Origin of the sequence: Stenotrophomonas rhizophila (assembly GCF_003751305.1) — a bacterium.
Taxonomy (GTDB): domain Bacteria; phylum Pseudomonadota; class Gammaproteobacteria; order Xanthomonadales; family Xanthomonadaceae; genus Stenotrophomonas; species Stenotrophomonas rhizophila_B.
The window spans coordinates 1-115,343 of sequence record NZ_RJKV01000003.1 but is presented as its reverse complement, the minus strand read 5'-3'; the positions used below and the strand labels follow the sequence as shown (position 1 = coordinate 115,343).

Below are 115,343 nucleotides of genomic sequence, written 5' to 3'. Positions count from 1 at the left end.
GCCAGCGGCCGGCACTACCGGAGCCCACGATCTGCAGCGCAGATCGTGGGCACGCCAGCGCGTAGCGATGGTGTTACCGGGCGAGCCAGCCGCCATCAACCGGCAGGACCGCGCCGTTGACGTAGTCCGAGGCGCTGGAGGCCAGGAACACGGCGGTGCCGCCGAGATCTTCCGGGGTGCCCCAGCGTGCGGCCGGGATGCGATCGAGGATGGACTTGTTGCGGTCCTCATCGGCGCGCAGCGCGGCGGTGTTGTCGGTCGCCATGTAGCCTGGGGCGATCGCGTTGACGTTGATGCCCTTGCTGGCCCATTCGTTGGCGAGCAGGCGGGTGATGCCGGCGATGCCGCTCTTGCTGGCCGTGTACGACGGCACGCGGATACCGCCCTGGAAGGACAGCATCGAAGCGATGTTGATGATCTTGCCGCGGCCCTGGGCGATGAAATGCTTGCCGGCGGCCTGCGAGATGAAGAACGCGGACTTGATGTTGACGTTCATCACGTCGTCCCAGTCCTGCTCGCTGAACTCCACGGCATCGGCGCGGCGGATCAGGCCGGCGTTGTTGACCAGGATATCCAGGCCGCCCAGGCCTTCGATGGTTTCGCGGATGACGCGCTCGACCGGCTCGATGCTGATCAGGTTCGCTTCGATCGCCAGGCAGCGGCGGCCCAGCGCGGTGATCTTGGCGATGGTCTCGGTGGGCGGCGCGATGCCGGCCACGGCGACGTCGGCACCGGCCTGCGCCAATGCGACCGCGATGCCCTGGCCCAGGCCGGTGTTGCCACCGGTGACGAGGGCGACCTTGCCTTCCAGACTGAACGGATTAGCCATTGCGTATGTAGTCCTTGTCCAATGCGTAACAGACGCCGCCGGCGCGATGCCGGCGGCGCGTCGGGGTCACTTGAGCTGGCAGATGTCCAGCACGTGCATGTCGGTGTAATCCAGGTTCTCGCCGCCCATCGCCCAGATGAAGGCGTAGTTGCTGGTGCCGGCGCCCATGTGGATGGACCACGGCGGCGACACGACGGCTTCGTTGTTCTGGATGACGATGTGGCGCTGCGCTTCGGGCTCACCCATGAAGTGGTACACGCGGTCGTTCTGGCCCAGATCGAAGTAGAAATAGACTTCGCTGCGGCGGTCGTGCAGGTGCGGCGGCATGGTGTTCCACACGCTGCCCGGCTTGAGCACGGTCAGGCCCAGCAGCAGCTGCGAGGACTGGCAGGTGGCCGGCACGATGTACTGGTAGATGGTTCGCTCGTTGCTGGTTTCCAGCGCGCCACGGTCCAGGGCCACGGCGTCCTTGATCGACAGCGCCTTGGTCTCGAAGCGCGCATGCGCCGGGGTCGAGGCGAGGTAGAACTGCGCCGGGTTGGCGGCGTCATCGGAGGCGAACACCACGTCTTCGCTGCCCATGGCCACGTACAGGCCATCCTTCGGGCCCAGCGTGAACACGGTGCCGTCCACGGTGATGGTGCCGCTGCCGGCGCCGACGTTGATCACGCCCAGTTCGCGGCGTTCCAGGAAGGCATGGCCGGCGGCCGAGGCCGGTTCGGTCTGCTTGGGCAGCGAGACCGGGCCGTTGACCGGGGCCGCACCGCCGAGCACGAAGCGCTCGTAGTGGGTGTACTTCAGGGTCACCGCATCGGCATTGAACAGACCGTCGAGCAGGTACAGATCGCGCAGGTCGTCATTGCTGGCGCCCTTGATGGCGTCGGGATGGGTGGCGTAGTGGGTCTTGCAGTACATGGCGTCTCCAGAGCAGGGGTGGGGCGATGCGTCGGCCCCGGCACGATTTCAGGTGATTGTAGCCAGTTGGTAAACCGGTGTCATTTTGCAGCGCACGATAGGTCGGGGCGGGCCCCGGCGGGCGGAATCTCCCGCAGATATCAATCCTCGGGCGGCTGGCAGGAGTCGCGCACGATCAGGTGCGGGCGCACGCTGGCGTGCTGCATCACGGCCTGACCATCGGGCTGGATCAGCATGGCCGCAGCAGTGCGGCCGGTGTCGCGGGTGTGGCGACGCACCGAGGTCAGCGACGGCCACAGGCGCGAGGCCAGCGGGCTGTCGTCGTAGCCGATGATCGAGAGCTGGCGCGGGATGTTGATGCCCGCGCGCAGCGCGACCTTGTAGATACCGGCGGCCATTTCATCGTTGCCGGTGAAGATGGCGGTCGGGCGCTGCTTGCCCAGCAGCAGCTTCTCGGCCGCGGCCACACCGGATTCAAAGGTGTACCCGGCCTCCACGATGCGTGCCGGGGGCAGCTCGATGCCGCGCTTGGCGAGGGCATCGATGAAGCCGGCGGTGCGTTCGTGGGCCGAGCGGTAGGCACTCGGGCCGGTGACCAGGGCGATATCGCGGTGGCCCAGCGAGAGCAGGTAATCGGCCGCTTCGGCGGCACCGTCGCGGTCGTGGGTGACCACCATCTGCGAGGTTTCGTCCAGCGGCAGCGAGGCGATCCGGGTAAAGCGGCAGCCGATCTCATCGAGCATGTCCACCAGCGCCTGGTCTTCGGAGGCACGTGGCACCAGGATCACGCCGTGCAGCTTCTGCTGCTGCACGAAGCGGCGTACGCCATCGATGTAGCCGGGGCTGCGCGAATCGCAGGGATGCACGACCAGCTCGAAGCTGGAGCCGCGCAGCGCATCCAGCGCGCCGTACTGCATGTCCACGATGTACTGCGCGGTCGGGTTGTCGTAGACCATGCCGATCAGGAACGAGCGCCGGAACGCCAGCCCGCGGGCCAGCGGGTCCGGCGTGTAACCGACCTCGCGCATCAGTGCTTCAACCTTCTCGCGCGTGTCCTTACGCACCAGCGGCGAGTTGTTGATGATCCGCGAGACGGTCTTCTTCGATACCCCGGACAGACGCGCGATGTCGTTGATCGTGGCGGCCTTGCCTTTGGTCAATCCGTGCGGCGACGGATCGGTTTTGCTGCGCAATGACATGTCGTTCAAACCGGGGATGAGTCAGGGGATTCTAGCGGGGAGCTCAATCGAGAGCGCGGTAGCGGAAGTTCCGGAACTGGACCTTGCCGTCGCCGGCAGCATAGATCGCCGGCTTCAGGGCCAGGAACTTGCCCGCCACATTGTGATGGTAGCCGGAGACTTCCATCTGAACTGGGTACTTCTGCCAGGTTTTGCCATCGGTGCTGGAGTGGATGGTGACGATATGGCGGTTGTTGGTGACCCGCAGCCACAGCTTGCCACCGGTGGCACTGGGGGCCAGCCGGGTGGGGCGCTCCTCGCCGTAGCGGTGCATGATGAACTTCTCGCCGTTGCTGCCCACGCCCACGTACAGGCGGTCGCTGTAGAAGAGCAGGGCACCGCCGACCGCGCCGGGCGCGATCTCCATCTCGACCTCGAACTGGTACGCCTTGTCGCCGGCAATGGCGGTCAGCGGCGAGCTGTCGCGCGGGGTTTCGCCCTTGCCCTGCAGCACCAGGCCCTTGCCGGTGAACTGCAGGCGCTTGTACTCGTCCTGGGCCGGGTTGAAGAACGACCACTGCGCACCGAGCGTGCTGCCGCGGAAATCATCGGACAAGGCCATGCCGTGCTGGCCGACCGAGGTCCCCGACGGCTTGGCGAGCGGCTGGCCGAGGTCGCCTCCCTTGGCCACGAACCAGCCATCGGCGGTCCATTCGATCGGCTCCAGCAGCGCCTGGCGGCCCAGCGTCCAGTACCCGTTCTCGTAGCCGTGATACATCATCCACCAGCGCCCGTCGGTGCCTTCAATGACCGTGGCATGGCCGCGCGACCACCACGGCTCGGCGGCCGACTGGGTGCGCATGATCGGGTTGTTCGGGGCGTTCACCCACGGGCCGTGGATCGAGCGCGAGCGCGCGGTGATCACCATGTGCCCGGTCGGCGGGCCGGCGGTGCCACCCACAGCAGTGGTCATGTAGTACCAGCCATCGCGGAAGTTGATCTTCGGGCCTTCCTGCGCATAGGCCTCCACGTCCCAGCTTTCCGGGTACTTCCAGCCGTCGTAGACGTGCTTGGGCGTGCCGACCACGCTCAGGCCGTCATCGGCCAGCTGCACGTAGTCGCCGCCGCTGAGGAACAGATAGCGCTTGCCGTCTTCGCCCACCGCATGACCCGGGTCGATGTAGCCGCCCAGGCCGATGTCGATCGGCTCGCTCCACGGGCCCTTGATGCTGTCGGCCCAGACCACGAAGTTGCTGCGGGTCTCGCCGGTGCGGGCCGGAAAATAGATGTAATAGCGGCTGCCGTGCTTGACGATGTCCGGCGCCCAGATCGCACCCACGTTCTTGGTGATCGCGTGGCCCAGCGGCTGCCAGTTGACCAGATCGCGCGAGTGCCAGATCGGCAGGCCGGGGTAGGCATCGAACGAAGACAGGGTGAGGTAGTAGTCCTGCCCATCCTTGAGCACCGACGGGTCCGGGCGATCACCGGCGAACACCGGGTTGAGGAAGGTACCGTTGCCCAGATCGGCCTGGCGCTGGTTCTCGATCCCGCGCGTCCAGTGGGTGGCCGGCTCGGCGGCGTGGCCGGTGCCGGCCAGCAGCAGGCAGGCGGTGGCGAAGCTCGCCAGGGTCTTCCTCAGGTGCATCGTCTTTCTCCCTTGAACGTATCGTGGGCCGGCCGCGCTCAGCGCGCCCCGGTCCCGTTAAGACGCTGTTGCCAGCGTGGGTACTCGGTGGTGATCAGGGCCTGCGGCCAGGTGCCGTACCAGTGATAGCCGGTGCGGCGCTCGCGCGGGATGTCGTTGAACGTGGCCACGCGCTCTCCCTCGCGGTTGGCCAGCAGCACCGAACTGTCGCGCAGGTCGTGGAAGCGGCCCCAGAGCAGCGGCGCGCCTGCATCAGCGACCAGGCGGCGATCGACCGTGGTGCGGTGGAACGCGAACTGTTCCGGGGTCGTCTCGAAGGTTTCCAGCCGCCACCCGGTCAACGCGTGAGCCTGGAACCACGCCATCGCGGCGTTGACCGAGGCGACCACCTCCGGCGCGGGATCCGGGATCGACATCAGGTAGCGGACCACGCCGACACTCTCGTCGGTGACCAGCGCCGGCAGTTCGAATTTCCGTCCCTGCGCGGGCAGCAGGGTGGTGCGGTCGTACTGCCCGGCCCAGATCGTCGGCACGCCGTCCTGGCGCACCTGCAGGCGCAGCAGGCAGGCATCGCCGGCAGCGACGGCGGCGTCCACACGGGCACGTTGATCGGCAGTGATGAACCCGAACGCCGGTTCACGCTGGATGCGCCGCAGCGTGGTCAGCACGCCGCTGGTGACGTCGTCAGCGAACGTGATGTGGCCGTGGTACGAGGTGCGCGAGGGCACCGAGTGCGGCCAGCCGCCACAGCGGGGGATCTGCTCGGCGAGGATGAAGTCCAGGCCACGCACGGCCGCGTCGCGGTAGCGGGCATCGCCGCTGCGCGCGAAGGCGTCGGCCAGGTAGCTGACCTGGGTGTAGATGTTGCGGTTGTCGAAGCTGCCGCCGGGGGTGGCCTGGTCGGCCAGCACCTGTGCCCTGGCGGCATCGTCGAGGATCCGCTGCGGATCCTGGTTGACCGCCCAGCCACCGCCATGGCGTTGCAGTGCGACCAGGTTGTCGGCGATCTGCCGGTACTGATCGGGGGCATAGCGCGGGTAGTCCGTGCCGTGCCCGCTCTGCCAATGGTTGATGCCGTCCTGGAAGCCGCGCAGCGGGATGTCCTGGCCCTGCGCCATGACGGCGCAGGGCAGGGCGATCCACAGCAGGGCCGCCAACCGCCGCACGCTTACGCGCGCAGCAGGGCGGGCAGCCACAGCGACATTTCCGGGAAGAAGGTGACGATCAACAGCACGCCCAGCGCGGCGAACCAGAACGGCCAGATCGAGCGCATGCTCTCACCGACGCTGATCTTGCCGATCGCGGTACCGATGAACAGCACCGAGCCCACCGGCGGCGTCACCAGGCCCAGGCCACCGGTCAGCACCAACACCAGGCCGAAGTGGATCGGATCGATGCCGTAGGCCTTGGCCACCGGCAGGAAGATCGGCGTACAGATCAGGATCATCGGCGCCAGGTCCATGAAGGTGCCCAGCAGCAACAGCATGATCACGATCATCAACAGCACCATGAACTGGCTGTGCGCGAACGACTGCAGGAAGTTGACCGCAGCCGACGGCACTTCCAGATACGCCAGCAGCCAGCCGAACACGGCCGCCGTGGCGATCACGAACAGGATCACGCCGGTGCTGCGCGCGGCATGGGTGACCGTGCCGAGGAACTCGCGCCAATCGAGCTGGCGGTACAGCACGGTGGTCACCAGCAGGGCGTAGACCACGGCGATCGCCGCGCTCTCCACCGCGGTGAAGATGCCGGCACGGATACCGATGAAGATCAACGCGACCAGGCCCAGGCCAGGCAGCGCCGAGACCAGGCGCAGCAGCACCGCGCGCCAGCCCGGGAAGATCTCCACGCCGTAACCGCGGCGGCGTGCCACGAGATAACCGGTGATCATCAGGACGACGGTCATCAGCAGCGCGGGCACGATACCGGCCGCGAACAGATCGGCGATCGACAGCCCACCACCGGCGGCGGCCGAGAACAGGATCAGGTTGTGCGACGGCGGCACCAGCAGCGCGACCAGCGCGGCGGTGATGCTGACGTTGACCGCGAAGTCACGGTCGTAACCGCGCTTGACCATCTGCGGGATCATCGTGCCACCGACCGCCGAGACGTCGGCGATGGCCGAGCCGGACACACCGCCGAAGAACAGCGAGGACAGGATCGAGACCTGGCCCAGGCCACCGCGCATGCGACCGACCAGCGACGAGGCGAGCGAGATCAGACGCTCGGAGATGCCGCCGCGCATCATGATTTCGCCGGCGAAGATGAACAAGGGAATGGCGATCAGTGAAGCCGAGCCGGTACCGGCGGAAATCTGCTGGACCAGCACCAGCGTCGGCAGATCCAGGTACCACAGCGTGGCCAGGGCGGCGGCGGCCAGCGCGAACGCAACCGGCACACCGAGCAGCAACAGCACCGCGAACACGGTGAAAAGAATGGTAATACCCATGACTCAGCGATCTCCCTCGGCAACGGCATCGGCCGGCCTTACAGCCAGCGCCATCTGGTTCACGGCGAAGATCGCCATCAAGGCGCCACCGATCGACAGGGGCAGGTAGTTGATGCTCTGCGGCAGGTTGGCGCCGGCGGCCTTGATATCCAGGCCGTCCATCAGCAGCACGGCCGCCCACCAGGCGATGACCACGCCCAGCACGGCCACCACCAGCGCGGCGAACACATCGACGGCGCGGCGCAGGCCCGGGCCCATGTGCGCGGCCAGCAGGAAGAAGCCAAAGTGGCGGCGGGTATGCACACCGGTGGCCGCACCCAGGCTCATCGCCGTGGCCAGCAGCAGCAGCGTGACCGGCTCGGTCCAGCTGGGCGAATCATTGATCACATAGCGGGCGAACACCTGCCAGCCCTGCACCACCACCAGGCCCAGCAGGGCGATGACGGCAATGTAGATCGCCACATCGGCGATGACGTTGAGCAGGCGCTGCGGCGCGGTGGGGGTGATGACGGTTTCGGAAGTCGAGTCGGACATCGCGTCGGGGCCTCAGGCGAAGTCGCGGATGCGACGGGTGAGGGCGGCCAGCTCCGGCTGCTGCAGGTAACGCTGCAGGAGCGGATCGGCGGCCTTGCGGAAGGCCGGCATGTCGACCTCGTTGAATTTGATGCCGAAGTCGGCCACGGCCTGGCGGGCGGTGTTTTCCGAGGCATCCCACTGCTCGCGCATCACCTGCACCGATTCACGCGCGGTCTCGATCACCAGGGTGCGGTCGGCCGGACTCAGCGCATCGAAGCTCTGGCGCGACATCAGCAGCACGTCCGGCGCGTAGGAGTGATCGCTTTGCGACCAGTAGTGCGCGGCCTCGAAATGACGGCTGGAGTGGAAGCTGCGCATGTTGTTTTCCGCACCGTCGATCATGTGCGTTTCCATGCCAGAGAAGGTGTCACCCAGCGACATCGGCGTCGGGTTGGCACCGAGCAGGCGCATCAGCTGGATGAAGATGTCCGAGGAGGCCACGCGCAGCTTGAGGCCGTGCAGGTCCTTGGGCTCCACGATCGGGTGCTTGGTGTTGTAGAAGCAGCGCGCGCCGGAATCGTAGATGGCCAGGCCGACCAGATCGCGCGTTTCAAAGCCCTGCAGGACCGTATCGGCGACGCCGCCATCGAGCGCGCGGCGCATGTGCGCCACCGACTCGAACACATACGGCAGGCACAGGCCCTGGGTCAGCGGAAACGCGTTGTTGAGCGCGCCGGAGTAGACGCGGGTGATATCGATGGCGCCGAAGCGGGCCATGTCGATCGCTTCGGACTCGCGGCCGAGCTGGCCGGAGTGGTACTGGCGCAGGCGCAGCCGGCCGCCGGTCTTCTCTTCCAGGGTCTGCCCGATCCACTTCACCGCGGTCACGGTGGGGTAATCGGCGACATGGACGTCGGTGGCGGTCAACAGCTGCGCGCCTGCCGGTGCGGCGTTGGATGACCGCGAACAGGCCGTCAGCGCGGGCGCGGCAAGCGCGCCCAGACTGGTGGCCAGGAAATTTCTACGAGTGAACATCTGCGCCCTCCCAAGCGTGTTCGCCATGTCCGCGCGGTCAACCGGCGGCGATGGCCTTGCAGGTAATGTCGCCGTAACCGACGAAACGGATCAATGCTTGCTGGCCCACGGCGATGTCATGGATGCCGGTCGCATTGCCACTGGCGATCAGATCGCCGGCCTTCAACGGGCGGCCACGCTGCGCCGAGCGGCCCAGGGCGAACGCATAGGCGGTGCGCAGGCCACCGGGCAGCAGGGTCGCGCCACCGGTGCCGACCACCTGGCCTTCGATGCGGGTTTCCGCGCGCAGGTCGGCGTCATCCAGGCGCGTCCAGTCCGGGATTTCCGGGCCGAGCACCAGGCCGTTGTTGTTGCCGAAGTCCGACACCACCACGCGCGGGCCGAGCTTGTTGATCGTTGCCAACGGGCTGCTGGCCACTTCAACGCCGATGAAAAGCTTGGCGGCCAGCGCCTCGGCTTCTTCCGGGGTCCAGTGCAGCTTGTCGGCCGGGGCGTCTTCCTGCAGCTGGATCACGTACTCGGCCTCGACCGCGCCGAACCCGCCGACAAACACCGGAATCTCTACTGTTCCACCGGTAGCATTCCAGAGCTGACGCGAGAAGATCGGCCCCAGCAGACGGTCGTCGCCGGAGACATCGCGGCGCTCGGCAGCGATGTAGCCGACCTTCCAGCCCACCACCTGGTCATCCCACAGCGCGATGGCCTGGTCCTGTACGTGGTAGGCGGTAACGAGATCTTCCGGGATGTTTCCCGGGAAGTCCGGCAGGGATTGGCCTTGTTGGCGGGCGCTGACGAAGTGGCGGGCGATCTCGCCCAAACCCTGGTCTGGCAGGTCCTGTTTGCCGTGTTCGTTGCTCAAGCGGGTCTCCCGGAAAAATTGTTGCACTGCCAATCGACAGTGGCTGGATGAGCTGTATATGGTAAACCGGTGTCATTGGCAATGTGCAGCGCATCAGAAGTGCTGCCGGTCGGGCACGATGGCCGTTCCCACCCAGCCTGGAAGGATCCTATGCGGATGCCCCGCACCGTATTGATGCCCCTGTTGACCCTCGCATTGCTGGCCTGCAGCCTGGCCCATGCCGCCGACCGCGCGGTTCCGGATACCGAGCCGCTGCCCGGTGCGCCCGACCGCATCGCACTGTGGCCGGAGGGCCAGGTGCCCGGCGAAGCCGGCCAGGGCACCGCTCCCAACGTGATCGAGCGCAGCCCTGATCCGGCCCTGCCGGACCGCTACATCGACAACGTCAGTGCGCCCTATCTGGTGGTGTACCGTCCGACGCGCCCGAACGGGAGCGCCCTGCTGGTAGTACCCGGCGGCGGCTATCAGCGCATCGTGCTCGACAAGGAGGGCACCGCGCTGGTGCCGGCGTTCGTCGATGAGGGCGGGGTGACCCTGTTCGTACTGCGCTACCGGCTGCCGGCAGGCCGCAGCGATCGCCAGGCCGCCCTGGCCGATGCGCAGCGCGCGATGCGGGTGATCCGCGCCGATGCCGCGCGATGGCAGATTGATCCGCAGCGCATCGGGGTGATGGGCTTCTCGGCCGGCGGGCATGTCGCCGCGCGGTTGAGCAACGGCTTCGATGCGCCAGCCTATCCGCATCGCGATGCCATCGATGCGCTCAGCGCGCGGCCGGATGTCGCGTTGCTGATCTACCCCGTGATCGACATGGGTACGCATGCGCATAGCGGCTCGCGCGAGCGCCTGCTCGGACCGCGTCCGGATGCGGCGCTGCAGCAGCAGTTTTCCATGCAGGATCAGGTCCGCGCCGATGCGCCACCGGCCTTCCTGGTGCATGCGCAGGACGACAACGTGGTCCCGGTGCACAACAGCCTGGTGTATTACCAGGCGCTGCTGCGCGCCGGTGTCACCACCGAAATGCATCTGTTCCCGTTCGGCGGCCACGGCTTCGGCGTGCGCATCCCGGCCGGTTTGACGGTCGCGCAGTGGTCCGAGCTGGCCCTGCGCTGGATTCCCTCGCGCCACACGGAGCCTGCGCGCCATGACTGATTCTCCCGCCGATCTGCAGCGGCGCCGTTTCCTGCGCGACAGCGCGCGCTATGCGCTGATGCTGGGGGCGACCAGCCTGCCGCTGCTGCCCGCCTTTGCCGGTGTGCCCGGCCCGCGCCACGATGCCGCGCCGCTGGCGCGCGTACGCAGTGGCCGCGTGCGCGGGCAACTGGAGCAGGGCATCCACGTGTTCCGCGGCCTTCCCTACGGCGCCGATACCGCGCCTCGGCGCTTCCAGCCGGCCGTGCAGGAATCGGCCTGGCGCGGCGTGCGTGATGCACTGGCGTACAGCAATGCCGCACCGCAGGGCGGCAGCGAAGGGCCGGGCAGCGAAGACTGCCTCTACCTCAATGTGTGGACCCCGGCGCTGCGCGACGGCGGCAAGCGCCCGATCGTGTTCTACATCCATGGCGGTGCCTACAACAACGGCTCGGGCAGCGACCCGCTGTACGACGGCAGCGCGTTGTGCCGGCGCGGCGACGTGGTCGTGGTCACGGTCAACCATCGTCTCAATGTGTTCGGCTATCTGTACCTCGCGCAATTGGGCGATGCGCGTTTCGCCGATTCGGGCAATGTCGGCCAGCTCGATCTGGTCCAGGCGCTGCAGTGGGTTCGCCAGCATGCACACGAGTTCGGCGGCGATGCGGGCAACATCACCGTGGTGGGGCAATCCGGCGGCGGCGCGAAGATCGCCACGCTGATGGCCATGCCCGCCGCGCGTGGCCTGTTCCAGCGGGCGTGGACCATGAGCGGGCAGCAGGTCACCGCCGCCGGCCCGCGGGCGGCCACCCAGCGCGCGCAGATCGCGATGCAGGCGGTCGGGGCGGCCGATGCCGAGGCGCTGCGCACGATGCCGATGGAAACACTGCTGGCCGCCACCCGTGCCCGCGACCCTTCGCGCGTGGAGAACAGCAGCCTGTATGTCGGGCCGGTGCTGGACGGGCGTTCGTTGCCGGTGCATCCGTTCTGGCCGGAGGCGCCCGCGCAGTCCGCCGGGATTCCGATGGTGATCGGCAACACCCGCGATGAAACCCGCGCCTTCCTCGGCAACGACCCGGCCAACTTCGCCCTCACCTGGGAGACGCTGCCGGCCAAGCTGGAAAAAGAACAGTACGTGGACCTGCTGCCCTCGGTGGTGATCGCCGAGTACCGCCGCCTGTATCCGCACTACACGCCATCGGAGGTGTTCTTCGCGGCTACCACCGCCGGTCGCTCATGGCGCGGTGCGGTGGAGGAACTGGAGGCGCGTGCGCGCCAGGGCGCACCCACCTGGGCCTATCAACTCGATTGGGGCTCGCCGCTTGACGGCGGCAAGTTCGGTGCGTTCCACACGCTGGATATCCCGCTGGTGTTCGATACCACCGATCGCCCCGGCTCACGCACCGGTGACGGCGAAGCGGCGACCCGCGTGGCGGCGACGATGAGCGAGGCCTTGATCGCCTTCGCCCGTCATGGCGATCCGAATCATGGCGGACTGCCACGCTGGCAGACCTATTCGCTGGCCCGCCGCGAAACGATGCTGTTCGATACCACCCCGCAGCAGGCCGACGACCCGCGCGGTGGCGAGCGTCGTCTGTATCAGCAGGCCCCCTTCATTCAACGAGGTACGTTCTGATGCGGTGTACGTCCTGGCTGCTGGGCAGCGCGCTGTTCGGCCTGATGAGCGCGGCGCAGGCCGCCGTGGATCCGGCGGTGATGGACCGCCCGGCACCGACCCCGATCCGGGCCAGCAAGATCGTGCTGGTCGGTGATTCCACCACGGCCGTGCAGGGCGGCTGGGGCCCGGCGTTCTGCGCACGGCACGTGACCTCGTTCCTGACCTGCACCAACCTGGCCCGTGGCGGCCGCAGCACTTACAACTACCGCGCCGAAGGCTCGTGGGCGTTGGCCGACGCGGAGATGCGCACGCCCGGCTATGCCACCACCTGGGTGCTGGTCCAGTTCGGCCACAACGACCAGCCCGGCAAGCCGGGCCGTTCCACCGATCTGCAGCGCGAGTTCCCGGACAATCTGCGCCGCTATGTGCATGAGATCCGTGCCGCCGGTGCGCAGCCGGTGCTGCTGACCCCGTTGACCCGCCGCCAGTTCGCCGATGGCGTGCTGATCGATGACCTGGCGCCGTGGGCCGAGGCGGTGCGCACGGTCGCGCGCGAGATGAAGGTCCCGCTGGTCGATCTGCACGCGCGCAGCCGCGCGGTGGTGCAGGCACTGGGGCCGGTGGCTTCGATGCCGCTGGCGCAGGCGGCCGCCACGCCCGCCCAGGTCAGCGCGGCGCTGGGCGGCACGACGGTGGGCGCAGCGCCCGTGGCTGGCGTACCGGCTGCGCAGAACAACGCCGTCACCGAGCCCATGGGGCAAGCCAAGGTCGCCTTCGATTACACCCACCTGGGCCCGGATGGCGCGGCGCTGTTTGCCACGCTGGTCACCGAGGAACTGGCCCAGCAGGTCCCGTCGTTGCGACCGATGCTGATTCCTTGATCGATAGGCAGGCCATTCGAACACTCGCGAATGGATTGCTACGTCGGGGATTGTGGGTCGATTGGATGTGATTCAGGTCAAACACGCTGTTCACCGGGATCGCCTAGACTCGGGGCATGCAAGAGCAATGCAACCCGTTTCCTCCGTTCCATGGCCGTGATCGGTTGATCGCCGCCGTCGACCATGCCGTCCAGCACGAGCACGCGCACCAGATCGCCGCCACGCTGCGCGCGGCGTTGCGCGAAGCGATCGCCGACAGCCGCATCCAGCTGCCGGCCTGCGTGCACCATCCGATCGAGGATCACTACGCCCGCCGCGAGCTGTACCGCAGCCCGGTGCACGGCTACAGCATCGTCGCGATGAGCTGGGGGCCGGGGCAGGGCACGCCGCTGCACGACCACAGCGGGCTGTGGTGCGTGGAGGGGGTCTGGCTGGGCCAGCTGGAGATCACCCAGTACCAGCTGCTGGAGCGCGACGGCGAGCGTTTTCGTTTCCGCCCTGAGCCACCCGTGCTGGGCGACTGCGGCAGTGCCGGCAGCCTGATCCCGCCGCACGAGTACCACACCATCCGCAACACCAGCGACGATGAGCTGGCGATCTCGGTGCACGTCTATCAGGGCGAGATGACCCGCAGCGCCGTCTTCGAGCCCGAGGCCGACGGCTGGTACCAACGCCGCGTGCAGGTGATGGAAACCGACGCGGCCTAGCGCCGGCGGGGTGCCGACGCGACAGCAGCCCTGCATGGCATGGCGCTACTGGTCGAGCGCCACCACGTTGTTGCGCTGGGTCACTTCCGCCGCACCATCGGCCTGCATGACACGCACGCGCAGGCCACGGTGATCCCCAGCCGGCAGCGGCAGGTTGACGGTCGTGGTCTTCGGCACCAGATCGCTCGGCGCGGCCAGGCTCGGAATCTCGACGCGGGCCAGCTCACGGCCCTTGGCGTCTTCCAGCACCGCCGCGCCCACACCGGTCGCGACATGGCCCAGGCTGTGCACGGTCACCTGCACCTGACGCCCGTCCACACGCACATCGCCGCGCCCGATGCCGAGGTCGGCACGCTGTTCGACCGGCGTGCCGGCCTGCACCAGCTCGAACTCGAACACCTGGCTCTGGCCCGGCACGAACCGCAGCGTGGTCGAGGCACTGCGCTCCAGGGTGAGCTCACGCGTGGCGGCCTTGCCGTCGATGGTGTCATCGCCGTCGCGGTCCACCCCGCTGGTCATCCGCCATTGCCCGGCGGTGACGTTCCAGGTGCTCATCTCCGCATCCACTGCGTGCTTGCCCAGGTTGTAGGCGATCACCTTGAAGCGGTCCGGCGAGGGTGCATGTACCAGCAGCGCGACCTGCTCGGCCGCCTCCGGCTGGACGAAGCGCCAGCTGACGGTGTGGCCCGGCCAGCTCTGGTTTCGCTTCAGCGCGATGCCGCCCAGGCGCGCACGCTGCAGGAACTCGCTCGGCGCTTCGACACGGTCGGACCACCAGTGCCCTTCGGTGTTCATGTATTCGCGCTGCGCCTTGGCCTGGATGCCATCGGCATGCAGCGCCTCCAGGTACTTCTTGTCGCCGGTGGCCTGCCACGCCATCAGGCTGGCGAAGCCGGTGCTGCCACCGTCGGCATCGCTGATGAAGCGCGGGTTCCACTCGGCGCCGCGGCCGAGGGCCTCGACATAGTTCTCGCCCAGGTTGGACAAAGCGCCCGGGCCACCCCGCTCGACGCGGTAGTCCAAGGCCTTGAGGTACTTGTCATCGCCGGTCCAGCGCCATGCCGCCCAGAAGGTGTGCATGATGTCGCCGCTGCCCGAGCCGTTGTTGAGCTCGCCGCCACGGGTCTTGCCGGTGGCCCAGTTGATCTCGTTCGGCAGTGCCCAGCGGCCCTTGTCGTCGGTGTAGGCGTGGGCGAGGTAGCCATCGGCCAGACCGGTGACCAGCTTGCGGCCGGTCGGATCGGCGTTGTACTGGCCGATCAGGAACGCTGGGTGCAGCACCGGGAAGGAATACGGCTTCTGCCATTGCCAGTTCGGTTCGCGGTAGACCTTGTTGCCGCCGAACCAGTTGCTGGAGAACAGCAGATGGCCCTGCGGGTTGGGCAGAATGATGCGCTCGTCGAAGGCCTTCACCGTCTCCATCAGACGCTCGACGGTAAGCGGATCGCCCCAGTTGAGGTAGAGCATCGCGCTGTTGGTGTTGATGCCTTCCTCGTAGGCGTGCAGCTCATCGGTTTCGATGGTGCTCAAGCCGTTGCTGAACATGCCATTGCGGTACACCGCATCGGACAGCGCGGTCAGCGAGGCATTGAGCTTGTCCGGCTGCACGCCCATCAGGGCCAGACCCGGCCACTGCTGGGTGAGATCGGAATCGTCGGAAATGCCGCCGCCGAAATCGCCGTAGGCGATCTGCCGATTGTCGATCCACCACTCGATGAAGCGGCGCACGTAGGTGAGGTCTTCGGTCTGCCGGAACGCCCACAGCGGTACGCCCTTGGGCGCCTCGGGCTGGGTGAACGGCGGTTTGCCCTGGCTGTTGTAGCTGATGTAGTTCCAGTACAGGCGGCCGAGCTCGTGGTCCGGGTCCACCCGCAGCAGGTCGCTGAGATCGGCGTACACGCGCGCGTACAGGCGCTGGCGCTTGGAAGTGGTGTGTTCTTCGACCAGGAAGCCCCAGTTGTCGCGCACCTGGTTGAAGCGGTCGGCGATGTGTTCTTTCTTCGCCTCGTCGCGGTCCTTGTAGACCATGCGGATTTCCGCACCGTCCAGCGAGGTGGCGTTGAACCCCGGTGCGGCCGACGCGACGGAGATCCACAGGCTGTCGGCGGTCAGGATGCGATCGCGCAGGTCCAGCCACAGCGTGCGCTTCTGGCCCGGCTTGACCGAAACCGACACGTCGATCATGTCGCGCGCCGGCCACAGCGGGTCCTTGATGCGGATGTTCAGCGGGATCAGGCCGTCATGGGTCGCCGGCAGGTCCAGCTTGGGCAGATCGATCGCGATGCCGTCCAGGCCGTCATACATGTTCTCCCAGCTGTGCGCCCAGCTGCGGATCAGCGGCTGTGCAGCCGGTGCGTCGCTCACGCCGGAGGGAATCAGTACGTGCACGATCGGCAACGGCTGCGCGGGCAGTGTGTCGGCCGTGCGCTTGCGTGAGCCGGCGCCCTTGGGCAGCGCCATCACCGTGCTGCGTTCGGCCGCCGGGTAGCGGCCGTCGATGTACTCGCGCAGCGCGGCGATGTTGGTGTAGTCCGGCAGGGCCTGGCTGTCGATCAGGTAACGCTGCTTGACCGTGCCCTCCGGCTCGGCGGCATCGCTCACCTGGTAGGCCCAGATCTCCTGGATCGGGGTTTCCTGCGCCGTGTTGCGGAAGTGCAGCACGCCACCGTCCTGCGCGGGAATCGTGTTGACGCTGCGCACCACACCCTGCGGACGCTCGAACAGCGTCTGCGCGGGCTGGCCGTCCCCACTGTGGCTGAGCCCGCCGAAGGCGGCGCCGCGCACTTCGATGCGGTTGACGGTCTCGCCGGCCGGCAGGGTCAGGTCGAGCTGCTGGCCACCGTCGACGTAGGTGTTCCAATCGGGCAGCTGGAAGTAATCATCGCGCCCGGCCAGCCGCGAGCGGTTGTACACGCCCGGCCAGGTGGTCTCGGCGATGCCGTCGGTCGCCTTCCACATCCACTGCTTGTGGTCCTTGGTATCGGCGAACTCGATCTTGCGGATCGTGGTGGTCGGCGCGGTCAGCGCCGGCGGCGGCGCAGCGTCCCAGCCGTGGCGATGGCGCCAGGCGCGCATCGGGTCCTGCTCGGCCACTGCAGTGCGGGGGGCCGCATTGCGGGCCAGCGCGGCCATGCCGGCCGGGTCGAGCAGGCGGTCATAGACGCGGATCTCGTCGAAATCGCTGCCGCGCAGGAAGTTGTAGCGGCTCTGCACCTGGTAGGGCGCCATCACGCGACCGGCCAGGCCGAGCTGATCGAGTGCGGCGTCGTAGTCGGCGGTGGTCTCCTGGCGGGCGACCTCCTTGCCATCCACGTACAGCCGTACGCCGTGGTTCTCATCCCAGCCGAAGGCGATGTGCTGCCACTGTTGGGGCGAGGGATTCTGGTCGAGTTTGAACGACACGCGCGTGCGCGCCAGGTTGGCATCGGTGACGAAGGCATCGAAGCCGTGGCCATTCCAGTCGATGCGCAGCCAGGCCATGTCCCAGCTGCTGTGGTCGGCATAGCCAACCCGGAAGATCACGAACGGCGCTTCACCCACCGCATACCGCGAGCGCCAGAAGAAGCCGAGTGTGCCGCGCTGGGCCTGGATGTTGCCCGGTGCGTTCCACGACAACACGCCGTCATCGGCCCATTCGATCGCGCTGCCGTGCGCGCCGTTGGGCACCCGCTTCACCTTGTCCTGGAAATTCGGGACCGGGTCACCCGCGGCGGTATCGGCCTGCAGACTCTGGTCGGCCGACACGTGGAACAGCAGCTGCGGCGCGGTCTGCGCCCAGGCGGTGCCACTGCCCGCGAGCAGCAGCGCCAGCAGGCTGGCGGACAGGCGGGAGGGGCGGATCGAGGGGGCGACAACGCGATGCATGAGACCTTCCTTTCGACAGCAGAAACAGTACAGCGGAACCAGCAGCGGAGGTCAGCCGCTCACGGTGGCCTCCCGCCCCGGCACCGCGCCCGCCATCCCGGAGAGAAGGACGGGGACGGGCGCGATAGCGGTGGCGGAAGGCGCAGCACGGTCAGAACTTGTAGCGCAGGCCGAGGTAGTACTGGCGGCCGGTGTGGGTGTAGCGGTCCGGCAGCGACAACGCCGAATCGACATAGCGCTCATCGGCGGTGTCGAGCAGGTTGATCGCCTCGAAGGTCAGCGAGAGATTCTTGTTGACCTTGTAGGACATGTTGAAATCCACGTTCTCCACGCTGTACTTGCCCTGCACATCGGCCGTGGCGAACTGGCTGCCGTCCAGGTCCCACACGTTCTCCTGCGACAGGATGGTGCTGATGTACGCGTCGCGGTAGCTGGTGGAGACGCGGGCGCTGAAACGGCCGTCGTCGTAGTACAGCGTGGCGTTGTACGAGTTCGGCGAGAGATTCAGCAGGTCGTTCTCGGTGTACGTGGTGACGATCGTGCTGCCGGTTCCGGAGCTGAACATGTACTTGATCTTGGACTCGACGTGCGTGTAGTTCAGCTGCACACCGAAGTTCTTCCAGAAGCCGGGCAGGAAGCTGAAGGGCTGCTGGTAGGACACCTCATAGCCCTTGAGCGGGCCGCCCGGGGTGTTGAAGTAGCTCTGCACGTTGAACACGGTGTCCGGGCTGAAGCCGGTCGGCAGCAGATCCAGCGAGTAGCCCATGTCCGCCCAGGTGGTGAGCAGGCGGGTGCGCTGCACGTAGCTCTCGATGTCCTTGTAGAACACCGCGGCCGACAGCAGCGCGCCTTCGTCGAAGTACCACTCCGCGCTCAGGTCGTAGTTGGTCGAGCGGAACGGATCGAGCTTGGGGTTGCCCAGGTTGATCGAGTAGCTGCGGTCATCATCGAAGTAGGCGGTGGGACCACCGCTGACGCTCGGCGACAGGTTGGACAGGGTCGGGCGGGCCATGGTCTTGGCCGCGCCGAAGCGCAGCACGAAGGTGTCGCTCAGGTCCCAGGCCAGGTTCAACGAGGGCAGCCAGTCGTCGTACTTGTGGCCGACCCGGGTGCCGACCTGCAGGCGCTCGCCCGGATCGGCGGTGGCGCTGGCCACCCCGAAGAACGGTTCGCACGCCGAGGACAGATCGTTCGCGTTGGTGGCGGTACACGGCGCATAGCCATCGGCGGTGATGCGGGTCTGCACGTAGCGCACGCCCAGGTTGCCGCGGAACGCGCGGCCCAGCAGGTCGGTGTTGAAGTCCAGCTGCAGGTAGCTGCCGTAGCTCTTCTCGTTGACGTCGAAGTTGTTGTTGGACGCCCCGAAGTGACCGACGCTGGCCAGGCGGTAGTCACCGCCGAGCGTGCCGGTGTTGCAGTTGCAGTAGATGTCCAGCAGCTTGGCGATCTGGTTGAAGTCCGGCACCAGCCAGGCGTTGGGCAGGTTGCCGTCCATGCCCTTGCCGAAGCCGCTCAGCGTGTCGCTCAGGTCGCCCACGCCCACACCGGCCGGCAGTGCCTGCGACAGGCGCCCGTAGCTGATGTTGCGGTACTCCTGCGTGCTCATGTCGTAGTCCTTGTAGGCCAGACCGCCGCGCAGGGTGAAGGTGGGATTGATGTTGAACGTGAGGTCGACCTTGGCCGTGTCGAAGGCGTTGTCGACGTACTGCGGGTTCAAACGCACTTCGCTGATGTTGCCGCCACGCGCCGTGCCGTTGGCATTGACAGGCGTGCTGCCGTAGCCCAGCCACTTCCAGTTGTCCACGGCGTTGAGATCGAACGGGAAGGACATCGCCGGCACCTTGCCGTTGCGCATGTCCAGCACGAAGCCATCCAGGTTGCTGTTGTCGAAGCTGACCATCGAGAAGATCGGCCGCTCGTAGTTGGATTCGGAGTGGCCGACCACCGCATCCAGGCGCACCGCGTCGTTGAAGCGGTGTTCCAGGTTGAGACTGAACTGCTTGAACTCGGTGCTCTCTTCGATCGCGGTGGATTCGGTGCGGAAGTCCACGTTGTCGAACACGCCGTAGGTCAGGCGGTTCTGTTCATCGGCCTGCGCCTCGCGGACCACGATCTGGGTCTTGCCGCCGTACTGCGCGGTGCGGTGCAGGTTGGCGCCGATGGAATCTTCGCGCACGTTCTTGTCGAGCTTGGAGTACAGCATGTCCAGGTTCAGCTGCGTGTCGTCGCTGACCTTGAACTGCAGCGCGCCAGTGACGCCCAGTCGCTCGATCTCGTGTTCGGTGCGGATGTAGCGCGGGTAACGCGGAATCCAGGCGTTGGTCGCGGTCTCGTAGGCGTCGATGTTCGCGGCCGTCGCCGTCGGGCGGAGCAGGCCGGGGCCGCAGTGGGTCGCGCTGATGCCGTAGCTGCCCCAGCCGTTGCTGCGCGCCTGGTTGGCGGCGCTGCCGACACCCGCGGCGGTCTCATTGGCCAGCGGATTGCGCGGGGTCTGCGGGTTGTAGCCGGCCGGGCTGCAGAAGCCGTAGGTACCGTTGTTGGCCGCGGTGCTCTGGTTGGAGTTGCGGTAGTTGCCGTGCTCCCAACGGACCGGGTTGTAGCCTTCCTCGAAGATGGTGCGCTTGCTGTAGGCCACCGACATCAACGCGCCCACCCGGCCGTCGGCCCAGGTGTTGCTGATCAGCCCGGAGATGCGCGGGTCCTTGTTCTTTGAAAGCTCGTTGTAACCATACTGGCCACCGAGCGAGGCCTGGAAGCCCTCGAAATCGAACGGGCGCGAACCGCGCAGATCGACCGTGGCACCAAGCGAGCCCTCGTCGGTCTGCGCCGACTGGGTCTTGTTGATCTTGACCCGGCTGAACAGCTCCGAGGCGAAGGTATTGAAGTCGAAGCCGCGGCTGCGGTTGACGCCGGTGGTGCCGCTGCCGGCGGTGGACAGCGCTTCCAGACCGTTGATGCGCACGCGGGTGAAATCCGAGCCCAGGCCGCGCACGGAGATCTGCTGGCCTTCGCCACCTTCGCGATCGATCGAGACGCCGGCGATGCGCTGCATCGACTCGGCCAGGTTCAGATCCGGGAATTTGCCGATGTCTTCGGCGTAGATCGCATCGACCTGTTCGACGCTGTAGCGTTTTTCATCCAGCGACTGCTGCAGGCTTTCGCGGTAGGTCGCCTTGACCTCGACCTTGTCCAGATCCACTGCGTTGAGCGAGGCGGCCGCTTCGGGCGTCTGCTGGGCCGCGGCGATGCCGGCTGCGCTCTGCAGCCCGAAGGCGATCGAGACCGCGAGCAAGGTAACCGGTGTCTTTTTACGGGTGGTGAGTCGTTCCATCGTGTGTAAGCCCCTCCCAGGGTTCGCCGCCATGCGACCGTGATGTAGATGAGTCATGGACGTCCGGCCTCCCCGGAACGTCTGTCGCGCATGTGCCGCAGTGATACCGCTGGTCATCCAGAACGTAACAAACCCTTCACGCGCCGGCATCTTGCGCCGCAGCAGCGTGCCCCGGAGGGTGAGGGTGGTGGATGGCAACGCCGGCGGCGCGCGCGCAGCCGGCGGCGTGATCGCTCACGCCGCCGGTGGGTACTGCCGTTGAATCAGAACTTGTAGCGCACGCCGAGCAGGAACTGGCGGCCGGTTTCGGTGTACTGCAGCGGCAGCTGACCGGTCGCCGGCGAGTAGACCCACTCGTCGGAGGCTTCGTTGGTCAGGTTGATGCCTTCCAGGCTCAGTTCGAGCTGGTCGCTGATCGTGTAGCGGATCGAGGCATCGATGACCGTGGTGCCGGTCATGCCGTGGTAACCGTCGAGGTTGAAGCCGGTTTCCGTACCCGGTGCCTGGGTCAGGTAGTCATCGCGGTTGGTCGCCGAGACGCGGCCGGAGAAGACCTTGCCTTCGTAGAACAGCGTGGCGTTCCAGGACGACTTGGACAGACCGGTCAGGTCGGTCTTCATCACCGGCTGGCCCGCGGCGTTGAGGTACTGGATCTGCGATTCCACCCAGGTGTAGTTCAACTGCACGCCGAGGTTGGACCACTTGCCCGGCAGGAAGGTGAACGGCTGGGTGTAGTTCGCTTCCACGCCGTGCAGTTCACCACCCGGGGTGTTGACCGGGCGGCTGTAGGTGAAGTCATCGGCGGGCGAGGCACCGGTGCCGATCAGCAGCGAGGCAGGCAGGCCGCTGTCGGAGTACGGACGCACTTCGCGGGTGGTCTGCACGAAGCTCTCGATGTCCTTGTAGAACAGACCGATACCGGCCATCGCGCCTTCGGAGAAGTACCACTCGAAGCCGAGGTCGACGTTGGTCGCGCGGATCGGTTCCAGATCCGGGTTGCCGCTGGAGATGGTGCGTGCACCACCGGCCACGGCCACCGTTGCGCCAGGCGTCAGGCTGCCCAGGCCCGGACGGCTCATCACCTTGGCCGCGCCGAGGCGGATCAGGAAGTCCGGGCTGACTTCGGCCACCAGGTTGAACGAGGGCAGGGTGTCGTTGTAGGTGCGGTTCTCGGTGGTGGAGACCGTACCGGTGGCCAGCGTCGACAGGCCGGTGGAGCTCTGCTTGGTGCGCACGTAGCGCACACCCACGTTGCCCGACAGCGGCAGCGCGCCGATCTCGGTGGAGAACTCGCCCATCAGGTAAGCGCCGCGGTCCTTCTCTTCGACGCTGCGCACGTTGTTGGCGCGCGGGGCGACGGCGAAGATGCCGCTGTTGCTGTAGATGTCGAACTGATCGGCGATGGCGTTCAGATCCGGCACCACCCAGTTGGACGGGCTGCCGTTGATGCCCTTCAGGCCGGCCTGCTCGGTCATGTCCACCGGCACGATGCGGGTGCCACCCGGGAAGGTCGGTACCGCCAGTTCGCTGGCGCGACGCAGCTCGGTGGTCTTGAAGGTGTAGTCCTTGGCGAGCACGCCACCCTTCAGGCGGAAGCCCGGGCTGATGTTCCAGTTGAAATCCAGCTGGCCGGTGTCGAAGTCATTGTCCACGTACTGCGGACGCAGACGGATTTCAGCCAGCTCCCAGCCAGCCGGGTTGGTCGGGTCGATGCCGTAGTTCAGCGTCGGGAACCGGCTGTTGCCCCGGTAGTCGTAGCTGTAATTGTCGACGTCGTACTTGTCCATGATGATCGTGGTCTGCACCGGGTTCTCGTGCTTGGAGCGCGAGATGCCGAGCTTGCCGGACAAGGTGAAATCATCGCCGAAGCGGTGCTGGCCGTTGAGGCTCAGCTGCTTGAATTCGGTGCTCCACTCGTCGTGACGGTTTTCCGAGCGGATGTCGACGTTGTCGAACTCACCGTAGACCAGCGCGTTGTTCTCGATCACGCCGTTCTTGACGACCATGGCTGGCTTGCCGACCAGGCGCGGCGTGGTGCTGGTGCCGCGGCTGAAGGAAATCGCTTCGATGTAGTGCTCGTCGCGGGTCGCGTCGATCTTGGAGTACAGCGCATCCAGCGAGAACTCGGTGGCGTCGCTCGGCTTCCACTGCAGGGTACCGGTCACGCCCAGGCGCTTCTGCTCATGCTCCATCTGCACGTAGCGCGGGAAGCGCGGGTGGTAGACGTTGGCCGAACGCGCCGCGGCGAACGGCGAGGCCGCATTGAAGTTGCCGTTGCTCGGGCCGTTGGCCCAGCGGCCGGTGTTGGAGCCTTCTTCCAGCGCCTGGCGCTCGGAATAGGCCACCGACAACAAGGCACCGAAGGTGCCGTCGGCGAAGGTGTTGGAGATCAGTGCGGCCATGCGCGGATCGGCTTTCTCGGCCATTGCGTTGTAGCCGGCCTGGCCGCTGGCGGCGAAGGTGAAGCCGTCATAGTCGAACGGGCGCGCGGTGCGCAGGTCGACGGTAGCGCCCAGCGAGCCTTCCTCGACATCGGCCGAGGCGGTCTTGCGCACCAGCAGCTGCGAGAACAGGTCCGAGGCGAACACGTTGAAATCGAAGCCGCGGCCGCGGTTGGTGCCGCCGCTCTGGTCGCCGGCGCCGACCGTGGTCAGCGCTTCCATGCCGTTGATGCGCACGCGGGTGAAATCCGGGCCGAGGCCACGCACCGAGATGTTGCGGCCTTCGCCGGCTTCACGGGTGATGACCACGCCGGGGATGCGCTGCAGCGATTCGGCCAGGTTCAGATCCGGGAACTTGCCGATGTCCTCGGCGACGATGGCATCGACCACGCCGGCTTCGCCGCGCTTGATGTCCAGCGCCTTCTCGACACTGGCGCGATAGCCGGTGACGGTGACGGTATCCAGGTCGGTGGGGTTGGTGCCCGCATCCTGGGCCAGCGCGGTACCACTCAGCGCCAGGCCGATCGACAATGCCAGCAAGGTAACCGGTGTCTTTTTCTGCGTGTTCTGGACTTGCATGTTTTCCCTCTCCCAAGGTGCTACATGAAACAGCTATCCAACGACATGTCAGTGCAATGACACCGCTGGTCAGGGCGGACGTTAACAGCCCGTTACTGATCCGGCATCTTGCACCGCAGCAGACTTTCAATGTCCCGTAGACGCTTGCAGGACAATGCTTCCGACATTGGGGACAGGTGGACGGGGCGGCGTCCATCGCTAGAATGACACCGCTAGCCATTGCTGCTGTGCGTCCCTGCGGCGTCTGCGGCCCTCACAAGGATCCAGGACCATGAGTCGTGTTGTCTGTTTCGGAGAGTTGTTGCTGCGCATGAGTGCGCCCGGCCGGGAGCTGCTGCTGCAGCAGCCACAGCTGGTGGTCCACGCCGGCGGCGCGGAAGCCAATGTCGGTGTCTCGCTGGCCCACCTCGGGCATGCGGTGGCGGCGGTCAGCACGGTGCCGGCGAACCCGCTGGGCGAGTTCGCGGTGGGCGAACTGCGCCGGCATGGCGTGGATACCTCGGCAGTTCGCCGTACCGAGGGCCGGATGGGCCTGTACTTCCTGACCACCGGCGCCGTGCAGCGTGCCAGCGAAGTGGTCTACGACCGCGCCGATTCGGCCTTCGCCAACAGCAGCGCCACCGACTACGACTGGGACACACTGCTGGCCGGTGCCGACTGGCTGCACCTGTCCGGGGTCAGCCCGGCGCTCAACCCGGCCATGGCCCAGGCGACGCTGGCCGCGGCACGCGCGGCGTGCGCGCGTGGCGTGAAGGTGTCCTTCGACGGCAACTTCCGCCCGTCGCTGTGGGCGCGCTGGCAGGGCGATGCGCCGGGCATCCTGCGCGAACTGTTCGCCTGCGCCGATCTTGTCTTCGCTGACTACCGCGATATCGGCGTGGTGCTCGGGGGTGAATTCGAGCAGGCCGACGTGCGTGAGCGCGTCGATGCAGCCGCCGCACAGGCCTTTGCCGCGTTCCCGCGGTTGCAGTGGATGGCCTGCACCCAGCGCACCCCGCACAGTGTGGACAACCATGCCCTCGGCGCGATGCTGATCGGCCGCGACGGCACCCGCGCGGTGGCGCCGACCCGCGAGATGCTTGGCATCGTGGACCGCATCGGCGGCGGCGATGCCTTCGCCGCCGGCATCCTGCATGGCATGATGCGCGGCTTCGCGCCGGACGCGATCGTGCGCTTCGGCCTGGCCGCAGGCTGCCTGAAGCACTCCATCCCCGGCGACTTCAACCCTGTCAGCGAGGCTGACATCATGGCCCTCACGGGCGAGGAGCGATTCGATGTCCGGCGCTGATCCACGCGTACGCGCAGTCCTGAAACTGGCCCCGGTGATTCCGGTGTTCACCCCGGAAAGCGTCGAGGATGCCGTCGAGGTCGCGCGGGCACTGTTCAACGGCGGCCTGCCGGTGATCGAAGTGACGCTGCGCACGCCGATGGCGATGGACGCGATCCAGGCCATGGTCGAAGCGGTGCCCGATGCCGTGATCGGCGCCGGCACCGTGCTGACCGCCGCGCAGATGGAGAAGGTCAAGCAGGTGGGCGGGCGCTTTGCGGTGTCGCCCGGCGCGACCGCGCGCCTGTACGCCGCCGCCCGCGATACCGATCTGCCGTTCCTGCCGGGCGTGGCGACCTCCTCGGAGCTGATGCTCGGCCTGGAGCACGGCCTGGATACCTTCAAGTTCTTCCCGGCGGTGCAGGCCGGCGGCGCGGCCATGCTGTCGGCCTGGAACGGCCCGTTCGGCGATGTGCGGTTCTGCCCGACCGGCGGCATCAGCGCACAGACCGCGCGCGATTTCCTGCACCTGCCCAACGTACTGTGCGTGGGCGGTTCCTGGCTCACCACGCGGGCCCTGCTGCAGGCCAAGGACTGGGCCGGCATCGAGCAGCTCGCACGCGATTCGGCGGCGCTGGTCGGCTGATCCCGCACGGCCTGCCGCCTCAGTGGCGGCGGGCTGTCGCACCAACCCGGCGGTACAGCGTGCTGCGGCTGATGCCCAGCGCGCGGGCCGCTTGGGCGACGTTGCCCTGACTGGCGCGCAGCGCATCGCGCATCGCGGTTTCGGTCATTGCCTCCAACCCTTCCGCGGTGGATGGCAGGGCCGGTGCGGGCGCGGTCTGCAGATAGGCCGGCAGCATGCCGTGCCGGATCACCTCACCCGGATCACTCAGCGCCACCAGCGTGCGCAGGCACGAGCACAGCTGCCGCACATTGCCGGGCCATGTGTAGCCGGCCAGCGCGGCCAACGCGGCGGACTCCAGTTGCCGGCCCTGGCCAAGGCGTTGCCACAGGCCCTGCACCAGTGCCGCACGGTCGGCATGCTCGCGCAGGGCGGGCAGACGCACGCTGTGATCGGCGATGCGGTAGTAAAGATCGCTGCGGAAGTCACCGGCGCTCATCGCCGCGTCGAGATCACGGTGGGTGGCGCAGATCAAGGCGAAATCCAGCTGCACCGGCTTGCCGCCGCCCAGCGGTGACAGCGTGCGCTCCTGCAACACCCGCAGCAGGCGCGGCTGCAGCGCCAGCGGCATGTCGCCGATCTCATCGAGGAACAGCACGCCGCCTTGGGCCTGGCGCAGCAGGCCGGTATTGCCGCTCTTGCGCGCACCGGTGAAGGCACCTTCCTCGTAGCCGAACAGCTCGGCTTCGATCAGGCCTTCCGGCAGCGCCGCGCAGTTGACCGCCACGAACGGTTTGTCGGCACGCGTGCTGCGCCGATGCAGTTCGCGTGCGAACACCTCCTTGCCGGTGCCGGTCTCGCCCTGCAGCAGCACCGGCAGCTGCGCGTCCAGCACGCGGCAGGCGCGCTCGAGCACCTGCTGCTGGGCGGCGTCGAACAGGGGCGTGGTATCCACCCGCGCCGCCGCGGCGGCGGCTCGCGCGGGTGCGGCGGGGGCCGGACGCGCGGGCAGCGGCGAGCGGACCGTGGCGCCGCCGGCAGGGCTCACGTGGCCGTACAGCGCGCGTCCCTGGCGATCAACCAGCGCGCCATCATCGTGCAGCCGCGAGAGCGGACCATCGAACAGCGCCTCGTAGGACGCCCTGCCGATGTCGCCGTGGTCCAGCCCGAACAGGGTCAGCCCGGCACGGTTGGCGGCCACCAGGCGGCCATTGCGGAAGCCCAGCACACCTTCGCGGGCGGTACCGAGCAGGCCGGCGTCGTGATGCAGGCGGACCACCTCGCAATCGCCCAGTCCCGCCTCGAAGTAGCGGTGCTCGATATGCGCCACCGCCTGCCGTGCCAGCACGCGGGCATGCAGGTGCTGCTGGCGCGCATCGCCGGAGATGTCGAGCACGCCCACACGCTGCCCGTACGGGTCGAAGATCGGCGTGGCCGAACAGGTCAGGATCGCGTGGGGGGCGAAGTAATGCTCGCCGCCACGCACCTCCACCGAGCGACCTTCGACGATGGCGGTGCCGATCGCGTTGGTGCCCACCGTGGTTTCATCCCAACGCACGCCTGGCATCAACGCCACCCGTCCGGCCTTGTCGAGGAAACCCGGGTTGCCCTCCGCATCCAGGATCCAACCGGCTTCGTCGGTCAGCAGCGCGATGCTGCCGGTCGCCGCGATGTCGGCAGCCAGGCCATCCAGCTCCGGCCGCGCCAACCGCCACAGCGTTTCCTGGCGCTGGCGCAGCTCGCGCAGGCGGGCGTCCGGCAGCGGCTCGACCTCCGGCTGTGCATCCACCGAGAGCCCGCCGCGCTGGCAGCGCTGCCACGACTGCAGGATGGTGTCGGGCACGCTGCCGACCGGCGCCGCGCCGCGCTCGAAAAACGAACGACGCGCATTGCCGACACGGTGCTGGAGCGGGAGCTGGGACACCTGGATTCTCCAGTGTCGCAATCTGCGACAGTTGTAGCGGGGCCTGTTCCGATAAACACCACACCCGGCGTTACCGCGCAATGACCTGCCGTGGTGCACCGCATCAGTTTCCGAGCCCCTCTTCAACCGGTACACCGGGTGACGCCTTGCCGCACTGCACCACACGGAAGTTGGCATCGTCCTTGCGCCATCGAACAGACCCTTATCGGGCCTGTCCACCGCCATCCGGAGATGCACCATGAATGCCGTCACGTCCGCCAAGCCGCACGCCACCGACCCGCAGTCCATCTTCAAGCCGCGCTACGGCAACTACATCGGCGGGGAGTGGGTGGCCCCGCGCAGCGGCCAGTATTTCGAGAACACCACGCCGGTGACGGGCAAGGTGTTCACCGAGGTCGCCCGTTCCAACGCCGAGGACATCGAAGCGGCGCTGGACGCCGCCCATGCGGCCAAGACCGCCTGGGGCCAGACCTCGACCACCGAGCGCGCCAACATCCTCAACCGGATCGCCGACCGCATCGAAGAGAATCTCGAGCTGCTCGCCCATGCCGAAACCTGGGACAACGGCAAGCCGATCCGCGAAACGCTCAACGCCGACGTGCCGCTGATGGCCGATCACTTCCGCTACTTCGCCGGCGCGGTGCGCGCGCAGGAAGGCAGCCTGTCGGAGATCGACAAGGACACCATCGCCTACCACTTCCACGAGCCGCTCGGCGTGGTCGGGCAGATCATCCCGTGGAACTTCCCGATGCTGATGGCGGCCTGGAAGCTGGCGCCCGCGCTGGCCGCCGGCAACTGCGTGGTGCTCAAGCCGGCCGAGCAGACCCCGGCGTCGATCCTGGTGCTGATGGAAGTGATCGGCGATCTGCTGCCCAAGGGCGTGCTCAACGTGGTCAACGGCTTTGGCGTGGAGGCGGGCAAGCCGCTGGCCTCCAACCCGCGCATCGCCAAGATCGCCTTCACCGGCGAGACCACCACCGGCCGCCTGATCATGCAGTACGCCAGCCAGAACCTGATCCCGGTGACGCTGGAGCTGGGCGGCAAATCGCCGAACATCTTCTTCGCCGATGTCATGGCCGAGGACGATGACTTCCTCGACAAGGCCGTGGAAGGCTTCGTGTTGTTCGCCTTCAATCAGGGTGAGGTGTGTACCTGCCCCTCGCGCGCGCTGATCCAGGAATCGATCTACGAGACATTCATGGAACGTGCGCTCAAGCGCGTGGCCGCGATCAAGCAGGGCAATCCGCTCGATCCCAACACCATGGTCGGTGCGCAGGCCTCCTCCGAGCAGCTGGAGAAGATCCTTTCCTACTTCGACATCGGCCGGCAGGAGGGGGCGCAGGTGCTGATCGGCGGTGAGCAGGCCAAGCTGGAGGGCGATCTGGCCGGCGGCTTCTACGTGAAGCCGACCGTGTTCAAGGGCCACAACAAGATGCGCGTTTTCCAGGAAGAGATCTTCGGGCCGGTGGTCTCGGTGACCACCTTCAAGACCGAGGAAGAAGCACTGGAGCTGGCCAACGACACCCTGTACGGCCTCGGTGCCGGCGTGTGGAGCCGCGATGCCTCGCGCCTGTACCGCATGGGCCGCGGCATCCAGGCCGGGCGGGTGTGGACCAACTGCTACCACGCCTATCCGGCGCATGCCGCCTTCGGTGGCTACAAGCAGTCGGGCATCGGCCGGGAGAACCACAAGATGATGCTCGACCACTACCAGCAGACCAAGAACCTGCTGGTCAGCTACTCGCCCAAGAAGCTGGGCTTCTTCTGAGCCCGCCCCGGGCTTGATCCCGATCAAGGCGCCGGCATGAGGCCGGCGCCACAGTGCAGTCCTTGGCAATCCACGGAGATCCACGCATGAACAAGACCATGAAGGCCGCAGTCGTCCGCGAGTTCGGAAAGCCGTTGCGTATCGAGGAAGTCGAGGTGCCGCGTCCGGGGCCCGGCGATATCCTGGTGAAGATCGAAGCCTGTGGCGTGTGCCACACCGACCTGCATGCGGTGGACGGGGACTGGCCGGTCAAACCCAACCCGCCCTTCATCCCCGGCCACGAGGGCGTCGGCCACGTGGTCGCGGTGGGTGCGGGTGTCAGCCACATCCGCGAAGGCGACCGCGTCGGCATTCCGTGGCTGTACTCGGCCTGCGGCTACTGCGAACACTGCCTGGGCGGCTGGGAAACCCTGTGCGAAGCCCAGCAGAACACCGGTTACTCGGTGAACGGTGGTTTCGCCGAGTACGCCTTGGCCAATGCGGCCTACGTTGGCCTGCTGCCCAAGGGCGTGGGCTTCATCGAGGTCGCGCCGATCCTGTGCGCCGGCGTCACGGTCTACAAGGGGCTGAAGGTCACCGATACCAAACCCGGCCAGTGGGTGGTGATTTCCGGCATCGGCGGGCTCGGCCACATGGCCGTGCAGTACGCCAAGGCGATGGGCCTGAACGTGGCCGCAGTGGATATCGACGACGGCAAGCTCGCCCTGGCCGAGCGGCTGGGCGCGACGATCACCGTCAACGCGCGCAACACCGATCCGGCCGCGTTCCTGAAGAAGGAGATCGGCGGTGCGCATGGCGCACTGGTCACCGCTGTGTCGCCGAAGGCTTTCGAGCAGGCATTGGGCATGGTGCGCCGTGGTGGCACTGTCTCGTTGAACGGCCTGCCGCCGGGCAACTTCCCGCTGGACATTTTCGGCATGGTGCTCAACGGCATCACCGTGCGCGGCTCGATCGTCGGTACCCGTCTGGACCTGCAGGAATCGCTGGCGTTCGCCGAGCAGGGCAAGGTGGCTGCCACGGTCACCCGTGATTCGCTGGAGAACATCAACGACATCTTCGCGCGCATGCAGGCCGGCAAGATCGAAGGCCGCGTGGTGCTGGACATGAGCGCGTAAGCACACGGCGCGCTGCCGACCCATCGGCAGCGCCTGTTTCACGGTAGTGCCGGCCGCTGGCCGGCTCGGAGAGCCCCGATCATGACCGACCTTTCGCTCCAGGTGATGGCCACGCTCCCGGCCCTGCAGCTGATCGAGACACTGCAGGCCCGCCACGGCGATCTGCTGTTCCACCAGTCCGGTGGCTGCTGCGACGGCTCCTCGCCGATGTGTTTCGCCCAGGGCGATTTCATCGTGGGCGACCGTGACGTGCGCATGGGCGAGATCGGCGGGGCGCCGTTCTACATCAGCCCCGCGCAGTTCGAGTACTGGAAGCACACCCAGCTGATCATCGACGTGGTGCCCGGCCGCGGCGGCATGTTCTCGCTGGAGAACGGCGAGGGCGTGCGCTTCCTGGTCCGCTCACGGCTGTTCAGTGATGACGAGTTCGCCCAGCTCAAGGCGGCCGGCCGGGTCTGAAATTCCCTGCGGCAACCCGTCCATAATGGCGGCTCTCCCGCCGTGACGCCCCTGCCATGCCTGTGTGGTCCGCCCTGAAGAATCCACTGCTGTCCGTGCTGGCCGTCGTGTTCGCGTTCGCGGTGATGGTGCTGGTCAACAGTCTCGGCTCCTGGCTGGTGCCGCTGCTGCGCATTCCGGCGGGCGGCGAGCCGCAGCTGGCCTGGGACCTGACCTGGACGATCCTCAGCGGCATCGCCGCGATCGCCTTTGCCAGCCGTTATGCGCCGACCTGGCCCCGTAGCCACGGCGGCGTGGTGTGGGCGGTGATCGCGGCCGCATCGATCTACACCGCCTGGGATTTCGGCAGCGATTTCCCGTTCTGGTTCGTGGTGATCCTGCTGGTCTCGCTGCCGGTGCAGGCATTCGTGGGTGTGTGGGTGGGCACGCGGTTCCGGCCAGCGCGCGCCTGATCAGCTGCCGGGCAGCACCTGCTTCACCTGCTCGATGCCTTCCCACGGGTCCTGCTTCAACCGCTCCGCGCGCTGCAGCGCCTTCGCCATCGGGAAGGCGTCCGGCGCCGCGATGCGACCCAGTTCTTCCCAACGCAACGGCACGGCCACACCGGCACCCGGCCGCGCCCGCAGCGACCACGAGCTCACACTGGTGGCGCCGCGCGCATTGCGCAGCCAATCGATGAAGATCACCCCGTCGCGCTTGGCCTTGCTCATCGTCGCCACGTAGCGCTCCGGTGCCTGCGTGGCCATGGCCTGCGCGAACGCCTCGCAGAAGTCCTTGGCGTGCGCCCAGTCGGCCTTGGGCTGCAGCGGCACCACCACGTGCACGCCCTTGCCGCCGGAGAGCCTGACGAAGCTCTCCAGCCCGGCTTCCTGCAAGCGGGCGCGCACATCGCGTGCGGCGGCCTTGATCTGGGTCCAGTTCACGCCTTCGCCGGGATCCAGATCGAACACCAGCCGATCCGGGTGTTCGGGATCATCGACGGTGGCGCCCCAGGGATGAAGCTCCAGGGTGTTCATCTGCACCAGCTGCAGCAGGCCCTCCACATCCTCGATGTAGAGGTAGTCCTCGCGCCCGCTCTTCTGCTCCAGCGGGATCGCCTTGACCGCACCGCCCAGCCCGGTGCCGTGGTGCTTCTGGAAGAAGCAGGGATTGTCCACGCCGTCCGGGCAGCGCAGCACCGACAGCGGACGGTGCGCCACCTCGGGCAGGATCCAGCGCGCCATGCGCCGGTAGTAATCGGCCACTTCGCCCTTGGTGATCTTCGCCTTGGCGAACACCACGCGTTCGGGATGGCTGATCGCTACGGTGCTCTCTTCCTGCGCAGCCGCGGCCTTCTTCCGGCCGCTGGTTTTCGCCGCCGGGTCGGAGGCGGACGCAGCGGCGGTAGTGACGTTGGGTGCCGCGCCCAGATCCTTCGGCTGTTTGTCTTCGCGCAGCCGCTTGAAGCTGGCCTGGCGCAGCAACCCTTCCTTGGCCCAGCCGCGGAAAGCGACCTCTGCCACCAGCACCGGCCTCACCCAGTGCACGCTGCGCGCGGTGAACGGCACATGCTCGGGCAGCTCCACCACCGCGTCCTTCACGGTCAGCGGCGTCAGTTGCTTGGTCAGCGCGCGCAGCGCGGCATCATCGAAGCCCGTGCCGACGCGGCCGACATAACGCAACCCGCCCTTGTCCGGTGTGGCCATCAGCAGCGAGCCGAAGCCGCTGCGCGATCCCTTGGGTTCGGTATAGCCGACGATGAGGAACTCATCGGTGTTCTCGTGCTTGATCTTGATCCAGTCGCGCGAGCGTGCGTTGACGTAGGGCGCGTCGATCCGCTTGCTGATGATGCCTTCGAACCCGGCCTCGCCACTGGCGGCGAACACCGCCGGGCCGTGGTCGCGCACGTGATCGCTGTAGGCCAGGGTGTCCGGCTTGCTGCCCAGCAGATCCTTGAGCAGCACCTTGCGCTCCAGCAGCGACACCCGGCTGACATCCACCCCGGCGATGCCCGGCATATCGAACACCACATAGCGCAGTGGCTGTTTCGCGGTGCCGTCGATGACCTTCTGCAACGCGGTGAAGTCACTGCGGCCCTGCGCATCCAGCACCACCAGTTCACCGTCCAGGCGCAGATCGCGCACCGGCAGCCGTTCGATCGCCTGCACCACCTCGGGGAAATCGTCGGTCCAGTTCAACCCGCCGCGCGAGCGCAGCGCAACCACGCCCTCGCGTACGTCGGCGAGCAGGCGATAGCCGTCCCATTTGATCTCGTGCAGCCACTGCTCGCCATCCGGCGCGGTGGCACGGTGGTCGGTCAGTTGCGGCTTGAAATCATGCGGGTAGGGCCTCTCGCGTGCGCCTTCAAGCGCCAGCGCGCGTTTGGACCAGCGCGCATCGGCCTTGCGTGCGGCACGGGTCGTCACCGCCTTGGCGGGGGCGGTTTTCCTGGCCGGGGCGGCCTCCGTTGTGTTGGCAGCGGCGGCCTTCCTGGTGCCCGTGCGCTTGGCGGCCTTCGGTGGCGCCTCCAACAGATCATCGGCCTCCATATCCCTTGCCTCATCGTCATCGCGTTTGATCAGCAGCCACTGGTGCTGCTTGCCCTTCATGGCGGTGCGCACCAGTTTCCAGCCACCTTTGAGCCGCTCACCGTGCAGCACGAAGTCCACCTTGCCAGCCGCGATCGCCTCCAGCGGATCGCCATCGCAGGCCCAGGTACCGTGGTCGTAGACGTCCACATGCCCGGCACCGTAGTGGCCGCTGGGGATATCGCCGGCGAACGTCGCATAGGACAGCGGGTGATCCTCCACCTCCACGGCGAGCCGTTTTTCGCCGACACGCAGCGAGGGGCCTTTCGGTACCGCCCAACTCTTGAGCACGCCGTCAGCTTCCAGCCGGACGTCGTAATGGCGCGAACTGGCATGGTGCAGCTGCACCACGAAGATCGGTCGCCGCGCCGGCGCCCCGCGGCGCTCGGCGTCCGGCTCGGGGGTGCCGTCAAAGCGGCGTTTACGGCGGTATTCCTGCAGGGACACGTGGGCTTACCCGGCTTTGCGCGCAGGCGCACGCTTGGTGGCTTTCTTGGTCGCTTTGCCCGCAGTCTTGGTCGCTTTTTTGGCAGCCGTGGGTTTGGCGACCTTGGCCGTGGCCTTCTTGGCCGCTGTCCTGGTGGCGGCCGGCGTGCGCTTCTTGGCATCCAGGCTCTTCTGCAGCAACGACATGAAGTCGACCACGTTGGTCGCATCGTCGTCGCGCGGGACCGGCTCTTCCTCCACCTTGGTGGTGCCACCCTTGGCCTTGATCCGCTTCTTCAGCAGCGTGTGCAGGCGCTCGCGGAATTCATCGTGGTACTCATCCGGCTTCCACTCGCCGGACATCGACTCGATCAGCTGCTCGGCCATGGCGGTTTCCTTGCTGTTGATGCGGTACTCGGCCAGGCTGCCGCTGGGCAGCTTGTAGTCTTCCGGGTCCACCAGCTCCTGCGGATAGCGCAGGATCATCAGCACCAGTGCATCGCCATGCGGCATCACCGCGCACAGGTACTCGCGGGTGCGCACCACGACCCGCGCGATGCCGACCTTGCCGGTGCTGCGCAGCGTTTCGCGCAGCAGCACGTAGCCTTTCTCGGCTTTCTTGGCGGGCACCAGCAGGTAGGGCTTTTCGTAGTAGCGCGGGTCGATGGTGCCGGCATCGACAAACGTCTCCACCTCCACCGCCTCATGGCTTTCCGGCGCGGCCGAGCGGATGTCGTCCTCTTCCAGTACGACGTAGCTGCCCTTGTCGTACTCGTAGGCCTTGACGATGTCCTTCCACGGCACTTCCTCGCCGGTATCGGCGTTGACCCGCTCGAAGCGGATCGGTTTGCGGTCGCGCGAATCGAGCATCCGGAAGTGAAGATCCACATTGCGTTCGCCGGACATCAGCGACACCGGGACATTGAGCAGCCCGAATGACAGCGTGCCGGTCCAGATTGGTCGGGCCATGGTGGCGCCACTCCAACACCTCAGGGAGGGCAGCTGTACCGCGCAGCACGTGAAACGCCTGTGTCCGGGCTGTGCAGGCCGGCTGCACGCCGCCGCTACTGGAGCAGGCCGTGCACCGCCGCCGCCGGCATGTGGTCCAGCGCCAGCCACGCGTCTTCGACCACGGCGCGGGCCTGATGCCAGCCCAGTCGCGACTGCCCGCGCATCTGTTCCCAGTGCTCGGCCAGCTCGCCATCGGTGTCATCGGCACCGCGCGGCCAGTCCGCGTAGTGCGTGGTCAGTGCGAACGCGTAAGCGGGATAGAGATCGCGCCAGCTGCGCCGGCCATGACTGCGGCGCTGCTCGTAATCGCTGCGCATGTACTGCAGGTAGTCCTGTGCAACCGCCTGCGCGTCCTCGGCACGGTCACGGCGCGCACGGCGCCCGCTCCGTTCCGGCTGCAGGTAGGCGTTGAACAACGCGGGTGCGGCACGGCGGTCCAGGCGGGGCATGACACGACTCCGACAGCGGCGGGGCAGGCAGGAATAGACCCGCCGCCGTTATCCAGCCGTGACAGATTCGTTGATGCAAAGGGATTCGCAGCGACTTCACCCGCCGCGCGCTGTAGTGGAGGGCACCGCTACTGGAGAACTCCCATGCCCCGCGATCCCCTGCGCGACGCCACCGCCCCGGTCCCCGGCGAGCAGCGCGCCAAACATGACAACCAGGACGCCGAAGACCGCGGCGCCGGCATGTCCGTGCCCGACGACGCACCCGATCACCTGCCGGTGGCGGTCACACCCGATCCCGTCCCGCGCGACCGCAAGGATTCAGCGGCCGGTGAGAAAGGCCCGGCCGGTCATCATCGCCGCGAAGATGAATACCAGCGCCGCCAGCGCAAGGAACACGCCAGCGACAACCAGGACGAGGCGCTGGAAGAGACATTCCCGGCCAGCGACCCGACCTCACCCTTCGTGCCGGCCAAGCCGCCGCGCTAGATCAGGGCGCCCACTGCCACTGCAGCCCGACGTTGTAGCGGCGGTCCGGGCCGGGTTCGAAGAAGCGCTGGTTGCCGTCGTTGACGATCACCGAGCCGATGTAGCGCTCGTCCAGCGCATTGTCCACCCGGGCGAAGGCACGCAGCGTGCCCTGCGCGGTAGTCCAGCGCCGCGATACCTCCAGGTTCAGCAGGGCATAGCCCGGCGCTCTGTCGGTGGCCAGATCGTTGACCACGGTGTCGCTGGAGGCCACCACCTCGGCGGCCCACTGCCACGGGCCCGGGCGGTACTGCACCCGCGCGTTCCACTGCTGCCTGGGTACACCCGGCAGGCGTGAGCCGGAGGTCACCGTGTTGCATCCAGCGGCCGCGCACAGCGCATACGGATCACGCACGGTGGCTTCGATCCACGTGTAGGCCAGCGAAAGATCCGCCTGCGCCCCCAGCGGCTGCACATAGCTGGCCTCCGCGCCCTGGCGGCGCGTGCGGCCGATGTTGCGGTAGGTGCTGCGGCCACCGCTGTTGCTCGCCACGGCCAGCTCGTCATCGGTATCGGCGCGGAACAGCGCCGCCTCGACCTGCGCGCCACGTTGCCCGTGCCACTTGCTGCCGACTTCCAGGTTGCGGCTGCGGGCGGCCGAGAGATCCAGCGCCAGCCCGGCCTGGCCATCGGCGCGATAGCCCAGCTCGTTGAAGGTCGGCGTTTCGAAGCCACGTCCGGCCGAGGCATACAGCCGCCAGGCATCGCTGGCGCGGAACACCACGCCGGCCACCGGGGTGGTCGCTTCGTAGCGACGCGAACCGCTGTCGTCCGGATTACCGGCGGTGATGTACTGGTCATTGGAGCGGAAACGGACCGTGCTGTGGCGCACCCCCAGCAGCAACGACCAGCGCGGCGCCCACTGCCACCACGCCTGCGCGAACTGGTCCACGTTCTCGACCCGGTCGCTCTGGTCGCGGCGCAGGCGGCCCTTGATGCCGACCTGATCCCCGACGAAGTTCTCGTAACCACGACGATCCTGCTGCTGACGGTCGGCATTGGCGCCAATCACGATGTCCAGAGGGCGTCCGGCCCAGTCACCGTGCCACGCCCAGCGCGCGTCGAGACCGCCATAGGCCCCGTCCAGATCGATCACCCCACCGGCGTGCAGCGGGTTGGCCTGCGGCCCCGGCGGGATCGCCAAATACTGCTCCACGCTGCGCTGGCCGGCATAGCCCATCGCACGCCAGGTCTGCGCGCCCTCCGTTCGGGTGAACACCAGCCCGGCCTGGGCCTGGCGCACGGATTTGCGCGTGTTGTACTGGGTAGCCACCGCGGTGGCCTGGCGCGGGTTCTCGCGCACCTGGGCGCGGGTGAGGCCGAGCGGATCCTGTGCGTCGGGCGCATCGAAGTAGTTCAGGACAAGATCCAGCTGGCCGCCGCCGACATCCGTGCCCAGCCGGGCGTTGACCGATTCCCGTCGGGCCTGGCTGTGATCGCGCCAGCCATCGGTGCGGAAGTGGTTGGCGGCGACGTTGTAGCGGATCGGGCCCTGCACGCCGCGCAGCTGGGCGCCGGCGCTGAGGGTGTTGTCGCTGCCGGTATCCAGCCGCAGGCGCCACGGGTCACCCTCGGCGCCGTCCGCGCTCCACACCTGGACCACGCCGCCGGAGGAGTTGCCGTACAGCGCCGAGAACGGCCCGCGCAGCACCTCCACGCGCTGCGCCGAGAGCAGGCTGGCATGGGAGAGCTGGCCCTGGCCGTCGGGCATGGTGGCCGGCACACCGTCCACCAGCACCCGCACGCCGCGCACGCCAAACGTCGAGCGCGCGCCGAAGCCACGGATCGAGAGCTGGGTGTCCTGCGCATAGTTCTGGCGATCACGGGCAACCACCCCGGGAATGCCGTTGAGGGCCTCGGAGAGCTGGGCCAGCGGCCCGGTGCGGTCCTCGTCCACCCAGACCGTGGTCAGCGAGGCCGGCAGGTCGATATCGGCCACCTGCGCCACGCGCGCAGCCTGGACCTGGACCGTGGGCAGCCGCTCGATCGAGGAAGAGGGGGCGGGGGTATTCTGGGCCTGCGCCAGCGATGGCAGCAACACGGCCGAGGCCAGCGCACAGTGGCGGGCCAGCGGGGTAAGACGGAGCATGCGGGGCGGGATCCTCGGTAAATGGGCGTGCCGCACGCCATGGTACGGAAGGTGACGTGACGACGGCCTCGGCGCCCTCGGCAGGGCTTTGTTACGATGAGTCGGATTTGGCTGATTCTGCCGCCAACTCCGCGTCGCGCCACCCTCCCCCTTCCGTCATCCGAATGAGTACCGCCGTGTCCTTCTTTGCAAATGTGGAACTGGTCCCAGGCGACCCGATCCTGGGCCTGACCGAGGCTTACAACGCCGACAGCCGCCCGATCAAGGTCAACCTGGGCGTGGGCATCTATTACGACGAGAGCGGCCGCATCCCGCTGCTCCGCGCCGTGAACAAGATCGAACAGCAGCTGGCCACTGACGCCAAACCGCGCGGCTACCTGCCGATCGACGGCCTGCCGGCCTACACCCAGGCCACCCGCGAGCTGGTCTTCGGCAAGGACTCGCCGCTGCTGGCTGCTGGCCGCGTGGCCACCTCGCAGACCATCGGCGGCAGCGGTGCGCTGCGCGTCGGCGCGGACCTGCTGCACAAGCTGCTGCCGCACGCCACCATCGCGATCAGCAACCCGAGCTGGGAAAACCATCGCGCGGTGTTCGGCGCGGCCGGCTTCGACGTGGTCGATTACACCTACTTCGATGCCGCCACCCATGGCGTGGACTTCGACGGCATGCTGGCCGACCTGGGCAAGCTGCAGCCGGGCACCGTGGTGCTGCTGCACGCGTGCTGCCACAACCCGACCGGTGCCGACCTCACCGTCGCGCAGTGGAAGCAGGTGGCCGAGCTGCTGAAGGATCGCCAACTGTTCCCGTTCATCGACATGGCCTACCAGGGCTTCGACAAGGGCATCAGCGAAGATGGCGCCGCCGTGCGCATCATCGCCGAGGCCGGCATCGACAGCTTCGTGGTCGCCAACTCGTACTCCAAGTCGTTCTCGCTATATGGCGAGCGTATTGGCGCGCTGTCGGTGGTCGCCCCGGACGCGAACGCGGCCAAGGCCGTGCAGTCGCAGGTCAAGCGCATCATCCGCACGATCTACTCCAGCCCGTCCAACCACGGCGCTGCGCTGGTGGCCGGCGTGCTCAACAGCGTTGAGCTGCGCCAGGTGTGGGACGCGGAACTGACCGAGATGCGTGAGCGCATCCACGCCCTGCGTCATGGCCTGGTGGAGAACCTGGTTGCCGCCGGCGCACCGGAATACGCCTTCATCAACGACCAGGCCGGCATGTTCTCCTATTCGGGCCTGAGCCGCGCCCAGGTGGACCGCCTGCGCGACGAGTTCGCGATCTACGCCGTCGGTACCGGCCGCATCTGCGTGGCCGCACTCAACCAGGGCAACCTGGCATACGTGGCCAAGGCGGTGGCGACCGTCAGCAAGGGCTGAGCAGTATTGCCCCTGTGACGCAGAACGGCCGCCATGCGCGGCCGTTCTGCTATGCGGTGCCGCCCGCGCCTCGTAATGGCTCCGGCGAAGGGCGACAATAGGCGCTTCCCCTCTGAAGGCCGCCTGATTCCATGTCCCAGACGTCGCTGACCCGCTATCTGATCGAAGAGCAACATGCCGGCCGCATCAACGCCGATCTGCGCCAGCTGATCGCTGTCGTCGCCCGCGCCTGCACCAGCATCTCCATCGCGGTCAGCAAGGGCGCGCTGGGCGGTGTGCTCGGCGAAGCCGGTACCGGCAACGTGCAGGGCGAAGCGCAGAAGAAGCTGGACGTGATTAGCAACGAGATCCTGCTGGAAGCCAACGCCTGGGGCGGCCACCTCGCCGCCTGCGCCTCGGAAGAAATGGATCACTGCCAGCCGGTGCCCGACACCTACCCGCGCGGTGACTTCCTGCTGCTGTTCGATCCCCTCGATGGCAGCTCCAACATCGACGTCAACGTGTCGGTCGGCACCATCTTCTCGGTGCTGCGCTGCCCGCCGGGCACCGAGCAGCCCAGCGATGCCAGCTTCCTGCAGCCGGGCACCGCGCAGGTCGCGGCCGGCTACTGCATCTACGGGCCGAGCACGCAGATGGTGCTCACCGTCGGCCACGGCACGCACGCGTTCACCCTGGACCGCGAGAAGGGCGAGTTCGTGCTGACCACGCCGGACATGCAGATCCCGGCGGACACCCAGGAATTCGCGATCAACATGTCCAACCAGCGGCATTGGGAAACCCCGATGCAGGGCTACGTGCAGGACCTGCTGGCCGGCAAGGAAGGCGCGCGCGGCAAGAACTTCAACATGCGCTGGATCGCCAGCATGGTCGCCGACGTGCATCGCATCCTGACACGCGGCGGCATCTTCATCTACCCGTGGGACACGAAGGATCCGTCCAAGGCCGGCAAGCTGCGCCTGATGTACGAAGCCAACCCGATGGGCCTGCTGGTCGAACAGGCCGGCGGCGCCGCCACCACCGGCCGCGAGCGCATTCTCGACATCCAGCCCGATCAGCTGCACCAGCGCGTGCCGGTCTTCCTCGGCTCGCGCAATGAAGTGGAAGAAGCCACCCGTTACCACCGCGAACACGACAGCGCAGCGGGTTGATTCCTGACACAGGGCTGGCCGCTTGGTCAGCCCTGTTGCTACGTGGCAACGGCGTGACATCGGCCACGGCAGCGGTCACCATCGGCGATTCGTGCCCACGGATGACCCCATGACTGCCGACGCGCCGCTCGATTTCATCGAAGTAATCCACAACGCCGTCCCCAACGAGGTCTGCACGGCCCTGCAGGCCCAGATGCGATCCAGTGCGCAGTTGCAGCCGGGCGAAGTGGGCAGCGGTGTGTTCCCGGAACTCAAGCACAGCAAGGATCTTCGCATCAGCGGACGCCCCGAGTGGCGGCAGGCCGAAGCGGTGCTGCAGCAGGCGGTTTTCAAGGGTTTGCTGACTTATCTACGCCGTTATCCACAGGCCCTGATCTCGCCGCTGATGTTGCAGATCCAGGACAGCGACGGCCAACCGCGCCGGTTGGCAGCCGAGGATTTTCCCGACATGGACGACGCCACGCTGTCCGACCTGGCCCGCACCTGCCTGCGGCCCGGTGCCATCAATCTGCAATGGTATGCCGCCGGCGAGGGTGGCTATCCGTACTGGCACTGCGAGCTGTATCCGCGCGATCCGGCCGGCGAAACGCTGCACCGCCACCTGCTGTGGACGCTCTACCTCAATGACGATTTCGACGCCGGCGAAACCGAGTTCCTGTTCCAGGGCCGCAAGGTTGCGCCGCGCACGGGCAGCCTGTTGATCGCACCGACGTCGTTCACCCACACGCATCGGGGCAACCGGCCGCAGGGTGGGGACAAGTTCATTGCGACGAGCTGGATTCTTTTCCAGAGTGCGCAGAAATTGTTTGGTGGGAATTGAGCGCCCTGCCTGGTGATCGCCTCTTGCCGCGTTCAATCATCACGTGAGCGGACAGAACCGGTGCGAAAGGGCGAGCCGCGCGTAGTTGCCGATATCAGTAGATATCGACAGACAGCTCCAACGAAAGACTGGCCAACTCGATCATCACGTGCGGCTCAAGGGTGAACCCGACCGAATCCTCTTTGAAGACACCGACAAAGAGTTCCGTGCGGCCACCGTCGAGCGCAGTCTGCGCGAAGAATCCGCGATACCGCTCAATGCGCCTCAGCAGCTCACTCAGCCCATCCGTAAAGACACCCGGTGTCTTCTCGACGAGCGGAAAACTCCAGTAGGTGCAGCGGTAGAGGCCCTCAAGGGGATCGCCAAACGGAGTCGTCCTCTGCGTTCCAACGCTGTGACTGACCTCTGGTGTCAAGCATAGCGCCCCGGTAATCGCGTCACCCAACAGTGTCGGATGCCATATCCGGAGCGACACGGTGAAGTACTCGTCAACCACGGATTGACCTGTCCTTATCTATGAGTTCCAGCCTCCAAACCAATCGGATCACTCTGCACATACCTGGCAATACTTGCGTCGTAGTCCCGGAAGCCGTTATACCAAAGCCCCGTCTCGGCATCGTAGTGCTGCCCTGGGAAACCAATGCACTCGAAGCAGCTATGTCTCGTGAGCCGCAGCGATCTTTGAATTCGAGTAGAACAGGGGCAATCCCTGTTTACCGCTCAACGTGCCAAGACAAGCAGCACAGCACCGACAACCACCACCACGGCCAACACCATCACCGTGATCAGCACATTGCGCCCGGTGCGCTTCGCTTTCGCCTTCAGCCCGGCCAGCACGTCCAGATCCAGATAGAGACGATCAGCGCCCGCATCGCGGATGACGCCATTGTCGCGGTAGTACGTCAGCGGCGCATGGAGTGCAGGGTCGATGCTGTCCGCCGCGATCGCGCTCTGCGGAGACAGCGCCTGATGGCCGGTGAAGTGTGCGATCAACGCGTCGCGCTGCTGCTGCACCGCTGCGGTGATGGCGGCATTGATCGCGATGTTGGCCGCGTTCGACGCGGCCGAGGTGGCTGCCGATGACATGTGGTTCCCCTGGATATCCGATGTGGACCTCAGGCCACCGCGGCGCGGCGCCTTGCCCCGATTGTTGGTCGGGCGCGCCCCGATGTCCACCGGTGGCTGATCAGAACAACGAGCCCTGAGGTGACTCCGCCCGCGGCGGCAACGGCCGCAGGAAGCGGGTGCAGTCCAGCTTCGGCCAGTGGCTGTGCTGCGCATCGAAGCCGAGGCGCCTGCGGGCCAGCTTGAAGCGGTTGGACAGCAGATCGGCGTAGACCCCTTCGCCGCGCATGCGCGTGCCGAACTGGCTGTTGTAGTCCTTGCCGCCGCGCAGCTGGTTGATGGTGCTCATCACGTGCGTGGCGCGGTCCGGATGGTGGGTGTCGAGCCAATCGCGGAACAGCGGCGCCACTTCCAGCGGCAGGCGCAGCAGCACGTAGCCGGCGGTGGTGGCACCGGCATCGTGGGCGGCCTCGAGCACGGCTTCCAGTTCGGCATCGTTGATCCACGGGATCACCGGCGCGACCATCACCCCGACCGGGATGCCGGCATCGCTCAGGCGACGCATCGCGCGCAGCCGTGCATGCGGGGCCGAGGCGCGCGGTTCCAGCTTTGCCGACAGATGCGGGTCCAGCGAGGTCACCGAGAAGTGCACGCTGACCAGGTGCTTTTCCGCCAGCGGTGCGAGCAGGTCGATGTCGCGCTCGACCAGCGCGTTCTTGGTGATCAGCGAGAACGGGTGCTGCGTTTCGAGCATCACCTCGATCAGCTGGCGGGTGAGTTTGAGCTTGCGCTCGATCGGCTGGTAGGCGTCGGTGTTGATGCCCAGCGCGATCGGCTGCGGCACGTAGCCAGGGCGCGAGAACTCCTTGCGCAGCAACTGCGGGGCGTTGGTCTTGGCGAACAGCTTGGTCTCGAAGTCCAGCCCGGGCGAGAGATTGAGATAGGCGTGCGAGGGTCGGGCGAAGCAGTACGAGCACCCATGCTCGCAACCGCGATACGGATTGACCGACTGGCTGAAGCCGACGTCCGGCGACTTGTTGCGGCTGATGATGCTGCGGGCGGTCTCGGCGCGCACTTCGGTGCGCAGCCGCGGCGCGGCGAACTCCTCGCTCTCGTCCGGCGCCCAGCCGTCGTCCATCGCTTCGCTGACGGTGACCTCGAAACGGCCCGCCAGGTGCGTGCGGGAGCCCCGGCCTTTGATCGCAATACCCATCGTCAAAGGCTATCGCCGGGAGGTCTCAGGGAATGAGACCTCGTGGCGTGGCAACGGCGGGGATAGGGGATAGCCATGGTTAGTAGTATTACTAACCACAGGTGTAAAGGGAAGTGAAACCCTTGCGAGTCAAGGGCTGCAAGGGGAGGTGATCGGTTTGATCCCCTAGATTATCCACAGGGCTGAAGCGTGCGCCGGGAGTGCCGTGTCACCGGGGCGAACGAGCCCACCAACGGTCGGCTCCTACCGGATCCCGGGCGCCTTGGCCGCAGGGTATGCGCCGCATCACAGCAGCCGCAGATATCCCTTCACCGTGGCATCCAGCCCGTCGTACAGCGCTTCGCTGATCAGGGCGTGGCCGATCGAGACTTCCAGCACGTCCGGCACGGTCCGCAGGAAATCGGCCAGGTTGTCCTGCGACAGGTCGTGGCCGGCGTTGACGCCCAGGCCGGCCGCCTGGGCGCGGCGGGCGGCATCGGCAAACACCGCCAGCATCGCGGTGGCATCGCCGGCGGCATGCGCCTCGGCGTAGGGGCCGGTGTAGAGCTCCACGCGGTCGGCACCGATGGCCGCGGCTTGGGCGATGTCGGGGTTGCCTGCGTCCACGAACAGGCTGACCCGGCAGCCGTACGTCTTCAACTCGGCGATCAGCGGGCGCAGGCGCTGTGCATCACGGCCGAAATCAAAGCCGTGGTCGGAAGTGAGCTGGCCGTCGCTGTCCGGCACCAGGGTGGCCTGGGCGGGGCGGGTCTGCGCGCACAGCGGCAGCAGCCCGGGGTAGCCCTCACGCGGGGGGGCGAACGGGTTGCCCTCGATGTTGAACTCCACGCCACGCTCCGCCGTCAGCGCGGACAGGGCCAGCACGTCCTCGGCATGGATGTGGCGGCGGTCCGGGCGCGGGTGCACGGTGATGCCGTGCGCGCCGGCATCCAGGCAGGCACGGGCGGCCTGCAGCACGTCCGGGTCGGTGCCACCCCGCGAGTTGCGCAGGACGGCGATCTTGTTCACGTTGACGCTGAGTTGGGTCATGGCACTACGAGGGGTCGGATTCACCCTGAGCGGCCGGGGTACGCGCCTGGAGGGCGAGCTCCCGCAGCCGACGGAGTTCGTTGGGATCGGTGATGGCTGCGCGGGTGGGCTGCACATCGCCGAAGCGGGCCACGTAGAGGCCGCGGACCCACGCCAGCAGGAACACCAGGGTGCCCAGCAGCGACAGCGCCATCAGCCCCATGTGGGGGGTCTTGAGCGCCATGCCGAAACAGGCCAGCGCGAACAGCAGGAACAGCCAGTACATGTCGTTCTCCCCGATTGACCGGGCCAGTGTAGCGCTGGCGCCCAGTGCGGTTCCACGGGAAGTGACGGCTACAGCAGCGGAGAGGCCAGGCGCGCGAACGCCTCCGGTACACGGTGTCGCCACAGCGAACGCTGACGATCGTTGTAGACCGGTGAGGCGCTGCTGTATTCGGCCAGCAGGATCTCGGCCAGCGCTGCCACCCGGCCGGTGTCGCTGATCATCATCGACAGCTCGAAATTGAGCCGGAAGCTGCGGTGATCGAAGTTCGCACTGCCGACGATGCACACGTCGTCGTCGGCGATGAAGGCCTTGGTGTGCAGCATGCGCGGGCCATACTCGTAGATCTTGACCCCGGCCTGCAGCAGCTCGTCGAAGTAGGAGCGCGCGGCCTGGGTGACGAACCAGGAGTCGCTCATCTTGGGCACCAGCAGGCGCACGTCCAGGCCACCGAGTGCCGCCGAGGTCAGTGCCATGCGCGCGGCTTCGCCCGGGACGAAGTAGGGCGTCACCAGCCAGACGCGCTCCTTGGCTTCGTGGATCGCCGCCACGTGCAGCCGGTGGATGGTTTCCCACGACGAATCCGGACCGGACACCAGCACCTGCGCATTGATGCTGCCCTCGCTGCGGCTGGGCATCGTCTCCGGCCAGAGCTGCGCGATGTTGAAGCGCGCCGGCTCCTGTCCGGTGGCGTAGATCCAATCCTCGATGAAGACCAGCTGCAGGCTGCGCACCACGTGGCCCCGCAGCCGCATGTGCAGGTCGCGATACGCATCCGGGCGGACGCTTTCGTCTTCCTCGTCGGTGATGTTGATGCCACCAGTGAACGCATGCAGGCCGTCGATGATCACCAGCTTTCGGTGCGTGCGCAGGTTCAACCACGGCCGTTTGAATGGCTTGAGCAGCTGCCGCGGATGGAACCAGACCACTTCGGCACCGGCATCCAGCAGCGGCTGCAGGAAGCGCTTGCGGATGGACGACGAGCCCACCGCATCCAGCAGCAGGCGCACGCGTACACCCGCCGCGGCACGCTCGGTCAGCGCATCACGCAGCGCGGTGCCGGCGTGGTCCGGGTTGAAGATGTAGTACTCCAGGTGCAGGTGATCCTGCGCCTTGGCTACGGCGGCCAGCAGTGCGCTGTAGGTGGCCGCACCGTCGACCAGCCACTCCACTTCGGTGGCCGAGCTTGGCGACAGGCCAGTCGTGGCTTGGGCGATCTTGGCCAGCTCGGTGCAGTCCGCATCCGGTGGGCAGACGCTGCTGTAGTGCTCCATGCCGGAGCGCGAACGGCCACGGCGCAGGCGCTGCCGCTTCACCTTCTGCGGGCCGAGCAGATAGTAGACGAACAGGCCAAGGTAGGGCAGGGCGGCCAGCGACAGGATCCAGCTCAGCGTGGCGACCGGCTCGCGTTTCTGCAGCATGATCCAGCCGATCAGCCACAGCAGATAGAGAATGTAGGCCGCCACCATCAGGGGGCGCAGGTGGGGGATGGCATCGAGCCAGTCCCCGAAGACGTCGAAGGTTGCGAGCATGGCCGGATGATAGCGGGCGGGGTACCAAAAAAAACGCCCCTGTTTCCAGGGGCGTTTTCCAGTCGCGTCATGACTGCGTCTTGCGTATTACTGCTGTACGAAGCCGATCTTCTTCATCTGAGCATTCTTCGCGGCAGCCAACACCTTGGCCATCACGTCGTACTCGGAGTCCGGGCTGGCATCGATGCGCAGTTCCGGCTGGTTGGTCGGATCGCGCTGCACTTCCTGTTCCATACGCTGCTGCAGTTCGCCCACAGCCACCGGGCTGTTGTTCCACGACACCTGGTTGCTGGCGTCCACCTTCAGCTCGATCGGCGGCGGCGGTTCGACCGTCACCGGCGGTGGGTTGAGCACGCGCTGCGGCAGGTCAACGGCGATCGGGTACGTCATGATCGGCGCGGTGACGATGAAGATGATCAGCAGCACCAGCATCACGTCCACCAGGGGCGTGACGTTGATGTCGGCCATGGGGCCTTTGTTACCACCAGTACTGAACGCCATGGCTTACTGCCCCTTTACTTTGGTGGCGACGAAGCCCACGTCGAGCATGCCCTGTTCCTGCGCGACCTTCGTCATCTCATTGATGACGCGCATCTTGGTGGTGCGATCACCACGCAGGTTGAGGGGCGGCTGCGGGGTCTGCTGGGCGGCGGTCGCCAAGCGCGACTCGAGAGTCTGCTTGTCGATTTCCTCGTCGTTCCAGTAGATCGAGCCGTCTTCCTTGACTGCCAAGGTGATCGGGCTCGCCCGCTTTTCAGCGTCTTCCGGATTCTGCACCAGGTTGGCCTCAGGCAGATCCACCTTGACCTTGTGGGACATCAGGGGCGCCGTGATGATGAAGATGATCAGCAGCACCAGCATCACGTCCACGAGGGGCGTAACGTTGATGTCGGCCATGGGGCCGCCGCTGTTACCACTACTGAAAGCCATAACGGGCTCCGTCTAGATCGTGTTGACTACGTTCTCGCTGGGTGACGCGCGTCGCTATTAGCGAACGCGCGAACCGGTGGCGAAGAAGTCGTGCAGGTCGTGAGCGAACGTATCGAACTTGCTGATCGTGGCGCTGTTGATCTTGCTGAAGAAGTTGAAGGCGAACACGGCCGGGATAGCCACGAACAGACCGATGGCGGTCATGATCAGTGCTTCACCCACCGGGCCGGCAACGGCGTCGATCGAGGCGGAACCGGTGGCACCGATCTTGATCAGCGCGCCGTAGATGCCCCACACGGTACCCAGCAGACCCACGAACGGAGCGGTTGCGCCGACGGTGGCCAGCAGGGTCATGCCCGACTGCAGGTTGTTGCTTTCGCGGGTCACGGCCTGACGCAGGGCGCGATCGACGAACTCCGAACGGCTCAGGTTCTCACCCAGGCCACCCGAGGTGCCGCCTTCCGAACGCTGGTGGTGCGCAGCAGCCTGTGCAGCGTCCAGAGCGATCTTGGAGAAGGGCTCCGAAGCCGGCTGTTCTTCCATCGCACGGATGGCGTCCTGAGCGTTCGGGGTATCCCAGAACAGGCTCACGACCTTGTCGGCAGCTGCCTTCAGGCGGGTGGCGCGGAAGATGTTGATGACGGTCCAGTACCAGGACATGGCCGACATGATGATCAGGGTCAGCAGCACGACCCAGGAGACGGCGAAGTCACCCGGCTGGGTGGTCATCTCGTGGATCAGGTGCTCGAAGCCCATCTGCGACAGGGCGTTGGAGTTGCCCCCGGCAGCAGCGGCGATGAAAAGTTCCTGCAGCATGACGCTTACCTTTGTTGTGTGTGGTGATAAAGGGTATTGCTAGAAATAACCGCTAGGGGCGGTGGCCGGCGGGCCACCGGCCACTATCAGTTCAGCGCAAAGTTGACCGGGACGCGAACGCGACCTGCGACCTTCTTCCCGCCCGATTCCGCGGAACGGAAGCTCCACTTGCGAGCTGCGTCCATGGCGGCGCGATCGAGGTCACGGTTACGGCTGGACTTCTCGACCGACACATTGGTGACGTTGCCATTGGCATCGACGTCAATGATCAGGATGACTTCACCCTGGATACCAGCACGGAACGCGGCCGGCGGGTAACGCGGGGGGTTCATGTTCTTCGACGAGATGTCGACGCTTGCCTCAATGGTGCTCGGCGGCTGCGGCGGCGACGGCGGCGAAGGCGGCGTGACGATGTCGGTCGGACGCGGGTCCGGGATATCGACCACAGGGGCCTGCGGCGGCGGCGGAACCGGGGACGGCTTCGGCGGCGACAGGTTTTTCACCGGCGGCGGCGGGGTGTCATCCGGCGGCGGCGGCGGCGGCGGCGGTGGGGGCGGCGGCGGAGCGTCGACCAGGGTCACCATGATGTTGCGTTCTTTCTCCGCAGCGGCCTTGGGAGCCACGGCCGGGATCAGAAGCATCATGAAGGCGGCGAGATGCAGTGCGATTACAAAAGCGATACCCACGATACGCGGCCAGGAGAGGCCGGTGTCATCGCGTTGTTCGTACCTGTGAACGACTAGTTGTTCCGTCATGCGCCAAGAGCTCATTAGTGGGGCCGGGTACCCGGGGACAGGTAGCCCATGATCAGCGGTGCATGACACCGCAGGAACCTCCAAGCTTATACCAATCCTGAGCGCCTGCGCATCACTTGTGCAGGCATTCAGGCGTTATTCCTACTTACTTCAGGTTGATGATTTTCTTGGCATCCGCCTGGTTCTTCACACCCTTCGCCAGCGCTTGCTGGGCGGCCTGCTTGGCCTCCGGAATGCGACCTTCCGAATGCAGCACGCGTGCCAGATTCAGGTAGGTCTCGCCGTCCTTGGAAAGCGGGGCAGCCTTCTGCCACGCTTCGATCGCCTTGTCCGCCTGCTGCGGCTCAGAGTAGTAGTACGCCTGAGCCAGCGCCAGGTACACCTGATAATCAGGCTTAAGGATGTTTTTCTGCAAGCCATCATTGATAACGGCAATGACGTCCTTTTCTTTGTTCTCGCTGTTGGCGTAGATCGAGTAGAGCTGCTTGTACTCGCGCTCGTCGGTCAGCTGGCCGGCGCTGTAGAGCTTGCCCATGATCGCGCCCGCCTGGTCCATCTGGTCGGCCTGCATGTACATGCTGGCCAGGTTCAGCTGGGCCTTCTTGTCGTTCGGGTTCTTGGCGGCGAGCGCCTCGGCCTGCTTGACTGCTTCACCGGTCTGGCCCGATTCGGCCATGGCGGCCATCAGCAGCTGGTTCCAGCTGTCCTTCGGCTCGGTGGCGCCGGCGATGGCCTGCTGCAGCACCGGGATCGCCTCGGCGTAGCGCTCGGCCTGGTACAGCGCCTGACCCTTGGCCACGAGCTCTTCCGGCTTGGTGGACTTGGTTTCGGCGAAGTACTTGTCCAGCGTCGCCAGGCCTTCGTTGATCTGGTCTTCCTGCAGCTGCAGCTGGCCCAGCATCAGCATCGACTGGTAGTGGCCGTTGTTGTCCAGGCCACCGAGCTGCAACACCTGCTCAAGGTACTTCTTGGCAGCGGCGACGTCGTCGAGCTGGTAGGCGGCCTGCGAGGCGAGCTGGGCGGCCAGCGACTTCTCGTAGGTGTTGGCGGCGGGATTGGCCAGGATCTCTTCAGCCTGCGCGCGCGTCTCCGGGAACTTCTGCTCGTTGTAGCTGTCAATCAGCTTCTGCAGCTTCGGGCCGAGTTTGGCCGACGACTTCTGCTCCGGCTCCTGACGGGTCGCGTTCGGGTAGAGCACTTCGGCCTTCGCCTGCTTGCCACCGCGGTTGCCACGCTCGGACGAGCGGGACTGGGCGAACGCATCGGTGACCATGGCGCCACCGATAGCGGTCGCGATGAGGACGGAAAGGACGGCTTGCTTGTGGTTGCTGAAAATCATCTTTCACCTCGATCGAACCGCCGCGGCGGCATCAAAACGGACTGTCAGAAAAATCTGAGCCGCCAAACGTATCAGAAACTGATGGCGTGAGAAATCGTTTCCGATGCTGCAATACAGCATCTTTTGGTCGTATCCGGACGCATCAACCGCACTTTGGCCTGCGCCCGGCCGCCTGGGCTTGTTGGTATACACCACTCAAGGACGGCGCGTCTCGCTGCAATTCACGGATGCGATTGGCGGGGTCAGGGTGGGTGGACAGCCATTGGGGCGAGCGCCCGCCGCTGGCGGCCATCATGTTCTGCCACAGATCCACCGCCTGGGCGGGGTTGAAGCCGGCCTCGGCCATCAACCGCTGACCGACGATATCCGCCTCGCTTTCCTGGGTCCGCGAGCCGGGCAGGAGGAAGGCGGCCTGGGCGCCAGCGCCACCGAGCTGGCTGACAGTACTGGCCGCGCCCTCACCGTACGCGGCGCCCGCCAGCGCACCCAGAACCGACAGGCCGGTCTGCGCGCCCATCTGACGGGTGAGGCGTTCTTCGTGGTGCCGCGAGATGACGTGGCCGATTTCATGGCCGATCACGGCAGCCAGCTGATCCTGGTTTTTGGCGACGGTGAAGATGCCCGTATTGACCCCGACCTTGCCGCCGGGCAGGGCGAACGCGTTGGGCTCCTTGTCGACCATCAACGCCGTTTCCCACCGTACGCCACGGTACTGAGCAGGCAGCTGGGCGACCAGCGCATTCACCACGCACTGAACGTAGGCGGTCTGCTTCGGATCGGTGCTGAGCGTGCCTTTGGATTTGGTTTCAGTGAACGCCTGCGCACCCAGCTGATCCAGCTCGGCCTGCGAGACACCGCCGACCATCTGACGACGGCCGGTTGGCGAGGTGGTGGTGGCGCACGCGCTCACCAGCATGGCAATGGCAATTCCCAACAGCACTGGTTTCATCTGCGCTCCCCCGTGTTCATGTAGGCAGTGTGGAACGTGGCGACGTAAATTTTCGTCAAGCCGCGTGATCGATCATTGCACGCCGAGAAACATCAGTGCTGCCAGGGCGATGCCGTTGTTCAGTGCATGCGCGGCGATCGGCGCCCACAGGGTGCCGGTGCGTTGGTAGAGCCAGGCAAAGGCGGCGCCCATGCCGCCGTAGACCAGCCACAACTGGGCGATTTCCCATGGGCCGTTGGCGCTGGTGCCGGGGATTTCATGGACCAGCGCAAAGGCCAGGCTGCTCAGCACGATGCCCAGCACGGGGCGACCGGCCTGCCAGAGGCGGCCGAACAGCACGCGGCGGAACAACAGCTCTTCGTATGCAGGGGCGAGCACCACAGCGAACAGCGCGAGAAACCATGGGAAGCGCGTCATCGCCTGTTCCATCAGCGCCAGGTTGGTCGGCACCGGTTCGATGCCCGCCTGCTTGGCCAGCCACGCGATCAGGTTGCTGCCGATGATCACACCGGTGGCGACCAACAACGTCCAGCCCCAGGTCGAGGGGCGGCCTGCGGCCTGGAAGGACAACGCACGTTCGGCGGGCGTGGCCCGGCGGCGGAAGAAGTACAGCACCAGTGCAGCGCCGCCGGTAGCGCTCAGCGCCATCAGGATCTGGGCGAGGGCACCGGGTTGGCCCAGCTGCTGGGTAAGACCGGCTACGGCGGAGGCATCGGCGCCGTCGCGAGCCGCCTGGTACCCGATGATCGCGCCGCGATACAGCCCCCAGACCAGGCCACCGATCAGACTCAGTGACAGCAGGACTGCGATGCCGATGCCCAGATCGATGAAGAATCCCGCGAGCGGGGAGCCCGGCTTACGCGGTGACGACGGAACGGCGGGGGGCAGCGGAGGCGTCATGGACGCCGGGGTGGTAGCGGACATCGGATTCCTGGCATCGGGGAGCGATGGCCGGCCGGATGCAGGTCGCATCCGGGCCGGCCCTTCCCCGATTGTGTCAGATATCCAGGTTGGCGACCTTCAGCGCATTGTCTTCGATGAAGTCGCGGCGCGGTTCGACCACATCGCCCATCAGCGTGCTGAAGATCTGATCGGCGGCCACGGCATCCTCGATCCGCACCTGGAGCAGGCGACGGGTGTCGGGATTGACGGTGGTGTCCCACAACTGCTCGGGATTCATTTCACCCAGACCCTTGAATCGCTGGATCTGGCGGCCCTTCTTGGCCTCATCCAGCAACCAGTTGCGCGCCTCGGCGAAGCTGCCGATCTCGGCCGACTTGGCACCACGGCTGATCTTCGCACCGGCACGGACCAGGCCGTGCAGCAGGAGGGAAGACTGGTGCAGGGCACGCAGTTCACCGGTTTCAAACGCACCCAGCGGCAGCACCTGGATCAGCTGTTCGCCCATATGGCGGCGCGTGACCAGCACAGCGGCGGGACGCTCGTCGGTGGGTTCCTGCAGTTCCAGCGTGTAGCGCGGCGAACCCAGGCTGCCCTGGTTGAGGCGGGTCGCCAGTGCGGCGAGGCCTTCGTTGGCGCCGGCCTTGCGCAGGTGCTCCAGATCCATCGGGGTGAAATCGATCAGTGCTTCGAGCACCTGGCGATCATAGCGATGGCCGTTGCGCGCAATGGTTTCCTGCGCCGAAGCATAGGAGAGCAACAGCTTCTCCAGCGCTACGCCTTCGATGCCCGGCTCGCTTTCGGCCGGGATCAACGAAGCGTTCTCCACCGCACTGCTGGCCAGGTACGCGTCCAGCGCCGGATCATCCTTCAGGTACAGCTCCTGCTTGCCCTGCTTGATCTTGTACAGCGGCGGCAGGCCGATGTAGATGTGGCCGCGCTCGATCAGCTCGGGCATCTGACGGTAGAAGAAGGTCAACAGCAGCGTACGGATGTGCGCGCCGTCGACGTCGGCATCGGTCATGATGATGATGCGGTGGTAGCGCAGCTTGTCCGGGTTGTACTCGTCCCGGCCGATGCCGGTGCCGAGCGCGGTGATCAGCGTACCGACCTGATCGGAGGCGAGCATACGGTCGAAGCGGGCACGTTCCACGTTGAGGATCTTGCCGCGCAGCGGAAGCACCGCCTGGTTCTTGCGGTTGCGGCCCTGCTTGGCCGAGCCACCTGCCGAGTCACCCTCGACGATGAACAGCTCGGACAGCGCCGGATCCTTTTCCTGGCAGTCCGCCAACTTGCCCGGCAGGCCGGCGATATCCAGCGCGCCCTTGCGGCGGGTCAGATCGCGCGCCTTGCGCGCCGCTTCACGTGCACGCGCCGCGTCCACGATCTTGCCGGCGATCGCCTTGGCTTCGTTCGGGTTTTCCTGCAGGAATTCTTCCAGGCGCTGGCCGAAGGCACTTTCCACCGCCGGGCGCACATCCGAACTGACCAGCTTTTCCTTGGTCTGGCTGGAGAAGCTGGGGTCCGGCACCTTCACAGACAGCACCGCGATCATGCCTTCGCGCATGTCATCGCCGGTCAGGTTGATCTTGGCCTGCTTGGCGATGCCGTTCTGCTCGATGTAGTTGTTGAGCACACGGGTCAGCGCGCCGCGGAAGCCGGCCAGGTGGGTGCCGCCGTCCTTCTGCGGAATGTTGTTGGTGAAGCAGTACATCGTTTCCTGATAGGAATCGGTCCACTGCAGCGCCACGTCCACCACGATGCCATTGGACTCGCCGGTCACCGAGATCACGTTCGGGTGCAGCGGCGTCTTCAGCTGTGCCAGATGCTCCACGAAACTGCGGATCCCGCCTTCGTAGTGGAAGTCATCGCGGCGGCCATCGCCGCGCTCGTCGACCAGCACGATCTTGACGCCGGAGTTGAGGAAGGACAGTTCGCGCAGGCGGCGGGCCAGGATGTCGTAGTGGAATTCCACGTTGTCGTGGAAGGCCTTCACCGACGGCCAGAAGCGCAGCGTGGTGCCGCGCTTGGTGCTGGCTTCGACCTGCTTCAGCGAGTTGACCGCGGCACCATCAGCGAATTCCTGCTGGTAGTGGAAGCCGCCCTGGTAGATATCCAGGACCAGCTTCTGCGACAGCGCATTGACCACGCTGACACCCACACCGTGCAGACCGCCGGAGACCTTGTAGCTGTTGTCGTCGAACTTGCCACCGGCATGCAGGACCGTCATCACGACCTCGGCCGCGGACACTTCGCGGTCGAGCTTCTTGCTCATCTGCTCGTGCTTGCCGGTCGGGATGCCGCGACCGTTGTCCGAGACCGACACCGAGCCATCGGCGTGGATCATGACCGAGACATTGTCGGCGTGGCCGGCCAAGGCTTCGTCGATGGAGTTGTCGACGACCTCGAACACCATATGGTGCAGACCGGTGCCGTCATGGACGTCGCCGATGTACATACCAGGACGCTTGCGGACAGCCTCGAGGCCTTCCAGGGCGGTGATGCTGTTGGCGTCGTAGTTGCCGCTGTTTGCGGGGATGTTCTGTTCTTCAGTCATTGCGCTTGCCGTAGGCTCCGCAGGTCGGGCCGCCGCGGTGAGGCGGGGCGCCGAGAAATAAGGGGTTGCAACAGCAATTATACCAGCCGGGCACCGTGGCCCCTGGGGGACCACTATGGCACACGCAGGACCTGTCCATGTTCCACGTGGAACCGGGTGATATCTGTCGCGTCAACAAGCGCGGCCGGCACCTCGGTAGCGGTGATGAATATCTGCGCCGGGCCGGCCTTCAGCCGTTCCAGCACCCGCGCCTGGTGGTGACGGTCCAACTCTGACGACAGATCGTCCAGCGCGATCACCGGCCATTCGCCACGCTGCTCGGCATAGTCCTCGGCCTGCGCCAGCAGGCAGGTAAGGGCGGTCAGCTTGGCTTGGCCCCGCGAGAGTGCATCCCGGCCTGGAATGGTCTGAAATCCGACGCTCCAGTCCGCCCGGTGCGGGCCAACTGAGGTATACCCGGCCAGCCGGTCACGTTCGCGGGCCAACAGCAAGGCATCAGAGAGCGAAACCTCCTGCTTGCGCCACCCTGGACTCAAACTCAGCGACTGGATGCCCAGATTGGGCGCCAATACCGCGGCCAGTTCCACAGTGCGTTCCTGCAGCCGTTCCAGATAGTGCTGGCGGCGGGCGGTCAGCGGTTCACCGGCCTCGGCGAGCTCCCGGTCCCACGCATCCAGCGCGTGCGGGTGCCCACCTTGCTTGAGCAGGGCATTGCGCTGTTTGAGGGCCCGTGAGTACCGCCGCCACAAACCCATGAAGTCTGGTTCCACGTGGAACAAACCCCAATCAAGGAAGCGGCGACGGGGCTCACCGCCGCCGCTTACCAGTGCATGGCTGCCTGGCTCGAAGGTCACGACCGCCAGTGCAGCGCAAAGCGTCCCGAGCTGAGCGACATCTTCCCCGTCCAGTCGGCCTTTCCATTCCTGACCGCTGTGGCGAAGCCCGGCCTTGCGGCGGGTCGGGATATCGGCACCTTCGCGCTGCTCTTCCCATTCCACGAACACATCCAGCGCATCCCGGCCTTGGCGTACCAGACCATCCCGTACACGGCCGCGGAAACTGCGCCCGTATGCCATGACGTGCAGCGCTTCCAGGACACTGGTCTTGCCGGCGCCATTGTCACCGGTGATCAGGTTGATGCCCGGTTGTGGTGCCAGTTCGACGGTATCGAAGCGACGGACCTGGTGCAGGGACAAACGGCGGATGTGCATGCGGACGATCAACGCCGCTCGGGGCGGCAGACGGGTCGGGGGAATCGATCAGCTTACTGCATTGCCCAGGTTTCACGTGGCCGGATGCTTCTCGCGTCAGGTGAGACCCTCGCCAGTTGCCGACGGCCGAGGACGTCGGTCGGTCACGACTCGCTGTTCTGCGCCATGGCGGCTTGGTCTGTCATGCGTGCATCTTGGGCGGGGGCCACGCTCATCGGGCAAGACAAGCCCGATGTTGGTCGCCAACGTCAGCGCCGAGGCCAACACCGCCACGTGAAACCTCCACTCCGCGCCGCAGGGCCCGTGGGAGTGGCCTGAATTTCTTCAAATCTGAAGCGCACTCAGCACTGAGACCCTGCAGATTTCAACGATTTCACACCGTTTTTTACCCTCCACTGCGAGCGAGGAGGGGCCAGCGCTCTGTTTTTTTTGAAATCTGGAGGTTGCGTCCAATCGATCCAACGTAGAACCCGACCGACGCACGCAGACCCAAACGAGACTGTCCACATCCCCTCTGTATGGCTTATGCACAGCCTATGGGCAATCTGTGGATAAAAAAGCCCTCTTGAACCGCCTCGAAAGATATCCACAGGATCACCCCCAGGCTCAGACCCTGTTTTACCGGGGGTTTCGAGCCTATATTCCTCTTCAAAACCAGCCACTTAACCTACTTTTCAACCAAATCTGGCCCTACCACCACCACCAAGCTTTAGATTTATATACAGTTTTTAAAAGCATAGAGCTGTGATCCAGCGGTCAAAAAGCCGGGTACCGCAGCGCATCGGAGCGGACGAGCAATCCGCGCAGTTCGCTCGGGTGACGCATGCAGAATCGACAAGCGCGAGGACAGTCCATCGCGGTTCTTTCGCTGACCCGTCCGGCACCGCAGCAACCGCAGTGCCGGTAGCACACGTGGTCACCACCTCGTGAGGGTCATTGCCAAAGCCAGGCTCGCTGTTTGACGTTCGGCTCACGAGAGCTGGGCTGCGTCGGCAAAGGTCCAGACGAACAGCACCGCCAAGCCAAGATCCTTAACCACAATCCAACTCCAACCCACCAAACAGATGCTCCACGTGGAACATCGCTCTCTCGCCCAAAAAGAAACCCGGCAATGCCGGGCTTCTCAGAACCACTCGGTTCCACGTGGAACCTGCGCGTCTCAGGTCACAGACGCAGCGGCATCACCACGTGACGCGACTTCTCGCTGCTGGCCTCACGGACCAGGGCTGAGGAGTTCGAATCGCGCAGCTGGATCACGACGTGCTCGTCGCGCAGTGCGGACAACGCGTCCAGCAGGTAGTTCACGTTGAAGCCAATCGCCAGATCGCTGACCGTGGTATCGGCCTCGATCTCTTCCTGGGCTTCTTCCTGCTCCGGGTTGTGCGCGCTGATCTTCAGGTTGCCCGGCGAGACTTCCACGCGAATGCCGCGGTACTTCTCGTTGGACAGGATCGCGGCGCGCTGCAGCGAGGCACGCAGGGCTTCGCGATCCACCTTCACTTCGCGGTCGGCACCGATCGGAATCACAGCCTCGTAATCCGGGAACCGGCCGTCGATCAGCTTGGAGGTGAAGGTCACATCGTCGCGTTTGACGCGGACGTGGCTGCGACCGACTTCCAGCTCGATCTCGCGATCGCCGCTTTCCAGCAGACGCTGCAGCTCGGTCACGCCCTTGCGCGGCACGATGATCTGGCGCTTGGCTCCGCTGGCTTTTTCCAGCTCGGTTTCGCACAGCGCCAGGCGGTGACCGTCGGTCGCCACGGTACGCAGGGCATCGCCGCGGAGGTCGAACAGCAGGCCGTTGAGGTAGTAGCGCACGTCCTGCTGGGCCATCGCGAACGCGGTGCGTTCGATCAGTTCCTTCAGGGTCGCTTCGCCGATGGCCACGCGCTCGGTGGCTTCGACTTCGTCGACAGACGGGAAGTCGTTGGCCGGCAACGTTGCCAGGGTGAAGCGGCTGCGCCCGGCCTGCACGGTGATCTTGTCACCGGTCTGCGAGACGGTGATCCGGCTGCCGTCGGGCAGGGCGCGGATGATCTCGAACAGCTTGCGGGCGGGGATGGTGGTCTCGCCGTCCTGGGCATCTTCCACCGCGATCCGCGACACCATTTCCACTTCCAGGTCCGTGCCGGTCAGCGACAGCTGTCCGTTCTGGACCTGAACCAGGAAATTAGCCAGAACCGGCAGGGTCTGGCGGCGTTCGACCACGTTGACGACTTGTGCCAACGGCTTGAGAAAGGCTTCGCGCTGCAGTGTGAAACGCATGTGGTTCCGTGCCCCTATGCTTTAAAAAAATGTGGAATAAATCAAAAGCTTGGTGGTGCTGGTAGGGCCAGAATCGCGGGAAAACACGACTAAGCCTTTGTAAACAATAGGGTTTTTGACCGCGAAACCCTCTGCATTACTAGCCCCCAAGGGGTGGGGAAAGGTGTGGATAACTTTACCGTCGACTCCGCCGGCTTTTTTATCCACAACCTATACCTCGCTTACTACCGGATTCTGCACCGTTTTATGCGATGACGCCTTAGCGGCGTACATGCATCATTCGCTCAACTTCCGGATCAGCTTGTCCCAGTCTTCCCGCAACTTGCCGTCCGCTTCCATCAACGTCCGGATCTGCCGGCAGGCATGCAGCACCGTGGTGTGGTCCCGGCCGGCAAAGGCGTCGCCGATTTCCGGCAGGCTGTGCTCGGTCAGTTCCTTGGTCAGGGCCATGGCGACCTGACGGGGACGGGCCAGCGACCGGGTCCGACGCTTGGACAGCAGATCCTTGATCTGCAGCCCGTAGTAGTCGGCCACGGTTTTCTGGATGTTGGGAATGCTGATCGCCTGCTGCTGGGCGCGAAGCAGGTCGCGCAGGGTTTCCTGGGCGAAATCAGTGGTGATCGCACGGCCGGTGAAGTTGGCGCGTGCGGCCAGGGTATTCAACGCACCTTCGAGGTCGCGGACATTGGAGCGCATCTTCTTGGCAATCAGAAACGCCACATCGTCGGGGATATCGGTGCCACGCTCGCGGGCCTTGGCCAGCACGATCGCTGCACGCGTCTCGAAGTCCGGCGGCTCGATCGCCACCGACAGGCCCCAGGCCAGGCGCGACTTCAGCCGTGCTTCCAGGCCCTCGACTTCGCGCGGGTACCGGTCGCAGGTCAGGATGATCTGCTGCTTGCCGTCGAACAGGGCGTTGAACGTGTGGAAGAACTCTTCCTGGGTGCGGTCTTTGCCGGCGAAGAACTGGATGTCATCGATCAGCAGCGCGTCCACCTGCTGGAACTGGCGCTTGAACTGGTCCATGGTTTTTTCCTGCAGCGCACGGATCATCGCGCTGAAGAACTGTTCCGAACGCAGGTACAGCACCTTGGCCGCCGGATTGGCCTGACGCATCGCATTGCCGGCCGCGAACATCAGGTGGGTCTTGCCCAGGCCCGTCCCGCCGTACAGCAGCAACGGGTTGTGGGCCCGGTCGCCTGGCTTCTGCGCCGCCTGGAACGCCGCGGCCAGCCCCAGCTGGTTGCTGCGGCCTTCCACGAAGTTGGCGAAGGTGTAGTGCGAATCCATGTTGCCGGCGAACGGCACCAGGGGTTCGGCCGGCGCCGCCGGTGCGGACAGACCCGGAATCGGCGCGATCTGCGCCTCTACCGGACGCGGACGCGAGCCGATTTCAAGAAAAACGTCGCCGAAACCGGCGAAATGCGCCAGCAGCTCCTTGATGCGCGGCAGATACAGCTCGCGCACCTGGTCGACGATGAAGGCGTTTGGCGCATAAAGCACCAGGCTGTCCGCGCGCAGATCTGCCTGCAGCGGCTTCAACCAGGTGTGAACATCCTCGGGCGGAAACTCCGCTTCGAGGCGTTCGAGAGAACGAGACCAGGCATCCATCGGCAATAATCGTCTGGGGCCAGCGGATAGGCGAACAAAAGCGCCGCACCGCAGGCCGGAAGGGGGGAAGAATGGATGGCGCAGACTACCACCGACGAGGGGGGCCGGGAATGGTTGTCCCAAAGTTATTCACAAAACGATCCACAGCTATTGCACAGCCCGGTGAATTCCCGTAGTGACAGACACTTGACGGGACCTCGATGAGGTCTATAGAATTTCCGGTTCTTTCCGTCCCCTTCATATAGAGGCCCGCATGGCCACCAAGCGCACTTTCCAACCCAGCAACCTCAAGCGTAAGCGCGACCATGGCTTCCGTGCCCGTATGAAGACCGCTGACGGCCGCAAGATCCTGTCGCGTCGCCGCGCCAAGGGCCGTAAAGTCCTGAGCGCTTGATTGCAATGCCGCTTTCCGCGGCAGACGCAATCCTGACTGTGAGCAGTTCCGACCCGCGCAAGCGATTTCCTCGCTCTGCGCGGGTTCGTACGCGTGCCGAATATACAACGGTCTTCAACGGCGCCCGCCGTGTGTCCGATCCGCTGATGACCCTGCACTGGCTGAAGAGCGATACGCCAGCCAGGTTGGGTCTTGCGGTGTCGCGCAAAGTCGATCCCCGAGCCGTGGGTCGCAACCGAGTGAAGCGTGTGTTGCGCGATGCCACACGCCACGTACGGCCGTGGATGAGTGCCGGCGATTATGTCGTCGTTGCCCGCAGTGCCGCCCGTACCGCCAGCAATTCAGATATCCGCCAGGCCTTTGAACGCCTGCTGCGCCGCCTTGGCGCATTGCCCATGCCGGGCGCGGACGGCACAATGCCGCCGCCCCTGGGCGTTGCACCCCTTTCCCAGTCCGAGCCGGCATTGCGTGCCGGCCCCGTCGAGCCTGCACGCTGATGAACCAGACCCGCGTTTTCCTGATTTTTGCCTGGCTGATGGTGGCCGTGTTGCTGTGGATGGAGTGGGGCCGCGATAAAGCCGCGCCGCCGACCCCGGCCGTGGCTACCCAGACCACCCAGGCCAGCGTGCCGGGTGCGGCTGCCGGGTCCATCCCGGGTGCGCCCGTGCCCCAGGCTGACGGCTCCCTGCCGGCGGCACAGCCGGCCGCACAGACCGAGGCCGGTCCGGCCCGCGTGACCATCACCACCGACGTCCTGCGTCTGGTGCTGGACGGTGGCACGGTGCTGGATGCCGAGCTGCTGCAGTTCCCGCAGACCAAGGAAGAAGGCAGCCCGCCGGTCCGCCTGCTGACCGAAGAGGCGACCCACCCGTACCGCGCGGTGAGTGGCTGGATCAGCGAAGACAAGACCATGCCGGTGCCGGCCGCCAACGGCTTCAAGCTGGTCGGTGACAACCACGACTTCGTGCTGGCCAAGGGCCAGGACGAGGTCACGGTGCCTTTCGAATGGACCGGCCCGAACGGCGTGACCATCCGCCGCACCTACTCGCTGGGTCGCAACGAGTACGCGATCACGGTGAAGGATGAAGTGGTCAACGGCGGCAGCGCCCCGTGGAGCGGCTACGTGTTCCGCACCCTGGACCGCACCCCGACCATCCTCTCGCGCAGCATGACCAACCCGGACTCGTTCAGCTTCAACGGCGCGACCTGGTTCAGCCCGCAGGACGGTTACGAGCGTCGCGCGTTCAAGGATTACCTGGACGACGGCCACCTCAACCGCACCATCACCGGCGGCTGGCTGGCGATGCTGCAGCACCACTTCTTCACCGCGTGGATTCCGCAGGCCGACCAGGCCGCGCAGTACTCGCTGGCGCAGAACAACGGCCGCGACCAGATCGAAGCGCGTGGCCCGGCCTTCACCGTGGCCCCGGGCCAGCAGGTCAGCACCGAAGCCCGCCTGTGGGTCGGCCCGAAGCTGGTCAACCTGATCGCCAAGGAAGACGTGAAGGGCCTGGACCGCGTGGTCGACTACAGCCGCTTCTCGCTGATGGCGATCATCGGCCAGGGCCTGTTCTGGGTCCTCAACCAGGTCCACAAGGTCGTCAACAACTGGGGCTGGGCGATCGTCGGCCTGGTTGTGCTGTTGAAGCTGGTGCTGTATCCGCTCTCGGCGGTGCAGTACAAGTCCGGTGCCAAGATGCGTCGCTTCCAGCCGCGCATCGCGCAGCTCAAGGAACGCTATGGCGATGACCGCCAGAAGTTCCAGACCGCGATGATGGAGCTGTACAAGAAAGAGAAGATCAACCCGATGGGCGGCTGTCTGCCGATCCTCATCCAGATGCCGATCTTCTTCGCGCTGTACTGGGTGCTGGTGGAATCGGTGGAACTGCGCCAGGCCCCGTGGCTGGGCTGGATCCAGGATCTGACCGCACGTGACCCGTACTTCATCCTGCCGGTGATCAACGTGGCGGTGATGTGGGCCACCCAGAAGCTGACCCCGGCGCCGGGCATGGACCCGATGCAGGCCAAGATGATGCAGCTGATGCCGCTGGTGTTCGGCGTCATGATGGCCTTCATGCCGTCCGGTCTGGTGCTGTACTGGGTCGTCAACGGTGGCCTGGGCCTGCTCCAGCAGTGGTGGATGACCAAGCGTCATGGCAGCGATCCGCTGCCGGTCGTCACCGCCAAGAAGTAAGCCACACAGGAGACCCGCCGCAAGGCGGGTTTCCTGCATCTGCGGCCCGGCCAACCGTGCGGTCCGTAGAATGCCCCCTGATTCCCCGCACGCTGCAGTGAGCCCGACATGACCCATGCCCCCGACACCATCGTGGCCATCGCCACCGCGCCCGGCGCGGGCGGCGTCGGCATGCTGCGGCTGTCCGGCCCCCAGGCGCGGCCCATCGCCGAGGCGATCGGCGTGCGCGCGATGCGGCCGCGGCACGCGCATTACGAGCGCTTCCGCGATGCGGGCGGCGAGGTGATCGATGACGGTATCGCGCTGTGGTTTCCCGCCCCGAACAGCTTCACCGGCGAAGAAGTGGTGGAACTGCAGGGGCATGGCAGCCCGGTGGTGCTCCAGCAACTGGTCGCGCGCTGCATTGCACTGGGGGCTCGGCAGGCGCGGCCGGGTGAGTTCAGCGAGCGGGCCTTCCTCAACGGCAAGCTCGATCTGGCCCAGGCCGAGGCGATTGCCGATCTGATTGCCGCCAGCGATACCCGCGCAGCGCGCGCGGCACGCCGCTCCCTGGACGGCGTGTTCTCGCGCCGCGTGGACGAGGTCGCAGAACAGCTTGTTCTGCTGCGGATCCACGTGGAAGCGGCGATCGATTTCGCCGACGAACCACTCGATACCCTCGGCGGCGCGCAGGTCCGCAGTGGCCTGGTCACCGCGCTGCAGGCGCTGATCCGGCTGCGCGAGGATGCCGAACGCGGGCGCAAACTGCGCGACGGGCTGCACGCCGTCCTGGTGGGGCCGCCGAACGCGGGCAAGAGTTCGCTGCTCAATGCGCTGGCCGGTAGTGAACGGGCGATCGTCACCGACATCGCCGGCACCACGCGCGACACCCTGCGCGAGACCATCCGCATCGATGGCCTGGAACTGACCCTGGTCGACACCGCCGGTTTGCGCGAAGGCGGCGATGCGATCGAGCGGGAAGGCATGCGCCGGGCGCGCGCGGAGATGCAGCGCACCGACCTGGCCATCGTGGTGGTCGATGCGCGCGATCCGCAGGCCGGCCGCGACGCGGTGGGCGACAGCATCGCCGACGTGCCGCAGCAGCTGTGGATCCACAACAAGAGTGACCTGCTGGACGCGATGCCGATCGACGACCCAGCGGACGTGGTGCATGTCTCGGCCGCGACCGGCCTCGGCCTGGATCAGCTGCACGCACGCCTGCGCGCGCTGGCCAGCGGCAGTGCCGGCGACAGCGTGGACGGTGAGTTCTCCGCGCGGGCCCGCCACGTCGAGGCGATCGGCCAGGCCATCGGCCATGCCGAGCGCGCCGAATCGGAGCTGGTCCACGAGCACCTGGAGTTGGCGGCGGAGGAACTGCGCCTGGCCCATGAGGCGCTGGGCGAAATTACCGGACGGATGAGCGCCGACGACCTGTTGGGGCGGATTTTCTCGAGCTTCTGTATCGGGAAGTAGGTGCGCGGCCTTTCTTCGCGCTGTCACAGCCTTGCAGCAGACTGACCGGGTTCTTTATCGACAGGGATTTGCAGTGTCCAAGCAGTTGTGGGGATGTGTGTTGCTGGTGTCGCTGGCCGTGGCACCATCGGTGGCCATGAGCGCTGAATCGTCTTCCTCCACGCCGGTCAAGGCCGCCGTCTACGGCCACCGCGGCGCCAGTGCGCTGCTGCCCGAGCACACGCTCGCCGCGTATGCGCAGGCCATCGCCGATGGCGCCGACTACATCGAGCCGGACCTGGTGATGACCAAGGACGGCGTGTTGGTATCGCGCCACGAGAACGAGATCGGCGGCACCACCGATGTGGCTGCGCATCCCGAGTTCGCCAGCCGCAGGACCGTCAAGACCATCGACGGCGAGCGCATCGAAGGCTGGTTCACCGAAGACTTCACCCTGGCCGAGCTGAAGACGCTGTACGCCCGCGAGCGCCTGCCGCAGCTGCGCAGCACCGCCTTCGACGGCCAGTTCCGCATCGCCACGCTGGACGAGATCATCGCCTTCCTGGTGCAGCAGGCCGGGCGCGCCAACCGCGGCATCGGGCTGGTGCCGGAGATCAAGCACGGCACCTACTTCACGCGCATCGGCCTGCCGATGGAAGACAAGGTGGTCGCCGCGCTGCAGGGCAACGCCTACACGCGAGTGGCACCGGTGACGATCCAGTCCTTCGAGGTCGGCAACCTGCGTTACCTGCGCGGCAAGCTCGGCCGCGACAGCAACATCCGCCTCCTGCAGTTGCTCGGCGATCCCAAGCAGCAGCCCGGTGACGTGCTGGCCGCCAAGGGCAGCCAGCGCTATGCCGACCTGATTACACCGGTGGGACTGCGCGAGGTCGCGACCTACGCCGACGGCATCGGCCCGAGCCTGCGCATGGTCATTCCACTGGATGCGCAGGGGAAGCTGGGCACCCCGACCTCGCTGGTGCGTGATGCGCATGCGGCCGGGTTGATGGTGGTGCCGTATACGTTCCGGCCGGAGAACTACTTCCAGGCTGCGGAGTTCCGCAGCGGCGAGCCGAATGCCCGCAATGCCGAAGGTTCGGTCGCCGAGATGCGCGCCTACCTGGCCACCGGCATCGATGCGTTCTTCACCGATGACCCGGCGCTGGGCCGGCGTGCGGTGGATGGGGATGGGACGACCGCAGCGAACCCCTGAGCGTGTAGAGCCACGCCATGCGTGGCTGCGCTTGCTCGGTGGGCGCGCTATCGGAATATCCGGCGCACGGTAGAGCCACGCATGGCGTGGCTTTACCGTGGCATGCCATCAGATGGCGCTGCCGGTCAGTCCAGCGATGACCCTTCATCGCGCCGCCGGAACGGCAGCACCACGAAGTCGCGGCCCTCGCGCGGTTGCCACAGCACCGGCACGCGGGTCGGGGAGGGCGGTTCCAGATCGGCGTCGCGCGCAGTGTCGATGTCGTCCTCTTCCTCATCCTCCCAGCTGTAGCGCTTGCGCGGCGCCATCGGGTCGGACAAGCGGAACAGCAGCGCGCTGATGATGCCGGCGAAGGCACCGCCCATATGCGATTGCCAGGACACGCCCGGCTCGTGCGGGAGGATGGTCAGCAGCATGCTGCCGTAGAACAGGAAGGCGATCAGCCCGGCGGCGATCGCTGGCCGGTCGCGGCGCAGCAGGCCGAGCACGAACACCAGGAACATCAGGCCGTGGGTGATGCCACTGGCGCCCAGATGGCGGCTGCCCAGATCGCCGAGCAGCCAGGCACCGAGCCCCGAACCCACCCACAACAGGGGCAGCGCGCGCACGGTGGCCTTGGGATAGACGCTGCCGGCCAAGGTGCCGAGGATCAGCAGGGCTGCCGCATTGGCACCCAGATGCTGGATCGAGCCGTGCAGCAGCGGTGCACCGAGAATGCCGAGCAGGCCGGCCTTGTCCAGTGGGGCAACCGCCCACGGACGCCAGTCGACGTGGCCCTGGGCGGTATACACCGCGACCAGCAGCAGCACGAAGGCCAGGCTCAGGTTGAACGCCCGCAGTACACCACCACGGTCGTTGCGGGACGGGACCGGCGGCGTGCCGGTGGGCTGGGGCAGGTTGGCGTTCATACCTTTAGGGATGGCGTCGCCCCGGATGAACACAAGGGCAACGCCGTGGGAGAGAGAGGTGCCGCCTGCGGGACAATCCCGCAGGCGGCACGGTCGGTCAGGCGTGGCCGCCTTCCTTCGGCGGGTTCTTCAGGCTCAGCACCACGGTCGCGGCGATGATCACCGCCACCACACCCAGCGAGATCGGGGTGGGGATCTTGAAGATGTCGATCAGCATCATCTTGATGCCGATGAAGGCCAGCACCAGGGCCAGGCCGTACGGCAACAGGTGGAAGCGATCGGCCATGCCGGCCAGCAGGAAGAACATCGCGCGCAGGCCCAGCACCGCGAACACGTTCGAGGTCAGCACGATGAACGGGTCGGTGGTGATCGCAAAGATCGCCGGGATGCTGTCCACCGCGAAGATCACGTCGGTCACCGCGATCAGGATCAGCACCACGAACAGCGGCGTGAACCACCGCTTGCCATCGCGCATGACGCTCATGGCATTGCCGGCATAGTCCGGCAGCAGGCGCAGGTGCTTGCGCATCCAGCGCAGGGCGGGGTTGGTCTCCAGATCCGGCTCGCTGCCGGCCGAGAACCACATCTTCCAGCCGGTGAAGAGCAGGAACGCGCCGAACACGTAGAGCAGCCAGTGGAACTTGGTCAGCAGCACGCTGCCGGCGAAGATCATGATCGTACGCAGCACGATCGCGCCGAGGATGCCGATGATCAACACCTTCTGGCGCTGTTCCTCGGGTACCGCGAAGTAGCCCATGATCATCAGGAACACGAAGATGTTGTCCACCGCCAGGGCTTTCTCGACCAGGTAACCGGTCAGGAACTCCAGGCCGACCTTGTTGGCCACCACCTGGCCGGCGGTCTCGTTCAGGTAGTACCAGAGGCCACCGTTGAAGGCCAAGGCGAGGGCGACCCAGCCGATGGACCACCACAGGGCTTCCTTGAAGGTGACCTTGTGTGGGCCGCCATGTCGCATCAAGACGAGATCGACCAGCAGCGCGATGATCACCACCGCGCCGAAGCCGCCCCACAACCACACATTACCGATCGTCTGCATTGGGTTTATCCGTTGGAAAAAATAGAGTGCCTCAAGCCGGACGGCGAGGATCTGCAACGGAGGATCGGGGGGATCCAGGGACAGAGCTTCGCCATACGGCGAAGGTCTCGCTCGCAGTCCCGATGGGTGGGACTGCCGTTGCACCGGAGCCTGCGGGCTCGAATTGACGGCGACAACGTCTGGGAGCTACTCCCCTTCTGGGGCCGATTCTGCGGGGTGCCGGGGCCGGCGTCAAATGGTTTCCATGTAGTGACGGCTGCTGGCCGTCAACCAGGTAGCGGCCGGGTTTACCGCGCTGACGGCCAGCGGCCGTCACTACCAAAGCGTCGTGGGCCTCGCCGCTAGTACCGAGGGCTGCGGGCTTCCCGTTTACAATGCGCATATGAATACCCCTGCCCCCGTTGTCCGCCTCAAGAACGCCTGGCGCTCCAGCCACCCGTGGATCTTCCAGAAACTGGTCGAAAAGCCGGCCGTCCGTCCCAAACCCGGTGCCATCGTCGACGTCGTCGGCGTGGACGGGGAGTGGATCGGCCGTGGCTTCTACAACGGTCATTCGCGCATTGCCGTGCGCATCCTGGAGACCGATCAGGCCATCCCGGTCGACGCCGGCTGGTTCTCGCGCAAGATCGCCCAGGCGGTGTCGCTGCGTCGTGAGGTGCTCAAGCTGGACGAGATCTCCGATGCCTGGCGCGTGGTCCACAGCGAAGGCGATGGTCTGTCCGGCCTGGTCGTGGACCGCTACGGCGACCTGGTCGTGGTCGAATTCTTCGCCGCCGGCATGTTCCGCCACCGCGAGTGGGTGTATGAAGCCCTGCGCGAACAGTTCCCGGGCTGCCGTTTCCACAGCTTCGCCGACGAGCACGTGCAGAAGCAGGAAAGCTTCGACTTCCACGGCAACACCACCACCGAAGCCTCGGTGATCACCGAGTACGGCGTGAAGTTCCGCGCCGACCCGGCCGGTGCCCACAAGACCGGCTTCTTCGCCGATCAGCGTGAGAACCGCCAGTGGCTGAGCCAGCAGGTGGAAGGCAAGACCGTGCTGGACCTGTGCTGCAACACCGGTGGCTTTGCGGTGTACGCCGCCGCGCGCGGTGCGGCCGAGGTGGTCGGCATCGATATCGATGAAGACGTGATCGCCATCGCCAAGGGCAACGCCAAGCTCAACAACGTGCGCCCGAAGTTCATCCAGTCCGACATCTTCCCGTGGCTGCGCGATGCATCCAACCGCGGCGAAAAATACGACGTGGTGATCCTGGATCCGGCCAAGATGACCCGCGACCGCGACCAGGTCATCACCGCGCTGAAGAAGTACCTGGACATGAACAAGCTGGCGCTGGGCGTGGTCAAGCCCGGTGGCCTGCTCGCCACGTTCTCGTGCACCGGCCTGGTAGCCGAAGATCAGTTCCTGGACATGCTGCGCCGTGCCGCGTTCTACGCCGGCCGTACCATCCAGATCCTGAAAGTGGCCGGCGCCGGTCCGGACCACCCGTTCATGGCCCACGTGCAGGAATCGCGCTACCTCAAGGCCGTGTTCTGCCGCGTGGTGGACTGATTCGCAGGATCCCGGCCACGTTCGGCATCGGGTAGTGCCGGCCGCTGGCCGGCTCCTCCTGGTCGCCGATTGTCGCGGGGAGTCGGCCAGCGGCCGGCACTACCGTTTGTTGTCCTCTCGGCGCTATGGTCTGACGCTTCTCAACCAAGGTGAGGCGTCATGACGTTGCGCAGTCTGTCTTTGCTGGTTTCGCTGGCGTTGTGCACGCCGCTGGCTGCCCACGCGATCGCGTTCACCCCGCAGGAACTGGCCAAGGCGTCCGCGCTGCAGCAGCGGCTGCTGACGCTGGACAGCCATCTGGATACGCCGGCCAACTTTCACCGCGACGGCTTCGACATCACCCAGCGGCACGACCACAACGCGCTGTCGCAGGTGGACTACCCGCGCATGGTCGAAGGCGCGCTGGATGGCGGCTTCTGGGCGATCTACACCGATCAGGGCGACCGCAGCGCACAAGCGCACCAGCATGACCGCGATGCCGGCCTGCTGCGGCTGACCGAGATCCGCGAGATGCTCGCCGCGCATCCGGACACCTTCCAGCTCGCGCTGACCGCCGCCGATGCCGCGCGCATCAAGGCCGCCGGCAAGCGCGTGGTCTACATCAGCATGGAGAACGCCAGCCCGCTGGTCGACGATCCCACGCTGCTCAGTTACTACCACCTGGCCGGCCTGCGCCTGCTCAGCACGGTGCACTTCGCCAACAACGAGTTCGCCGATTCGGCCACCGATCCCAAGGGTGCCGAGTGGAAGGGCCTGAGTCCGGCCGGCAAAGCGCTGGTGGATGAAGCGGTGCGGCTGGGCATCGTCATCGATCAGTCGCATGCTGCCGATGCGGTGTTCGATGATCTGATCGAGCGCATGCCGGTGCCGTTCGTGCTCTCGCACAGTTCGGCCAAGGCGATCTACAACCATCCGCGCAACCTCGACGATACGCGCCTGAAACAGCTGGCCAAGGCCGGTGGCGTGATCCAGGTCAACGCCTATGGTGGTTATCTGATCGACACCGCCAAGAGCGAGGCGCGCAAGGCGGCCGAGACGGCGCTGATGGCGCAGCTGGGCACCGATTACGACGGCATGAGCATCCAGCAGGGTGTCGCGCTGAAGAAGGGGTTGGAGGAAATCGACCAGCGCATTCCGCTGCGCAAGGCCACGCTCGACGATTTCTTCGCCCACCTCGAGCACATCCTCAACGTGGTCGGCCCCGAACACGTGGGTATCGGGTTGGACTGGGATGGCGGCGGTGGCCTGGCGGATCTGCCCGACGTGAGCCAGTTGCCGAAGATCACCGCGTGGCTGCTGCGCAAGGGCTACAGCGAGAAACAGATCGCCGGTATCTGGGGCGGCAACCTGCTGCGCGTCATGCAGCAGGCACAGGATCACGCGGCCAAGGTCGCCGCCGCGAAGTCCTGAGTACAGGGGGCATCACGCGCGCTGCCCGGCAGCGCGGCTTCACCAGCGCCCACAAAGAAAAAGGCAGGCCCAGGGCCTGCCTTTTTCACCCCCGGTCATCGCCGGCCGGTGGCCGGCGCGATCGCTCAGCGCTTGCCCAGCACCGCATTGCGACGCCCGTAGGCGAAGTAGGCGATCAGGCCCAGAACGTTCCAGCCCAGGAAGTACAGCTGGGTGGTGCTCGGCAGGCTGAAGAACAGGTACACGCAGCCGATCATCGCCAGCGGGCCGACCACGTAGGCCAGCGGCGTGCGGAACTTGCGCACGCGGTTGGGCTCGCGCTTGCGCAGCACCACCAGGCACAGGCCCACCGCCGTGAACGCGGCCAGGGTGCCCGCGTTGGCCAGCGCGGCGATCTCGTCCAGACGTGCCACGCCGGCCAGCGCGGCCACCAGCACCGCGGTGAACAGCGTGGTGGCGACTGGCGTTCCGGTGCGCGCGCTGACCTTGGACAGCCCACGCGGCAGCAGGCCGTCGCGCGACATGACGAAGAAGATCCGGCTCTGGCCGTACAGGAAGGCCAGCAGCACGGTCGGCAGCGCGATCACGGCGGCGGCGCCGATCCACTTGGCCGCACCCGGGCTGCCCAGCTCGCGCAGGATCAGCGCCAGCGGCTCGGCGCTCTGGCCGAAGATCGTGTAGCTCATCGCACCCACGGCAGCCAGCGCCACCAGCACGTAGATGATGGTGCAGCCGACCATCGAGCCGATGATGCCGATCGCCAGGTCGCGCTCGGGCTTCTTGGTTTCTTCAGCGGCGGTGGAGATCGCATCGAAGCCGTAGAACGCGAAGAAGATGATCGCGGCGGCCGCCATCACCCCGCGTTCGACGCCATCGGCGCCCAGCGACTTGACGAAGCCGAACGGCATGAACGGCTCCATGTGGCTGGTGTCGAAGTGCGGCATCGCAATGGCCACGAACACGGTCAGCGCGATGATCTTGATCACCACCAGAACGGCGTTGAGGGTCGCGCTCTCTTTGGTGCCGGCCATCAGCATGCCGGCCACCAGGAAGGTGATCAGCACCGCCGGCAGGTTGATGAAGCCGCCCTCCACGTGGGGGCCGGCGGTCAGCATCAGGGGCAGGTCGATGCCGAAGCCGTGCAGGAAGCCGACCGCGTAGCCGGACCACCCGACCGCGACCGTACTGACCACCAGCGAGTACTCCAGGATCAGGCTCCAGCCGACCACCCAGGCCACTACCTCGCCCAGGGCGGTGTAGCTGTAGGTGTAGGCGCTGCCGGCGGCCGGCATCATCGTCGACAGCTCGGCGTAGGACAGGGCCGCGCAGGCGCAGACCGCGCCGGCGATGGCGAAGGAAATCAGCACCGCGGGGCCGGCCAGGTTCGCGCCGACACCGATCAGGGTGTAGATGCCGGTGCCGACGATGGCGCCGATGCCCAGCGCGATCAGGTGCGGCCAACTCAGGGTCGGGATCAGTTGCCTGCCGGCTTCATGGACGGTGACAGTGTCTAGGGACTTGCGCCGGAGCAATGACATGGGGCCTCGCGGTGGATGACTGTGAACGACAAGTCTGCGAGTTTTACCGAACGCGGCGCAGCATTACTACTGCCAAGCGTCGTAAGCGGCTGCACCGCCCGCATGACTGAGGCGAAGGTGACGAAACCGGCACAAAGACCGGAGGCTCATTCCCAGTGGCAGCCGGTGTCGGTGATCGCACCGACGTCTTCACCGAACGCGGTCTGCGTGCCCGTCCGCGCGTTGGTGTAGGAGAAGCCATAGATGCGCGCACCCTGGGTGCTGATCGCATAGTGGCCGATGACCTTGCCGTCCAGGTGCTCGTCCCACACCGTGTCGAACTGCCACGGGCGGTCTTCGGCCAGTACCGTGCTCTCCTGCGAGGCCAGGGTCAGCCGCAGCCACGCGGTCTTGCCGGCGTAACGCACATGGCTGACCCGCTCACCGTCCACGGTGCCCTCGGGGAGTTTCCATTCAAGATGGATCTGCTGGCGGCTGCCACCGGTCAGGCAGCGGATTTCATCGGCGTGCGCCGGCGCGATGGCCAGCAGCAGCAACAGCGGGGCGAGCCAGCGCATGGGGCAGGGTCCATCCAGACAGAAAGAGCACCATTGTCCTCCCCGCGCACGCTGCCGGCAGCCTCGGCCGGATCGAGCGTCACGATCCGGCCGGTGGCACCTCAGCGGTTCAAGGTCGCCATGGCCGCCGGGGCATAGCGCGCGCCGGCGGCGGCATGGGCCGGGAAGATCGCATCGATCCTTGCCAACTCGTCGGCAGTGAGCCGCACCTGCAGCGCGCCAAGGTTTTCCTCCAGATAGGCCAGCCGCTTGGTGCCCGGGATCGGGACCAGGTCCTCACCCTGCGCCAGCACCCAGGCCAGGGCGAGCTGCCCGGGGCTCACGCCCTGGGTCGTGGCCATCGCGGTCACCGCATCCACCAGAGCCAGGTTGCGGTCGAAGTTCTCGCCCTGGAAGCGCGGCGATTGGCGGCGGTAGTCATCGGCATCGAAATCGGCCGGGCTGCGGATCGCGCCGGTCAGGAAGCCACGGCCCAGCGGCGAGTAGGGCACGAAGCCGATGCCGAGCTCACGCACCGTCGCCAGCACACCGTTGTCTTCCGGATCGCGTGACCACAGCGAGTACTCGGTCTGCACCGCGGTGATCGGATGCACCGCATGGGCGCGGCGGATCGTGCCGGCCGAGGCCTCGGAGAGGCCGAGGAAGCGCACCTTGCCCTGTTCGACCAACCGCGCCATCGCCCCCACGGTGTCTTCGATCGGCACCGTGCCGTCCACGCGGTGCTGGTAGTACAGGTCGATGTGGTCCACGCCCAGCCGCTGCAGGCTGGCCTCGCAGGCGGCGATCACGTACTCCGGGCGGCCATCGACGCTGCGCGCGGCGGTGTCGCTCGGCTCCAGCTTGATCCCGAACTTGGTGGCGAGAAACACCTGGTCGCGGCGGTCGGCGATCGCCTTGCCGACCAATACTTCGTTGGTGTGCGGGCCGTACATGTCGGCGGTGTCGAGCAGGGTGACACCGCGCTCCAGCGCGCGGTGGATGACCGCGATCGATTCGGCATCGCTGCTGCGGCCGCCATAGAAGGCGCTCATGCCCATGCAGCCCAGGCCGAGCGCGGAAACAGTGGGGCCATCGCGGCCAAGGGTACGGGTCTGCATGCGGTACTCCGGGGAGGGGAAGGAACAGGACCAGCATCCTCCCGCGGACTATGTGGATAAACTGGCTGCTCCTGCATCGTCCTTGAAGCCAGCCTTCACAATGAGCCCCCAGCATCCCCTGCCTGCCGTGGTCGCGTTCGCCCGGGTCGCGCACCATGCCAGCTTCACCCGGGCCGCTGACGAGCTGGGCGTATCGCCCTCGGCACTATCGCAGACGGTGCGCGCGCTGGAGGCCCACCTTGGCGTGCGGCTGCTGCAACGGACCACGCGCCGGGTCGGCCTGACCGAGCAGGGCGCGCGCTTCCTGGCGCAGGTACGCGAGGGCCTGGCCCGGATCGATGCCGCGTTCGAAGACCTGGACCAGCAGCGCGATGTCCCCGCCGGCAAGCTGCGCATCAACGTGCCGCGGATCGCTGCCGAACTGCTAGTGCTGCCGCACCTGCCCGGCTTCCTGGCGCGTTATCCCCAGATCGAGGTGGAGCTGTTCGTGGAAACCGCACTCACCGATCTGGTTGCCGGCGGCTTCGACGCCGGCATCCGGCTGGGCGAAAGCCTGGCCCGCGGCATGATCGCGGTGCCGATCGGACCGCTGGAGCGGCAGGTAGTGGTGGCTACGCCGGACTATCTGGCCATGCACGGTGTGCCCGCCACCCCGGCCGACCTGGTCGGGCACGAGTGCATCGTGCACCGGCTCAGCACCGGCCGGCGGATGGCGTGGGAGTTCACCGGCGAGGGTCGCGATTTCGAGGTGGAAGTGGCGGGCCGGCTGGTGTTCAACGACGCCGGGCTGATCCATGCCGCCGTGATCAGAGGCATGGGGTTGGCGCAGGGCTTTGAGGCACTCTACGCCGGCGATGTGGCGGCCGGCCGCCTGCAGTGCGTGCTGCAGGATTGGCAGCAGCCGTTCGCCGGCTTCCACCTGTACTACCCGGCACGCGAGCAGATGGCGCCCAAGCTGCGGGTGTTCATCGACCATCTGCGCGAGGCGATGCGGCGCTGACGCGCTCGGCTCATCCGGCGCCTGGCAACAGGGCGGCCGCCCAGTCCGCGAGCGGTGGATGACCCTGTGGATAGATCACCTGCGCATCGCCGGGGAAGCGCTTGCAGCACAGCACGCCATCGGCATCGAACAGACGCCAGCCCTGCGCGGCGGCTTCGGCTTCGGCGATACGGTGGCGCAGCCCGATCAACAGGCTGGCGTGGCAGTCGAACAGGCAGGCACGCAGATCGATCCGGTCCACCGGCTGCAACCCGGCAACGATCCGCGAGACCGCCGGGTGGGCCAGGTCGATCCGATGGGTGTGCATGCCGAGCAGGCGCTCGTCATGACCACTCAGGTGCTGCACGAAGTAGACAGGTGAAGGCATGGTGTCCCCGCAGCGTTGCGCACGCGCCGGGGAGGCGACGTTGGACGATGGCGCCGATTGGACACGTCACCGGCACGCAGGGGAATCTCAATGTTTGAATGAAAACCGAGCGTCGCGATGATGTTCCCTATCCGCGGGCGAACACGACGCGCGCTGTCGTCGTGCACCACGTCTGCCCGCAAGGGCTCAGCCGCTCACGCCCAGCCGCACACCGAACCCGACCAGGAACACCCCCGCCACCCGCCTCAGCCAACGCCCGACACGCGGGTGCTGCAGAATCCGACGGCGAAGCAGGTTGCCCACCCCGATCAGCGCCGAGCAGTAGGCCAGCCCCATGACGAAGATGATCAGCGCCATGGTCGCAAACGTCACCACACCCTGGTGCCGTGCTGGATCGATGAACAACGGCAGGAAGGCCATGTAGAAGATGATCGCCTTCGGGTTGAGCAGGTTGATCAGCACCGCCTGGCGGAAGTAGTGGCCCGGCGTGAGGCGGATGCCACCTTCCTCGCCTTGGGCGCGCGGCTGGCGCAGCAGGCCGATGCCGATCCACACCAGGTACCCCGCGCCGAGGTACTGCACCGCGTGGAACACCAGCGGGTTGGCCTTGAGCAGCGCGGCCACCCCGGCCACCGCCAGCCACATCAGGATCTGGTCGCCCAGCAGCAGGCCGAACAGCGCCGTGTACCCGCCGCGCACGCCGCCGCGGCCGGTGGCGGTGAGCAGGGTGAAGGTGCCCGGGCCCGGCAGTGCCAGGAACACCAGCACGGCAGCAACAAAGGTCCACAGATCCTGGATGCCCATCCACGGCATGGCGGCGACTCGACTACGGGGGGAGAGGCATTGTCCGGCAGCCGCGCGCCGGGCGATAGCGTCAGCGCGCGCCGCCCGGCAACCCGGCAAGCAGCGGCTGCAGCCGTTGCGCGAACATCGCATGCAGCTGCCGGATCGCCGGCGAGAACTGCTTGCGGTGCGGGCACACCAGGTTCAACGGCAGGTTGTCGCCGGCCCCGTCCAGCAGCACCTGCAGGCGCCCGGCCTGCACATCGGCGCAGATATCCAGCCACGATTTGAACACGATCCCTTCCCCGGCCACCGCCCAGCGGCGGACCACGTCGGCATCGTCGCAGACCATGTTGCCGCGCACCGGGATCACCGTACGCCGGCCATCGGCGTCGAAGCTCCAGCGGTCGTACGCGCGCCCGGCCAGTTGATAGAGCAGGCAGTGGTGCTCTTTCAACGCCTCCAGGCTGTCCGGCGTACCGTGCCGGGCCAGGTAGTCCGGTGAGGCGGCCAGCACCCGGCGGTTGCCCGGCAGCAGGGGCAGGGCAACGTAGCTGGCGTTGTCGAAGCGGCCCAGGCGGAAGGCGATATCGACCGGATCGCGGAACACATCGGCGACCTGGTCGGACAACTGCAGGCGCAGCTGCAGCTTCGGGTGCGCGGCGCGGAACTCGGTCAGCCACGGCAGCAGCAGGTTGCGGCCCAGATCCGAGGGTGCGGCCACCTGCAGCGTGCCGCGCAGTTCGGCATCCTCGCCACGCACCCGGGCCTCGCCCTCGCGCAGCGCGGCCAGCACCTCCTGCGCATAGGGCAGGTACAGCGCGCCCTCGGCGGTCAGGCGCAGGCTGCGGGTGGAGCGTACGAACAGGCGCAGGTCCAGCTCGCGTTCCAGCCGCGCCACCGCCGCAGCGACCTGGCCGGGCAGCAGATCCGCCTCGCGCGCGGCGTTGGAAAAACTGCCCAGCGCGGCGGTGCGGACGAACAGGGCGAGGTCATCGAACCGGACCATTTTCATTCCTGCAGTGAAAGTGCTGCCCGATTTTGCGCCTTTCTCCACCCCGCCGTGAAGCGCAGGCTGTCCGTCTTTCCCACTGGATCTCCCCCGATGAAAGCCGTCGCCTATACCCAGCATGGCCTGCCGATCAGCGACCCCGCCGCGCTGGTGGACATCACCCTGCCGATCCCCACCCCCGGCCCGCGCGACCTGCGGGTCGAGGTCCGCGCGATCTCGGTGAACCCGGTCGATACCAAGGTCCGCACCGGCGTGGCCGTCACCGAGCCCCGCGTACTGGGCTTTGACGCAGTCGGCATCGTGGATGCGGTGGGCGACGAGGTGACGCTGTTCCAGCCCGGCGACGCGGTCTTCTATGCGGGCGCGATCGGCCGCGCCGGCAGCAACGCCGAGTATCAGCTGGTGGACGAGCGCATCGTCGGCCACAAGCCGGCCAGCCTGGATGATGCCGCCGCGGCGGCGCTGCCGCTGACGGCGATCACCGCCTGGGAGTTGCTGTTCGATCGCCTGCGCATCGCGGAAAACGGCGGCGAAGGGCAGACCCTGCTGGTGATCGGTGCCGCCGGTGGGGTCGGCTCGATCCTGGTGCAGCTGGCCCGCCAGCTGACCCGCCTGACCGTGATCGGCACCGCCTCGCGCCCGGATACCCAGGACTGGGTCTACGCGCTGGGCGCGCACCATGTGATCGACCACACCCAGCCGCTGAGCGAAGGCCTGCAGCGCCTGGGCATCGCCGAGGTCAGCCATGTGGCCAGCCTGACCCACACCGACCAGCACTACGATCAGATCGTCGCCGTGCTGGCGCCGCAGGGTCAGCTGGCGCTGATCGACGATCCCGGCCAGCTCGATGTGATGGCGCTCAAGCGCAAGAGCCTGTCCCTGCACTGGGAATCGATGTTCACCCGGTCCAGCTTCAACACCCCCGATGTACAGCGCCAGCATGAGCTGCTCGAGCGCGTGGCAGCGCTGATCGATGCGGGCGTGCTGCGTACCACGCTCGGCGAACACTACGGCCGCATCAACGCCGCCAACCTGCGCCAGGCGCACGCCCTGATCGAGAGCCACCGCGCGCGCGGCAAGCTCGTGCTCGAAGGGTTCTGACGCAGCCAATGAGACCGCCGCGGCCTACACTTGGCGCATGCAAACCGAATTCCTCATTCTCGGCGGCCTGGTGTGTGCCGTCCTCGTGCTGCAGCTGCTCGCGCTGCTGCGGCGTTCCGGCAACGGCGATCTCGAACAGACCCTGCGCGAGGAAGCGCGGATCGGCCGCAGCGAACTGCGTGAGCAGCTCGAAGGCCTGGGCCGCCAGCAGGACGCCCGGCTGGAAAGTTTCGCGCGCGCGCTGACCGATCTGTCCACCCGCACCGACCAGCGCCTGGACCTGCTGCGCGATGCGCTCGGTGAAGACGCGCGCAAGGCCCGCGAGGAAAGCACGCTCAGCCAGCAGCGCACCGGCGACCTGCTGGCCCTGCGCATGCAGGAAGTGCGTGCGCAGCTGGAAGCGTTCGGGCAACAGCAGCAGGCGCGCATCGAAGCATTCGGCCAGCAGCTGGTGGAACTGACCACGCGTACCGACAGCCACATGGCCGCGCTGCGCCAGGCCCTGGCCGAAGACGCGCGCCTGGGCCGCGAGGAAACCGGGCAGTCGCAGCAGCGCCTGGCCGAATCGCTGGGCCTGCGCCTGCAGGAAATGACCCAGCGCAACGAGCAGCGTATCGGCGAGATGCGTGCCACGCTCGAGCAGCAGCTCAAGAGCCTGCAGAGCGACAACGCCGAGAAGCTCGACCAGATGCGCGTGACCGTTGACGAAAAGCTGCAGACCACCCTGGAAACCCGCCTGGGTGCTTCGTTCCAGCTGGTCTCCGAGCGGCTGGAGCAGGTCCAGCGCGGGCTCGGCGAAATGCAGCAGCTGGCCACCGGCGTGGGCGACCTCAAGCGCGTGCTGACCAACGTCAAGAACCGCGGCAGCTGGGGTGAAGTGCAGCTGGACAACATCCTCGAGCAGACGCTCACCCAGGAGCAGTACGCGCGTGGCGTCAAGGTACGCCCGGACAGCAACGAGATCGTCGATATCGCCGTGCGCCTGCCGGGCCGCGGCCATGAGGACACGCCGGTGTGGCTGCCGATCGATTCCAAGTTCCCGCGCGAGGATTACGAGCGCCTGCTCGATGCGCAGGAGCAGGGCGACGTCGAGGGGGTGCGCGTGCAGGGCGCGCAGCTCGAACGCGCGATCCGCATCCAGGCCAAATCGATCTGCGACAAGTACATCGCCCCGCCGCACACCACCGATTTCGCAGTGATGTTCCTGCCTACTGAAAGCCTGTACGCCGAAGTGATCCGCCGCCCCGGCCTGATCGATCTGCTGCAGCGCGACCATCGCGTGGTGGTGGCCGGCCCGACCACCGTCACCGCGCTGCTCAACAGCCTGCAGATGGGCTTCCGCACGCTGGCCATCGAACAGCGCTCCAGTGAAGTGTGGGGCCTGCTCGGCGCGGTCAAGAGCGAGTTCGGCAAGTTCGCCGGCATCCTGGAAAAAGCCGAGAAGCAGATCACCACGGTCGGCCGCAGCCTCGGCGAAGCCAGCCGCAAGACGCGCACCATCGAGCGTCGCCTGCGCAGCGTGGAAACGTTGGGCAGTGAACAGACCCAGGACCTGCTCGGCGACATGAGCGGCGAAGACGAGGACGTGACTGGCGACGAAGCCAGCCCGCTGCAGGACTAGGCGCCGACGCCATGCATGCATGCGATCGCGCATGCTGCGTGGCACGTCTTTTCCCCGCCTTCTCCCATCATTCAAGGAACCGTCCATGCGCCTGCCCCTGATGCTGTCCCTCCTGTTCGCCCTGGCCGGGTGCAGCAGTACCCCACCTGCAGACACCACCGCAGCGACACCCGCCACGCCCAGCGCCGCCGAATGCACCGCCGCCGGTGGCAGCCTGCAGCCGCTGGGTCGCCTGGAGCGCGTGCAGTGCGTGGTGCCCTACGCCGATGCCGGCAAGGCCTGCAGCGCCAAGGCCGACTGCACCGGCCAGTGCCTGGCCACCGGTGATGTCGCGCCGGGAACGGCCGCCCGCGGCGTCTGCCAGCGCGATGTCAGCCAGAACTTCGGCTGCCGCCAGCGCATCGATGGCGGTGTGACACTGGGCACGATCTGCGTCGACTGACCACCCCACGGCACGGCTATGCTGTGCCTCCCCCGATGCAACGCAAGGAATCTGCAGTGAGCCAGACCGTCTACGACATCCCCGTTACCACCATCGAAGGTCAGCCGACCTCGCTGGCCGACTACCGCGGCAAGGTGCTGCTGGTCGTCAACGTCGCCTCCAAGTGCGGCCTGACCCCGCAGTACGAAGGCCTGCAGGCGCTGTACGCCGACAAGCAGGCCGCCGGCCTGGAAGTGCTGGGTTTCCCGGCCAACAACTTCCTGGCCCAGGAGCCGGGCAGCGAAGCGGACATCCAGCAGTTCTGCCAGCTGGAATACAACGTCAGCTTCCCGATGTTCGCCAAGATCAGCGTGGCTGGCGAGGACACCCATCCGCTGTACCAGCAGCTGACCGCCGCACAGCCGGCCGCCACCGGCGAAGGCCCGATGCGCGAGAAGCTGCAGGGCGCCGTGGCCAAGTATCCGGAGCTGGTGGTCAACGCCGCCCCGGGCGTGCTGTGGAACTTCGAGAAGTTCCTGATCGGCCGCGACGGCCAGGTGATCGCGCGCTTCGCCCCGGACGTGCCGGCTGACGATGCCCGTCTGGTGGCCGCGATCGACGCCGCGCTGGCGGCCTGATCGGCGGACCCGGAAACAAAAAAAGCCCCGCTTCGGCGGGGCTTTTTCGTGGGGATCAGTTACCCCAGTCCGGCATCGGCATCGCATCGACCGGGATCGGCGCGGTGTCGTCGGCGTCCTTGCCGCGCGCATGCTTGCCACGCAGGTCGTTTTCGATCTGATAGTTACGGCGCTGCAGCCATGCGTCGCGGGTAAGGGCGTACTCGTCAACGGCGTTGTCGCGGATGTCGTCCAGCGCCATCAACTGCGATCGCATGTCCACCAGCTGCAGACCTTGAAGACCAATTCGGACCTTGTCTTCTTCGATGGTCCGGATCGGCGAGAGCGGGATGTCGCCCGCCAAACCGAACACGTCGCGCACCGTCCGCGGGCCGAAGAAGGGCAGCTCCACATAGCGCGAGCCGCGCCAGCCCCAGGCACCCAGGGTCTGGCCGAAGTCCTCGCTGCGTCGCGGCACCATCGCCTTGCTGGCAGGATCAAACAAGCCACCCAGGCCCAACGTGGAGTTCATCAGGAAACGACCCAGGCTGTCCCAAGCATCATCCGGACGGCCCTGCAGCAGCTGGTTGGTGATCGTCACCGGCGCGCGCAGGTTGCTGAAGAAGTTGGTGACACCGGTACGCGCAAAACGCGGAACCACGCGCGTGTAAGCGGTGGCAAGCGGTCGTGCCACGGCGCGGTCGACCACGTTGTTGAAACTGTGCACCTTGCGGTTGAAGGGTTCCCAGGGGTCATAGGCAGCACTGCCGCCTTCACTGCCCTCCGCCGTCGGGGCGGGACCGCCGTACAGCGCGGCGAAGTCGTCCTCGGCATTGGTCGGCGCGGTACCGGTGGTGGCCGCTGCGGCCGCCGGATCGGTGCTGGCCTGCGTTGCTTCGGTGGCCGTGTCGACGACGGTCTCGGCCGGTACCGCATCGGTGTTGGCGACAACGGCAGCCGGTGCCGCCGCAGGGGCGACCTCGACGCTGACCGGTGCGCTGTCGCGTGCGGGCTTGCCGGCACAGGCGCTCAGGACCAGCGCCAGCACAAGGAGGGGGAGGGTGCGTATGACGTTCATGTCAGCTCGCCGCAGAAAGGGCATGGAAATCCAGGGTGGGTGCCAGCCGGTAGGCGGCACTGAGGTCGGTGAAACCGTCCGGGCTGCCGACGATCGTCAGCGTTGTCCCGTTTGCACGCAGGCGTGCGGCCAGCTCGGCCAGCAGCGCCAGACCGGCGCTGTCGAGCCGGCTCACCGCCGCCAGATCCACCTGCTGCACGCCGTCCAGCGCGGTCAGCGAGGGCCACAGGGCCGTCACCGCCGCGCGGTCGAGCGGCCCGCTGAACACCAGCGAGCTGCCGTTGCGCTGCACGCTGGCGCTGTTACTTGCCACGCGGGGCCTGCCCGGCCTGCATGCTGCCGTTGCGCAGTTCGGTGGCCACCTGCTGGATCGACTTCTGGCGCAGCGGGGCGTCGAACTGGGTCTTGAAGGTCTGCACGTAGGAGATGCCTTCGATCATCACATCGAAGATCTTCCACTGGCCGTTGACGTTGCGCATCAGATAGTCGACCGGGGTCGGCTCGCTGCCGGCGCGGATCAGCTCGGTGGACACGCGCACGCCGCGGTTGCCCGGCAGCGGCGACTCGCTCTTCAGGCGGAAGGTCGGCTTGCCCTGGATCTCGAGCAGGGCCGAACCGTAGCGCTGCATCAGGTTGTCGGCCATCGCATCGGCGAACAGCTTGACGTCGGCATCGGACGCGCCGCGGCCGTGCACGCCCAACACCAGGCGGGCGGCGTAGTCGCGGTCGAAGGTCTTGTTGAGCTCGCTGTTGATGAAGTCACGCAGCACGGCCGGGTTGGCCCGGAACTCGGTGCGGCGCTGCTGCAGCGAGGTCAGGATGCGGGTGCTGGCGTCCATCACGGCCTTGCTGGCCTGGCCCTGCTGGGCGGCGGCGGCAGCCGGAGCGGCCTGGGCGAAGGAGAGCGAGGGCGTGGCGGCGAGCAGGGCCGAGGCCAGCAGCGCCGGGATCAGGGTCTTTTTCATGGTTGCGGTTCCGTTGCAGGCGCGGGCGCGCCGTTGCCATCGTGGGAGTCAGCGCCACCGGTGTTGGCCGGACCGCTGAACATGTACTTGCCGACCAGCTGCAGCAGGTCCACCGCCGGCTGGGTGAAGACGATCTCGTCGCCGGACTTGAGCACGTCCGGATCTCCGCCCGGCTGCAGTCCGATATAGCTCTCGCCGAGCAAACCGCTGGTGAAGATGCCGGCCGAGGTATCGGCGGGCAGATCCTTGAACTTGCCGTCGAGCTTGAGGGTCACGATCGAGTCGAACTTCTGGGGATCCAGTTCGATGCCCGAGACCTGGCCGATGGTGACACCGCCGATCTTGACCGGGGCCTGCTTGCGCAGCTGGCCGATCTGGGTGAAGCGCGCCTTGAGTTCGTAGCCGCTGCCACCGGTGCCCCACCGTTGATTGGTGGAGGCCACGGCCAGCACCAGCAGCGAGGCCAGCGCCAGCAGCAGGAACGCGCCGACGGAAAATTCGAGTCTGGGACCGCGGATGGCCATGGGATATCTCACTGTTCTTTGTCAGGTGCCTGGACAGGTGTCCGGGCGGGAAGTCTTTGCGTACCGAAGAGGCGTACCGACCAACGGTCGGTACCTACTGGAACATCATGGCGGACAGCACGAAGTTGAAGACCAGCACCAGCAGCGAGGCGTTGACCACCGCACGCGTGGTGGCGACCGAGGTGCCTTCGATGGTGGGTTCGGCATGGAAACCGACATAGGAGGCCACCAGGGCCGCCGTGCCGCCGAAGATCGCCGACTTCAGCATCGCCACGCCGAAGTCGTCCCAGAAGTCCACGCTGTTGCTCAGCGCCGACCAGAACACGCCATTGTCCAGGCCGAGCACGTGCACGGCCTCGAAGTAGCTGGCACTGATCGCCAGTGAACAGAAGATGCCGGTCAGCAGCGGCACGGTCAGTACCGCCGCCCAGAAGCGCGGGGCAACGACCTTGGCGACCGGGTCGATCGCCATCAGCTCCAGCGCCTTGATCTGATCGGTGGCCCGCATCAGACCAAGTTCGGCGGCGATCGAGCTGCCGGCGCGGCCGATGAACAGCAGCGCGGTCAGCACCGGGGCCAGTTCGCGGTACAGCGACAGGCCGAGCAGGGTGGACAAGGCGTCCGCAGCACCGAAGGTGGTCAGCGTGCGGTAGCCCTGCAGGGTCAGCACCAGGCCCACGAAGGCACCGCCCACGGCGATGATCGGCAGCGAACGTGCACCGATCTTGTAGATCTCGCGGGTCAGCTCGGCCAGGAAATCGGCGGTGGGCAGCGAGCCGCGCAGCACCGTCAGCGAGAACAGGCCGGCGCGACCGAGCGAGCGGGTGGCGTCAACGAACGGCATCAGGCAACCCTCGCACGCGGTGCGGCATCAAACGGGATCGGGCCGTCCGGCTCACCATGCAGGAACTGCCGCAGCAGCGGGTCCTGGCTGGATTCGAGCGCGGCCGGGCTGCCCTGGAACACGATGCCGCCGTTGGCGATCGCGATCACTTGGTCGCAGATCGGCAGGGTCTCGTGCACGTGGTGGCTGACGATGATGCTGGTCAGCCCCAGGCTGTGGTTGAGGCGCTGGATCAGGCTCATGATCACGCCCGAGGCGATCGGGTCCAGCCCGGTCAGCGGCTCGTCGTAGATCATCAGCGGCGGGTCCAGTGCCAGCGCGCGGGCCAGGGCCACACGGCGCGCCATGCCGCCGGACAGCTCGCGCGGCCAGGCATCGGCAGCGGCCAGCAGGCCGACCGCATGCAGTTTCATCTGCACCAGGCGGCGCAATACGGGCTTGGGCAGGCGGGTGTGGGTGCGCAGCGGCAGGGCCACGTTCTCGGCCACGGTCAGATCGGTCAGCAGGCCGTTGCCCTGCAGCAGCACGCCCACGCTCTTGCGCATCTCCAACAGCGCGCGTGCGCCGGTCGGGATGGGCTGGCCGAACAGGGTGACCTCGCCGGCAACCGGCCGCAGCTCCCCGGTCAGCGCGGCCAGCAGGGTGGACTTGCCACTGCCCGACGGGCCGAGCACGGCTGTAATGCTGCCGCGCGGAACGGTCAGCGAAACGTCGCGCAGGATCGTACGTCCGCCGCGGTCGATGCGGACGTTGGACAACTGCACCAGACTCTCTTCGGAAACCGTCATGAGCGCCATTAACAAAATTCCAACGTTGTAAGATCGTGGTGAACGGCTGAACATAACCGAACTGCACCGTGCAGTATTGTCGCACGGGCAGGTGAGGGCAGTGCCCCGACGGCCATGCCGTGGGCTGCAACACAGCGTGTCGGGCCGGCATCGGCCACGGGCGTTTCCACGTCCAGATACCCCTCAGCGCTGCGTTCGTGCGCGGGCTGCGGCACACTCCTGCGATGACCGACGCCGCTTCAGACTTCCGCCTGTACCACTCCAACTCGCTCGATGTGCTGGCCGCCCTGCTGGCCACGACGCTGCGCACGCCCGTGCCGGGCCAATCGATCCTGGTGCCGGAGGTGGTCCTGATCCCGCAGGTCGCGATGCGCCGCTGGCTGCAATCGACCCTGGCGGCCGAGTATGGCATTGCCGCCAATCTCGAGTTCCTCACCCCCGGTGAGCTGGTCGCCCGCGCCCTCAACGCCAACGTGCCCGGCGAACATGACGATCTCAATGCCGAGGGCCTGCGCTGGGGGCTGTACGCCGCGCTGCGTGACCCGGCGCTGATGGCGCAGCCGCCGATGGCGGCCCTGCAGGCGTATCTGTCCGCGGCCGATCCGCTCAAGCCGTGGGCGTTGGCCGCCGAGCTGGCCTCGGTGTTCGAGAAGTACCAGGCCTGGCGTCGCGATTGGCTGCTGCGTTGGGAGGCCGGCGCAGCACCGAACGACCCGCAGGCGATCCTGTGGCGACATATCGCCAGCGGCAAGCAGTACCGTGCGCGCCGCATCGATGCCTATCTCGCCCGTTTCGAGGGCGCCGGACAACCGCTGCCGCAGGGCCTGCCGGCGCGGGTGTTCGCCTTCGCCACGCTCAACATCTCCCCGGACGTGCTGCGGGTGATGGCCACCCAGGCGCGGGTCGGCACGATGCACTTCTATCTGCCCACGCCCACCCAGGCCTACTGGGGCGATCTGCAGACGCTGGGCGAGAAGCTGCGCAGCGGCGCGCCCGATCCGTTCGGCGAGGCGGCCGGCGAGAACCGCCTGCTGCAGGCCTGGGGCGCGGCGGGCCGCGACTTCATGGCGGTACTGGGCAGCTACGAGGTCGTGCACCCCTCCGGTGAGATTGCCGCGTACGACGATCCCGAAGAGGATGCGCGCCCGGACATGGACGCCGGCGGCCTGTCCGACAGCCTGCTGCATCGCCTGCAGCGCGACCTGTTCCACCGCCGCGGGCAGCCCGCCGGGCCTCTGCGCGAGGCGCTGCGCTACGACGACCCGAGCCTGCAGGTGCATGCCTGCCATACCCGCCTGCGCGAACTGCAGGTGCTGCACGACCAGCTGCGCGGCCTGCTCCAGGACCCGCGCTTCGATCCGCCGTTGCAGGCGCGCGACATCGCGGTGCTGGCGCCGGACATCGACCCCTACGTGCCCTACCTGGAAGCGGTGTTCGGCGGGCGCGGCGGCGGCGATGACCACATTCCCTATGCGCTGGCCGACACCAGCCCGCTGGCGGGAGAACCACTGGCCGATGTGTTCGTGCACCTGCTCGGGTTGCCGGTCTCGCGCTTCGGCTTGAACGAAGTGCTGGATCTGCTCGCCAGCGCGCCGCTGGCCGAAGCGGCCGGTCTGGATGCGGCGGCGTTCGACCGCCTGCACGACTGGCTGCAGGCCGCCGGCGCACGCTGGGGGCTGGATGCCACCCATCGCGGCCAGCACCAGGCCCCGGTCGATGATGCCTTCACCTGGCAGTTCGCACTTGATCGCCTGCTGCTGGGCCATGCCAGCGGCAGCGACGGCGATATCGCCGGGGTCGCGCCGTGGCCGGAGCTGGAAGGCAGCGCGCTGGATGCGCTGGACCGCCTGCTCGGCCTGCTGCGGGTGCTGGCGCGCTACCAGAAGGCGTTGGGAGAGGCGATGTCGCCCGGCCAGTGGCGGCAGCGTCTGCTGGCGCTGCTCGATGTGCTGCTGCCAGAGCCCCCGCAGGCCGCCAACAGCCAGCGCGCGCTGGAGCGGCTGCGCAAACTGATCAACGAGTTCGCCCGTGATGCGGATACCGCCGGCTTCGAGGGCGACGTGCCGCCGGAGGTGCTGCGTGCGCATTTCGCCGGCGTGCTCGCGCAGGCCGATACACGTGCGCCGCTGCTGACCGGCGGCGTCAGTTTCGGGCGGATGGTGCCGATGCGCCTGCTGCCGTTCCGGGTGATCTGCGTGCTAGGGCTGAACGATGGCGATTTCCCGCGCCGCGACCCGGCTGCCGGGCTCAACCAGCTCACCGCCGAACTGGGCACCGACAAGCGCCGGCATGGCGACCGCTCGCTGCGCGAGGACGACCGTTTCCTGTTCCTGCAGCTGTTCGCCTCGGCGCAGGACGTGTTCTACCTGAGCTACCTGGGCGCCGATCCGCGCGATGGCAGCGTGCGCGAACCGTCAGTATTGGTCAGCGAGCTGATCGATGCCGCGGCCGAGTACCACCTGGATCCGCCCGCGGCGGCCAAGCGGATGACGGTGCGGCACTCGCTGCAGCCGTTTGCACCGGCGGCATTCGGTGGCGGTGAGGAACCGCGACGTTTCAGCTACCGCCAGCAATGGCACCCGGCCGCCGGCTCGCTTGGCGGCGCACGGCGCGCGCTGGCGCCCTGGTTCGCACGGCCACTGCCACCGATGGAGAGCGTCGTGGGCGAAGCGGAACTGAGCGTGGATGCGCTGCGTCGCTTCCTCACCGATCCGGCCAGCCAGTTCCTCTCGCAGCGGCTCGGCCTGCGCCTGCCCGACGACGTGGACAACGCCGAGGATGTGGAGCCGCTGGTGATGGCCGCGCGCGGTGGCGATACCGTACTGCTGCAGCAGGCGGTGATCCAGGCAACCCTCGACGAGGATGCCGCGCCGCTGTACCCCCGGCTGCGCGCGCGTGCGCTGCTGCCCTCCGGTGCACTGGGCGAGCGTCAGTTCGCGCTGCTGCAGGCGCAGACCGAACCCTACGCACAGGCGCTGGCGCAATGGCAGGCCGGTACTGCGGCCGGCAGCCGCCGCTACGAAGTGGATATCGACGGGGTGCGCCTGCACGGCCGCGTCGATGGCCTGCATCCGCATGGCCTGGTGCGCCTGCGCCCGGGCCCGCTCAATGGCCGCGCCGCGATCCGTCAGGGCCTGGACTGGCTACTCGCCAACGCCGCCGGCGACGCACAGCCGCTGGTCCAGTTCCACGATGCGGGCGATGACGGGCTCGGCCCGCACACACTGCCGCCGCTGGAGGTCGAACGCGCGCACGAGGTGCTGCGACGCCTGCTGCAGCTGCGCAGCGAAGGGCTGCGCGCGCCGCTGTTGTACGGCCCGTCCACCGGCTGGGTGCTGTACACCGCCGCCGAGGCCAAGCGCGAAGCCGAGGGCCGCGCCAAGTGGCATGGCAGCGACCGCACCTGGGGCGAATCCACCGGCGCCGGCTACCCGCTCGCGCTGCGTGGCCATGATCCGTTCGCCAGCGCGGACAGCTACCGACAATTGCTGCACAACAGCTTCGTGGTGTTCACCGCGGTGCGCGAGGGCCGGGTGTTCCCGGGCTTTGACGAGAAAGGAGCCCTGCGATGATCGACCACGACCTGCTCACCGATCCCTATCTGGCGCTGCCGCTGGAGGGCGTGCGCCTGATCGAGGCCAGCGCCGGTACCGGCAAGACCTTCACCCTGGCCACGCTGTTCACCCGGCTGGTGGTGGAGAAGGGCTGGCGCATCGGCCAGATCCTGGCGGTCACCTTCACCGATGCCGCGACGCAGGAACTGCGCAAGCGCATCCGCGAGCGCCTTGCATTGGCCGCACAGCTGGTCGAGCGCGCGCCGAGCGAACAGGACAGCCCGGAGGTCGTCCTGACCCGGGTGATCCTCCACCGCCAGCTTGCCCTCGGCGAAGAAACACCGGCCGCGCTGGCGCGTCGGCTGCAGACCGCGGCCGACGAAATCGACCTCGCCTCGATCTTCACCATCCATGGCTTCTGCACCCGCGTGCTGCGTGAGCATGCCCTGGAGAGCGGACACACCTTCGATCCGCCGACCCTGCTGCCGAGCGAACGCGCGCTGCACGAGGAACTCGCCGCCGACCTGTGGCGCGTGCATGCCAACGACCCGGCCACGGTCGATGCGCTGACCTGGCTGTGGTCCGCGCCCGAGGCGCTGGCCGGTGATCTCTCCACGCTGATCAAGCCATTGCCGTTGCTGCCAGCGCGGCCAACCCACATCTTCGATGATCCCGCGCCGCAGCTGCGGCTCGCCGCGGCCGCGCTGGCCGAGGCGATCGAAACCCACGCCGAAGACGCGCAGGCGCAGATCGCCGTCGCCTTCGATCGCAAGATCTTCGACGGTCGCCGTGCCAAACGGCCCAGCTTCGACAAGGCCTTCGGCGAGCTGTTCGCCGGCCGCAGCGCGCAGCACTGGCCGCGCGGCGACAAGAGCCACCTGGGCAAGCTGCTGCCAGTGCAGCTGCTGGCCTTCTGCAAGGACGGCATGGACGGCCAGTGCCCGGTCTCGCCGCTGTTCGATGCACTGCAACGCTGGTGGCACGCCGCCGACGCGCGCGAGCAGTGGCTGCGCCAGCAGGCCACCGCGTTCCTGCATGACCTGCGCGATGAAGCGCGTGCGCGCCTGGCCGAGCTCAAGCGGATCGGACGCGTGCAGACCTACGATGACCTGATCGACGGTGTCGCCGATGCACTCGACGGCCCGCACCGCGCCACCCTGGTGCAGCAGCTGCGCGCGCAGTACGCGATCGCGCTGGTGGACGAGTTCCAGGATACCGACGACCGCCAGTGGGGCATCTTCCAGCGCGTGTTCGGCGATTCGCAGGAGACCCGTGAGGCCGGCCTGGCACCGGCGCTGTTCCTGATCGGCGATCCGAAGCAGGCGATCTACGGTTTCCGCGGCGGCGATATCCACACCTACCTCAAGGCCAAGCGCCAGGCCGATGCAGCGCCCGCGCTGGACCGCAACTTCCGCTCGCGTCCGGCGGTGCTGCACGCGATCGAAGCGCTGTACGCCAATGCCGGCGAACGCGCCTTCCTCGAAGCCGACATCGCCTTCGAGCCGGTGCACCCCGGCAGCACCCGCGTGGATGCGGATTTCCTGCGCGACGGGATTCCCGCACCCGGCCTGACCGTGCGCGTGCTGCACAACACCGAGGCCGGCGATCTCAAGGCCGATCCCTCGCGCCAGCAGGCCAGCGACGCCTGCGTGGCCGCGATCCACCAGATCCTCAGCGAGGCCCGGCAAGGGCGCGCGCTGCTGCGCGACCTGCCGGTACAGCCCGGCGACATCGCGGTGCTGGTGCGCTCGCACAAGGAGGCCACGCGCATCCAGCAGGCGCTCGGTGCGGTGGGTATTCCCGCCGTCGCTGCAGGCAAGCAGAGCCTGTATGCCACGCCCGAAGCGCACGACCTGCGCCTGCTGTTGCTGGCGCTGCTGCAGCCGGCCGATGAAGGGCGGCTGCGCGCCGCGCTGTCGACCGTGCTGCTTGGCGAAGATGCCGAGGCGATCGATGCGCTGGAGCGCGAAGGGGATGCACAACGCTCGTTCCAGGTGCGGCTGCTGGAATGGCGTGAGCGCTGGCAGCGCGGCGGTCCGTTCGCGGTGATCACCGATCTCTGTGCCGAGCACGCCGAGCGTCTGCTCGGCCTGCTGGATGGCGAGCGTCGCTTGACCAACTACCTGCAGCTGGGCGAGCTGCTGCAGCAGGCGGCCGGCCAGACGCTGGGCATGCACGGCCTGCTCGACTGGCTGCAGGTGCAGATGGCGCATGCAGACCAGAACGACGAACAGCAGCTGCTGCGCCTGGAATCGGATGCGCGCCGCGTGCAGATCATCACCCTGCACAAGAGCAAGGGCCTGGAGTATCCGCTGGTGTTCCTGCCGTTCGTGGGCATCGGTGGTGGCGCGCCGAACACCGAGGCCAACTGCACGGTGTACGCCAACGGCCGCCGCGAGCTTCACTGGAAACTGGACAAGGACGACAGCTGGAGCGCGGCCAGCACGCGCAGCGCGCAGGAACAGGAGGCCGAAGACGCGCGCCTGCTCTATGTCGGGTTGACCCGCGCCGAGCACGCGCTGTGGATCGCCGCCGGTGATCTCGCCGGCCTGGCGAAGACCCGCCTGGCACCGATGCTGTCGAACATGGCCGCCCTGCGTGACCACCCGGACATCGCCGTGATCGAAGGCCCGGTGGAGACCCGGCCGGTACAGCTCGCCTTCGAACGCGACGGCGAACTGCCGCCGGTACGCGCGATGACCCGCCGCGTCCCGCACGACTGGTGGGTGTACAGCTTCACCCAGCTGGCGCATGCCGATGCGGGCCACGACACCGATGCCGCCGCGACTGAAGTGCCGGCCCCCGCCGCCGATGAACCGGCCGGCGTGGACCTCACCCTGGAAGCAGAACAACCGGCCGTGGGCAGCGAAGAGAGCGACCCGCGTTTCATGGGCAGCCGCTTCGGCAATGTGCTGCACGATGCACTGGAAAACACCGATTTCGCGCTGTGGTCCGGCTGGCAGGCCGGGCAGCCGGCACCCGGCGAGGAAGCCGAGGTCCTGCGTGTCTCGCTGCGCGCCGAAGGCTATGCCGAGGAAGATCTGGACGATGGCGTGGGCATGTTGACCGCGCTGGTCGGCCAGACCCTGACCGTGCCCTTGCCGGAAGGCGGCGCACTGCACGATCTGCCGGCCGATGCGCGCCGCGCGGAGATCGAGTTCCACTTCGCGATGCAGCCGACCGCCGTGCCCGCCCTGCTGACCTTGCTGCACGCGCATGGACTGGTGCGTGACCGCCATGGCTTCGGCACACGGCGGCGGCTGGAAGGCCTGATGACCGGCAAGATCGACCTCACCTACGTGCGTGCGGACCGCTGGTACGTGCTTGATTACAAATCCAATCGCCTGCCCGGCTACGACGCAGCCCGGCTGGCCAGCGCCATGCAGCACAGCGAGTACGACCTGCAGGCGCTGATCTACACCGTGGCATTGCATCGCTGGCTGCGCTTCCGGCTGGGTGCGCAGTACGACTACACGCGCGACATGGGCGGCATCCGCTATCTGTTCTGCCGCGGCCTGGATGCAGGCCGCGACGACAGCCCCGGCCTGTACGCGCATCGCTTCGATCCTGCTCTGGTGGACGCGCTGGATGCGCTGTTCGCGGGTGGCGAACACGCCCAGGCCCGCATGGCCGCGCGCGCACGGGGGGACGCATGAGCCTGCTCACCACGCTGTACCGCGGCAACGCGCTGCGCACACTCGATCATGCACTGGCGCAGAGCCTGCGCCGGTTGCGCCCGGACACGCCCGAGGCGGTGCTGCTCGGTGCTGCACTGGCGTCGCTGGCGGTCTCTGAAGGCCATGCCGGCCTGGACCCGGGCCAGCCGCAGCGGCTGATCGACGCCGAGATCGAGTGGCCCGCGCCCGAGGGTTGGCTGGCGCAGCTGCGCGCCTCGCCGTGGGTGGAGGTGCCCGGCGCAGACGACGCGGTCGCCGGCGATGCACCGCTGGTGCTGGAGAACGGGCTGCTCTATCTGCGTCGCTATCGCGAATACGAACGTCGGCTGGCGCAGGGCCTGCAACGCATCGCCACCCATTCGGTGGCCGAGGCCGATCCCGGCCGCCTGGCCACCCTGTTTGGCCAGCTGTTCCCGCAGGCGCGCGAGGGCATCGATCACCAGGCCCGCGCCGCCGCCGTCGCGCTGCGCCATCCGCTGGTGCTGGTGACGGGTGGTCCCGGTACGGGCAAGACCACCACCATCGCACGCCTGTTGGTGCTGCTGGCCGCCCAGGCAGTGCAGGCGGACCAGGCATTGCCACGGGTCGCGCTGGCCGCGCCGACCGGCCGTGCCGCCGAACGCATGGCCGAGAGCCTGCGCCTGGCCGTGCAGCGGCTGCGGCTGGTCGGCATCGCGCCGGCCCTGTGCGATGCGATGCCGAGCACCGGTACCACCCTGCATCGCCTGCTCGGGGTAATCCCGGATTCGCCGCGCTTCCGCCATCACGCCGACAACCCGCTACCGTATGACGTGGTGGTGGTGGACGAGGCCTCGATGATCGATCTGCCGTTGATGACCAAGCTGGTCGAGGCGGTCGCCGATGGCAGCCGTCTGGTGCTGCTCGGCGATCCGGATCAGCTGCCCTCGGTGGAAGCCGGCGATGTGCTCAGTGCGATCCTGCGTGCCAGTGGCGATGGCCTGGGCACCCAGGCCGACGACGCGCAGGCATTACGCGTGCTGCTCGCGCCCGACGCGCTGCAACCGGTGGCACCGCCACGCCGGTTCGCGGGCCGGCGCGTGCAGCTGCAGCGCGGCTACCGGCAGACCGACGCGCTCGATCTGGCGCCGCTGGCGCATGCCGTGCGCGAGGGCAACAGTGCCACCGCACTGGCGCTGCTACGCGTAGGCACGCTGGCCGGTGTGCACTTCCACGAGGACCAGAGCGACCCGCTGCAGCATCATCGCGAGCACCTGCTCGGGCATTGGCGGGGCCTCGGCGAAGCCGCCGATCCCGGTCAGGCGCTGGCCAATGCCGGCCGCATCCGCCTGCTCACCGCCGTGCGCGAAGGCCCACAGGGTGCACGCGGGCTCAACGCGCGCATCGAGGCACTGCTGGCCGGTGTGCCGCGGCCGGGCATGGCGCCGGGTTATTTCCACGGTCGGCTGCTGCTGATCACTGAAAACAGCTACCGGCACCGCCTGTTCAACGGCGACATCGGCATCTGCCTGATTGATCGGCACGGCAGCGTCACGGCGTGGTTTCCCGGCGAGACACCGGACCAGCCGCGCGGCTTCCACCCGGGTGCGTTGCCCGCACATGAGAGTGCGTTCGCGATGACCGTGCACAAGGCGCAGGGCTCGGAGTTCGATGAGGTCTGGCTGCAGCTGCCGCGACGCGACAACCGCGTGCTGTCGCGCGAGCTGATCTACACGGGTATGACCCGTGCGCGGCAGTCGCTGCACGTGCTCGGCAGTGCGGAAGTGCTGGAGGCCGCGTTGGCGCGGCATGCCAGCCGTTTGTCGGGCCTGGCGGCGCGCCTGCAGGGCGGCCAGGGGGACGCAGTAGCCGACGCCGTCGTGACGGCGCCGGCCCAGGGGCAGTTGTTCTAGCCCCGCGTCCGGTTTTACTCCGGGATCACCACGGTGCCATCGGGGAACACGATGGCGCCGTCACCGCTGACATCGAAGAAGCCCAGCTGGTGGGTGTTGGCCAGCACCTGCACCAGGCCGTGCGCGTTCTCGGCCACCTCGTCATCGAACGAGGCATAGACCACGTGCTGGCCGATGCTGTAGTCGGTCACTTCCGGGCGGTCGTCTTCCTCATCGGACAGCGGGCCGTCCATCGGCGGGTAGTGTTCGGCGAGCGCGGCGAAGAACGCCTGCAGCGCCGGCACCGACACCTTCGGGTCGTCGTAGTCGTGCGTCTCGTTCCATTCGGTCTGCGCGTCATACCACTGCAGGAAGGCCTCGGCCTCGCGCGGGGCGACGGCGGGGTCGAACACCATCAGGTCGTAACTCATCGGAAATCACCTTGATCCATGCGCAAATGCATGCGTCAGGATAGCCCTGATCGGTGTGGGCCGGCCGGTCTGCGGCCAGGCCGGTTCAGCGCGGCGCGGGCAGGCCGGGTGCCACTGCGGGGGTCTCGGCAGGGGTATCGACCACCGGCGCCTCGGGGAACAGGGCATAGCGCAGCCCGATCAGACCCATCAGCGCCTCATCGCGGGCCTTGCCGGCCTCCACGGTCTGCACGCGCTTGAGCGAGGCCTCCAGCCGGGCCTGCAGCCCGGTGGGGGCGGGCAGGGGACGCCGACGCGCCGCCTGGGCGCGGTAATGGTGGGCGATGTCGTCCAGGATCGCGTCGATCGCGGCCACGCTGGCCGGCGGCAAGCCATGCCGTGAGCGACGCAGCTGCAGAATGTTCAGGCCGATCCGCGCTTCGGTGAGCATGTCCACCGAGGCGATATCGCTGCCTTCCGGGGTGGCCGCCAGGCGCGGTGCGAGCAGGCCGAGCAGATCCAGCATGCGCGCGGCGAACTGCTGGCGGTCCTGCTGGCCACGGCCCTCGGCCGCATCGGCCAGCGTGTTCCAGCCCTGGCGCACCAGCCGGCGTGCGGTCCACTCGGCACCCACCGAGCGGAACAGCCGCGTCATCACCACCGCAAAGCCGATCCCGATGAACATCGCGACGGCAGAGTTGATGAAGCTCTGGATGTTGGCGCTGTAGGTGTTCTGCACGTTCAACAGCGCGACCAGATTCACCGTGAGCGGCAGGCCGATCAATGCGGTCTTGGGCCGATGCAGCAGCAGGCCCAGCGGCAGGAAGATCACCGCCAGCACCAGCACCAGGCTGCCGAAGTCGTGCACGGCGGGGAAGATCCCGAACAGGTACACCCCGGCCACCAGGCTGGCCACGATCGCCCAGAGCAGGAAGGACAGCATGCTTGGCGCCGGATCATCCTGCGCGGCGAAGAACGCGGCAGCCACCGCGGCCATCATCGCGCCATTGCCGCCGCCCTCCCAGCCGAGCCCGATCCACAGCACGCAGTACGTCATCAGGGCGACGCCGGCACTGGCGGCGGAGAACAGCGCCATGCCGTAGTCCACGTGGCGCACGTGATCCACGCGCTGGGTGCGCACGCGGTAGTGCGCGGCATCGCTGGGCGCGGTGCCGGCATCGATGGCGGCGTGCAGGGTGGTGCAGTCCTGCCAGAGGTCGACCAGTTCTTCCAGGCGCAGCAGCAGGGTGACCAGCAGCAGGTGATCCAGCTCGCCATCCACCGCCGGCTTGAGCGCGACGATGCGTGCGCGCAGCGTGGCGTACGCGCTGGCGCTGGAGCGGCCGGGCTGTTCCAGCCACTGCGCCAGATCGGCGATCAGCGTCTCCAGCCCGGGCGGCAGCGCACGGCCCCCCGCGCGCAGCGCCCCCAGCCGGTCGGCGATGGAGGAGAGCACCGGCAGCATCAGCAGCATGCGCTCGCGCAGTCGCTCCATCGAGACCGCCGCGCCGGCATGGCGCGGATCATCGCGACGCATGAATTCGATCAGCGCGTCGAACTGGACCAGATCGGCAGCCAGCCGGTTGCGCGGGCCATGCGCGTGGCCGCGCGTCAGGATCTGCCGGCACCAGTCGGCCGCATCGCCCATCCAGCTGCCGATCCGCGAGCGCAGCATCGGCCGCACCGAGGCCGGGAAGAACAGCGAGGCGAACAGCACCGCCACCACCGTGCCAAGGATGATCTCCTCGCTGCGCGCCACGACGGTGTCGAAGATGGTGTCCGGCGAGGTCACCGCCGGGAAGCCGATGAAGGCGGTGGTGTACCCGGCCAGCAGGAACGCGTAGCCGCGCGGGCCACGGTTGAGCAGGGCGATGAACAGACACCCGGACAGCCACAGCGCCATCGCCGCACTGAGCAGCAAGGGGGTCTCCACCAGGTGCGGCACCATCCACAGCGTGGCCGCGCCGGCGAGCAACGTGCCGAGGATGCGATAGGCCCCTTTGGCGCGGGTCGGGCCCAGCATCGGCTGGGTCACGATGTAGACCGTGGCCATCGCCCAGTACGGCCGCGAGAGATTGCCGGCCAAGCCGATGTACAGCGCCGCGATCGCCGCCAGGAAGGTCTTGACCGAGAACAACCAGGCCTGTCTGTCGAGCAGCAGCATGGCTTACCTCGGGGCTGCCGCAGTCGCTGCGGCCTGCGCGGCGCTGTCCTGCCAGCCACCGCCAAGCACCAGGAACAGCTGGATCTGGTCGCGCGAGACCTGCGCCTGCGCGTCGGCCAGGGTCGACTCGGCGCTGGCCAGGCTGCGGTCGGCATCCAGGCTGGTCAGGTAGGGCGTGCGCCCGCCCTGATAGAGGCGGCGGTTCTGGCTGGCGGCCAGATCGGCCTGCTGCTGGGCCTGCTGCAGGAACTGCAGGCGCTGCAGATCCTGGGCATAGCGGCTCAGCGCGGTCTGGGTTTCGCGCAGGGCCTGCAACACGCTGTGATCAAACTCGGCCAGCGCGGCATCGGCGCCGGCTTCGGTGGCGTGGATGCGCGCATGCGTGCCGGAAGAGGGCAGCGTCCAGGAAATCAACGGGCCGATCGACCACTGCTGGGTCAACGGCGTGCCGAAGTCTTCCAGCAGGCCGGCCGCACCGACCGAAGCGCCGAGGCGGATGTCCGGGTAGAGCTCGGCGGTGGCGACGCCGATCCGCGCGGTGGCGGCAGCCAGCTTGCGCTCGGCTTGGCGGATGTCCGGTCGGCGCTGCAGCAGTACGCGGCCATCACCGATCGGCAGCGCCTGGGCCAGGGTCGGGGCCTGGCTGCAGTCGCTCACGCCCTCGGGCAGCTGGCCCGGGGTGCGGCCGAGCAGAGCGGCCAGCTGGTATTCGGAGGCCTGGCGGTGCGCGCGCAGCGGCGGCAGCGCGGCCTGCAGCATCGCCACCTGGGCATTGGCGCGGGCCAGCTCCGGCGGGGTGCCGCGGCCGGCCGTGATCAAGCGCTGGGTGACCTCGCGGCTGCGCTGCTGCAGCTGCAGCGAGTGCTCGGCCACATGCAGTTCGTGGTTGGCGTGGCAGATGTCGACGTAGCTGCCGGCCACCTGCGCCACCAGCGACACGCGCGCCAGATCGAGTGCTGCGGCCACGCTCTGCTCGTCGGCATGCGCGGCCTCGGAGGCGCGCTTGAGCTTGCCGAACAGATCGAACTGGTAGGACACCGCGAATTTGCCGTCGGCCAGGTTGATCGGCGGCAGTTCGTGCTCCAGCAGGAACGATTCGGCGGACAGCTGCGCGCGGCTCACGCCGGCCTCGGCCTCGTATTCGAAGCCACCGGCATCCAGCGCCTGCTCGTACACGGCGGCGGCGCGGCGCAGGTTGGCATCGGCCACCTTCAGCTCTACGTTGTCGCGCAGCGCCTGCTGCACCAGCGCGTTGAGGGTGTCGTCCTGGTACAGCTCCCACCAGCGTGCAGGCAGCGCGGCGCCCGCGGCGACCTGCGCGTTGCCGGTGTCGAGGAAGGCGGCGTTCGCCTCCGGCCGCTGGAAGGCGGACCCGGCCGGCACCGCGTAGTCCGGGCCGACCGTGCGGCATGCGGCCAGCGTGGTCAGGGCCAACCCCAGGGCGATGCGGTGCAGCGCCGGGCGGTTCACAGCGCCGTCCGTGCCGGTTGCGCCGGCGTGGCCGGGGCGGTGTCCGGCTGGATGGTGACCGTGGCGGTACGCCCAGCGATCAGGTTGACGCCGGCCGGCACGCGGTCGATATGGATGCGCACCGGAATGCGCTGCGCCAGCCGCACCCAGTCGAAGGCCGGGGTCACGTTCGGCAGCAGGCTGCTGCCCTCACTGCGATACCGGTCTTCGATGCCGGCGGCAATGCTCTGCACGTGGCCCTGCAGCGGCTGCGCTTCACCCATCAGACGGATGTCGACCTTCTGGCCGGCATGCACGCCCTGCAGGCGGGTCTCTTCGAAGTAGCCGTCCACGCGGAACGAGCCGGTATCGAGCACCGCCATCACCGGCCGCCCGGCGGTCACGTAGTCGCCGGCGCGTACGGTGCGGTCGTTGACGTGGCCATCGCTGGGGCTGCGCACTTCAGTGCGGGCCAGATTGAGCCTGGCCAGATCCACGGCCGCCTGCGCGGTGGCCATCGAGGCCTGCGCGGCGAGCAGCTTGGCCCGGCGCACTTCGGCGTCCTCGGCGGCGACCAGATCCTGCAGGCTGCGGTCGCGCGCGATCTCGCGGCGCAGCTGGTCCAGCGTGGCGCGGCGCTCGCCCAAGGCGGCCTGGGCCTGTTCCAGCGCGATCTCATAGCGCGCGCGGTCGACCACGAACAGCACCTCACCGCGCTTGACCGGCTGGTTGTCGGCCACCTTTACTGCCTCCACCAGCCCGGACACGTCCGGCGCGACCTGGACCACGTCGGCGCTGACGTGCGCATCGCGCGTCCATGGCTCATCCATGTAATAGGCCCACAGGTGGCGCAGCACCAGCACAGCGACCACTACGGCCACGGCGGTCAACACCACCGGGAATGTCTGCTTGAGGATCTTGTTCACGATTGCATCCAACGCATCAGGGAAAACAACCCGCCGAGCACGATCACGTACACGGCCAGGTTGAACAGGGCGGGGTGCCAGATGTGGCGATAGGCGCCGGTGCGCTGCAGGGCCACGCGCAACCCGCTCTTGAGCAGGTAGGCAAGCAGCATCAGCCCGAGCAGGGTCGGGACGAACACACCATAGAGACTGAATTCACCGTACATCGAGGCAAAGGATTCACTGGAGAAAGGTAGGTAGGCGACGACCGTTGGTCGTCGTACGTCATGCCGTCGCAGCACGACACCGGGCGGTACAACGGGGGAACGGCTTACGTCACGCGGTCGGCCGCATCGGCCAGCAGCTGCCACAGCTTCAGCACGGTGCGCAGTTCGTCAGTGCTGAGTTCGCCGAACACGTCCTGGCGCAGCCCGATCAACTGGGTTTCCAGCTGGCTGACCAGGGCCTCGCCCTTGTCGGTCAGCCACAGCAGGTTGGCGCGGCGGTCGCTGGCATCGCATTCGCGGCGGACCAGGTCGCTGGCGGCCAGCTTGTCCAGCAGGCGTACCAGCGAAGGGCCTTCCATGCCCAGCTGGTGGGCCAGCGCCACCTGGCGGATCCCGCCGCCGGCGCGCCCGATCATCAGCAACGGCATGGTGCAGGCGGCGGAGATGCCGTAGCTGCCCAGGGCCTGGTCGGCCAGGCGCTGCCACTGCCGCCCTGCGTAGAGCAGGCCGGAACTGAGCTGCATCTGCAGCTGGGTACGTTCGTCGAGGGATCGGTTCATCAGAATAGATAGGATACTACTAATTCGCCTCCTATCAATACCCGTGGCACAACCGCGGCCCAATGAATGCCTTCGCGGGCTCGGCCGGGCGCCCCAGCGCAGGACGCCCGAGGGGTCTGTCGGGTACGATGCTCGCCCCCCTTCGGGTGCTGTATGTAATGAGCAAGCAAGACAACGACGCCAACCCCGTCACCCAGGCCGAGGCCGAATCGGCGGTGCGCACCCTGCTGCGCTGGGCCGGTGAAGATCCGACCCGTGAAGGCCTGCTGGATACCCCGCGCCGCGTTGCCGAAGCCTATGGCGACTGGTTCAGCGGCTACCGCGACGACCCGCGCGCCTACATGGAGCGGACCTTCGAGGAAGTGGCCGGCTACGACGAACTGATCGTGCTGCGCGACATCGAGTACGAAAGCCACTGCGAACACCACATGGCGCCGATCATCGGCCGCGTGCACGTCGGCTATCTGCCGGCCGGCAAGGTGGTGGGCATCAGCAAGCTGGCCCGCGTGGTCGAGGCGTACGCACGCCGCTTCCAGGTCCAGGAAAAGATGACCGCGCAGATCGCCCAGTGCATCCAGGACGTGCTGCAGCCGGTCGGCGTGGGCGTGGTGGTGGAAGGTGCGCATGAGTGCATGACCACCCGCGGCATCCACAAGCGGGGCGTCAGCATGGTCACCTCCAAGATGCTGGGCAGCTTCCGCGAGGACGCGCGCACCCGCGCCGAGTTCCTGCGTTTCATCGAAGTGGGCGGCAAGCGCTGATTCCCCGCGCTGTCGCGCGCGGCCGGCAGGCGCTGGGCTTCGGCCCGGCCCTGCGGGTGCGTGCGCGTCCCGTTTCCCTCCCGGCCGCCGCGACCCGCGCGGCCCGTCTTCCTGTCCCCGGTCTCGAATGAAACATCGCGAGCGCATTACCCGTTACCGCCACCTGCGCGAACAATCGCAGTGGAAGCTGCTGGCGGCCGATCACGCGCCGGAGATCATCGGCCTGCTGCAGAGCCTGCTGATGCAGGACGAGCGCACCCTGTCCACCGCGGTGCTGCACGAACGCCTGCAGCGCGCGCTGGATGATCTCAAGGCCGATGAGCTGTCGCGCGATCTGCCGCGCACCGCACAGGCCTACATTGCGCATTGGCTGGCCCAGGGCTGGCTGGAACGTCGCTTGCCCGAAGGCGCCGACCAGGAACAGTACGAACTGTCCACCCAGGCCGCGCAGGCGATCCGCTTCGCCGACAGCCTGGAGCAGGCGCGCGCTGCCGCCACCGAGAGCCGCCTGGCGCTGGTGATCGAGCAGCTCTCGCAGCTGGCCGCGCTGACCGAATCCAATCCGGATGCGCGCCTGTCCGCGCTGCGCGACGAGCGCGACCGCATCGATGCCGAGATCGCCCGCGTCAGCGGCGGCAAGGTGTCCTCACTGGACGGCAAGCGCGCGCTGGAACGGACCCGCCAGATCATCGGCCTGGCCGACGAGCTGACCGAAGATTTCCGCCGCGTGCGCGATGACTTCGAACGCCTCAACCGTGAGTTCCGCGAACGCATCATCGATGACGAAGGCGAGCGCGGTGACGTGCTGTCCAAGCTGTTCGAGGGCGTGGACGTGATCGGCGACAGCGACGCCGGTCGCAGCTTCGAGGCGTTCTGGCGCCTGCTCAATGATGCCGAACAGAGCGCCCAGCTCGATGCCGCGCTGGAAACCGTGCTCGCGCGTGGTTTCGCCCGCAAGCTGGATCGCAACGAGCGCACCTTCCTGCGTGGCTTCACCACCACCATGCTTGAGCGCGGTGGCCAGGTCCACGACGTGCTGCAGCACTTTGCCCGCAGCCTGCGCGGCTTCGTGCAGAGCCGTGGCTACCTGGAACAGCGCCGCCTCAACCAGCTGCTCAAGCAGGCCCAGGGCGAGGCGCTGGGCCTGCGCGACCACATCCCGGCGCAGCGCGGCATCGGCCGCGACCTGCAGCTCACCACCAGCCGGCTGCGCTCGCTCTCGCAATGGAAGCTGCACGATCCGCGCCAGGCGCAGGTGGATGGCAGCGTGCAGCGCAACGACACCGCCGCGATCTCGCTGGAAAGTGTCGGCGACCTGGTGGCCGCCTCTGAAATCGACTTCCGCAACCTGCGCCGCGATCTGCACGACCTGCTCGGCGAGCAGCCGCGGCTGTCGATCGCGCAGGTGCTTGAACACCGCGAGGCCCCACAGGGGCTGGGCAGCATCATCGGTTACCTCTCTCTCGGCACCCGCCACGGCGAGGTCGCCACCGATCAACAGGAGATCGCGCAATGGCGCGGCGGCGATGGCCAATGGCGTCGCGCCCGCATTCCGCTGATCTGGTTCACCCAGGAGAAACGCCATGAGCTGGCATGAACAATCCACCGACACCCCGATCGACGGCGGCGCAGACGAGCACGACGACGAACCGGTCGTGGTGACGCCCGTCCTGCGGCGTAACAATGACGTCTTCTACATGGGCGACACCGGCCGGCTGCCGCTCGATGGCCGCCGCGCGCTGTGCCAGCTGCTGATCGGCCCGAGCATCGACCAGCTGCGCCACGCCAAGCTGTGGCCGGCGCTGATCCGCAGCGAAGCGGCGATCCGCTCGGCGCTCTCGGACCTGTTCCTGGAACTGGTGCTGGACCGCGAGAGTGGCGTGGCCTTCACCCGCCAGGCCGATACCGAAGATATCGATGCACCGGTGCTGCTGCGTACCTCGCCGCTGACCTTCATCGACTCGGTGCTGCTGCTGCACCTGCGCCAGCAGTTGGCCGAAGCCGATGCGCGCGGCGTGCGCGCAGTGGTCGAGGATGCCGAACTGGCCGAAGCACTGGCCGTGTACGAGCGCCACCTGTCCACCGACCGCGCCGGCTTCAACCGCCGCGTCGCCAGTGCCGTGCAGAAGATGAAGGACAACCACATCCTCACCCGCCTCGGCGGTGACGATGCGCGTCATGAAGTCTCGCCGGCACTGAAACTGATGTTCTCCGCCGAAGATGTCGCCGCCCTGGCCCAGGTGTACCGCCGCCTGCGCGAAGCGCCGGCCGACCTCGACGCCTGAGCGCGCGCCCGCGCGCCGCTGCCCTGCCTGGATTGCTAGCCCTGCCATGACCGTCCACATTCCCGCACCCGCCCTGTTCCCCGGCGACCAGCCCGACCCGCGGGCGCAGCAGTTCCGCATGCGCCGCCTGCAGGTCCACAACTGGGGCACCTTCTCCGGCCTGACCGAAGTGCCGATCGCCGAACGCGGCTTCCTGTTCGTCGGCCGCTCCGGCTCGGGCAAGTCGACCCTGCTCGATGCGATGTCCGCGCTGCTGGTACCGCCGGCTCTGGTCGACTTCAATGCCGCCGCGCGCGAAGCCGAACGCAGTGGCCGCGACCGCAACCTGGTGTCCTACGTGCGTGGCGCCTGGGCCGACCAGCAGGACAGCGGCACTGGCGAGATCGCCACCCAGTACCTGCGCAAGGGCGCCACCTGGACCGCGCTGGTGCTGGAATACCGCAGCAATGACGGCCGCATCGTCAGCCTGGTGCGCCTGTTCTGGATCGCCGGCAACGGCGCGGCGGCGGCCGATGTGCGCAAGCACTACATGGTGGCCGAACGCAGCTTCGACATCGCGCGTGACCTCGGTGGTTTCGACCTGGACCTGCGCAAGCTCAAGCAGCGCCTGGGCGATGTGCATCACTTCGACAGCTTCGCCAGCTACGCCGAACGGTTCCGCCACGTGCTCGGGATCGAGAACGAGATGGCGCTGCGCCTGCTGCACAAGACGCAGTCGGCGAAGAACCTCGGCGATCTGAACGTGTTCCTGCGCGACTTCATGCTCGATGCGCCGCGCACCTTCGACGCCGCCGAGCGGCTGGTCGATGATTTCGCCGAACTCGATGGCGCCCACCAGGCCGTGGTCACCGCGCGCCGCCAGGTCGAAACCCTGCTGCCCGCACGCGGCCACTACGCCGATCTGCAGGCACTGCGCCGCCAGCGCGAAGACCTGGACGAGATGAAGCTGGGCATCGACGGCGTGCGCGAGCAGCGTCGCCTGGCCCTGCTTGAGGCACGCCTGCTGGAACTGGATACCCGCGACCGCGGTCTGTCCGGGGAAGAAGGCCAGCGCCGCAGCGCGCTGGACAACCATGAAAGCCACCTCGCCGAACTGGAGGCGCAGCGTCGCCAGCAGGGCGGCGAGCGCATCGAAGAGCTGGAGCGCGAGCAGGGCCGTGTCGCCCAGGAACGCGACCGCCGCCTGGCCAAGCGCAGCCAGGCCAACCATGCCAGCCGCGAACTGGGGGAAACCCTGGCCGAGACCGCACACGGGTTTGCCGAGCAGCTCGCCCGCGCCCAGGCCCGCCTGGACGACGGCCAGCGCGCCGCAGCCGAGCTGGATGAAGCCATCGCCGAGCGCATGGGCGGCAAACGCGACGACGAACGCCGCTTCGCCGAGGTGCGTTCGGAACTGGAGGCGCTCAAGCGCACCCCGTCCAGCATCCCCGCACCCATGCAGCAGCTGCGCGCACGCCTGAGCAGCGATACCGGCATTCCCGAGGCGGCGCTGCCGTTCGTGGGCGAACTGCTGCAGGTCCGCGACGAAGACGCCGCATGGCAGGGCGCCATCGAGCGCGTCCTACACGGCTTCGCGCAGTCGCTGCTGGTCGATGAGCGCCACCACGCCCAGGTCTCGGAGTGGATCAATCAGACCCACCTCGGTACCCGCCTGGTCTACTACCGCGTACGCCGCAACGACGATGCACTGCATGGCCGCGAGCCGGGCGCACGTTCGCTGCTGCACAAGCTGGTGCTGCGCGAGCACGGCTATGCCGGCTGGCTGCGCCGCGAGCTGGGCAAGCGCTTCGACTACGAATGCGTGGATGCACGCCACCTGCGCGATACCGACCGCGGCATCACCAAGGAAGGCCAGGTCAAGCACCCGGGCGAACGCTTCGAGAAGGACGATCGCCACAACATCAGCGACCGCCGCCGCTGGCTGCTCGGCTTCAACAACCGCGACAAACTGGACCTGTACGAGCGCGAAGCGATCGAACTGGCCCAGCGCATCGCCGCCTGCGACAGCGATGTGGCCGGCCTGCGCGCGCAGCGCGAACAGGACGGCAAGGCCCGACTGGCCTGCCATCAACTGTGCACGCTGGGCTGGGACGAGATCGATGTGGCCGCACCGCTGCAGCGCCTGGACGACATCGCCCAGGCCCTGCACGACCTGCGCGAAGGCAATGCCGACCTGCGCAAGCTGGGCGAACAGATCGAGAAGACCCGGGCCGATGTGGCCCAGGCCAAGCGCACCTATGAAGACGTGCGCGTGGAGCGCGGCCAGCTCGGTCGTGAACACGAACGCCTCGAGCGTCTGCACGAGCAGTGCGCGCCGCTGGCCAAGCGCGTGGTTACCCCCCTCCAGCAGCAGGGCCTGGACGAACGCGTCAAGGCGCTCGGCGTGCTCAGCCTGGAGAACCTGGAAGCCCACTTCCGGCAGATCAGCAACACCCTCAACGAACAGCTCGGCGGTTCCCAGGCCGAACACAACCGGCTGGAGAACCTGCTGCTCGGCTGCTTCCGCCGCTACTGCCAGGCTTGGCCGGAAGACAGCGGCGACTTCACCGTCAGCCTGTCCAGTGCCGAAGATTTCCTGGCCCGCCTGCAACGGCTGGAGAACGATGGCCTGCCGCAGCACGAGGCACGCTTCTTCGATCTGCTGCAGAGCCAGAGCAAGAACAACCTGCTGGCCCTGCAGCGGCACACGGCCGAGGCGCGCAAGTCGATCGCCCAGCGCCTGGACGAGGTCAATGCCTCGCTGGAGCAGGTGCCGTTCAACCGCGGCACCCTGCTGACCATCGAACTCACCGACCGCCGCCTGCCCGAAGTGCTGGATTTCCACCAGCGCCTGCGCGATGTGCTGTCCCAACAGCAGACCGACCAGCGCGAGCTGGCCGAAGCACAGTTCGCGGTGCTGCGTGAGCTGGTCGCCAAGCTCGGCTCGCAGGAAGGCGAGGACAAGCGCTGGCGCGAGCTGGTGCTGGACGTGCGTCTGCACGTGGAATTCGTCGGCGTCGAACTCGACGCCGCCACCCGTCAGCAGGTCGAGATCTACCGCAGCGGTGCGGGCAAGTCCGGCGGCCAGCGCCAGAAGCTGGCCACCACCTGCCTGGCCGCCGCGCTGCGCTACCAGCTCGGTGGCGCCGACGGCCAGCTGCCCAGCTACGCGGCGGTGGTGCTCGACGAAGCCTTCGACAAGGCCGACAACGAGTTCACCGCGCTGGCGATGAACATCTTCGACAACTTCGGGTTCCAGATGGTCGTGGCCACCCCGCTGAAGTCGGTGATGACGCTGGAGCCGTTCATCGGCGGTGCCTGCTTCGTGGAGATCAGCGGTCGCCACGACTCCGGCGTACTGCTGATCGAGTACGACGACGAAGGCAAGCGCCTGAAGCTGCCCGAGCGTGCCCGCGCCGGCGAGACGACGGCGGCACCGGCACCGGCCGTGATCGCCGCGCCTGACGTGGTCGATGCCCCCGAGGTGATGGCCAACGAGGTGCTGGCGGCCTCGGTCGACGAGGAAGCCCACGTCGAGGCCGAGGTCGTGGAGGCACCGGCAGCCGTGCCGGCATCCCGCTCGAAGAAGGCCGCGCTTAAGGCACCGGCAAAGAAAGCGGCAAAGAAGACGGCCACCAAGGCCGTAGCCAAGGCAACTGCAAAGAAGCCGGCCAAGCCCAAGCGCTGAGCAACCAACGGGTCAGCCCCAGGGCTGACCCGTCCTGTTAACCGGCGAAGGTATCCCAGCCCATCCGGGCGATCAGTACCACCACCAGGCCGACGAACAGCTTGCGGATGAAGGGCGTGCCGCCGCGCAGCGCCATCCGCGTACCGACCACCGAGCCGATGATGTTGGCCGCGGCCATCGGCAGCGCGAACAGCCACAGGATGTTGCCGGTCGGCACGAAGAACGAGATCGCCGCCACGTTGGTCGCCAGGTTCACCACCTTGGAGGCGGCCGACGCACGCAGGAAGTCCAGCCCGAAGAAACGCACGAACAGGAAGATCAGGAAGCTGCCGGTGCCGGGCCCAAAGAAGCCGTCGTAGAACCCGATCACGGCACCGATGGCCAATGCGGTCACCAGCTCCTTGCGGCCGATCTCGCGCGGACGGTGCAGGGCACCGAAGTCCTTCTTCCACAGCGTGTAGCCGAGCATCGCCACCAGCAGCACCAGCACCAGCGGGCGTACCGCGTCCTTGGGCAGCAGGCTGACCGCCGTGGCCCCGGCAAACGAGAACACAAACGCCGTGCCCGCCGCAAACAATACCGGCCGCCACGGAAAGCGCACATTGCGCGCATAGCGGAACGCGGCGGCCGCCGTGCCGAACATCGAGCTGAATTTGTTGGTGCCGAACAGCATCGCCGGCGTGTGCTGCGGCAGGACGGTGAACAACCCGGGCAGCTGCACCAGCCCGCCGCCGCCGACGGCGGCATCGACCAGGCCGGCGATGAAGGCGATCGCCACCAACCAGAACAGCTCAGGGGGAACCATCTCAAGCACGGCGGGGCATCGCAACGCAGGGCGCGCAAGCATACGCCCGGTCATCGCGCGACAATACCCCCATGACCACCGTCTCTTCCGATCCCTGTCCCTGCGGCCGCCCGCTGGCCTACGCCGCCTGCTGCGGCCTTTACCATGCCGGCACCCCCGCGCCGGATGCCGAAGCGCTGATGCGCTCGCGCTACAGCGCCTACGTGCGGCACCTGGCCGACTACCTGCTGGCCAGCTGGCACCCGTCCACGCGCCCGGCCGAGCTCTCGCTGGCCGAAGCACCCGGCCAGCGCACCCAGTGGCTGGGGCTGACGATCCACGCCCACACCCGCTCAGATCCCGACCACGCCCAGGTGCGCTTCACCGCGCGCTACAAGGTCGGCGGCGGCAGTGCGGTGAAAATGCTGGAGCACAGCCGCTTCGTCCGCGAAGACGGCCGCTGGTTCTATCTCGACGCGTTGCCCTGAGCCAGTGCGGTCGCGCGCACCGGCACGGTGCCCTGCTGGCCAAGCGCACACACACAGTTGCGGCCGGCGTCCTTGGCTGCATACAGCGCTTGGTCGGCGGCCTTGATCACCGCCTGCGGGCTGTCGGCCACCCGGCTGTCGGCGACGCCGATGCTCACCGTCACCTGCACCACCGCGCCGTTGCCACCACGCCCACGTTGCAGCTGCCCCACCGCATCGTCGCGGCTGCGTGCGGCGCGGTCGCGCAGATGCATACGCACCCCCTCGATCCTCGCGCGGACCTCTTCCACGGCCGCCACGCAGGCCGGGGCTGGGCGATCCAGGAACACCAGCGCGAATTCCTCACCGCCATAGCGGAACGCGCGGCCACCCCCACCTACCTCGGCCAGTCGCGCGGCCACCAGCTTGAGCACGTCATCGCCGGCATCGTGGCCGTGGGTATCGTTGAACCGCTTGAAATGATCCACGTCCACCATCGCGATGGTGTAGGTGGCGCCCACGCGCTGCAGATATTCATTGAACGCGCGACGCCCGGGCAGGCCGGTGAGCTCATCGCGGAAGGCCATGTGGAATGCCTCCTGCAGCATCGCCGAGACGATCAGCAGCAGCGCCATGCAGCTCACCGCCGGCAGCAGCGCCGGCGACACGAACACCCGCGGCAGCAGCCACCACAGGCAGAGCAGGGCGATCAGCAGGGCGGTGTGCAGCGGGCGGGGGCGTCGCCAGGCCTGGACAGCCAAGGCCACCGTCGTAATGAGAAACAGCAGCGCCGGGAGTTGGGCCAGCGCATTCCAGTCGCTGGGCAGCCAGGCCAGGTGGCGATCGGACAGCAGCGCCTGCATGCCGTCGGGAACCTGCGTGGCCAACAGCAGGAAGATGCCGAGGGCCGTCCCGCTCACCACGCCGCGCAACAACAGGTCCTGGCGCAGCCGTCCGCGTTCGGGCCACAGTCCATGCAGCAGGAACAGCAGTGGCAGCCACCACGACACCGCATGGAAGATCAGCGGGGTCTGTGCCGAAATCATGCCCTCACGCAGGAACGTGCCGACCACCCCATGCAACAGCGCGAAGGCCAGCGCGATCGCCAGCATCAGGCACAGCGCCCGCACGCGGTTGTAGATCAGCGCCAGGCCGACACCCAGGCAGGCCAGCACCATCGGCAGCAGGCGATGCACCGAGCTGCCCGCTTCGGCAGCGGGGGTCGCCGCCCACAATCCCAGTGCGACCAGTACTGCAGGCAGCACGAACAGATAGTGACTGGGCTGGCGTAGCAGATGCATCCGCAAGAGGGGGTCCACGTGGTGGCCGGCGCGCCGTGGCTGCAGCGTGCAAACCGGACTACACAGGCGATGGGTCTTCCCCGGTAGCGGCCTGCGCGTATTCAACTTGAGCAATGTCACCGAATCGATGCGTTGCCATGACGTCGCGCTCACCCCGGCTGGTCGATCCTGACCCGGATGAATACCGCCGTTGCTGCCGCACAACCGCTCCCTGTCGCCCCGCCGTCGCCGCTGGCCGTCCGCTACGCCACCGTGCGTGCGCGGACGCTCGCATTGGCCGCGCCGCTCAGCGCGGAAGACGCCATGGTCCAGAGCATGCCCGACGCCAGCCCGGCGAAATGGCACCTGGCCCATACCACATGGTTCTTCGAGCGCTTCGTGCTCGCGACCCGACCGGGCTATGCCCCGATCGATGCGGACTGGCATTACCTGTTCAACAGCTACTACCAGAGCATCGGTCCGGCCCATGCACGCCCGCAGCGCGGCCTGCTCTCGCGGCCGACGCTGGACGAGGTGCTGCACTTCCGCGCGGAGATCGATCAGCGTGTGCTCGCCGCGCTGCACGCCGGCAGTCTGAGCGAGCAGGCCCAGCATCAGCTGCTGCTCGGCCTCCATCATGAGCAGCAGCACCAGGAACTGTTGTTGACCGACATCAAGCACGCGTTCTGGTCCAACCCGCTGCAGCCGGCCTACCGCGATGACCTCGCTGCGCCCCCGGCGCGTACGCTGCCGCTGCAGTGGCTCACCCATCCCGAACAGATCGTGGAGATCGGCGCACCGGTGTGGCCGACCCAGTCGACGTTTGCGTATGACAACGAATCGCCGGTGCACCGCGCGCTGGTCCCGGCGCATGCGCTGGCCAACCGCCCGGTCAACAACGAGGAGTACCGGCAGTTCGTGCAGGCCGGCGGCTATCGCGAGCCGCGCTGGTGGATGAGCGAAGGCTGGACGCTGTGTCAGGAACAGCAGTGGCAGCACCCGCTGTACTGGGATGACGCGCTGGAGCGCGAATTCACTCTGGGCGGCTGGCGTGCGCTCGATCCGCATGCACCGGTCTGCCACCTGAGCTATTTCGAAGCCGACGCCTACGCGCGTTGGTGCGACGCGCGCCTGCCCACGGAGTTCGAATGGGAAGCGGCGACGGCGGGCCGCGCCCTGCGTGGCCGCTTTGCCGATGCCGATCAGTTGCACCCGGGCGGCGCGGAGGAAGAGGGGGACATCGTCCAGTTGTTCGGCGATGTCTGGGAATGGACCAGCAGCGCCTACGGGCCCTATCCCGGCTTCCGTACCTTCCCGGGCAACCTGGGCGAGTACAACGGCAAGTTCATGTGTGGGCAGTGGGTGTTGCGCGGCGGAAGTTGTGCGACCCCGGCAGATCATCTGCGCGCCAGCTACCGCAACTTCTTCGCGCCGTCGGCCCGGTGGCAGTTCGCCGGCCTGCGCCTGGCCCGGGACGTCGCATGAGCTCGGTCCGTGATGCGCTGGATGCACTGACCGATCTGCAGCCCGATCGTGACCGGATCACCGCCGACATCCTGCGCGGGCTCTCGTCCACGCCGCGGCAGCTGCCGTCCAAGTATTTCTACGATGCCCACGGCTCGGCCCTGTTCGAGCAGATCACCCGGCAGCCGGAGTACTACCCGACCCGCACCGAACTGCAGCTGCTGCAGGACTGCGCGCATGACATCGCCAAGGTGGTCGGCCCGCGCCTGCACGTGGTGGAACTGGGCAGCGGCAGCGGCCGCAAGACCGAGTTGCTGCTGCACGCGCTGCGTGACCCGGTCGCCTACACCCCGATCGAAATCTCGCGCGCCGCTCTGCTGGACAGCATCACCCGTCTCGCAGCGTCCCTGCCGGACATCGAAATGCTGCCGGTCTGCGCCGACTTCACCCAGCCGGTGCAGCTGCCGACCCCGCAGCGCGAACCCGCGCGCCACCTGGTGTTCTTCCCCGGCTCTACGCTCGGCAACTTCGCCCATGATGACGCCATCGCACTGCTGAAGGCGATGCGCCAGACCATGGGTCCGGATGGCATGGCCCTGATCGGCATCGACCTGCACAAGGACGCGGCGTTGATCGAAGCGGCGTACAACGATGCCGCCGGGGTCACCGCCGAGTTCACCCTCAATCTGCTGCGTCGGCTCAACCGCGACATCGGCAGCGATTTCGATCTGGACGGCTTCCGCCATCGTGCCCGCTACAGCGTGCCGCGGCTGCGCATCGAAACCGAGCTGGTCAGCCAACGCGACCAGCGCGTGCAGGTGGATGGGCAGAGTTTTGATTTCGCCGAAGGCGAAGCGATGACCGTCGAGTACAGCCATAAATACACCGATGCGGTGTTCGCCCGCATGGCCGCCGATGCCGGCCTGCAGGTGACCGCCCATTGGAACGCGACGGATCCCGCCTTCGGCCTGCGCCTGCTGCAACCGGTCTGACCTGCGCGGCATTGCCGCTATGATGCAGGTCCACTGGCTGCAAGGATTCCCGCCAATGCGATGGTCGCCCCTGTTGTTGGCCGGGCTGTGTCTCGGCGTACCGTCGATCACGGTCGCCGCGCCGGACGCCTTCTCCACGTGCCTGGTCACCCTCAAGGCCCAGGCCGGCAAGCAGGGCATCACGGCCGAGCGATTCGATGTGCTCACCGCCGGGCTGACCCCCGATCCCAGCGTCTTGCCGCTGCTGGACGCGCAGCCGGAGTTCACCACACCGTTGTGGGATTACCTGGCCGCATTGGTGGATACCCAGCGCGTGGCGGATGGGCGTGCCCGCCTGGCCGAGCACCGGGATCTGTTGGCCCGGGTATCGACCGAGTACGGCGTCGATCCGGCCACGATCGTCGCGGTCTGGGGCGTGGAGAGCGATTACGGGCGCGTGTTCGGCAAGCGCCCGCTGCTGCAGTCGCTGGCCACGCTGTCCTGCCAGGGCCGCCGACAGCCGTTCTTCCGCGGCGAACTGCTGGCCCTGCTCAAGCTGATCGATGCCGGTGACCTGCGTGCCGAAGGCCTGACCGGCTCGTGGGCCGGCGCCTTCGGCCACACCCAGTTCATGCCCTCCACCTATGCGCGTATCGCGGTGGATGGCGACGGTGACGGTCGCCGCGATCTGGTCGCCTCGATTCCCGATGCACTGGCCTCCACCGCCAACTACCTCAAGAAGGCAGGCTGGCGGACCGGGCAGCCGTGGGGCATCGAGGTGAAGATTCCGGCCGGCTTCAACGTCGCCCAAGCCGGCCGCACCCAGCGCAAGCCACTGGCCGACTGGCGCGCGCTGGGCATCGTCCCGTTCGCCGGCGGTGCCCTGGCGCCTGCCGGGCTCCCGGCCGATAGCAATGCGGCACTGCTGCTCCCGACCGGTGCCAAGGGCCCGGCCTGGCTGGTATTCCGCAATTACGATGCGATCTACGCCTACAACGCCGCCGAGAGCTACGCCCTGGCGATCGCCACCCTGGCCGATCGCCTGCGGGGTGGTCCGGGTATCGCCGCCGCCTGGCCAACCGATGATCCCGGCATCGGCCGTACCGAACGCCGTGAGCTGCAGACCTTGCTGCTGGCCCGCGGCCACGATATCGGTACGGCGGACGGCATGATCGGTACCGCCACCCGCCGCGCCATCCAGGCCGAGCAGCAGCGGCTGGGCTGGACCCCCGCCGATGGCCGCGCCGGCCAGCGCATCCTCACCGCCCTGCGCGGTGCTCCTCCTTCTTCAACGCCGACCATGCCTGCATCCACCGTGTTCACCCTGCCGCCCAATCACGCCCAGTACGTCCAATCCGCGGCGGCGCCGCGCGCGGCCCTGCCCAAGGTACCCGGGCTCAGTCTGGCCGACATCCAGGGCTTCCCCGCGTGGACGGTCGAGACCCCGTTCGCCACCGCTGCGATCAGCGTGTTCGGTGGCCAGCTGCTGTCCTATGTGCCCAAGGGCGGGCAGGACGTGATGTGGCTCTCGCCGAGCGCCCAGCCGCTGCCGACCCCGATCCGTGGCGGCAGCCCCGTGTGCTGGCCGTACTTCGGCCGCCAGGGGCAGGGCAATGACGTGCCTTCACATGGCTTCGTCCGCAACGTGCCATGGACCCTGCAGCAGGCCCGTCGCGAGGCCGATGGCACCATGGTGCTGACCCTGGCCCCGCCGGTGCTGGAGAACCTGGATCTGCGCCTGCGCATGGAACTGCGGATCGGCCGCACCCTGGAACAGCGCCTGATCACCGAAAACACCGGCCGCGAACCGGTCGCCTTCACCCAGGCCCTGCACAACTACTTCCATGTCAGCGATGCGATGCAGGTCAGCGTGGAGGGGCTGGATGGCCTGTCCTACCTGGACAAGTTCGAGAATTACGCGATCCCGCGCCAGCAGCAGGGCGACTGGAACCTGCGCGACCCGCGCGATCCCGGCCGCAGCGACCGCATCTATACGCAGGCCGGCGGCCGCTACGTGCTCAAGGACCCGGGCCTGAAGCGCCGCATCGAGATCACCACCACCGGCAGCCGCTCGCTGGTCGCGTGGAACCCCGGCGAGGCGGGCGCCAGCAAGATGGCCGATGTCGGGGCCGGCTGGCGCAACTATGTGTGCCTGGAAGCGGCCAATGCCGGTCCGGATGTGGTGACCCTGGCACCGGGTGCGAAGCACGTGCTGCAGCAGACGCTGGCGGTTCGTCCACTATGAGTACGGTTCCGCCCCCGGCCCGGCCGGACGAGACGGCCGACAATCCTTATCGCGCGCCCAGCACCGCCATGCACGAGGCCATGATCGACGCCCAGATCGATGCGGCGGTGGCGGTGCATGACCGCCATCCGCTGCTGGCGAAGGCGGTGGGCGACAACTTCGCGTTGTATGCCCGTCGCTGGCATCTGGATGAGGCCGGTGGCCGCTGGCCGCGCCCGTGGCACTGGCCGGCCGTCCTGTTTGGTTTTCACTGGCTCATGTACCGGCGTATGTACCTGGTGGCATTGGCGGTGCTGATTGCCGATTTCGCCATTGGCATGGCGATGGTCCTGCTGGACCTGGCGGTGGGCGGCGTCGTGTTATCGCTGGGTGTGCAGCTCTCGCTGGGCATCTTCGGCAATGCGCTGTACCGCTGGCATTGCCGCCGCATGGTGGCGCGCGCCCAGGCCCGTTTTACCGGGCAGCCGGAGCGGATCAACGCGGAGCTGGTGCGTCGCGGGGGTACCAGTCGGCTTGCCCTGGGCCTGGGCCTGGCACTGTTCGTCGTACTGCGTATCTTCGAAGGCGCCTGAGGCGCCTGAGGCGTCAGCGGGCGACCGGGCGCGGTCGCAGCGCCAGCAGGCAGATGCCGCCGGCGACCAAGCCCCAGAACGCCGAGCCGATCCCGGCCAGCGACAGGCCCGAGGCGGTGACCAGGAAGGTCACCAGCGCCGCTTCGCGATCGGCCTCCTCACGCAGGGCCGTCGCCAGGCTGTTGGCGATGGTGCCGAACAGTGCGATGCCGGCCACGCAGGCCACCAGTTCCTTGGGGAAGGCGGCGAACACGGCCGCCACCGTCGCCCCGAACAGGCCCACCACGATATAGAAGGCGCCCGCGGCCACCGCGGCGGTATAACGGCGGGCCGGATCCTCGTGTGCCTCACGGCCCATGCAGATCGCGGCGGTGATCGCGGCCAGATTGAGCCCATAGGCGCCAAACGGGGCGAGCAGCGTGTTGACCACTCCGATCCAGCCGATCACCGGCGATACCGGGGTGTCGTAGCCGGAGGCACGGATCACCGCTACGCCCGGGATGTTCTGCGAGGCCATGGTGACCACGAACAGGGGCAGGGCGATGCCGAACACCGCCGACCACGACAGCGTCGGCCAGGTGAATACCGGCGTGACCAGTTCCAGCCGCACGTCCTGCATATGAAGCAGACCCTGACCTGCGGCGACCAGGACACCGACAAGCAGCGTGGCGATCACCGCATAGCGCGGGAACAGCCGTCGCCCGATCAGCCAGGTGGCGAACATCGCCAGTGCCATGCCCAGCTGGGTGCCCATCGAGACGAACACATCCAGACCGAAGCTCAGCAGTACGCCAGCAAGCATGCCAGCGGCCAGCGCCATCGGCACACGCTTCATCAGCTTCGCGAAGATCCCCGAGAAGCCGGCGAGCATGCCCAGCACCGCGGCAAGGACGAACGCACCGATCGCATCGCTGTAGCCGACCGCGCCCGCACCCACCACGAGCATGGCCGCACCCGGCGTGGACCATGCAGTGACGACCGGCATCCGATAGCGCAGTGACAGACCAATACAGGTCACGCCCATGCCAAGGCCCAACGCCCACATCCACGAGGCGATCTGCGCCTGGTCGGCGCCTACCGCGCGTGCGGCCTGGAACACGATCACCGCCGAACTGGCGAAGCCCACCAATACCGTAATGAAGCCCGCCATCACCGCAGGCAGGGAGAGATCGCGCCACAACGAACGTTTGCCTACCGCGGACATCGCATGCATTCCTGATGACAAGAGATGCATTGTTAGCAAGCCAGCGGCAGCACGCGCAACGCGCGTGCTGCCGCGCTTGTTGATGAGCAGCACGTATGGATGACGCGCTGATGAAAAAGATCGACGAAAACGCTTGACGAATTTTCAGAAGTCTTTAGTATTCGCTCCCTCGCTGCGACGCGGTCTTCACCCCGGTGAACACCCACCCGCAGCGACGGCAACAAGCTTCGAAAGAAGGTGTTGACGGAAACGAAAAGCCTGACATAATAGGCGGCTCGCAACGACGAAAGCCTCTAAGGCGAACGACGAAGCGGCATCGGCAACAACGGTTCACTTCGGTGAAACGGCCTTGAAAAAAGGTGTTGACGAAGCAGATAAGCCGGTCTATAAT

At 67.1% G+C, this 115,343-nt stretch carries 95 protein-coding genes and 1 pseudogene; 38 read left to right on the top strand and 58 right to left on the bottom strand.

Annotated elements, in window-relative coordinates; genetic code table 11:
- Nucleotides 1-73: 73 nt before the first annotated feature.
- From kduD to EDF74_RS15590, 9 genes are all read right to left on the bottom strand, one after another.
- On the bottom strand, nt 74-829 hold the full coding sequence (kduD, locus tag EDF74_RS15630) for a 2-dehydro-3-deoxy-D-gluconate 5-dehydrogenase KduD (RefSeq protein WP_019184096.1): 756 nt from the start codon (nt 827-829) through the stop codon (nt 74-76).
- Nucleotides 830-895: 66 nt separating this feature from the next.
- Nucleotides 896-1,744 (bottom strand): 5-dehydro-4-deoxy-D-glucuronate isomerase, encoded by an 849-nt coding sequence (gene kduI / locus EDF74_RS15625; RefSeq protein WP_123730978.1) that lies wholly within the window; start codon nt 1,742-1,744, stop codon nt 896-898.
- Nucleotides 1,745-1,884: 140 nt separating this feature from the next.
- Nucleotides 1,885-2,943, bottom strand: a complete 1,059-nt coding sequence (locus EDF74_RS15620) for a LacI family DNA-binding transcriptional regulator (RefSeq protein WP_123731196.1) — start codon at nt 2,941-2,943, stop codon at nt 1,885-1,887.
- A 43-nt stretch (nt 2,944-2,986) separates the two neighbouring features.
- Entirely contained in the window at nt 2,987-4,567 is a 1,581-nt protein-coding gene (locus tag EDF74_RS15615) for a family 43 glycosylhydrolase (protein WP_123730977.1), read from the bottom strand.
- A 38-nt stretch (nt 4,568-4,605) separates the two neighbouring features.
- A complete protein-coding gene (pelA, locus tag EDF74_RS15610; RefSeq protein WP_123730976.1) occupies nt 4,606-5,763 on the bottom strand; it encodes a pectate lyase in 1,158 nt (385 codons plus the stop codon).
- Nucleotides 5,736-7,019: a TRAP transporter large permease gene (locus tag EDF74_RS15605; RefSeq protein ID WP_123730975.1), complete on the bottom strand. Its 1,284-nt coding sequence runs from the start codon at nt 7,017-7,019 to the stop codon at nt 5,736-5,738. Before EDF74_RS15605 ends, pelA begins: the two co-directional genes overlap by 28 nt.
- A 3-nt stretch (nt 7,020-7,022) precedes the next feature.
- Nucleotides 7,023-7,553, bottom strand: coding sequence for a TRAP transporter small permease (locus tag EDF74_RS15600; protein ID WP_019184090.1), 531 nt, complete (start codon nt 7,551-7,553; stop codon nt 7,023-7,025).
- A 12-nt stretch (nt 7,554-7,565) separates the two neighbouring features.
- Nucleotides 7,566-8,570 (bottom strand): TRAP transporter substrate-binding protein, encoded by a 1,005-nt coding sequence (locus EDF74_RS15595; RefSeq protein WP_123730974.1) that lies wholly within the window; start codon nt 8,568-8,570, stop codon nt 7,566-7,568.
- Between the two features lie 37 nt (nt 8,571-8,607).
- On the bottom strand, nt 8,608-9,429 hold the full coding sequence (locus tag EDF74_RS15590) for a 2-keto-4-pentenoate hydratase (RefSeq protein ID WP_123730973.1): 822 nt from the start codon (nt 9,427-9,429) through the stop codon (nt 8,608-8,610).
- 156 nt (nt 9,430-9,585) lie between these two features.
- On the opposite strand from EDF74_RS15590, the gene EDF74_RS15585 reads away from it, so the two are divergent.
- The 4 genes from EDF74_RS15585 (at nt 9,586) to EDF74_RS15570 (ending at nt 13,763) form a co-directional block, all read left to right on the top strand.
- Nucleotides 9,586-10,578, top strand: a complete 993-nt coding sequence (locus EDF74_RS15585) for an alpha/beta hydrolase (protein ID WP_260232288.1) — start codon at nt 9,586-9,588, stop codon at nt 10,576-10,578.
- A complete protein-coding gene (locus EDF74_RS15580) occupies nt 10,571-12,193 on the top strand; it encodes a carboxylesterase/lipase family protein (RefSeq protein WP_123730972.1) in 1,623 nt (540 codons plus the stop codon). The genes EDF74_RS15585 and EDF74_RS15580 overlap by 8 nt, the downstream gene beginning before the upstream one ends.
- Complete coding sequence (locus tag EDF74_RS15575) at nt 12,193-13,056, top strand: rhamnogalacturonan acetylesterase (protein WP_123730971.1); 864 nt, start codon at nt 12,193-12,195, stop codon at nt 13,054-13,056. Before EDF74_RS15580 ends, EDF74_RS15575 begins: the two co-directional genes overlap by 1 nt.
- 116 nt (nt 13,057-13,172) lie before the next feature.
- On the top strand, nt 13,173-13,763 hold the full coding sequence (locus EDF74_RS15570) for a cysteine dioxygenase family protein (protein WP_123730970.1): 591 nt from the start codon (nt 13,173-13,175) through the stop codon (nt 13,761-13,763).
- Nucleotides 13,764-13,808: 45 nt separating this feature from the next.
- On the opposite strand, the gene EDF74_RS15565 is transcribed toward EDF74_RS15570, so the two are convergent.
- From EDF74_RS15565 to EDF74_RS15555, 3 genes are all read right to left on the bottom strand, one after another.
- On the bottom strand, nt 13,809-17,627 hold the full coding sequence (locus tag EDF74_RS15565; protein WP_184997320.1) for a LamG-like jellyroll fold domain-containing protein: 3,819 nt from the start codon (nt 17,625-17,627) through the stop codon (nt 13,809-13,811).
- Between the two features lie 151 nt (nt 17,628-17,778).
- Nucleotides 17,779-20,958: a TonB-dependent receptor gene (locus EDF74_RS15560; RefSeq protein ID WP_123730969.1), complete on the bottom strand. Its 3,180-nt coding sequence runs from the start codon at nt 20,956-20,958 to the stop codon at nt 17,779-17,781.
- Nucleotides 20,959-21,221: 263 nt separating this feature from the next.
- Complete coding sequence (locus tag EDF74_RS15555) at nt 21,222-23,978, bottom strand: TonB-dependent receptor (RefSeq protein WP_123730968.1); 2,757 nt, start codon at nt 23,976-23,978, stop codon at nt 21,222-21,224.
- 271 nt (nt 23,979-24,249) lie between these two features.
- On the opposite strand from EDF74_RS15555, the gene EDF74_RS15550 reads away from it, so the two are divergent.
- Together EDF74_RS15550 and eda are read left to right on the top strand one after the other, a co-directional pair.
- On the top strand, nt 24,250-25,266 hold the full coding sequence (locus EDF74_RS15550) for a sugar kinase (RefSeq protein ID WP_123730967.1): 1,017 nt from the start codon (nt 24,250-24,252) through the stop codon (nt 25,264-25,266).
- Entirely contained in the window at nt 25,253-25,891 is a 639-nt protein-coding gene (gene eda / locus EDF74_RS15545; protein ID WP_123730966.1) for a bifunctional 4-hydroxy-2-oxoglutarate aldolase/2-dehydro-3-deoxy-phosphogluconate aldolase, read from the top strand. The genes EDF74_RS15550 and eda overlap by 14 nt, the downstream gene beginning before the upstream one ends.
- A gap of 19 nt (nt 25,892-25,910) precedes the next feature.
- On the opposite strand, the gene EDF74_RS15540 is transcribed toward eda, so the two are convergent.
- Complete coding sequence (locus EDF74_RS15540) at nt 25,911-27,794, bottom strand: sigma-54-dependent Fis family transcriptional regulator (protein WP_123730965.1); 1,884 nt, start codon at nt 27,792-27,794, stop codon at nt 25,911-25,913.
- Between the two features lie 238 nt (nt 27,795-28,032).
- On the opposite strand from EDF74_RS15540, the gene adh reads away from it, so the two are divergent.
- From adh to EDF74_RS15520, 4 genes are all read left to right on the top strand, one after another.
- Entirely contained in the window at nt 28,033-29,562 is a 1,530-nt protein-coding gene (gene adh, locus EDF74_RS15535; protein WP_123730964.1) for an aldehyde dehydrogenase, read from the top strand.
- Nucleotides 29,563-29,648: 86 nt separating this feature from the next.
- Nucleotides 29,649-30,677 (top strand): alcohol dehydrogenase AdhP, encoded by a 1,029-nt coding sequence (adhP, locus tag EDF74_RS15530; RefSeq protein WP_123730963.1) that lies wholly within the window; start codon nt 29,649-29,651, stop codon nt 30,675-30,677.
- A gap of 81 nt (nt 30,678-30,758) precedes the next feature.
- Nucleotides 30,759-31,136 carry a DUF779 domain-containing protein gene (locus EDF74_RS15525; protein ID WP_123730962.1) on the top strand — a complete coding sequence of 126 codons (378 nt, stop codon included), beginning with the start codon at nt 30,759-30,761 and terminating at the stop codon, nt 31,134-31,136.
- Between the two features lie 56 nt (nt 31,137-31,192).
- Entirely contained in the window at nt 31,193-31,588 is a 396-nt protein-coding gene (locus EDF74_RS15520; RefSeq protein WP_123730961.1) for a hypothetical protein, read from the top strand.
- Here EDF74_RS15520 and ligD read toward each other — a convergent pair whose 3' ends face one another.
- From ligD to EDF74_RS15505, 3 genes are all read right to left on the bottom strand, one after another.
- A complete protein-coding gene (ligD, locus tag EDF74_RS15515) occupies nt 31,589-34,150 on the bottom strand; it encodes a DNA ligase D (RefSeq protein WP_123730960.1) in 2,562 nt (853 codons plus the stop codon).
- A 6-nt stretch (nt 34,151-34,156) separates the two neighbouring features.
- Nucleotides 34,157-35,098 carry a Ku protein gene (locus EDF74_RS15510; protein WP_123730959.1) on the bottom strand — a complete coding sequence of 314 codons (942 nt, stop codon included), beginning with the start codon at nt 35,096-35,098 and terminating at the stop codon, nt 34,157-34,159.
- A gap of 95 nt (nt 35,099-35,193) precedes the next feature.
- A complete protein-coding gene (locus EDF74_RS15505; RefSeq protein ID WP_121043771.1) occupies nt 35,194-35,589 on the bottom strand; it encodes a hypothetical protein in 396 nt (131 codons plus the stop codon).
- A gap of 144 nt (nt 35,590-35,733) precedes the next feature.
- Here EDF74_RS15505 and EDF74_RS15500 point away from each other — a divergent pair, with 144 nt between their 5' ends.
- The gene (locus tag EDF74_RS15500; RefSeq protein WP_102788774.1) at nt 35,734-36,075 is read left to right on the top strand and encodes a hypothetical protein; all 342 of its coding nucleotides are present in this window, start codon (nt 35,734-35,736) and stop codon (nt 36,073-36,075) included.
- Nucleotide 36,076: 1 nt separating this feature from the next.
- Here the strand turns inward: EDF74_RS15500 and EDF74_RS15495 are convergent, their stop codons facing one another.
- Nucleotides 36,077-38,203, bottom strand: a complete 2,127-nt coding sequence (locus tag EDF74_RS15495; RefSeq protein ID WP_123730958.1) for a TonB-dependent receptor family protein — start codon at nt 38,201-38,203, stop codon at nt 36,077-36,079.
- 176 nt (nt 38,204-38,379) lie between these two features.
- On the opposite strand from EDF74_RS15495, the gene EDF74_RS15490 reads away from it, so the two are divergent.
- The 3 genes from EDF74_RS15490 to EDF74_RS15480 all read left to right on the top strand — a co-directional run bounded on the left by EDF74_RS15490 (nt 38,380) and on the right by EDF74_RS15480 (nt 41,550).
- A complete protein-coding gene (locus EDF74_RS15490; protein ID WP_123730957.1) occupies nt 38,380-39,582 on the top strand; it encodes an aromatic amino acid transaminase in 1,203 nt (400 codons plus the stop codon).
- Between the two features lie 131 nt (nt 39,583-39,713).
- A complete protein-coding gene (locus EDF74_RS15485; RefSeq protein ID WP_123730956.1) occupies nt 39,714-40,730 on the top strand; it encodes a class 1 fructose-bisphosphatase in 1,017 nt (338 codons plus the stop codon).
- A gap of 109 nt (nt 40,731-40,839) precedes the next feature.
- Nucleotides 40,840-41,550: a 2OG-Fe(II) oxygenase gene (locus EDF74_RS15480; RefSeq protein WP_123730955.1), complete on the top strand. Its 711-nt coding sequence runs from the start codon at nt 40,840-40,842 to the stop codon at nt 41,548-41,550.
- 94 nt (nt 41,551-41,644) lie between these two features.
- Here EDF74_RS15480 and EDF74_RS15475 read toward each other — a convergent pair whose 3' ends face one another.
- The 18 genes from EDF74_RS15475 to dnaA form a co-directional block, all read right to left on the bottom strand.
- A complete protein-coding gene (locus tag EDF74_RS15475) occupies nt 41,645-42,046 on the bottom strand; it encodes a DUF4279 domain-containing protein (protein WP_123730954.1) in 402 nt (133 codons plus the stop codon).
- Nucleotides 42,047-42,060: 14 nt separating this feature from the next.
- Entirely contained in the window at nt 42,061-42,192 is a 132-nt protein-coding gene (locus EDF74_RS15470; protein WP_260232300.1) for an RHS repeat-associated core domain-containing protein, read from the bottom strand.
- Nucleotides 42,193-42,270: 78 nt separating this feature from the next.
- Nucleotides 42,271-42,636, bottom strand: coding sequence for a hypothetical protein (locus EDF74_RS15465; protein ID WP_123730953.1), 366 nt, complete (start codon nt 42,634-42,636; stop codon nt 42,271-42,273).
- 100 nt (nt 42,637-42,736) lie between these two features.
- Nucleotides 42,737-43,828, bottom strand: coding sequence for a PA0069 family radical SAM protein (locus EDF74_RS15460; protein ID WP_123730952.1), 1,092 nt, complete (start codon nt 43,826-43,828; stop codon nt 42,737-42,739).
- Between the two features lie 285 nt (nt 43,829-44,113).
- Entirely contained in the window at nt 44,114-44,857 is a 744-nt protein-coding gene (locus EDF74_RS15455; RefSeq protein ID WP_123730951.1) for a pyridoxine 5'-phosphate synthase, read from the bottom strand.
- A 4-nt stretch (nt 44,858-44,861) separates the two neighbouring features.
- Nucleotides 44,862-45,122 (bottom strand): hypothetical protein, encoded by a 261-nt coding sequence (locus EDF74_RS15450; protein ID WP_070474188.1) that lies wholly within the window; start codon nt 45,120-45,122, stop codon nt 44,862-44,864.
- A gap of 68 nt (nt 45,123-45,190) precedes the next feature.
- On the bottom strand, nt 45,191-46,651 hold the full coding sequence (gene cls, locus EDF74_RS15445) for a cardiolipin synthase (protein WP_123730950.1): 1,461 nt from the start codon (nt 46,649-46,651) through the stop codon (nt 45,191-45,193).
- Nucleotides 46,652-46,738: 87 nt separating this feature from the next.
- The gene (locus EDF74_RS15440) at nt 46,739-47,152 is read right to left on the bottom strand and encodes an ExbD/TolR family protein (RefSeq protein WP_046272258.1); all 414 of its coding nucleotides are present in this window, start codon (nt 47,150-47,152) and stop codon (nt 46,739-46,741) included.
- Nucleotides 47,153-47,155: 3 nt separating this feature from the next.
- The gene (locus EDF74_RS15435; protein WP_046272259.1) at nt 47,156-47,581 is read right to left on the bottom strand and encodes an ExbD/TolR family protein; all 426 of its coding nucleotides are present in this window, start codon (nt 47,579-47,581) and stop codon (nt 47,156-47,158) included.
- Nucleotides 47,582-47,638: 57 nt separating this feature from the next.
- Nucleotides 47,639-48,397, bottom strand: coding sequence for a TonB-system energizer ExbB (exbB, locus tag EDF74_RS15430; protein WP_019184055.1), 759 nt, complete (start codon nt 48,395-48,397; stop codon nt 47,639-47,641).
- 86 nt (nt 48,398-48,483) lie between these two features.
- On the bottom strand, nt 48,484-49,152 hold the full coding sequence (locus EDF74_RS15425) for an energy transducer TonB (RefSeq protein ID WP_123730949.1): 669 nt from the start codon (nt 49,150-49,152) through the stop codon (nt 48,484-48,486).
- Between the two features lie 145 nt (nt 49,153-49,297).
- On the bottom strand, nt 49,298-50,491 hold the full coding sequence (locus EDF74_RS15420; RefSeq protein ID WP_123730948.1) for a tetratricopeptide repeat protein: 1,194 nt from the start codon (nt 50,489-50,491) through the stop codon (nt 49,298-49,300).
- Between the two features lie 142 nt (nt 50,492-50,633).
- On the bottom strand, nt 50,634-51,440 hold the full coding sequence (locus tag EDF74_RS15415) for a M48 family metallopeptidase (protein WP_123730947.1): 807 nt from the start codon (nt 51,438-51,440) through the stop codon (nt 50,634-50,636).
- Between the two features lie 72 nt (nt 51,441-51,512).
- Nucleotides 51,513-52,364: a CPBP family intramembrane glutamic endopeptidase gene (locus tag EDF74_RS15410; protein ID WP_123730946.1), complete on the bottom strand. Its 852-nt coding sequence runs from the start codon at nt 52,362-52,364 to the stop codon at nt 51,513-51,515.
- 73 nt (nt 52,365-52,437) lie between these two features.
- Nucleotides 52,438-54,897 (bottom strand): DNA topoisomerase (ATP-hydrolyzing) subunit B, encoded by a 2,460-nt coding sequence (gene gyrB, locus EDF74_RS15405; RefSeq protein ID WP_123730945.1) that lies wholly within the window; start codon nt 54,895-54,897, stop codon nt 52,438-52,440.
- Nucleotides 54,898-55,010: 113 nt separating this feature from the next.
- Nucleotides 55,011-56,108, bottom strand: a complete 1,098-nt coding sequence (recF, locus tag EDF74_RS15400) for a DNA replication/repair protein RecF (protein ID WP_123730944.1) — start codon at nt 56,106-56,108, stop codon at nt 55,011-55,013.
- A 1,164-nt stretch (nt 56,109-57,272) separates the two neighbouring features.
- Nucleotides 57,273-58,373, bottom strand: a complete 1,101-nt coding sequence (gene dnaN, locus EDF74_RS15395) for a DNA polymerase III subunit beta (RefSeq protein WP_019184048.1) — start codon at nt 58,371-58,373, stop codon at nt 57,273-57,275.
- Between the two features lie 276 nt (nt 58,374-58,649).
- A complete protein-coding gene (gene dnaA, locus EDF74_RS15390; RefSeq protein WP_046272260.1) occupies nt 58,650-59,984 on the bottom strand; it encodes a chromosomal replication initiator protein DnaA in 1,335 nt (444 codons plus the stop codon).
- Nucleotides 59,985-60,237: 253 nt separating this feature from the next.
- Here dnaA and rpmH point away from each other — a divergent pair, with 253 nt between their 5' ends.
- The 5 genes from rpmH to EDF74_RS15365 all read left to right on the top strand — a co-directional run bounded on the left by rpmH (nt 60,238) and on the right by EDF74_RS15365 (nt 65,216).
- Complete coding sequence (gene rpmH, locus EDF74_RS15385) at nt 60,238-60,378, top strand: 50S ribosomal protein L34 (RefSeq protein ID WP_006404565.1); 141 nt, start codon at nt 60,238-60,240, stop codon at nt 60,376-60,378.
- Nucleotides 60,379-60,383: 5 nt separating this feature from the next.
- A complete protein-coding gene (gene rnpA / locus EDF74_RS15380; protein WP_121043725.1) occupies nt 60,384-60,875 on the top strand; it encodes a ribonuclease P protein component in 492 nt (163 codons plus the stop codon).
- A complete protein-coding gene (yidC, locus tag EDF74_RS15375) occupies nt 60,875-62,572 on the top strand; it encodes a membrane protein insertase YidC (RefSeq protein ID WP_088435262.1) in 1,698 nt (565 codons plus the stop codon). Before rnpA ends, yidC begins: the two co-directional genes overlap by 1 nt.
- 108 nt (nt 62,573-62,680) lie before the next feature.
- Nucleotides 62,681-64,024: a tRNA uridine-5-carboxymethylaminomethyl(34) synthesis GTPase MnmE gene (gene mnmE / locus EDF74_RS15370; protein ID WP_123730943.1), complete on the top strand. Its 1,344-nt coding sequence runs from the start codon at nt 62,681-62,683 to the stop codon at nt 64,022-64,024.
- Between the two features lie 136 nt (nt 64,025-64,160).
- The gene (locus EDF74_RS15365; protein WP_123731193.1) at nt 64,161-65,216 is read left to right on the top strand and encodes a glycerophosphodiester phosphodiesterase; all 1,056 of its coding nucleotides are present in this window, start codon (nt 64,161-64,163) and stop codon (nt 65,214-65,216) included.
- 125 nt (nt 65,217-65,341) lie between these two features.
- Here the strand turns inward: EDF74_RS15365 and EDF74_RS15360 are convergent, their stop codons facing one another.
- A complete protein-coding gene (locus EDF74_RS15360) occupies nt 65,342-66,124 on the bottom strand; it encodes a rhomboid family intramembrane serine protease (RefSeq protein WP_123730942.1) in 783 nt (260 codons plus the stop codon).
- A 97-nt stretch (nt 66,125-66,221) separates the two neighbouring features.
- Complete coding sequence (locus tag EDF74_RS15355; RefSeq protein WP_123730941.1) at nt 66,222-67,181, bottom strand: TerC family protein; 960 nt, start codon at nt 67,179-67,181, stop codon at nt 66,222-66,224.
- Nucleotides 67,182-67,563: 382 nt separating this feature from the next.
- Here EDF74_RS15355 and EDF74_RS15350 point away from each other — a divergent pair, with 382 nt between their 5' ends.
- Both EDF74_RS15350 and EDF74_RS15345 read left to right on the top strand, forming a co-directional pair.
- On the top strand, nt 67,564-68,733 hold the full coding sequence (locus tag EDF74_RS15350) for a class I SAM-dependent rRNA methyltransferase (RefSeq protein WP_123730940.1): 1,170 nt from the start codon (nt 67,564-67,566) through the stop codon (nt 68,731-68,733).
- Between the two features lie 159 nt (nt 68,734-68,892).
- Nucleotides 68,893-70,143, top strand: coding sequence for a dipeptidase (locus EDF74_RS15345; RefSeq protein WP_123730939.1), 1,251 nt, complete (start codon nt 68,893-68,895; stop codon nt 70,141-70,143).
- Between the two features lie 125 nt (nt 70,144-70,268).
- On the opposite strand, the gene EDF74_RS15340 is transcribed toward EDF74_RS15345, so the two are convergent.
- The 3 genes from EDF74_RS15340 to EDF74_RS15330 all read right to left on the bottom strand — a co-directional run bounded on the left by EDF74_RS15340 (nt 70,269) and on the right by EDF74_RS15330 (nt 73,335).
- Entirely contained in the window at nt 70,269-71,681 is a 1,413-nt protein-coding gene (locus EDF74_RS15340) for an amino acid permease (protein WP_123730938.1), read from the bottom strand.
- A gap of 146 nt (nt 71,682-71,827) precedes the next feature.
- Nucleotides 71,828-72,238 (bottom strand): hypothetical protein, encoded by a 411-nt coding sequence (locus tag EDF74_RS15335; protein WP_123730937.1) that lies wholly within the window; start codon nt 72,236-72,238, stop codon nt 71,828-71,830.
- 101 nt (nt 72,239-72,339) lie between these two features.
- On the bottom strand, nt 72,340-73,335 hold the full coding sequence (locus EDF74_RS15330; protein ID WP_123730936.1) for an aldo/keto reductase: 996 nt from the start codon (nt 73,333-73,335) through the stop codon (nt 72,340-72,342).
- Between the two features lie 100 nt (nt 73,336-73,435).
- Between EDF74_RS15330 and EDF74_RS15325 the strand changes: the two genes are divergently transcribed.
- Entirely contained in the window at nt 73,436-74,335 is a 900-nt protein-coding gene (locus EDF74_RS15325) for a LysR family transcriptional regulator (RefSeq protein ID WP_123730935.1), read from the top strand.
- A gap of 10 nt (nt 74,336-74,345) precedes the next feature.
- On the opposite strand, the gene EDF74_RS15320 is transcribed toward EDF74_RS15325, so the two are convergent.
- The 3 genes and pseudogenes from EDF74_RS15320 to EDF74_RS15310 all read right to left on the bottom strand — a co-directional run.
- On the bottom strand, nt 74,346-74,702 hold the full coding sequence (locus EDF74_RS15320; RefSeq protein ID WP_123730934.1) for a hypothetical protein: 357 nt from the start codon (nt 74,700-74,702) through the stop codon (nt 74,346-74,348).
- Nucleotides 74,703-74,888: 186 nt separating this feature from the next.
- Complete coding sequence (leuE, locus tag EDF74_RS15315) at nt 74,889-75,515, bottom strand: leucine efflux protein LeuE (RefSeq protein ID WP_123730933.1); 627 nt, start codon at nt 75,513-75,515, stop codon at nt 74,889-74,891.
- Nucleotides 75,516-75,532: 17 nt separating this feature from the next.
- A pseudogene (locus tag EDF74_RS15310) lies at nt 75,533-76,500 on the bottom strand (LysR family transcriptional regulator); the annotation flags it as partial.
- A 90-nt stretch (nt 76,501-76,590) separates the two neighbouring features.
- Here EDF74_RS15310 and EDF74_RS15305 point away from each other — a divergent pair.
- From EDF74_RS15305 to EDF74_RS15290, 4 genes are all read left to right on the top strand, one after another.
- Nucleotides 76,591-77,598 carry a zinc-binding alcohol dehydrogenase family protein gene (locus tag EDF74_RS15305; RefSeq protein ID WP_123730931.1) on the top strand — a complete coding sequence of 336 codons (1,008 nt, stop codon included), beginning with the start codon at nt 76,591-76,593 and terminating at the stop codon, nt 77,596-77,598.
- 37 nt (nt 77,599-77,635) lie between these two features.
- Nucleotides 77,636-79,219 carry a DNA recombination protein RmuC gene (rmuC, locus tag EDF74_RS15300; protein WP_123730930.1) on the top strand — a complete coding sequence of 528 codons (1,584 nt, stop codon included), beginning with the start codon at nt 77,636-77,638 and terminating at the stop codon, nt 79,217-79,219.
- Between the two features lie 85 nt (nt 79,220-79,304).
- A complete protein-coding gene (locus EDF74_RS15295) occupies nt 79,305-79,661 on the top strand; it encodes a hypothetical protein (protein WP_123730929.1) in 357 nt (118 codons plus the stop codon).
- Nucleotides 79,662-79,717: 56 nt separating this feature from the next.
- Entirely contained in the window at nt 79,718-80,278 is a 561-nt protein-coding gene (locus EDF74_RS15290) for a glutathione peroxidase (protein ID WP_088435249.1), read from the top strand.
- 55 nt (nt 80,279-80,333) lie between these two features.
- Here the strand turns inward: EDF74_RS15290 and EDF74_RS15285 are convergent, their stop codons facing one another.
- The 6 genes from EDF74_RS15285 to EDF74_RS15260 all read right to left on the bottom strand — a co-directional run bounded on the left by EDF74_RS15285 (nt 80,334) and on the right by EDF74_RS15260 (nt 84,456).
- Nucleotides 80,334-81,335: an MlaA family lipoprotein gene (locus EDF74_RS15285; protein ID WP_123730928.1), complete on the bottom strand. Its 1,002-nt coding sequence runs from the start codon at nt 81,333-81,335 to the stop codon at nt 80,334-80,336.
- Nucleotide 81,336: 1 nt separating this feature from the next.
- Complete coding sequence (locus tag EDF74_RS15280; protein ID WP_123730927.1) at nt 81,337-81,648, bottom strand: STAS domain-containing protein; 312 nt, start codon at nt 81,646-81,648, stop codon at nt 81,337-81,339.
- A complete protein-coding gene (locus tag EDF74_RS15275; RefSeq protein ID WP_123730926.1) occupies nt 81,638-82,300 on the bottom strand; it encodes an MlaC/ttg2D family ABC transporter substrate-binding protein in 663 nt (220 codons plus the stop codon). Before EDF74_RS15275 ends, EDF74_RS15280 begins: the two co-directional genes overlap by 11 nt.
- Nucleotides 82,297-82,824: an outer membrane lipid asymmetry maintenance protein MlaD gene (mlaD, locus tag EDF74_RS15270; protein ID WP_019183994.1), complete on the bottom strand. Its 528-nt coding sequence runs from the start codon at nt 82,822-82,824 to the stop codon at nt 82,297-82,299. The genes EDF74_RS15275 and mlaD overlap by 4 nt, the downstream gene beginning before the upstream one ends.
- A 94-nt stretch (nt 82,825-82,918) precedes the next feature.
- The gene (locus EDF74_RS15265) at nt 82,919-83,668 is read right to left on the bottom strand and encodes an MlaE family lipid ABC transporter permease subunit (protein WP_019183993.1); all 750 of its coding nucleotides are present in this window, start codon (nt 83,666-83,668) and stop codon (nt 82,919-82,921) included.
- Nucleotides 83,668-84,456 carry an ABC transporter ATP-binding protein gene (locus tag EDF74_RS15260; RefSeq protein WP_019183992.1) on the bottom strand — a complete coding sequence of 263 codons (789 nt, stop codon included), beginning with the start codon at nt 84,454-84,456 and terminating at the stop codon, nt 83,668-83,670. The genes EDF74_RS15265 and EDF74_RS15260 overlap by 1 nt, the downstream gene beginning before the upstream one ends.
- A gap of 224 nt (nt 84,457-84,680) precedes the next feature.
- Between EDF74_RS15260 and recC the strand changes: the two genes are divergently transcribed.
- From recC to recD, 3 genes are read left to right on the top strand one after another with little or no spacing between them, the layout of a single operon-like run.
- Nucleotides 84,681-88,028, top strand: a complete 3,348-nt coding sequence (gene recC, locus EDF74_RS15255; protein WP_123730925.1) for an exodeoxyribonuclease V subunit gamma — start codon at nt 84,681-84,683, stop codon at nt 88,026-88,028.
- Complete coding sequence (gene recB, locus EDF74_RS15250; protein ID WP_123730924.1) at nt 88,025-91,666, top strand: exodeoxyribonuclease V subunit beta; 3,642 nt, start codon at nt 88,025-88,027, stop codon at nt 91,664-91,666. Before recC ends, recB begins: the two co-directional genes overlap by 4 nt.
- Entirely contained in the window at nt 91,663-93,558 is a 1,896-nt protein-coding gene (gene recD / locus EDF74_RS15245; RefSeq protein ID WP_123730923.1) for an exodeoxyribonuclease V subunit alpha, read from the top strand. The genes recB and recD overlap by 4 nt, the downstream gene beginning before the upstream one ends.
- A gap of 14 nt (nt 93,559-93,572) precedes the next feature.
- Here recD and EDF74_RS15240 read toward each other — a convergent pair whose 3' ends face one another.
- From EDF74_RS15240 to EDF74_RS15215, 6 genes are all read right to left on the bottom strand, one after another.
- Entirely contained in the window at nt 93,573-93,968 is a 396-nt protein-coding gene (locus EDF74_RS15240) for a hypothetical protein (RefSeq protein ID WP_088435243.1), read from the bottom strand.
- A gap of 85 nt (nt 93,969-94,053) precedes the next feature.
- Nucleotides 94,054-96,111: an FUSC family protein gene (locus EDF74_RS15235; RefSeq protein ID WP_123730922.1), complete on the bottom strand. Its 2,058-nt coding sequence runs from the start codon at nt 96,109-96,111 to the stop codon at nt 94,054-94,056.
- 3 nt (nt 96,112-96,114) lie between these two features.
- Nucleotides 96,115-97,581 carry an efflux transporter outer membrane subunit gene (locus tag EDF74_RS15230; RefSeq protein ID WP_123730921.1) on the bottom strand — a complete coding sequence of 489 codons (1,467 nt, stop codon included), beginning with the start codon at nt 97,579-97,581 and terminating at the stop codon, nt 96,115-96,117.
- Nucleotides 97,578-98,486: an efflux RND transporter periplasmic adaptor subunit gene (locus tag EDF74_RS15225; protein WP_184997316.1), complete on the bottom strand. Its 909-nt coding sequence runs from the start codon at nt 98,484-98,486 to the stop codon at nt 97,578-97,580. The genes EDF74_RS15230 and EDF74_RS15225 overlap by 4 nt, the downstream gene beginning before the upstream one ends.
- A complete protein-coding gene (locus EDF74_RS15220; RefSeq protein ID WP_123730919.1) occupies nt 98,483-98,692 on the bottom strand; it encodes a DUF1656 domain-containing protein in 210 nt (69 codons plus the stop codon). The genes EDF74_RS15225 and EDF74_RS15220 overlap by 4 nt, the downstream gene beginning before the upstream one ends.
- 104 nt (nt 98,693-98,796) lie before the next feature.
- Nucleotides 98,797-99,252, bottom strand: a complete 456-nt coding sequence (locus EDF74_RS15215; RefSeq protein WP_123730918.1) for a MarR family winged helix-turn-helix transcriptional regulator — start codon at nt 99,250-99,252, stop codon at nt 98,797-98,799.
- 158 nt (nt 99,253-99,410) lie between these two features.
- Between EDF74_RS15215 and folE the strand changes: the two genes are divergently transcribed.
- From folE to EDF74_RS15195, 4 genes are all read left to right on the top strand, one after another.
- Nucleotides 99,411-100,013 (top strand): GTP cyclohydrolase I FolE, encoded by a 603-nt coding sequence (gene folE, locus EDF74_RS15210; RefSeq protein WP_019183982.1) that lies wholly within the window; start codon nt 99,411-99,413, stop codon nt 100,011-100,013.
- 127 nt (nt 100,014-100,140) lie between these two features.
- Entirely contained in the window at nt 100,141-101,610 is a 1,470-nt protein-coding gene (locus EDF74_RS15205; RefSeq protein ID WP_123730917.1) for a DUF3375 domain-containing protein, read from the top strand.
- Nucleotides 101,597-102,298 carry a DUF4194 domain-containing protein gene (locus EDF74_RS15200; RefSeq protein WP_123730916.1) on the top strand — a complete coding sequence of 234 codons (702 nt, stop codon included), beginning with the start codon at nt 101,597-101,599 and terminating at the stop codon, nt 102,296-102,298. Before EDF74_RS15205 ends, EDF74_RS15200 begins: the two co-directional genes overlap by 14 nt.
- Before the next feature lie 46 nt (nt 102,299-102,344).
- Nucleotides 102,345-105,965, top strand: coding sequence for an ATP-binding protein (locus EDF74_RS15195; RefSeq protein WP_123730915.1), 3,621 nt, complete (start codon nt 102,345-102,347; stop codon nt 105,963-105,965).
- A 37-nt stretch (nt 105,966-106,002) separates the two neighbouring features.
- Here EDF74_RS15195 and EDF74_RS15190 read toward each other — a convergent pair whose 3' ends face one another.
- On the bottom strand, nt 106,003-106,779 hold the full coding sequence (locus EDF74_RS15190; RefSeq protein ID WP_123730914.1) for a sulfite exporter TauE/SafE family protein: 777 nt from the start codon (nt 106,777-106,779) through the stop codon (nt 106,003-106,005).
- Nucleotides 106,780-106,841: 62 nt separating this feature from the next.
- On the opposite strand from EDF74_RS15190, the gene EDF74_RS15185 reads away from it, so the two are divergent.
- Entirely contained in the window at nt 106,842-107,237 is a 396-nt protein-coding gene (locus EDF74_RS15185; RefSeq protein WP_123730913.1) for a YchJ family metal-binding protein, read from the top strand.
- Here the strand turns inward: EDF74_RS15185 and EDF74_RS15180 are convergent.
- Complete coding sequence (locus EDF74_RS15180) at nt 107,216-108,523, bottom strand: GGDEF domain-containing protein (protein WP_123730912.1); 1,308 nt, start codon at nt 108,521-108,523, stop codon at nt 107,216-107,218. The genes EDF74_RS15185 and EDF74_RS15180 overlap by 22 nt on opposite strands.
- A 171-nt stretch (nt 108,524-108,694) precedes the next feature.
- Here EDF74_RS15180 and egtB point away from each other — a divergent pair, with 171 nt between their 5' ends.
- The 4 genes from egtB to EDF74_RS15160 are packed head-to-tail and all read left to right on the top strand — an operon-like array spanning nt 108,695 to nt 113,748.
- A complete protein-coding gene (egtB, locus tag EDF74_RS15175) occupies nt 108,695-109,981 on the top strand; it encodes an ergothioneine biosynthesis protein EgtB (RefSeq protein ID WP_123730911.1) in 1,287 nt (428 codons plus the stop codon).
- Nucleotides 109,978-110,952 (top strand): L-histidine N(alpha)-methyltransferase, encoded by a 975-nt coding sequence (gene egtD, locus EDF74_RS15170; RefSeq protein WP_123730910.1) that lies wholly within the window; start codon nt 109,978-109,980, stop codon nt 110,950-110,952. Before egtB ends, egtD begins: the two co-directional genes overlap by 4 nt.
- Nucleotides 110,953-111,007: 55 nt before the next feature.
- Nucleotides 111,008-113,176 carry a lytic murein transglycosylase gene (locus EDF74_RS15165; RefSeq protein ID WP_123730909.1) on the top strand — a complete coding sequence of 723 codons (2,169 nt, stop codon included), beginning with the start codon at nt 111,008-111,010 and terminating at the stop codon, nt 113,174-113,176.
- Nucleotides 113,173-113,748, top strand: a complete 576-nt coding sequence (locus EDF74_RS15160; RefSeq protein ID WP_123730908.1) for a DUF2628 domain-containing protein — start codon at nt 113,173-113,175, stop codon at nt 113,746-113,748. Before EDF74_RS15165 ends, EDF74_RS15160 begins: the two co-directional genes overlap by 4 nt.
- Before the next feature lie 13 nt (nt 113,749-113,761).
- On the opposite strand, the gene EDF74_RS15155 is transcribed toward EDF74_RS15160, so the two are convergent.
- On the bottom strand, nt 113,762-114,952 hold the full coding sequence (locus tag EDF74_RS15155) for a benzoate/H(+) symporter BenE family transporter (RefSeq protein ID WP_123730907.1): 1,191 nt from the start codon (nt 114,950-114,952) through the stop codon (nt 113,762-113,764).
- Between the last annotated feature and the right edge of the window lie 391 nt (nt 114,953-115,343).

Coding starts and splice junctions, on each gene's coding strand:
- kduD (WP_019184096.1), bottom strand. CDS start 829: ATGGCTAATCCGTTCAGTCTGGAAGGCAAGGTCGCCCTCGTCACCGGT.
- kduI (WP_123730978.1), bottom strand. CDS start 1,744: ATGTACTGCAAGACCCACTACGCCACCCATCCCGACGCCATCAAGGGC.
- EDF74_RS15620 (WP_123731196.1), bottom strand. CDS start 2,943: ATGTCATTGCGCAGCAAAACCGATCCGTCGCCGCACGGATTGACCAAA.
- EDF74_RS15615 (WP_123730977.1), bottom strand. CDS start 4,567: ATGCACCTGAGGAAGACCCTGGCGAGCTTCGCCACCGCCTGCCTGCTG.
- EDF74_RS15605 (WP_123730975.1), bottom strand. CDS start 7,019: ATGGGTATTACCATTCTTTTCACCGTGTTCGCGGTGCTGTTGCTGCTC.
- EDF74_RS15600 (WP_019184090.1), bottom strand. CDS start 7,553: ATGTCCGACTCGACTTCCGAAACCGTCATCACCCCCACCGCGCCGCAG.
- EDF74_RS15595 (WP_123730974.1), bottom strand. CDS start 8,570: ATGTTCACTCGTAGAAATTTCCTGGCCACCAGTCTGGGCGCGCTTGCC.
- EDF74_RS15585 (WP_260232288.1), top strand. CDS start 9,586: ATGCCCCGCACCGTATTGATGCCCCTGTTGACCCTCGCATTGCTGGCC.
- EDF74_RS15580 (WP_123730972.1), top strand. CDS start 10,571: ATGACTGATTCTCCCGCCGATCTGCAGCGGCGCCGTTTCCTGCGCGAC.
- EDF74_RS15575 (WP_123730971.1), top strand. CDS start 12,193: ATGCGGTGTACGTCCTGGCTGCTGGGCAGCGCGCTGTTCGGCCTGATG.
- EDF74_RS15570 (WP_123730970.1), top strand. CDS start 13,173: ATGCAAGAGCAATGCAACCCGTTTCCTCCGTTCCATGGCCGTGATCGG.
- EDF74_RS15565 (WP_184997320.1), bottom strand. CDS start 17,627: ATGCATCGCGTTGTCGCCCCCTCGATCCGCCCCTCCCGCCTGTCCGCC.
- EDF74_RS15560 (WP_123730969.1), bottom strand. CDS start 20,958: ATGGAACGACTCACCACCCGTAAAAAGACACCGGTTACCTTGCTCGCG.
- EDF74_RS15555 (WP_123730968.1), bottom strand. CDS start 23,978: ATGCAAGTCCAGAACACGCAGAAAAAGACACCGGTTACCTTGCTGGCA.
- EDF74_RS15550 (WP_123730967.1), top strand. CDS start 24,250: ATGAGTCGTGTTGTCTGTTTCGGAGAGTTGTTGCTGCGCATGAGTGCG.
- eda (WP_123730966.1), top strand. CDS start 25,253: ATGTCCGGCGCTGATCCACGCGTACGCGCAGTCCTGAAACTGGCCCCG.
- adh (WP_123730964.1), top strand. CDS start 28,033: ATGAATGCCGTCACGTCCGCCAAGCCGCACGCCACCGACCCGCAGTCC.
- adhP (WP_123730963.1), top strand. CDS start 29,649: ATGAACAAGACCATGAAGGCCGCAGTCGTCCGCGAGTTCGGAAAGCCG.
- EDF74_RS15525 (WP_123730962.1), top strand. CDS start 30,759: ATGACCGACCTTTCGCTCCAGGTGATGGCCACGCTCCCGGCCCTGCAG.
- EDF74_RS15520 (WP_123730961.1), top strand. CDS start 31,193: ATGCCTGTGTGGTCCGCCCTGAAGAATCCACTGCTGTCCGTGCTGGCC.
- EDF74_RS15510 (WP_123730959.1), bottom strand. CDS start 35,098: ATGGCCCGACCAATCTGGACCGGCACGCTGTCATTCGGGCTGCTCAAT.
- EDF74_RS15505 (WP_121043771.1), bottom strand. CDS start 35,589: ATGCCCCGCCTGGACCGCCGTGCCGCACCCGCGTTGTTCAACGCCTAC.
- EDF74_RS15500 (WP_102788774.1), top strand. CDS start 35,734: ATGCCCCGCGATCCCCTGCGCGACGCCACCGCCCCGGTCCCCGGCGAG.
- EDF74_RS15495 (WP_123730958.1), bottom strand. CDS start 38,203: ATGCTCCGTCTTACCCCGCTGGCCCGCCACTGTGCGCTGGCCTCGGCC.
- EDF74_RS15485 (WP_123730956.1), top strand. CDS start 39,714: ATGTCCCAGACGTCGCTGACCCGCTATCTGATCGAAGAGCAACATGCC.
- EDF74_RS15480 (WP_123730955.1), top strand. CDS start 40,840: ATGACTGCCGACGCGCCGCTCGATTTCATCGAAGTAATCCACAACGCC.
- EDF74_RS15465 (WP_123730953.1), bottom strand. CDS start 42,636: ATGTCATCGGCAGCCACCTCGGCCGCGTCGAACGCGGCCAACATCGCG.
- EDF74_RS15460 (WP_123730952.1), bottom strand. CDS start 43,828: ATGGGTATTGCGATCAAAGGCCGGGGCTCCCGCACGCACCTGGCGGGC.
- EDF74_RS15455 (WP_123730951.1), bottom strand. CDS start 44,857: ATGACCCAACTCAGCGTCAACGTGAACAAGATCGCCGTCCTGCGCAAC.
- EDF74_RS15450 (WP_070474188.1), bottom strand. CDS start 45,122: ATGTACTGGCTGTTCCTGCTGTTCGCGCTGGCCTGTTTCGGCATGGCG.
- cls (WP_123730950.1), bottom strand. CDS start 46,651: ATGCTCGCAACCTTCGACGTCTTCGGGGACTGGCTCGATGCCATCCCC.
- EDF74_RS15440 (WP_046272258.1), bottom strand. CDS start 47,152: ATGGCGTTCAGTACTGGTGGTAACAAAGGCCCCATGGCCGACATCAAC.
- EDF74_RS15435 (WP_046272259.1), bottom strand. CDS start 47,581: ATGGCTTTCAGTAGTGGTAACAGCGGCGGCCCCATGGCCGACATCAAC.
- exbB (WP_019184055.1), bottom strand. CDS start 48,397: ATGCTGCAGGAACTTTTCATCGCCGCTGCTGCCGGGGGCAACTCCAAC.
- EDF74_RS15425 (WP_123730949.1), bottom strand. CDS start 49,152: ATGACGGAACAACTAGTCGTTCACAGGTACGAACAACGCGATGACACC.
- EDF74_RS15420 (WP_123730948.1), bottom strand. CDS start 50,491: ATGATTTTCAGCAACCACAAGCAAGCCGTCCTTTCCGTCCTCATCGCG.
- EDF74_RS15415 (WP_123730947.1), bottom strand. CDS start 51,440: ATGAAACCAGTGCTGTTGGGAATTGCCATTGCCATGCTGGTGAGCGCG.
- EDF74_RS15410 (WP_123730946.1), bottom strand. CDS start 52,364: ATGTCCGCTACCACCCCGGCGTCCATGACGCCTCCGCTGCCCCCCGCC.
- gyrB (WP_123730945.1), bottom strand. CDS start 54,897: ATGACTGAAGAACAGAACATCCCCGCAAACAGCGGCAACTACGACGCC.
- recF (WP_123730944.1), bottom strand. CDS start 56,108: ATGCACATCCGCCGTTTGTCCCTGCACCAGGTCCGTCGCTTCGATACC.
- dnaN (WP_019184048.1), bottom strand. CDS start 58,373: ATGCGTTTCACACTGCAGCGCGAAGCCTTTCTCAAGCCGTTGGCACAA.
- dnaA (WP_046272260.1), bottom strand. CDS start 59,984: ATGGATGCCTGGTCTCGTTCTCTCGAACGCCTCGAAGCGGAGTTTCCG.
- rpmH (WP_006404565.1), top strand. CDS start 60,238: ATGGCCACCAAGCGCACTTTCCAACCCAGCAACCTCAAGCGTAAGCGC.
- rnpA (WP_121043725.1), top strand. CDS start 60,384: ATGCCGCTTTCCGCGGCAGACGCAATCCTGACTGTGAGCAGTTCCGAC.
- yidC (WP_088435262.1), top strand. CDS start 60,875: ATGAACCAGACCCGCGTTTTCCTGATTTTTGCCTGGCTGATGGTGGCC.
- mnmE (WP_123730943.1), top strand. CDS start 62,681: ATGACCCATGCCCCCGACACCATCGTGGCCATCGCCACCGCGCCCGGC.
- EDF74_RS15365 (WP_123731193.1), top strand. CDS start 64,161: ATGAGCGCTGAATCGTCTTCCTCCACGCCGGTCAAGGCCGCCGTCTAC.
- EDF74_RS15360 (WP_123730942.1), bottom strand. CDS start 66,124: ATGAACGCCAACCTGCCCCAGCCCACCGGCACGCCGCCGGTCCCGTCC.
- EDF74_RS15355 (WP_123730941.1), bottom strand. CDS start 67,181: ATGCAGACGATCGGTAATGTGTGGTTGTGGGGCGGCTTCGGCGCGGTG.
- EDF74_RS15350 (WP_123730940.1), top strand. CDS start 67,564: ATGAATACCCCTGCCCCCGTTGTCCGCCTCAAGAACGCCTGGCGCTCC.
- EDF74_RS15345 (WP_123730939.1), top strand. CDS start 68,893: ATGACGTTGCGCAGTCTGTCTTTGCTGGTTTCGCTGGCGTTGTGCACG.
- EDF74_RS15340 (WP_123730938.1), bottom strand. CDS start 71,681: ATGTCATTGCTCCGGCGCAAGTCCCTAGACACTGTCACCGTCCATGAA.
- EDF74_RS15335 (WP_123730937.1), bottom strand. CDS start 72,238: ATGCGCTGGCTCGCCCCGCTGTTGCTGCTGCTGGCCATCGCGCCGGCG.
- EDF74_RS15330 (WP_123730936.1), bottom strand. CDS start 73,335: ATGCAGACCCGTACCCTTGGCCGCGATGGCCCCACTGTTTCCGCGCTC.
- EDF74_RS15325 (WP_123730935.1), top strand. CDS start 73,436: ATGAGCCCCCAGCATCCCCTGCCTGCCGTGGTCGCGTTCGCCCGGGTC.
- EDF74_RS15320 (WP_123730934.1), bottom strand. CDS start 74,702: ATGCCTTCACCTGTCTACTTCGTGCAGCACCTGAGTGGTCATGACGAG.
- leuE (WP_123730933.1), bottom strand. CDS start 75,515: ATGCCGTGGATGGGCATCCAGGATCTGTGGACCTTTGTTGCTGCCGTG.
- EDF74_RS15305 (WP_123730931.1), top strand. CDS start 76,591: ATGAAAGCCGTCGCCTATACCCAGCATGGCCTGCCGATCAGCGACCCC.
- rmuC (WP_123730930.1), top strand. CDS start 77,636: ATGCAAACCGAATTCCTCATTCTCGGCGGCCTGGTGTGTGCCGTCCTC.
- EDF74_RS15295 (WP_123730929.1), top strand. CDS start 79,305: ATGCGCCTGCCCCTGATGCTGTCCCTCCTGTTCGCCCTGGCCGGGTGC.
- EDF74_RS15285 (WP_123730928.1), bottom strand. CDS start 81,335: ATGAACGTCATACGCACCCTCCCCCTCCTTGTGCTGGCGCTGGTCCTG.
- EDF74_RS15275 (WP_123730926.1), bottom strand. CDS start 82,300: ATGAAAAAGACCCTGATCCCGGCGCTGCTGGCCTCGGCCCTGCTCGCC.
- mlaD (WP_019183994.1), bottom strand. CDS start 82,824: ATGGCCATCCGCGGTCCCAGACTCGAATTTTCCGTCGGCGCGTTCCTG.
- EDF74_RS15265 (WP_019183993.1), bottom strand. CDS start 83,668: ATGCCGTTCGTTGACGCCACCCGCTCGCTCGGTCGCGCCGGCCTGTTC.
- EDF74_RS15260 (WP_019183992.1), bottom strand. CDS start 84,456: ATGACGGTTTCCGAAGAGAGTCTGGTGCAGTTGTCCAACGTCCGCATC.
- recC (WP_123730925.1), top strand. CDS start 84,681: ATGACCGACGCCGCTTCAGACTTCCGCCTGTACCACTCCAACTCGCTC.
- recB (WP_123730924.1), top strand. CDS start 88,025: ATGATCGACCACGACCTGCTCACCGATCCCTATCTGGCGCTGCCGCTG.
- recD (WP_123730923.1), top strand. CDS start 91,663: ATGAGCCTGCTCACCACGCTGTACCGCGGCAACGCGCTGCGCACACTC.
- EDF74_RS15240 (WP_088435243.1), bottom strand. CDS start 93,968: ATGAGTTACGACCTGATGGTGTTCGACCCCGCCGTCGCCCCGCGCGAG.
- EDF74_RS15235 (WP_123730922.1), bottom strand. CDS start 96,111: ATGCTGCTGCTCGACAGACAGGCCTGGTTGTTCTCGGTCAAGACCTTC.
- EDF74_RS15220 (WP_123730919.1), bottom strand. CDS start 98,692: ATGTACGGTGAATTCAGTCTCTATGGTGTGTTCGTCCCGACCCTGCTC.
- EDF74_RS15215 (WP_123730918.1), bottom strand. CDS start 99,252: ATGAACCGATCCCTCGACGAACGTACCCAGCTGCAGATGCAGCTCAGT.
- folE (WP_019183982.1), top strand. CDS start 99,411: ATGAGCAAGCAAGACAACGACGCCAACCCCGTCACCCAGGCCGAGGCC.
- EDF74_RS15205 (WP_123730917.1), top strand. CDS start 100,141: ATGAAACATCGCGAGCGCATTACCCGTTACCGCCACCTGCGCGAACAA.
- EDF74_RS15200 (WP_123730916.1), top strand. CDS start 101,597: ATGAGCTGGCATGAACAATCCACCGACACCCCGATCGACGGCGGCGCA.
- EDF74_RS15195 (WP_123730915.1), top strand. CDS start 102,345: ATGACCGTCCACATTCCCGCACCCGCCCTGTTCCCCGGCGACCAGCCC.
- EDF74_RS15185 (WP_123730913.1), top strand. CDS start 106,842: ATGACCACCGTCTCTTCCGATCCCTGTCCCTGCGGCCGCCCGCTGGCC.
- egtB (WP_123730911.1), top strand. CDS start 108,695: ATGAATACCGCCGTTGCTGCCGCACAACCGCTCCCTGTCGCCCCGCCG.
- egtD (WP_123730910.1), top strand. CDS start 109,978: ATGAGCTCGGTCCGTGATGCGCTGGATGCACTGACCGATCTGCAGCCC.
- EDF74_RS15165 (WP_123730909.1), top strand. CDS start 111,008: ATGCGATGGTCGCCCCTGTTGTTGGCCGGGCTGTGTCTCGGCGTACCG.
- EDF74_RS15160 (WP_123730908.1), top strand. CDS start 113,173: ATGAGTACGGTTCCGCCCCCGGCCCGGCCGGACGAGACGGCCGACAAT.
- EDF74_RS15155 (WP_123730907.1), bottom strand. CDS start 114,952: ATGTCCGCGGTAGGCAAACGTTCGTTGTGGCGCGATCTCTCCCTGCCT.